This window comes from Vreelandella malpeensis, assembly GCF_020622355.1.
Taxonomy (GTDB): domain Bacteria; phylum Pseudomonadota; class Gammaproteobacteria; order Pseudomonadales; family Halomonadaceae; genus Vreelandella; species Vreelandella malpeensis.
The window spans coordinates 1-113,819 of sequence record NZ_WHVL01000003.1 but is presented as its reverse complement, the minus strand read 5'-3'; the positions used below and the strand labels follow the sequence as shown (position 1 = coordinate 113,819).

The window sequence follows — 113,819 nt, the reverse complement described above, 5'->3', positions numbered from 1 at the left end:
GCGCTCGCTTTGCACGATCAGGCTCACCCGCATGGCTCGCGTCTGCGCCCACTGGGCTGCCGTCAGCGCCTCTGGAGCCAGATACTGCTCGCCGACCAGCACGCGGGTGCGCAGGGCCACGACGTTGTTGGCCAGTACTTCGTTGCGCGGCGTCGGCGTACCGGTGTCCAGACGCATCAGCGATGGCGCGCCGGCGCTCTCGGCATCACGGCCCAGATAGTAAAGGCCGCTGTCGATGGCGCTCAGCGTCACCGGCTGGCCCTGCAGGTAGGGCACCGCGCCGTTTTTCGACCAGGCACTGGTCTGAGGCGCCAGATTGCCCGGCATGCCGCTCGCCGCCTTGATCAGGCGGTTGGGCTGGGTGGAGACGTTGTAGAACAGATCGCAGTTCTGAAGCCCTTGAAGCAGCACCAGCCGCTCAGTGTAAGGGACGCTCCCCGTCAGATTGAGCTGCTGGTTGCTGGCGAGCGTCTCGATCGTCGTCGTGACCGGCGGCAGGGTCGTGGCGGCACGAAAGGCGATGCCCTGGGTATCGGGCAAGGGGCTTTCGAGCGCGGTGGTCATCCCCTGTGCCTGCGCGCCGGTAACGACCTGAAGCGCCGGAGCGGCGAGAGCGGCGTCGCTTGCGCTGCGCACATGAACGCTGAGCAGGTTCTGGGCGCAGCCGCCCTTGTAATCCACCTGACGCAGCTCGCGGGACAGCGTCTCCAGCGCGAAGCGCCCAGTATCCTGCATGTTGGCAAGCGCGGTGGTGATGCGATAGCTCTGCTGCGAGGCGATGAACAGTTGGGTGGCACCCAGGATCACCAGCACGCCGATCACCGTGGCGACCAGCAGTTCGATCAGCGTGAAGCCCGTCTGGGCGGAGGAGGGCGAGTGGGGTGAGCGAGCCGTCATCTCAAAGCTCCGAGGCCAGTTGCACGACGCGCCATGGCCGCGACGGCGAGACGATATCGGTAAAGCGTACCGTCACGCTGACGTTCGATTGGGCGACGCTGATCGCCCCTTGGCCCTGGGGCAGCACCGTGGCCACGTCTGCCGCCCACTCGCGCTTGTCGCGGGCGGCGAGCCCAGTGCCGCTCACGTTCTGGCCGAAGGCGAGCGTGTAGGCGCCGGCCAGATCACGATTGGCGCGAATCCGGTCCATCATGTCCTGGGCCATGTTGGTGGCCTGGGTCTCGAGGTAGGCGCTGCGCTGCTGGGTGAGCGCCTCGGTTTGCAGCTTGGCAACGCCCAGCAGGCCAACCGCCATGATGAGCATGGCGACAAGCGATTCGATCAACGACAGACCCTGCTGCTTTTTCATCGCGGCCTCCATGGGCGGTCAGGGCGCAGAACACGCCTGCGGCGGGGTCAGAACGCGCGAGAGGCCGCTGGGCTCCAGGCGAATGCAGCGCGCCTGATCTCCTATCCCGAGCGCGATGTGCCGAACCGCCGATGTGCCGGTGGACGGCGCGAAACGCCCGAGGCTATTGAAGCGAATCTCGTCGAGCCCTGTCGATATCTGCACCGTGGCGTTCGAGCGCGGCCATTGGCGCAGCGGCTGACCGTTCTGCTCGACTCGCCAACCCGACGACCACTGCCTCGATTCCAAGGGGATCAGCATCGTACTGCGGTTGCGCCGCACCGCCTCGCTGCGCGCGTACATCAGCGCGGTCTGGAACTCGTTGGTCGCGCTCACCAGGCGGTTCGCCTCGATCACGCGGGCGAAGTTCGGAAAGGCCACCGCCGCGAGCAGCCCCAGCAGGGCCAGGGTCACCAGAAGCTCGAGCAGGGTGAAGCCGTTCATGATGCGATGGCGTAGGGGATCCAAGGCGGTGCCTCTGAAGGCGCGCGGCGCGCCGTCTCTTTTAATGGGTGGCGGTCCTGAACAAGTATGGCCTTTAATTGGCGATCGTGGTCATAAAGTACCAGATGAAAAGCGCGGGAAGCGGCCAAATACGCCTGTATAAGCAGCGTAATTGCTTTGATTCGACCGTGTTCTAACATATGACGTTAAACCCACGCATGGCACGAGTCGACGCAAGGGCGCTGATCGGCAAGGCGATCGGGGACATGATGTCGCTGATATTGCGGGAGGCGTCGTTGATGGAGCGCCGCCTGCTTGCCCGCAGCGAGTACTCTTGAAAGAAACCTTGACGATTTTTCCCTGCTTTTATTTAGTTATCATTACAAAATAATTGTCGGTATTAGCCAAAAGTTGGGTGTATATAAATGTAATATTACTACATATTGGCGATATTTGGATTCATGCGGGCGGCGGCGTGCGTCGCCTTCTCTAGCCGAGCCGGAAAGAGCGGGTGGCGTTGCTTGGCTTTCTTACCCAAGGGAGACATCGAGTGAAAATAGGCGCATTGAAAGAGCGCTTTCGGGGCGAGGCGCGGGTCGCGCTCACCCCGGAGAGCGCTGGCCAGCTCCAGAAGCTGGGCCACGAGTGCTTGATCGAGACCGGGGCTGGTATGGCAGCGGGCTTCGACGACGAAGCCTACCGCACCGCCGGCGTGACGGTCGTCGAGGGGCCGACGGCGCTTTTCGACGCCGCCGAGGTCGTCATCAAGGTACGCGAGCCCAGTGACGAAGAAGCCGAGCGCCTGCGCGAGGGCCAGACGCTGATCTCCTTCTTCTGGCCCGCCCAGAACGAGGCGATGCTCGAGAAGTGCCGGGCGAAGGGCGCCAGCGTCATCGCCATGGACATGGTGCCGCGCATCTCGCGGGCGCAGAAGATGGACGCGCTCTCGTCGATGGCCAACATCGCCGGCTACCGCGCGGTGATCGAGGCGGGCAACCACTTCGGGCGCTTCTTCACAGGGCAAGTGACCGCCGCGGGCAAGGTGCCGCCGGCCAAGGTGCTGGTGATCGGCGCGGGCGTGGCCGGCCTTGCCGCCATCGGCACCGCCACGAGCCTGGGGGCGGTGGTGCGCGCGTTCGACGTGCGCCCGGAAGTCTCCGAGCAGATCGAGTCGATGGGCGCGGAGTTTCTGTTTCTCGATTTCGACGACACCCAGGACGGCTCGGAAAGCGGCGGCTACGCCTCGCCCTCGAGCCCGGAGTTTCGCGAGAAGCAGCTCGAGTGCTTCCGCGCGCAGGCAGCCGAAGTCGATATCGTCATCACCACGGCGCTGATTCCCGGCCGCCCGGCACCCAAGCTGTGGCTCGAGGACATGGTCGCCTTGATGAAGCCGGGCTCTGTGATCGTCGATCTCGCCGCCGAGAAGGGCGGCAACTGCGACCTGACGAAGCCTGATGAGCGGGTGGTGTCCGACAACGGCGTGATCGTGATCGGCTACACCGACTTTCCCTCGCGCATGGCGACCCAGGCGTCACTCCTGTACGCCACCAACATCCGTCACATGCTTTCCGATCTTACCCCGGAAAAGGATGGCGTGATCGTTCACGACATGGAGGACGACGTGATCCGCGGGGCGACGGTGACCCACCGAAGCGAGATCACCTTCCCGCCGCCGCCGCCGAAGGTGAAGGCGATCGCCGCGGCCAAGCCGAAGAAGAAGGAGAAGGAACCGACGCCCGAGGAGAAACGGGCGTTGGAGACCGCCGCCTTCAAGGCCCAGACCACGCGTCAGGTCGGGCTTCTGGCCGTGGGCGGTGTGTTGATGCTGCTGCTCGGCCAGGTCGCGCCGGCGTCGTTCATGCAGCACTTCATCGTCTTCGTGCTGGCGTGTTTCATCGGTTTCCAGGTGATCTGGAAGGTGAGCCACTCGCTGCACACGCCGCTGATGGCGGTGACCAACGCGATCTCCGGCATCATCATTCTCGGCGCGGTGCTTCAGATCGGCTCCGGCAGCGCGGTCGTGGTCGTCCTGGCAGCGATCTCGGTGCTGATCGCCACCATCAATATCGTGGGGGGCTTTCTGGTGACACGCCGGATGCTCGCCATGTTCCAGAAATCCTGAGCGGCGGGGACACGCTATGTTGAGTCAAGGGTTCGTATCCGCCGCTGCGATCGCGGCAAGCGTTCTATTCATTCTCTCGCTGGGGGGCTTGAGCAACCAGGAGAAGGCCAAGCGCGCCGTCTGGTACGGCATCGTCGGCATGGCGGTGGCGGTGGGTTTCACCGCGCTCGGCCCCGGTATCGGCGGCTACGGATGGCTGATCCCGATGGTGCTGATCGGCGCCGGTATCGGCACGTACCTGGCGCGCAAGGTCGAGATGACCGAGATGCCCCAGCTGGTGGCGGCACTGCACAGCTTCGTCGGCCTGGCGGCGGTGTTCGTCGCCTGGAGCGCGGATCTCGAGCGTCGCCGGGTGCTGGCGGCTCGCGCCGCCGACGGCGTGATGCAGGAGTTCTCGGCGTTTGCCGCGCTGGTCGCGACCAAGGCGCCGGACGAGCTGACGTTTCTGCAGATCGAGGTGGTACTGGGCATCTTCATCGGTGCGGTGACCTTCACGGGCTCGGTGATCGCGTTTGGCAAACTCGCCGGCAAGGTCGATGGCAAGCCGCGCCAGCTCCCCGGTGGGCACCTGCTCAACGCCGGTGCAGCGGTGCTCTCCCTGGTGCTGGCCGTGATGTACCTGAACGGCGCCGGCTTCTGGACGCTGATCCTGCTGGCGCTGCTGGCCTTCTTCATCGGCTACCACCTGATCATGGGCATCGGCGGCGCCGATATGCCGGTGGTGGTGTCGATGCTCAATAGCTACTCCGGCTGGGCGGCGGCGGCGATCGGCTTCACGCTCTCCAATGATCTGTTGATCGTCACCGGCGCGTTGGTGGGCTCCTCTGGCGCAATCCTCTCCTACATCATGTGCAAGGCGATGAACCGTAACTTCGTCAACGTGATTCTGGGCGGCTTCGGGGGAAGCCAAGGGCCGGCGGCGGAGATCGAGGGCGAGCAGGTCGCCATCGACGCCGGCGGCGTGGCGAGCGCCTTGAACGACGCCGACAGCGTCATCATCGTGCCGGGCTACGGCATGGCGGTGGCCCAGGCGCAGAGCGCGGTGAGCGACCTGGTGCGCAAGCTGCGCGCCGCCGGCAAAGAGGTACGCTTCGGCATCCACCCGGTCGCCGGACGTCTGCCAGGGCACATGAACGTGCTGCTGGCGGAAGCCAAGGTGCCCTACGACATCGTACTGGAGATGGACGAGATCAACGACGACTTCGCCTCGACGGACGTGGTGATCGTCATTGGCTCTAACGACATCGTCAACCCGGCGGCCCAGGAAGATCCCAACAGCCCCATCGCCGGCATGCCGGTGCTCAAGGTGTGGGAGGCCAAGCAGGTGTTCATCTCCAAGCGTGGCCAGGGTACCGGCTATTCCGGCATCGAGAACCCGCTGTTCTACAAGGAGAACAGCCGCATGTTCTACGGCGATGCGCGGGAGAGCCTGAATACGCTGCTGCCGCTGATCGACTGACGGCCTGCTTCTGAAACGCTAGCTATTGAAATACAAGCTCTTGAAACACAAGCTCTTGAAACGCAAAACCCGCGACCTGGTCGCGGGTTTTTTGTGGATCGAAAAGCGCGGCTCAGGTGATATCGACCCGGTAGCGAAACGGCCCGGCGTCGCCGGTGGAGCGGCGAAATTCCAGCGGCGTGGCGTCGTAGCCCTTGGCGATACGCTCGATCACGATCACCGGTTGGCCCGGGTCGATCGATAACCGATCGGCCATCGCTTGGCTGGCGGTCGCCACCGACAGGGTCTCCTCGGCCGCACCGATCAGCTGTCCGCACTGCTGTTCGTAGAACGGGTAAAGCAGGTTGCCGAAGTCGGCGGGGTCGACGGTCAAGAGAGGGGCAAAACGTCGGGTGTCGAGCCAGATCTGCTCATGAAAGATCGTCTGCCCGTCGATCTGGCGCACGCGCTCCAGGTAGACGACCGACGCGCCCTCCTCGAGCCCCAGCGCGTCGGCCACGCGGCGGCCGGCGGATTCTTCATGGCGCACCATGACGCGGCCGGTGGGCACGCGCCGCTCGCCTTGGCTATCCACGTGGCGAAAGAAGCGAAACAGCGAGCCGTCGAAGTTGGGCCGGCGAATGAAGGTGCCGCGGCCTTGACTGCGCTCCATAAGCCCATCCTGAACCAGCGTCTCGACCGCTCGGCGCAGGGTGCCCACGGCCACGCCATAGTACTTGGTCAGTTCGGCCTCAGTGGGAATCGCCGTGCCCGGCGCCCAGTCGCCGGCGGCGATTCGGGCCAGCATGTCGTCGCGCAGACGCTGGTAAAGCGGTAGCCGCATGTCCGTCATCGAGCGTGTTCCTTGGTGTCATCCGCGCATATTTTTCTGTTCAGAATGTACCACCTTTAGTCGTAGACCGCGCCCAGGGCGTTCAAAAACGTGTATTGTGCGATTCATCTATTCATATATATGAATTTACAAGAAGCCGTCAGACCGCCGAGCGCCTCAGTTGGCTCTCAGGCAGGCACGGTTCGAATACAGAGGGCTCGCGCGCCTGCACTCGAGCCTACATCATGAGGAAAACCATGGCCCCGCCTACTTCAGCGGCATTGACCGGCATCGATACCCACGCCCACATCTTCGAACGCGACCTGCCTCTGACGGCGGGCCGGCGTTACAGCCCGGAGTATGACGCTCGGGTGGAGCAGTATCTGGCCCACCTGGACCGCTCAGGGCTTTCCCACGGCGTGTTGGTCCAGCCGAGCTTTCTGGGCACCGACAACCGCTACATGGTCGAGGCGCTCTCTCGCCATCCGGCGCGGCTGCGCGGCACCGCCGTGGTCGAAAACGACATCGATGGCGCGACGCTCAACGCGCTGGAAGAGGCCGGCGTCGTCGGCATTCGCCTCAACCTGATCGGCAAGAATCCGCAGGCGTACCTGAGCGCCCAGTGGCAGGCGCTGTTCGCCGAGCTTGGCCGGCGCGGCTGGTCGGTGGAGGTGCAGCGCGGCATCGACGATATCGCCCAGGTAGTGCAGCCGATTCTCGCCTCGGGCGTGACGGTGGTGGTGGATCACTTCGGCCTGCCAGCGGGCGCGCTCGACCCGGCAAGGGCCGGCGATCGCGCGCTGCTCGAGCTCGCGGCGAGCGAGGATGTCTGGGTCAAGCTTTCCGCGCCCTACCGCTGCGAGGCGGGGCTCGCCCAGGCCCAGGCGTCGCTTTCACGGTTGCGCGAGGCGTTTGGCCACAGCGAGCGTCTGGTATGGGGCAGCGACTGGCCGCATACCCGCTTCGAGGCGCAAACCGACTACGCCGCCCAGATCGCCTTCATGGAGGCGTTGCTGCCCCAGGCCGAGGAGCGTCAGCGGGTGCTGTGCGACAACCCGGCGCGGCTATTCAAGATCGAGCGGTCCGCGTAAGACCGCCTTCCCAACGCGAAAAGAGAATCCGCTCATGATGAGTCTACTGGTGGTCGGAGCGATCGTTGTCTCCATCGTTCTGGGCTATCGCACCAAGATCAATATCGGCTTGTTCGCGATCGCCTTCGCTTACCTTCTGGGCTGCTTCGGCCTGGGCTTGAGCCCACGCGAAGTGATCGCCTCGTGGCCCTTGAACATCTTTTTCATCATCTTCTCGGTGTGCCTGTTCTACAGCTTCGCCATCGTCAACGGCACCCTCGAGAAGCTGGCCGAGCATCTGATGTACCGCTGCCGGAACTTCCCTCACCTGCTGCCGTTCGCGATCTTCTTCGCGGCGGTGGTGATCTCGGCGCTGGGGGCGGGTTATTACACGGTGCTGGCGTTCATGGCGCCGTTGACGCTGCTGCTCTGCGCGCGCACCGGACTCAATCTGATCATCGGCGCGATGGCGGTCAACTATGGGGCGCTGGCCGGAGCCAACTTCGTCTCCAGCCAGAGTGGCATCATCTTTCGTACTCTGATGACCCAGGCCGGGGTCTCCGACAGCCAGGCATTCATCAACAGCGCCGGCATCTTCGCCAGCACCCTGGTGGTGCCGATCATCGTGCTGGGCGGGCTGATCGTGTTCAACCGCCGCCGGGGCGTAGTCATGGCCACCCTCGATCACGTCGAGCGGCCTGCGCCGCTCAACCGCGAGCAGCGAATGACCCTGGGGCTGACGCTTCTGATGATGGCGACAGTGCTGCTGCCGCCGATCGCAAGTCTGATTGCTCCGGACAACGCGACCGTCGCGCTGCTCAACAGCAAGGTGGATATCGGCCTGATCGCCAGCGTCTTCTCGGTGATCGCGCTGCTGCTCAAGCTCGGCGACGAGCGCAAGGCGATCGCTTCGTTGCCCTGGGGCACGATCATCATGATCTGTGGCGTCGGCATGCTGATTTCAATCGCGATCAAGGCGGGCACCATCGACATGCTGGGCGCGTGGATCGGCACCAGCATTCCACCGGTGCTGATCGCCGTCGCCTTCGGTGTAGTGGCCGCCTGCATGTCGCTGTTCGCCAGCACCCTGGGTGTGGTGACGCCGGCGCTCTTCCCGCTGGTGCCCTCGATCGCCGCCTCCGTCGGTATCGACCCGATGGTGATCTTCATCGCCATCGTGGTCGGCGCTCAGGCGACTTCGATCTCGCCATTCTCCTCCGGCGGCAGCCTCATCCTCGGCTCCTGCCCGGGCGACGAGGAGCGCGCGGGACTCTTGCCGAAGCTTCTGTTTCGCGCCGCCCCCTTGGGGTTCGTCGCCGCGCTGGTGTTCAACCTGCTGCTGACGTTCGTGTTCTAGGGCGTTCGTGTTCGCAAAGATAAGGCCTGAACGCAACCGGCCCGCCACCTTTCGGTGGCGGGCCGGTTGCGTTGGGGGCGGCCGATCGACCTTAGAACTCTTCCCACTCGGCCACGGCGGGCTGGGGCTTGCGCGGCGCGGCGGTTGCCTGGGGCGTGGGCAGGGCGGGAGCGGCTCGCGGCGGCGTGCGAGTCGTCCGGGCGGCGCCTTCGTTGCCCAGCACGAACTCGCTCATCAGCTGGTCCAGGCGCTCGGCGTTCTCGCGCATGGCGGCGGCAAGCGTCGCGCTCTGGCTGACCATCGAGGCGTTCTGCTGGGTCATGGTATCCATTTCCGCGATCGCCGTGTTGACCTGCTCGATGCCCGCCGTCTGCTCCCGGGCGCCGGCGGCGATCTCGCCGATGACATCGGTGACCTGGGTGATACTGCGATGGATTTCCGCCATCTGCTGCGCGGCGGTGGAGACGATCTGGTTGCCCTGCTGAGTGTGATCCACGGAGACGTCGATCAGCGCGCGAATCTCCTGGGCGGCGCTGGCCGAGCGGCTGGCGAGCGTGCGTACCTCGCTTGCCACCACGGCGAAACCACGGCCCTGCTCGCCAGCCCGCGCCGCCTCGACGGAGGCATTGAGCGCCAGGATATTGGTCTGGAAGGCGATCGAATCGATCATGCCGATGATCTCGCTGATCTTGTTCGAGGAGTCGGTGATCGCCTGCATCTTGGCCTGCATCTGGGTCATCGACTCGTTGCCGCGCTGGGAGGCGCTGGAGGCCTCGAAGGCGAGCCCGCTGGCCTGATCCGAGGCATGCGAGGTGTGCGATACCGTGGAGTGGATCTCCTCCATCGACGCCGAGGTCTCCTGCAGGTTGGCCGCCGACTGCTCGGTGCGCGAGGAGAGCTCGTGAGTGCCATCGGCGATGTCGCCGGCGCCGATCAGTACCGTCTGGGCGCTCTGGCGCACCTCGACCAGGGTGTTCTGCATGCGCTCGACGAAGGCGTTGAAGCCGTTGGCGAGATCGCCGATCTCGTCCTGGCTCTTCGCTTCCAGGCGGCGGGTCAGGTCGCCCTTGCCCTGGGCAATGTCCGCCATGGCGCGAGCGGTGTGCTTGATCGGGGCGAGTGCGCGGCGCGCAGCAAAAGCGACCACGCCCAGAAGTGCCAGCAACAGGAGTCCGCCGGCGACCAGCAGCGACTGTAGAAGGCTGTTGGTCACGGCGGTGAAGGCGGCGGCAGGCACCGTCACGCCGACCACCCAGGAGGTGCCCTGCACCGGGCTCCACATCAGCACGCTGCGCTCGCCGTCGGGCATGAGGATCTCGCCGGAGCCCGGGGTGCCGTCGAGAATTCGCCCGCTCAGTGCGCTCAGGCCTTCGTAGCCCTGGGTTTCGTCGCCGTCGGTGTAGTTGAGGCTCATGCGATACTCCTCCACCGGGTGGGCGATCACCTGGCCTTGGCTGTCGATCATCCAGCCGTAGCTGCCCTCGCCGACGTTGATGTCCGAGGTGATGTCCGACACCGCCGCCATGGACACGGTGATGCCCAGAAGTCCGGCGCGGTTGCCGGCGTCGTCGAAGACCGCATCGACGATCAGCGCGGTCGGCAGGCCGCTCACCATCGAGATGACCGGATCGACCAGCAGGCTGTCCTGGGTGGCGTCGCTGACCACGGTCTTGAAGTAGCCGCGCTCGGAGATATCCAGCACCACGCCGGCATGGGTGAGGGTGTCGCCGGTGGCGTCCGAGAAGAACAGTGACTCGATGGTGCCGCCCGGCGGGTAGCGCTTCTCGAGCCAGCCAAGGTGCGAGGCCATCGGTACGTCCGCGGCCAGGCGCTCGTCCTCGGCCAGCACCGCGTTCCAGTTGCGATAGCCGGTGATCCAGCGGCTGATCTCGTCGGCCCGCGCCGCCACCTGGCGCTTGCCGGCGTTGTCGATCAGCGCAGGAATGGCGGTATTGAGCTGCTGATTGACGATGATGCCGAGAATCACGGCGACGACGAGCAGCGGCAGCGCGACGGCGCACAGCAGTTTTTGTGTCAACGACAGGCGGGAGAGCTTGCGCATTTACATCCTCGAGGGTTTCGAATGAGCCATAGCCGGGTCGACAGGGTCGGATAGGGCTGCCAAATCGACCGTATTTTGTTGTGTGTACCCTGTTTATAACGACCGTTTCATTGTCAACTTGAATGAGAATGTCACCGTATATTCGAAGCCATCGGCGCATCGCCAACGTTTTCACGCAGACGCGCGCGAACGATGTCCGGCGTGAACGGCGGCCGGGTGAAGCGAAGCCCCAGCGCATCGAACAGGGCGTTGGCGATGGCGGGCGCACCCGGTAGCGAGGTGGATTCGCCCACCCCCAGCGGCGGCTGGTCGGCCCTATCCAGCAGCAGGAGATCGATCGCCGGCAGCTCCGAGAAGCGCAGGATCGGATAGCTTCCCCACTCCCGGGAAGCCGGAAGGCCGGCCTCGAACTCCACCCGCTCCTTCAAGGTGCGGCTCAAGGTCTGGAGGATATTGCCATGCACCTGGTGGCGCACGCCGGCGGGGTTGACCATCAGCCCCGCGTCCTGGGCAACCCAGAGCCGCTCGACGACGATGCGCCCGCTCTCACCGTGTACCTTGAGCTCCACCACCCAGGCCGCCAGCGCTGCACCGAAGCCGGGAAACTTGCTGTGCACGTACTGGGCGTAGGCGAATCCTCGCCCGTAGTGCCAGCCCGCCTCCTCCCGGGGGGCGCTGAACGCCCGGCGAGGCTGCCAGTCGGCGCGCTCGGCGAGCGCTCTAGCCAGGGCCACGGCCCGTGGGTCGCTCAGGTGGCGGCACCGAAAGGCGACCGGGTCCGCCTTTGCCGCGTGAGCGAGCTCGTCGATGGCGCACTCGTGGGCGAAGGCGTTGGGCATGGCGGAGACGCCGCGAAGCCAGGAGGCGCGCACTAGCGTGGGCACGTCATCGCAGCCGATACGGCGATGCGGGTAGCGATAAGGGGGCACCGAAGTACGATCCCCCATCTGGAAGGGCACGTCGCTGGGAGGCTGCACGCCGGTCAGAAGCGATGCCAGCAGCGGCGCGTTGTTCGAGGGGTAGCGGGTCACGAAACGATATCCCGCAAGCGCGCCGTCGGCGTCGATGCCGGCCTCGATCTCCATGCGCTGGGCCGCGCCCTTGGGCTCCCACAAATGCTCCTGCTCCCGGGTGAGCTGGACCCGCACCGGCCGGCCCACCGCGCGGGAGAGCAGAGCCGCATCCCCGCCCACGTCATCGGCGCAGTTGCGTCCGTAGCAGCCGGCGGCTTCCAGGCGCGTCACCGTGATCGCGCCTTCGTCGAGTTCCAACAGGCGGGAAAGGTCTGCCCGCAGGCTGTGCGGGTTCTGGGTGCCGGACCACACCTCGAGGCGGCCGTCGCGGTAGTCCGCCACCGAGCAGGAAGGGCCGATGGAGCCATGCAGCTGGAACGGCCAGAGGTAGGTACGGTGTATCCGGTGGTGAGCCGAGGCCAGTGCGGCGTCGGTGTCGCCCTCGTCGAGCAGCGACCGGTGCTGGGCGGGCAGAGCGACGAGGGCGGCCTCGATGTCGCTCAGATCCGTAAGGCCTTGCGGAGGACGCCAGGTCAGCCGCAGGGCCCGGGCGGCGGCGGCGGCCTGCTCCTCGCGCTCGGCTACCACGCCGACGAAATCTCCCTGTACCACCACGTCGACGACGCCTGGCATATCCATCACCGAGGACTTGTCGACGTCCATCAGCGACGTCCCGACGAAGGCGCCCCGGTCGTGACCGGCGTAGGGCGGGCGCACTACCCGGGCGTGCAGCATGCCGGGCACGCGCAGGTCGTGCACGAAGGTCAGTGCCCCGGTTGCCTTGCCGGGAATGTCCACCCGGGCCGAGGACTTGCCCACCAGGGTGTAGGCATCGGCGGGTTTCAAGGCGACGGTCTCGGCGAGTTTCAGCGCGTGGCGCCTGCCCTGGAGCAGTGCCCCGTAGCCGATGGCCAGGCAGGCGGTATCCCGAGGCTTGATGCTTCCGCTTGCGCAGACCAGCCGCTCCCGTGGCGCCTCGAAGTGCTCTGACGCCAAATCGATCAGGTATTCCCGGGCCTGGGCAGCGGCCCGGCGCAGCGGCTCGGCGGTGATCTGGATGGTGGCGCTGGCGATGGTCGGGCCCTGGTTCGGCACGTCGAATGGATCCCCCAGCACCATGGTCACCGAGCCAAGCGCTACCCCGAGCTCCTCGGCGACGATCTGGGCCAGGGCCGTGCGAATGCCGGTCCCCAGGTCCACATGGCCGTTGAAAGCGAGCACCTGGCCGCTGTCGAGTATGGCGACGAAGAATTCCGGCTCCGTGGGCACGAAATCCGAGTGGGTCCCCGGTTGGCCGGGGGCCGGCTTGGGCGACGCCACCGGGTCCCGGTAGACGACGAGAATATTGGAGCCGTGAAGCAGCGCCTGCCGGTCGTGGGATCGGGGGGAGAGCGGTCGATGAGCGAACACGGGAAGCCTCCTAGGTTATTGTTGGATCACGGGGCAACGCGTCTTGGACAGAGGTTGCCTGAGTCTACGGTAAAATTATAATGTACACACCATAAATAGGCGGGCCAGGTAGTAACCCTTTCAGACAGGCCGCCATCCACTCAAGGAATCTGAATGACATCGGATCGTTCCATGCTCGACCCCCATGCCGACCATCCCACTCCGTCCCAACAGGGCTACGATTTCTCCGAGCAGGTGGGGCATCTGTTGCGCAAGGCCTACCAGCGTCATATCGCCATCTTTCAGCGCCACGTGGCGGAAAAACAGCTCACCGCCATCCAGTTCGTGACTCTCTGCACCGTGATGGAGCGTGGGCCGAGCTCGCTGACCGACATCGTCAACGCCACGGCCATCGACCCGGCCACCCTGCGCGGGGTGATCAAGCGCCTCAAGGCACGGGAGTGGGTACGTCTCAGCACCGACCCGCGGGATCAGCGCAAGGTCATGGTGGTGATCACCGAGCCCGGTGAGGCCCTGGTCGAGGAGATGGTGCCCGAGGCCAAGCGCATCAGCGACGCCACCATGGCAAACCTCAACCCCGCCGAGCAGGTCGCGCTGATGCACCTGCTCGACAAGATGAACGCCGACCCGGCGGCTTGACCGCTCCGCCCCGTCTCTTGCGGAGCGGACCTCACGGCGTTCGCGCTCGTTTGATGTCCTCGCCAAGGCGTACCCACAGCGGTGCCAGCAGCGGCAGCACGATGGCCACAAGGGACAGACCGAACAGGCCCATGGCAATGGGGCTATGCAGGAACACGTCCCAGGAACCGCGACCAAGCAACAGGCTGCGGCGCAGGTTCTCCTCGAGCAGCGGGCCGAGTATCAGCCCGAACGCGAGAGGAGCGGTGGGTAGCGACAGCAGGTACAGCACGTAACCCACGGCGCCAAAGAACAGCATGATGTAGACGTCCGCCATGTTGTTGCGAATAGCGTAAGCGCCCACCACGCAGAGAAGCGCAATACCGATCAAGAGCATGTGGTTCGGGATACGCAGTATCCAGGGCAGCCAACGCATGAGCACGAGCCCGAGCGCCAGAGTCAGCAGCAGGGCAAGCAGGAAGCCCGCGTAGAGGCTGCCGACAAAGCCCGGGTTTTCGGCAAAGAGCAAGGGCCCCGGGCGCAGCCCGTGGATCAGCAGCGACCCCATCAGTACCGCCGTGATGGCATCCCCCGGTACGCCGAGCGTCATCATTGGAATCAAGGTGCCACCGATGCTCGAACTGTTGGCGGCCTCCGGCGCGACCACCCCTTCGATGGCTCCTTGACCAAAGCGCTCTGGCCGGCGCGAAAAGCGCATTTCCTGGGCGTAGGCGATGGCCACGGCAATGGCCGAGCCTGCGGCGGGAATGGCGCCGACCAGCGCGCCGATGAACGAACCGCGCAGCATCGAGGCCCAGCGCTTGGCGAGAGCGCCGAACTTGGGTGCCGGTGAGTGCAGCGTCGCCATATCGACATCGGGGCGGCGTTGGCGCAAGGCGTGCAAATGCCTGAGCACCTCGGCCAGACCAAAAAGCCCAACGCAGAGTGGCACAAGCTCGATGCCTCCCTGCAGGCTGCGGCTATCGAAAGTGAAGCGCGACACATCGGTCAGGGCATCGAAGCCGACCATGCCGCATAGCAGGCCAATGGCACCGACCAATAGTCCGCGCACGGTCGAGCCGGGTGAGGCATAGGCCAGCAGCACCAGGCCGAAAACGGCGATGGCGGTGAACTCGGGGCTGCGAAACTGCATCGCCACCGAGGCCAATAAAGGCGCGATGAGTACCAGCAACACCAAGCCGATCACACCGCCGACGCTGGAGGCGACCAGTGCGTACACCAAGGCCTCCTTGGCGCGACCCTGGCGCGCCAACGGGTGGCCGTCGAGCTGGGTAACGATCGCCCCGGGCGTACCCGGTATGTTGATCAGAATGGCCGAAATGGAGCCGCCATAGACGCTGGCAACGAAAACGCAGAGCAGAAAGAGAATGGCAAGCTCGGGCGTCATGCCGAAGCTCAGCGGAAGCAGGATCGCCAGCGCCATGGTGGAGCTAACGCCCGGCAACGCCCCGAGCACGATGCCCAGCAGGGTGCCCAATACGGCCAGCGTCACGCCCCAAGGGGAGGCGAGGGTAGCCAAGAGCGAGGTAAAGAAACTGTCGATCAACATGCGATACTCCTGGCACAGGGCAGATCACCGGGCTGATTAAATGGCGATGCCCAGCAGAGTGACGAAGACGACGTGCAGGGCGATGGCCAGCAACGCGGCGACCACCACGCCCAGCAGTAGCGCGCGGCGGCGGCTAACTCCCCGGCGGTACTCCAGCCAGATGAGCCAGGGGGCGGCAAACAGAGTGCTGGCGAGTAAAAACCCAAGCCACGAAATCATCACGGGTAGCACCGCGAGCGAGGCAAGCAAGGCTATGGCGTGCAGGTGCTGGCTTGGCGGCGGTGTCTCGGTCGGGTCTTTTTCAACCGCGTCTTTTTCGTCCGCTTCAGGTGGCGTGAATGTCCAGCCTGCCAGCCCTTTGAGCAGCAAGACCGCGCCGCCTGTCAGCAGAAGCGAGAGCACGATCAGCGGCAGCAGCGCCGGGCCTGGGTCGGGCCCGCGCCCAAAGGTATCCATGAGCCGAGCATTGGTAGTGACCTCGATCAGGCCGACGACGGCGACGGCGCCAAACAGAAGACCGCAGGCAAGGTCGCGCCTTGGGGTGCGACCCAAACGCAGCAGGAAGCGCATGGCGTTTTTCTCCCTTATTTTTCCCGGTAAGGCGGCGGCTGCCTCAGCGAGCCAGGCTGGCATCGACCAGATGGGCGGCTTCGAGAAGGGTGTAAACCTCATCGGCACGCTGGCTAAGGTAGGTGGCCGTCGCCTGTTGCGGGCGAGGCGCTATCACCAGCCCTACCTCGCTTGCTGCTGCTTGGAAAGCGTCGTCCTCGAGCAGGGAGTAGAACATCGATGCCAGCGCTTCGCGGCGCTCATCGGACACGCCATTGGGGAGGTAGAGCATGAAGAAGTCTTCGGCAACGAAGTCGTACCCTTGCTCCTTGAAGGTGGGAACCTCAGGTGCGAAAGGGTGGCGCGCATCGGCGGCCACGCCCAGAAGCGTCAACTGACCGGCAGCGTGCTGGTCGGCCAGCAACGGAATGGGGAGAAGCGCCGACATGACCTCGCCCGAGAGAAGGGCCGATACCGTTGGCGAGTAGCCCTGGTAGGGAATCTTCGTCAGGCTAACGTCGAACTGCGATTCGAGCATGCTGGCTGCGATGTAGGAGAACCCACCTGGCGAGTCGTTGCCGTTGATGATCGAACCGGGCGTCTCCTGCAGCGCTTGTAGGTAGGCTGCGATATCCGTGATGCCGGTGTCGCTTGCCACGGCCAGCGCTGCCGGTTCCGGGCCAATGAACACGAGCGGATCGAGCGCCTCGAGCGGCGTCGCATTGGGGTTCATGTAGCTCTGGGCAATAGCATGGGTGCCCATCATGCCCAGGGTGTAGCCATCGGCGTCTGCCTCGGCTACTTGGCGCACGCCGGTCGAGCCCGCTGCCCCCGTCACGTTCTGCACCACCAGTGGCGCGCCAAGATAGTCATTGGCATGCTCGGCCATCAGGCGCGCGGCCAAATCGTAAGCACCGCCCGCGGGCCAGGGGACCACAAGGGTCAGCGCGCGGTCGGGAAAATCGGCAGCGAACGCCCCGGCGCTAAGGGAAAGGCCCAGGGTAGAGGTGAGTAGCAAACGGCGAAGGGTCATGTCGGTTTCCTGTCGTTGTGTCCGTGGGGTCAACGCTTGAGCGTTTTGTTGTGGTTGTGAGTGTCGTGGCGTGCGTTGAGAGAGCTACCTCCTTTATCGTCGATACCCGCAGGGCCACGCGGGCGGCCTTGCGGGTAGGGTTCATGGCGTACCAAGTAGATGATCGATGGCGCTCTGACGGTCGATGACATCGCCGTACTTGCTGTCGATGTCGAACAGGTTCGCCTCGTGCGGGTCGGGGTGGCGGTCGCCCACGCAGTCGCGCACCACCATCACCCGAAACCCGTACTGCAGGCCGTCGACGGCGGTGGCGCGAATGCAGCCGCTGGTCGAGCAGCCGGTGACGATGATCGTGTCCACCCCCATCGCCACCAGCATCGCGGAAAGCGAGGTGCCGAAGAAGGCGCTGGCGTACTGCTTGGTGATGACCGGCTCCGTAGGTAGCGGCGCCACCTCGTCACAGAACTCGGCGAAGGGATTGCCCGCCACCATGGCCCGCATCACCGGCGATTTCTGCACCCAGAGGCCGCCGTCGAGCTGATCCGGGGCATGGTAGAGAATGTTGGTGTGAATGACCGGGGTGTCGCTCTGGCGGGCGGCCTCGAGCAGCGCCGGCATGTTTGCCACCGCCTCGACGACACCGGGGGCGAACAGCGGCGACTCCTCGCGTACGTAGCCTTGCATGAAGTCCACTACCAAAAGCGCTGCCTTGCGCCCGAACCCGATGCGTCCGTCCCAGACGCCGCGATAGTTTTCCTGGGCCGAGGGGCCGGGGTTGGCGTGTTGGCTAGCCATGGGTGTGCTCCTAGTAAGCGCCGGAAAGCAGAGCGCCCGCGCCCGGCACGACCGGCTCCAGGTCGAGCGCCTTGAGCATGGCGTAGGTGGTGGCGATGGCGGCAGTGACCACGGGCTTGCCGGTCAGGGCCTCGACCTTGGAGACCGCCGCCAGCGACGGCATCTGCACGCAGGCGGACAGCACGATGGCGTCGACGTCGCTGACATCAAGGCTCGCCACGATCTCGGGCAGCTTGACCGGGTCGTGGCGGGCCACGTCCAGGTTGTTGGGGATCTCCAGCGCCCGGTAATCGACCACCTCGACGCCTTCCTGGCGAATGTAGTCCACCACCATCTCGGTCAGGGGCTTCATGTAAGGGGCGACCACGACCACGCGCTTGGCCTTCATAACGTGCAGGGCGTCCACCAGGGCGCCGGCGCTGGTCACCACCGGCGTGTCGCAGCCGTTCTCCTCGGTGCGTCCGCGCAGCCGCTTCTGGGATTCCCGGTGGTAGCCCGGCCCCATGGCCATGATGGCCACCAGGCAGGCGTAGCCCATGACGTCGACGGCGGCGTCGGAAAGCTCCAGGGCGCAGCGGTCGGACTCACCGTCCATCGCCGCCAGCTCGTCCTTGCTCACGGTCTTCATGCGCATGCGGCTGGAATGAAAGGTGAAGCGCTCCGGGCGGATCAACTGGCGCGCGGTCAGCATGGCCGGGATTTCCGTTTCCATGGTGATGTTGGAGCTCGGCACGATCTGGCCGATACGGTAGATCTTGGTGGGGGATGTCATGGTAATCGACCTCTCAAAGGGGGGGTGCCGAGAAAGTCCTCGAAGGCGGCGAAGAAGCCGTCGAGGTCGTCCCAGGGAATCATGTGACCGGCGCTTGCGGCGGTAGTGATGCGGATCGACGGCAACAGGGTCTGGATCTCCTGACGGTCCGCCTCTTCGATGACGCCGCCCTTGCCCGCGCACATCAAAAGTGTCGGCACCTGGATAGCCGGAAGGTCCTGGTGGATGTCCACGCTGTGGAACTCCTCGAAGGCCTGGATGATGGCCGGCGTGTAACAGGTGTGCAGCCACTCGGCGCGCAAGCGCAGCTGCTCCTCGCTCCAGGTGGGGCAGTAGGTGCGCATCGTGTCGATGTCCGCGCCGTGGGTGCAGTCGCGAATGGAGTCGACGTACCAGGGCAGCTTGCTGGGATACTCGCGACGCCCGGGGCCCGAGACCGGCGGGTCGATCAGCACGAGCTTCGCCACGCCCCGGGCGCCACGGGTCATGGCGCGAAGGGCAAAGCGTGCCCCCATGGAGTGGCCGGCCAGCACCACGTTCGAAAGGCCCAGCGCGTCGATGAAGGCGATGACGTCGTCGGCGCAGGTGTCCGTGTCGTAGTCGAGTTCCGGGCCGGTGGCGGAGAGCCCGCGCCCACGCACGTCCAGCACGTAGGTATCGAAGTGGCGGCCCAGGCGCTCGGCCACGAAGGACCAGGTAATGGCCGGGCTGGTAATACCAGGAATCAGTACCAGGGCCTGGCCGGTGGCGGCGGTGTCGCCGCCAAAGCGCAGGTAGTGCTGGCGGATGCCGTTGGCGTGAACGTGGGCGCCGTAACGGTAGGTAGAGTCGTGAGAAGAGGTCATGCGGGGTTCTCCTCGCGAGCGGTTTCGGGTGCCTTCAGGGGCGTTTCGAACACGTCGTAGCCGAACACCCAGGCCGGGTCCTCGTCCTGGCGCAGCCAGGTGTTGTCGTGGGACACCTTCTGTACCCGAGAGGCCCGCTCGAAGCGGTTGGTGCGGTAGAGCTCGAAGGCGTCGCGATAGTTGCTGGCGCCCACTTCCTCCAGGCAGCGCACCAGCATGGCGGCGTCCTCGATGGCCATCGCGGCCCCTTGGGCCATGTGCGGCTTCATCGGGTGGCAGGCATCGCCAAGCAGTACCAGGCGGTTGTCGTGCCAAAGCGGCAGGGGGTTGCGCTCGAGAAGCGGCCACTTGGTCACCGTCTCGGTGCAGTCGATCAGCGCCTGAACCGTGGGGTGATAGCCCTTGAACGCCTCGCGCATCTCCTCCCGGGAGCTGTCGACGAAGGAGGTGCCGTGGTTCCACTCCGGTTCCGGCACGCCGGTGACGTAGTAGTACTCCTTCTCGTCGCCGGTGACGAAGTAGACCATCATGTGGCGATCCTCTGACCACCACTTCACGCAGGCCTCGAAATCCAGCTCAAAAGCCTTGAGCTTCTCGGCGGAGATGATCGCCCGATGGGCGACCCACCCGCTGTAGATCGGCGCCTCGGTGCCCAGGAGCTTCTCGCGAATGCGGGAGTTGACGCCATCGGCGCCGATGACCAGATCGGCCTCCTCGGTGGTGCCGTCGGCGAAGGTCATGCGTACCTTGCCGCCCTGATCATCCACGTCCACCAGCCGCTTGTCGAAGAACAGGTTCTCCTGATCGAGAGTGCTGACCATCAGCTCGTGCAGGTCGCCGCGATGAACGGTGATGTAGGAGGCGCCGTAGTGTTCTTGGGCGAACTCGCCGAGCGGAATGCGCGACTGGTACTCCCCGGTCAGCCCGTTGCGGCTGAACCAGTGATCCGGGTGCGACCCCATGGCATTGAGCTTGTCCTCGATGCCGATGCGGCGCATCACCTTCATCACGTTGGGCCCCAAGTGGATGCCGGCGCCGAGGCGGGAAAACGCCGGGGCCTGCTCGAACACCTTGGTAGGGTAGCCGGCCTGCTGAAGCAGGGCACCGGCGGCAGCGCCGCCAAGGCCTGCGCCGATCACGGCAATGGTGGGCTTGTCGTTCATGGAGTCTTTTCCTCGCTTTTTATTGGCATTGAGCGCCGAGGGGAAGCGCCTGAGGCCTCAGGGCTGGCCCTTGTTTTATTGATCGGCTTCGCTTAAAACAACGTATACACCATTTATTTGGCGGTCAAGAGAAATTGAAATCCTGATGCCATATTGGTGGTGTGTTTTGTTATTTAATTTTAAATATATGAAATATATAGTTTTTAATAAAACATTAGAGAGTTTTTCAAAATGCTTGCCTAGTGATAGGCAACAGTGATATATGTTTTATAGGTCGTTTTTATAGTGTATGCACTAATAATGAACGGCGGTTTGCCGATTGCACCGGGATGGTGCGAAAGGTCGGCAAACGGGGTCGGCCGGTGGTTGCGATAACCTCAACTCAAACGCAACGCCTTACCGTCGACGACCGGCCTGTCTTCGTATCGTCGACGAAGACGACGGTTTCGAGAACGCTGGTTTCGAGAACGATGGCTTCGATAAAATTGCTTCAACAATAACGATGACTCTTTTTTTATGACGCTGACGCTGAAAGTGAACGGCCAGGAACATAGCCTGCACGTACCTCGAGAGACGTCGCTGCTGGCTGTGCTGCGCAATGACCTGGCTCTGAACGGGCCGAAGTACGGCTGCGGGTTGGGGGAGTGCGGCGCCTGTAGCGTGCTGGTGGATGGCATAGCGGCACGAGCCTGCGTGCTATCGGTCGCTGCCGTGAACGGACGCGAGGTGACCACTCTGGACGGCCTGGCGCAAGGCGACCGGCTCGACCCGGTACAGCAAGCGTTCATCGATGCCCAGGCGGCCCAGTGCGGTTACTGTCTCAACGGCATGATCCTGAGCGTACGCTCACTGCTCAATCACACCCCGGTCCCGAGCGAGGCGCAGATCATCGCTGCCCTCGATCACAATCTCTGCCGTTGCGGCACGCACCTGGAAATTCTCGACGCCGCCCGCCGGGCCATCGACCTGGACGCGGCTCAGCGAGGAGACCTCGATGGGTGAGCCCGTGCTCGGCGCCGAGGCGCTGCCCGTTCATCCCACGGGGCTCGTGTTCGGCGTCGTGGTGCGTCCGCCCCACTACCGCTGGGACGGCCTGAGTCTCGTCAACGACCGGCTCATTGCCGTCGACGACAAGGCGCTGGCCGCCCTCGATGACACGCTTCAGGTCGTGATCGAGGGCGACTTCGTTGGCGTGGTGGCCAAGAGCCTCACTCTTGCTCGCCAGGGCGCCGAACGCCTGGCGCTGCGCTGGGAGCCGGCCTTGGCTTCCGACTCCACTCGCACTGTCGAGCCCGCGCCGCAACAGAGCGTGGTTCGGCAGCACGTAAGCCAAGAGCCCGTAAGCCGAAAGCACGTCAGCCAAGAGTACGGCTGGCCGAGTCGCCTGCGCTGGGGCGAGGCACCGGGTTGGGTGGTGGTCGAACAGAGCGACGCGACGCTTCGCGTCTGGACCCACACCGCCACCCCGGAGGCACTGCGCCTCGATCTGAGCCGAGCGACGGGGCGGGCGCCTGGGGAGATCCTGATCGAGGGGCCGGAGCATCACCTTGCCACGGGACTTGGCCGCCACTGCGGTGACGACGCCGCAGTGGACGCCGCACTGATGGCCAAGGCGGTGGGCCGGCCGGTCGCGGTATGGCTGGACGCGGGATACATGGGCGATGTCCAGGCCCTTGGCCAAGCCCAGCGCATGACACTTGCCGCAAGCGTCGACCCACACGCACCGATTACCGGCTATCGCTACCGGCAGGCTTTCCCGCGGGGCGACGTGGCGGCGGTGGGCCTGCTGCTGAGCGGTCGCGCCGCCGGCGACGAGGGGGGCGCGTGCGCGGTGGCGCTGCACTCTCCCTATACCTTCGACGAGACCCGGTTATCGGCGCATACCGGCGTTCGGGATGGCGCCCGGGAGGAACTGGCGGAGATTCAGGAGACCTTCGCCCGGGAGGCTTTTCTCGACGAGCTCGCTCGCGCCCGAGGCGATGATGCCCTGACGCTTCGCGTGTCCCACCTGGAAGATGATCGCGGCCGTGAGCTGCTTGAAAACGTGGCTCGTCGCGCCGAGTGGGGTACTGCGCTGAAGGGCGACTCCGCCAGCGAGCTTGCCCGCGGGCGGGGGCTTGCCTACGCCCAGTTGCCGGATCGTCATGACCGGATGGAAAGCGGCGTGCGCAGCGCCTGGATCGCGGAGGTGGACGTCAATCGCATCACCGGCGAGGTACGCCTGACCCGCCTGGTGGTCGGTCAGGACAGTGGCGCGGAGGTGGATACCGCACGCCTGCAGTCGTCGCTTCAGACCCGGCTGCTCGGTCGCGCGCCGGCTTTCGATGAGTGGGGCGATGGCGGCGGGCCGCCCCCGGCGGCACTGCCCGCGACGACCGGCACCGCGCTGAACAGCGAGACGTCCGCGCCGCCTTCCAAGGATTCGGCCCGGGTGTCGTCAGGGTTCGATGAGGCGGCGCTCGCCCCGGGGGTTGCGGTGATCGCCAACGCGCTGTTCGACGCCACCGGCGTGCGCTTTCGCGAGCCGCCCTTTACCGCGACCCGTGTTCGGAGGGCGCTGGCCCAGGCGGTGCCGGGCCAGAAGGCCGGTGGCACACCGACATCGGTGACGTTCAAGGGCCGGCGCTGGCTGGCGGCGGCGGCGCTGACCACCGTGGCCGGCAGCGCCGTCATGGCTTGGCCCTGGAAAGGGGCGATCGCGCCGATCGCCCGGCCCGCGGCCACGCTCTACTCCGCCGAGACCATCGAGCGCGGCCGCCTGGTAGCGGCGGCGGGCGACTGCGCGGCCTGCCATACCGTGGCGGGTGGAGCGACCAACGCCGGCGGCCACGCCTTTGACACGCCTTTCGGTACGCTTTACAGCACCAACATCACCCCGGACGAGGCGACGGGGATCGGCCGCTGGTCCTACGCCGCCTTCGAACGCGCCATGCGCCAGGGTATCGGCCGGGACGGTCGCCATCTCTATCCGGCCTTCCCCTACACGGCTTTTGCCAAGACCAGCGACGCCGATCTTCAGGCCCTTTATGCTTACCTGATGGCACAACCCTCGGTGTCCGCGCCGCCGCGGGACAACGCGCTTTCGTTTCCTTTCAACCAGCGGGCGCTCATGGCGCCTTGGAACGCCCTTTTTCATGATCCGACCCCGTTTTCGCCGGATCCGGCTCAGAGTGAGCTGTACAATCGCGGAGCGTATCTGGCCGAGGGGCTCGGGCACTGCAGTGCCTGCCACAGCCCGCGCAACGCCCTGGGGGCCGAGCAGGGCGGGGAACGCTACCTGGCGGGGGCACTGGTGGATGGCTGGGAGGCGCCGGCGCTGAATACACTGTCGCGCGCGCCGGTCCCCTGGAGCGAAGGGGCACTGTTCGATTACCTGCGTACCGGTCGCGCCGACCTTCACGGGGTGGCCTCCGGGCCGATGGCGCCGGTGGTGGCGGGGCTTGCCGAGCTTCCCGAATACGACGTTCGGGCCATCGCCCACTACGTGGCACGTCAGATGGACGCTCCGGTGGTGGACGCCCCGGCCAGCGCCGCCGCGAGCGAGCGGCTGCTCGCCGCCGAGACGGGGCCTGTGGGGCAGGAGGCGGGGGAGCGTCTGTTCGAAGGGGCGTGTGCGGCTTGCCACGTGGACAACGGCGTGCCCGGGTTCACCAAGGCCTCGATGTCGCTTGCGCTCAACACCAATCTGCACAGTGACCATCCGGACAACGTCATCCAGTCGATCCTGGGCGGCGTTCACGACAGCGCCGTTCCCGGCACGGGCAGCATGCCGGGCTTCGCCGACAGTTTCAGCAACACCCAGGTCGCCACCCTGGCGGCCTATCTTCGGGCGCGGTTCGCGCCCGAAGCGGACCCTTGGCAACAACTCGAACAACGCGTTGCTGAAATACGCCGACCTCACTAGAACAACCCGCAACGCTCTCCCTGACAATACAAGACGAGGTGGATCATGAAACGAAGCAAGTGGATATGGGCCGTCTGGCTCGTGGTGCTCGCAAGCTGCATTGCCCCCTACACGATCCTGACGGACGTGGCGGCCTGGTACGGCAGTTTTCTCTTCTGGAGTTGCGCGGGGCTTGCGGTCATCGCGCTGAACATCCATATCACCAAGGATTTCGAGGAGCACGATCATGAGTGAGTCGATGATCTGGTGGTCGATCGCCATCTACCTGCTGATCGCGGTCGGCATCGCATTTCTTTCGCGCCAGGGGCCGGCGGAAAGCATGTCCGGCTACTTTCTCGGCAACCGGCAGATGAACGGCTTCGTGTCGGCGCTGAGCTACAGCGCGACGACCTACAGTGCTTTCATGATGGTGGGGCTCGCCGGGCTCACCTACGCCGGCGGCGTCGGGGCGCTTGGCTTCGAGATCATCTACTTCGCCGGGGTGTCCCTGGTGGCGATCTTCGGGCCGCGCTTCTGGGCGGTGGGCAAGAAATTCGGCTTCGTCACCCCCAGCGAGATGCTCGGCCACCGCTACAACAGCAAACGGGTCGCCATGGCGGTGTCGATCGCCAGCTGCATCTTCCTGATTCCCTACTCCGCCGTGCAGCTCGCCGGCGTCGGCTACCTGCTCGAGGGCATGACCGACGGGGCGATCAACTTCACCACCGGCGTGGTCATGGCCACGGCCATCGCGATCTTCTTCTCCTATATCGCCGGCATTCGCTCGGTGATGTGGACCGACTCGCTCCAGGCGTTGATGATGATCATTGCCTCGACGCTGGTGGCGTTTCTGGTCATCCAGGGCCTTGGCGGTTTCAGCGGTCTGTTCGGCACTCTCGAGCGTGATCATCCGGCCTCGCTCACCGTGCCCGGCTCCGGGCTCTTCAGCCTGGTCACCTTCCTGGGGCTGTGCATTCCCTGGTTCTTCTTCAGCCTGTCCAACCCTCAGGTGAGCCAGCGTCTGTTCATGCCGTCGTCGCTTCGCTCCATGCGCCAGATGCTGATCGGGTTTCTGGTGTTCGGCTTCATCTACACCCTGGTCTCGGTGCTCTGGGGCTTCTCGGCGCTGGCCGCCTTCCCGGACCTGGCCCGGGCGGATCTGGCAACGCCCACGCTTCTGGCCTCCGAGTTCGTGCCGCCGGTACTGGGGGTGATCGTGATGATCGGCATCATGGCTGCCGCGGTCTCGACCATCGACTCGATCATGCTGACCCTGGCCTCCATGATCTCTCGAGACGTCTACGCCAACGCCAAGCCCGGCGTCGACGAGAAGCGCCAGCTTTTGATGGGCAAGATCGTCGTGCCGGTCATCGCGCTGCTGGCGCTGGGCTTCGCGGAGCTTCAGCTCGACTTGATCGCGGTGCTGTCGGTGGCGGCCTCCTCGGGGCTCGTGGCCATGGTGCCGGCGATCATCGGTGCCTTCTTCTGGAAGCGCGGTACCGCCGCCGGCGCCCTGGCAAGCGTGGTGGGCACCAGCGCGTTCGTGCTCGGCATGTACGCCACGGGCAACTCGTTGCTGGGCCTGCCGTCGGGCATCTGGGGCATCGTCGTGTCCACGGCGCTGTTCGTTGGCGTGAGCCTGGCAACGAAACCCCACGTCGCCTCCAGCGAGGCCTTCCTGAGTGCGATCAAGGAGGAGCTGGGTCGCCGCAAGCGCGCGCCCCAGGTGCCGGCCTCGCCATCGACCCCCGAGCAAGTGAGCGTCTGAGCCTCGGCGCTCGAGCCCGGGCCCGTCGCCGCATCAAAGGCGGCGGGCCCCTGACGAACAGCAGGAGTCATCATGGATCACGCAAGCTTTACGGAAATCTGTCTGCACCAGCTGAAAATGTCCGGCGTGCGCTCGGACGAGCGGCTCGTCGTGCTGACCCAAGGCAGCGAACGGCTCGACTACGCCGATGCCTTCATGGCCGCCGGCCAGCGCCTGGGGGCCAACATGTACCACATGCGCCTGCCGGCACCGCCCGCCATGGGGGGCTGGAACGTGGGCGCCACCGGGCTTGCGGCGATGCCGGAGGCAGTGGAGGCGCTGAAGAACTGCGACATGCTCATCGACTGCGTCTTCTTGCTCTTCTCTCCGGAGCAGATGGCGATCCAGGCGGCGGGCACGCGCATTCTCACGGCGGTGGAGCCGCCGGCGCTGCTGGCGCGCATGCTGCCCTCCCAGGAGCTTCGGGAGAAGGTCGAGATCGGCGCCGCGCTTCTGGATCGGGCCAAGGTGATGCGCATCACCTCGCCCCACGGTACCGACGTCACCTACCGGCTGAACACCTACCCGACCGTTGCGGAATACGCCTGTACCGACGAGCCCGGACGCTGGGATCACTGGCCCTCCGGGTTCGTCTTCACCGGCGGTGATGACGACGGCGTTGACGGCACCATCGTCGTGGCTCCGGGGGATATCCTGCTGCCCCAGAACATGTACGTTCGCGACCCGATCACCTACACCATCGAGAAGGGGTTCATCACCGATATTCGCGGTGGTCTCGATGCCGAGCTGGTGAAGTCCTACATGGACGGCTTCAACGACCCGCGCGGGCTGGGCATGAGTCACGTGGGCTGGGGCATGAACCCGGACGCCAAGTGGCATCGCATGGTGCCCGGGGAGTTTCCCGGCGGCATGGGGATGGAACCGCGCAGCTTCTACGGCAACGTGATGTTCTCGACCGGCCCCAACAACGAGCTGGGCGGGCCCAACGATACCGCCTGCCATCTGGACATCCCGATGCGCGGCTGCTCCTTGTTCCTCGATGACGAGCCCATCGTCATCGACGGCGACATCGTGGTGAAAGAGATGCAGATGGCCCGCCGCTGAGGCGAGCCACCTCGCACCGGCGTTACCAAGGCACCCGCGGGTGCCTTTTTTGTGGGCGTGGCCTCAGCGTGCCCGCTCCAGGCTCTGCACCGTGAGATCCAGCGCCTTGTACATATCAAGTCGGGCGGAGAGGCCGATGTCCGGGTGTTCCAGGTCGTGGGCGCGCTCCGAGGGCAGGATTGGCGCGGTCAGGTCGTCCGCATCCGTGGGTTCGAAGTCGAACTCCTCGCCGATCGGCATCGCGCTTCGGCGCAGCAGGATGCGCAGCTGGGCCGGGGTGAGAGTCGGGTCGATGGACATCATGGCCGCCAGCAGCCCTGTGACCAGCGGGGTGGAGTAGGAGGTGCCGCAGTGCGTGTCGCCGGGCTCCCCCTCGGCGGTGGAGCCGTGCACACAGGCCGCGGCGGTGATGTCGACGCGCATGTCGATGTTCGAGGCATCGCGCTTGACCGCGTAGCGCGCATCGTCGACCGCCACGTCCTCCTCGCTTCGCTCGTGACCGCCTACCACGAACAGCTGGTCAGTGACGAAGGAGGAGGGCAGGCGGTATTCGTCCCGCCCGGAGAAGGACGAGGCGTTACCCGCGGAGTTGACCACCACCACGTCCGGGTGCTCGCGGCGCAACCACAAAAAGAACTCCTCGAGCAGCTCCTCGTAGCCGTCCATGGCGATGCCGGAGCGCACCAGGGAGTCGACCTCCTCGCCGTTGATGTCGATGGTGCCCACCCGGTGAATGCCCCAGCTCCAGTTGAGCAGTCGCGCGCCGTCCTCCACCAGGTTGACCGAGGCGGCGATGTTGGCGGTAATGCCAGCATCAGAATCGCGATCGACGATCACGTCGAAGCCGGGGCCGACGCTGTCGAGACCGCGCAAGAACCCGGTATTGCCGCCCTCGTTCCAGGCGGCGGCAAGAATGCCCGCCACCGTGGTGCCGTGGCCGGCGGGGTCGGCGGCGTCCTTGGCGTAGACGCAGGTGCGAGTCGCATCGACACGGCAGTCACCCAGGTAGTCGGCGAAATCCGGCGTGTCGAAATCCACGTTGCGTTCGATCACGCCGATACGCACCGGATGGGTGTCGACATCGTCATGCTCCCGGGAAAGGCGCCGTTGATAGAAGTTCACCGCATCCAGGAAACGGTTCGCCGCCCACTCCTGATCATGGGCATCCGGCGGGGCGCTCGCCTCCTGTTCAAGAAAGCTCTCCTCCGCGTTGGACTCCTCCACGACCACTGCATCGACGCTGAGCTCACTGCCCAGGCGAAGCACCAGCGCATCCCGGGCCTCCAGGTCGCTCACCGGCAGGCGCAGCTGATAGGTGTTCAACGGCGGTATCTGGCCAACCACCGTGGCGCCGTACTTGTCTGCCAGGCGGCGAGCCTCCTCGAGCCCGTCGTGCTCCTCCTCGATGATCACGCTGACCAAGTCCACGTAGCTCGATACACCGTCCATGTTCTCGGCGATCTCGTCGCTTGAGGCGGCGATCACGTGGCTGCCCTGGCGGGTGAGCCACACCGGGTTGCTGCGCCGCTCGCCCTGGGCGAGCCAGAGCGGACCGCTTCGGGTTGCGGGGTCCAGGGTGAGGCGCAGGCGCTGAGGCTTGCGCTCGATCTGGGCCGGGTCGAGGGCGACGCCGTCGAGCAGCAAGGTGAGTTCTGCCTCCTCGAGCCCGGCCACTGCCAGACAGAACGTGGGGGCGTCGGCGTCGAGCAGATCGCCGCAGCGCTGAAGCTGCTCGATGCGAAGCGGCGTGTCCGCCGGGGCACCGGCGGATACCAGAAGGGCGGCCAGTGCCGCCAAGCGGGTGAAAGGGGTGACGGCCATGTCGCGGCTCCCGAAAGCATCCATGAAAGTGCTCAAGCATAGCCGTGACGACTTAACCGAACATGAACGGGGTTCGATGCACGAGGCCACGCGGCCGCGGGGCCTCGACTAACCCCAGGCGCTGAGCTGGCGCCGGTGGTTCATCTGCGCCTGAGTGGCGCTGATCGGCGCGAGCCTTACCCGAGTGCCGGGCAGGCATTGGGCGAGCCGGGCGCAGGCGCCGGGGGTGAGCGCGCCGATGCGCGGGTAGCCGCCGATGGTCTGGCGGTCGTTCATCAGCACGATCGGCTGACCGTCCGGCGGGATCTGCACTGCGCCGAGCGGAATGCCCTCCGAGACGATGCCGGTGAGCGTACTTTTAAGCGGCGTACCGGTCAGGCGAATGCCCATGCGATCGGCACGCTGATCCACCGTCCACTCCTGGTTGAAGGCCTGGTAGAGGCTGCGCCCGGCAAAGTGCGCCGCCTGGGCGCCGAGCACGAAGGGCAGTGTGACAACGCCTTGAGCAGGCAGCGGCAGCTGGGCGCTGCGCGGTAGCCACCGCGGGGTAGGCTCACCGCCGTGCCAGGTGAGCCGGTCACCGGTCTTGAGCGGCGCGCCGTCATCCGTGAGCCCGCCGATCTTCTCGCGCACCGTGCAGGCGCGGCTGCCGAGCGTCTCGGGCGCGTCCAGCCCGCCGGGAAACGCCAGATAGGTGCGAAGCCCGCCCTGGGGTCTGCGAAAGCAAAGGCGCTGACCCGGTGCCAGCGTGAAGGTGCCCTGCGCCGCGAGCGGCGCGTCGTCGATGCGCGCACCGAGATCCGCCCCGACCAGCGCCAGCGTCACCTCGCGCTCGGCCTCGAGGGTCAGGTTACCGCCTATGACGATCTCGAGCGCGGCGCTGTGCACGGGGTTGCCCAGAAGCCAGTTGGCCCAGCGATGAGAGATCCAGTCGGCGGCGCCGCCTTGGGTGACGCCCAGGTGGTTGACCCCGAAGCGGCCGCTGTCCTGAATCAGGGCGAGCGGGCCTGCCTGGATGACGCGTAATCCCTTCATGAACGCTCCTCCATCGGAGTGGTGTCGCCGCCGGCGGCCTCGAACTCGGCCTTCGAGATCGCCTTGAAGCGCACCTTGTCGCCGGGGTTGAAGAGCGGCTCGCCGCGGCGGGCGTACTCGAACAGCGGCACCGCCGTGCGCCCGAGAATGTTCCAACCGCCGGGGGAGAGCAGCGGGTAGATCGCCGTCTGGCGATCGGCGATGCCGACGCTGCCCGCCGGCACGCGCTTACGCGGCGTGGTCAGCCGCGGCGTGGCGAGCGCCTCTTCCACCAGTCCCATGAAGCCGTAGCCCGGGGCGAAGCCGAGGGCGAACACGCAGTAGTCGTGGGCACAGTGACGCTGGATCAGCGCCTCGACGCCTATACCCGCCCGCTTGGCGACCAAGGGAAGCTCCGGGCCGACGCTTTCGTCGTACCAGACGGGAATCTCGTGGAGCTGGCCGTCTTGCGTCGTTGCCGGCTGCAGGCCGTCCAGCGCGCGGCGCGCCTTGTTCGAGGCCTCGCAGAACGAGAGCCGCGTGCAGTCGTAGTGGATCAAAAGCGTCGTGTAGGAGGGCGTCAGGTCGGTCAGGGCGTCGCCGAAGGCGTGGCGCAGGGCGCTGTCTGCGGCCATGATCCAGGCCATGTTCTCTTCTTCGATGGTGTCGAAAAGACGCAGCGTGATCGCGTCCATCGCGGCGGTTTCAAGACGTGGGTTCACGCGCGCTCCAGAGCGTCGAACGCGTCACGAATGGCGCGCACCGCCTTGATCGATTCCGGGTTGTCGCCGTGTACGCAGAGCGTGTCGCAGGCCAGTATCAGCGGCGTACCGTCGCGGGCGGTCAGCGCCTCGCCCCGGGCGAGCTTCTCGGCCTGGGCGACGATGGTGGCGCGGTCGTGATGCACCGCGCCTTCGAGTCTTCGCGAAGCGAGGTGCCCGTTGGCCTCATAGGCGCGGTCGGCGAAGGTCTCGAACCACAGCGTCACGCCCATTTGCTCGGCCAGCGCCCGCTGGCCTTGAGTGTCGGCGGTGGACATCACCATCAGCGGGAGCGTGGCATCGAAGGTCTTGACCGCGCGAAGCGCGCCTTCAAGCAATTCGAGGTTGGCGGCCATGTCGTTGTACATCGCGCCGTGCGGCTTGATGTAGGCAAGCTCGGCGCCTTCGGCGCGGCAGATGCCGGAAAGCGCGCCTGCCTGATAGAGGATCATGTCCTCGACCTCGGCCGCCGAGCAGGCCATCGAGCGCCGTCCGAACCCCATCAGGTCCGGGTAGCCGGGGTGTGCGCCGATGCGCACGCCGTGTGTGGCGGCCAGCGCCACGGTACGGCGCATCACGTGGGGGTCCGAGGCGTGGTAGCCGCAGGCGATGTTGGCGCAGTCGACGAACGGCATGACGTCGGCGTCCATTCCCAAGTGCCAGTTGCCGAAACTTTCACCCATGTCGCAGTTGAGCAGAGGGAGCTTGTTGGTCATTGTTGACTCTCCTTTATGCATCGGCCGGTGCGCTAGGGCAGCGTCATCGACTGATAGCGCTGGTAGGCGCTCATGATGGTCTCGTACTGTACCTGGTGAGCCATCACAAAATCATCGCCGTAGATCGTCTCGTCGGGATATTCGGTGATCAGCTGAAGCGGGGTGAGCTGAGCGTCGTCCCGGGTCAAAAGGTAAGGAATGTCGTGACGCACGGCGAACTCGAGTTGCCCGGCGTGGGCCTCGAAGGCGTCGATCTGGCGGCGGTTGTAGTCGATCAGTCCCGGGACCGTCGCCAGATGCGCCGTCACCGCCTCGAGCAGCGCTTCGGCCTGGGTTTCCCAGCCTTGATGATAGCGAATGACGAGGAAAAACCCCTTGGGAATCGACCACAGCTCGAAGTTGCGCGGCACGTAGCCGGTCAGCGGGCGCGTCCACTCATGGGCCGGATAGCCGTGCAGGTTGATGTGAAGCTTGGCGCCGCTCATTGCGCGGGCGCGCTCGCGAATGGCCAGCTCGAACTCGCCACCGGGGCGCTGCGCCTGCAGGTCGCTGCCGAAGGCCGTGTAGCGCGCGGCGTGGTGCATGTGGGTCGGCTGCTCGCTGACCAGCCGCTGCTGCAGCCGATAGCCGTCCGGGTTTTCCAGCGGCGAGAGCACGAAGTGGGCCGCGGGGCTGGCGGCAAGCGCCTGCCCGGCGCGCAGCGCGCCGACGATGCCCGAGGGCTCGTTGGCATGCTGGGCGGCGCTGATCATTACCGCGCGCTCGGTGCCCTGGCGGTAGCGAGCATGGAGCGTGCGCCCGCTGCGGCTTGCGGCCGCGAGCGCCTCGCCATCGAGGGCGTCGAGCTCGGCGTGAATGCGCGCCACGCTCAAGGGGCGCTCGACGCGCGCAAGAGCCGCTTCGTCGTTCGCGATATCCGGCTCGCTGCGGTCGAGCGGGGCGAGCGTGACGACCAGCGAGATCGGCGCGCCCGGGCGGGTCTTGATCTCTGGCACGATCTGGCCCGGCTGGATCGAACGGTCACCCGAGGGCAGCCCCGCCAGACGCTGATACACCTCCAGCAGCGAGAAGTAGAGCTCTTCGTGCAGCGCCTCGGCAAGGCTTACGTGCTCGAGGCCGAAGGGCAGCGGCGTGTCCTGTGCGGGCAGGGTGACGCTGATGTTGAGCTCCTCGAAGAACGGCTGCTCGGCGGGCCACTCGGCCCCGGTGACGGCCTGCATGGCCGCGTCGAACAGCGCCGGGTAGTCGCAGGCGTAGAAGGCGCTATCGCCTTCGCCGTCGGCGTTTTCCCAGGCGACCCAGCCGCAGGGCGAAAGCTGCCAGGCCTCGACGTGGTCTTGGTGATGGCGGTTGGGGGCGGCGATGCGAACCTGCTCTTCGCGGCCATCCGCGTAGCCGAGCGCCAGCTCGTAGTAATAGAGCGCGGTGGACGGCGCGCAGTCGACGGCCTCGAAGCTCAGCGCGACGCCATCGTCCAGCATTCCCGCCAGCGGGTAGGCTTCGAGCACGAAGCGCTTGGGTGCCTTGGTGGGCGCCGGATAGCGCACGTGCAGCCTGCGCAGCCCGTTTGCGTCAAGCTCCTCGAGTACGTAGTGCACCAGCGGCTTGTAGGCGCTGCGAAAGCGTGCGGTGATGCCGCGCGCCGCCAGCGTCTTCTCGGCGTGCTGGCGGGCGGCGCGGTCGTCGAACACCCAGGCATCCAGAGTGGCACCGGGGGCGAGTTCACGTTCGAAGCGCGCAACGAGCGCCTCGACGCTGCGCTCGAAGGTGGTATCGAGTAGCGTGGTCATCGTGAGGTCCGCCCTGTCGGGTCGAGGGTGTCGCGCAGCCAGTCACCCAGAAGGTTCAGCCCCAGCACCGTAAGCAAGATCGCCACGCCCGGGAAGACGCTGACCCACCAGGCGGTCTGCAGATAGGTGCGGCCTTCGGCCAGCATGCCGCCCCAGCTCGGGATGACCGGGTCGACCCCCAGACCCAGGAAGGTCAGGCTGCTTTCCAGCAGGATGTTGTTGGCCACGTTCAGCGTCATCAGCACGATTACCGGACCCAGCAGGTTGGGCAGCAGGTGCTGGAACAGGATGCGCCAGTCGCGCACGCCGATCGCCTGGGCCGAGAGAATGAACTCGCGATCCTTGAGCGATAGCACCGAGCCGCGCACCAGGCGGGCGTACTGCACCCACTGGGAGACGATCAGCAGGATGATCATGTTGGAAAGCCCCCCGCCGATCACCGCGATGAAGGTGATTGCCAGCAGGATGAACGGCAGGGCGAGCTGCACGTCGGCGAAGCGCATCACGATCATGTCGATGACGCCGCCGTAGTAGCCGGATAGAAGCCCCATGACGATGCCCAGGACCACCGCGCCCAGCGCCGAATAGAAGCCGACCTTGAGCGAGATCTCGCCGCCGATGATCACCCGTGCCAGCACGTCGCGACCCAGCGGGTCGGTACCCAGCGGGAAGCTGCCGTCGGCCATCGGCGGCGTCAAGCGCATGGCGAGATTGACGCCGCTGGCGCCGTCGGGGAACAGCCAGCCGGAGAACAGCACGGCAAAGCCGATACCGCCCACCAGCAGCGCCCCCATGATGAATTCGAAGCTCTTGAAGCGCTCGAGCTTCAGTGCATTGATCGTCATGGCAATCCCCTAGCTCTTGCGCACGCGCGGGTCGACGAAGCCGTAGGCGATGTCGACCAGCAGATTGATGGAGATGATCAAAAGCGACAGCACCGTGATCACCCCTTGCAGCACCGGATAGTCGCGCGCAGCGACGGCGTCGAAGGCGAGCGTGCCGAGCCCCGGCCAGTTGAAGACGCGCTCGATGACCACGATGCCGCCGAGAAGCCCGCCGAACTGCAGGCCGAAGTAGGTGATCAGCGGGATCGAGCAGTTGCGCAGCGCGTGTTTGTAGAGCACCACCGAGTCCGACAGCCCCTTGGCGCGGGCCACCATGATGTACTGCGAACGCAGGGTTTCGAGCATGGTGGTGCGGACCAGGCGTACGTTGGTGGCGGTCAGGATGATGCCCATGGTGGCCGCCGGCATGATGAAGCTCTGCCAGCCTTCCATGCCGCTGGGCGGCAGCAGGTTGAAGGTGATGGAGAGCAGCAGCACCAGCATGATCGCCAGCCAGAAGTTGGGAAAGGAGAGCCCCACCAGCGAGACGACGCGAATCACCTGGTCCGGCCACCGGCCTCGCGAGACCGCCGCCTTGACGCCGAGCGGAATCGACAGCGCAATGGAGACGAACATCGAGGCAAACGCGAGCGCAAGCGTTGCCGGCAGCGCCCGGCCGATCAGATCGCCCACCGGCGTGCCGCCCATGAAGCTGCGGCCCAGGTCGCCGGTGAACAGCCCTTTGAGGAAATTCAGGTACTGGACCAGAAACGGCTGGTTGAGACCCAGCGCCTCGCGAATGCGCTCAAGGTCGGCTTCCGTGATGCTGCCGGCGCCCTGGGCGAGCATGACGGCGGGGTCGCCGGTCAGGCGAATCGCGAACGACACGATCAGGGTGACCGCCACCAGCACGAACAGCGCCTGCAGCAGTCGGTAGAAAAGAAACTTGGCCACGTGGCCTCTCCTCGCAATAACGGACGGCCGCCGCCCGGAGGCGGCGGCAGGTTGGGCTTACTCGGTGACGTCGACGTCGGTCAGGCGAATCCGGTTGTCCGGCGCCGGCTCGAAGTTCTCCACGCGGCTACCCACGCCGTACAGTGCGTTCAGGCTGTAGAGCGGCATCTCGAGTGCCCGCTCCTTGGTGTAGCGCGCCACGAACTGGAGCAGCGTCTCGCGCTCGGCGCGGTCGGTGATGCTGCGCTGGGCGTCGAGCATCTCGTCGAGGGTTGCATCGCTGTCGTAGGGGTTCCAGCGCTCGCCGGAGTGGTACATGAGGTAGGCGGTGTTGTCGAAGTCGAAGGTCCAGCCGCCCCACTTCTGCTGGAACATCGCGCCGGTACGTCCGGCGGGAATGATGTCGTTGAGCAGCACGTTGGTTTCGTAAGGCTGGATGGAGGCGTTCAGCCCCACGCCCTGCAGGTAGGCGGCGACCACCTGAGCCACTTCGGCGAAGGTCGCGTCGTTGCCGCGGATATCGATCTGAAGCTCGGTACCCGGCTCGACGCCCGCTTCCGTGAGCAGCGCCTGAGCTTGCTGCGGATCGAAGGGGTAGGGCTCGAGAGAGGCGTCGAAGCCGAAGGACTGCTCGCCCTGGAAGCTTGCGATCACGCTGCCTTCGCCGGCAAGGATTGAATCCACGATGGCCTGGCGGTCCACCGCCATGATGATCGCCTGACGCACCCGTTCATCGGCGGTGATGCCGGACTGGGTGTTGAAGCGCAGCGCCTCGACGGTGGGCGAGGCCACGCTCACGACTTCCGCATTGGGGTGGGCGTTGATCGAGTCAATCATACCGATGGGCACAGTCGGCGGCAGCACGATGTCGACCCGACCGGCCTGGAGTTCCGCCACGGCGGTGGAGGGCTCGGAGATGAAGCGGTAGGTGACGCTGTCGAGCTTCGGCGCGCCGCCCCAGTGCTCAGCGAAAGCCTCGAGCTTGACGTCCGAGCGCGGCGTGTACTCGACCACCTTGAACGGACCGGTGCCGACCGGGTGGGTATCGAAATACTCCTCGCCGTGCTCCTCGATGTAGCCCGGCGGCACGATCATCGCCCCGTAGGCCGCCAGCTTCGTCAGCAGCACCGGGTCGGGCTGGTAGAGGAAGAAATCGACGGTGGTGTCGTCGACCACGGTGACGTGGGAGATCGCCGTGTAGTTGGAGCGCTGCGGGCCGCGCGCGCCTTCGTCACCGAGCAGCCGGTCGAAGGTGAACTTCACCGCTTCGGCGTCGAAGGGCTCGCCGTTGTGGAACACCACGCCTTCGCGCAGCGTGAAGCGGATGCGCTTGCCGTCGTCGAGCTCTTCCCAGCTGGTGGCCAGCCCCGGCACCAGCTCGAGGTCCGGGCCGCGATAGGTCAAGCCGTCGAAGATGTTGGTGCCCACCGAGGCCCAGTTGACCAGGAAGGTGTCGATCGGGTCCCAGCTGCCCGGATCCTGGGGCGAGGCGATGGTCAGCGAGCCCGCGTGACTTGCGGACGCGGCGGCCATGGCCACGGCCAGGGTGCATGCCTTGAAGAGAGTCGTCTTTTTCATCGTTGTGTTTCTCTTGGGTGGTTGTTCAAGGGGAAAGCAGCGCTACGAACGCAGGGAGGCGCCGTTGCGGGAGACGAAGTGGCCGGCGGTGATCTCGTCGAGCGGATAGACGGTGGGTTCATCGCCCACCCGACGAATCGGACTTGGAATATCGCCCTCCAGCAGCAGATGCTCGCGGCGATGGTGCGGGTCGGCGACCGGCACCGCCGACAGCAGTTTTTTGGTGTAGGCGTGCTGGGGCGCGTCGAACACCCGCTGGCGCGGGCCCATCTCGACGATCTGACCCAGATGCAGCACCGCCACGCGGTGGCTCATCTTCTCGACCACCGCCATGTCGTGGCTGATGAACAGGTACGCAAGCCCCTCTTCGCGCTGAAGCTGCATCATCAGGTGGATGATCTGCGCCTGGATGGAGACGTCCAGCGCCGAGAGCGCTTCGTCGGCGATGATCAGTTTCGGCTTGGAGGCCAGCGCCCGGGCGATGCAGATGCGCTGGCGCTGGCCGCCGGAGAACTCGTGCGGATAGCGCTCGCCGTGCTCGGGCGAAAGGCCGACGCGTTCCAGAAGCTCGCCGACGCGCTGCTTGATGCGCCGCTCGTCGCCCATCAGGCGATGGGTGCGGATCGGTTCGGCGATCGAGAAGCCCACGGTCTTGCGCGGGTCGAGCGAGGCGAAGGGGTCCTGGAAGATGTACTGCACCTGCTGACGCAGCGTCATCTTCTCGGCGCGGGACATCTCGGCCACGGGCTTGCCGGAAAAGACGATGTCGCCGCTGGTGCTCTTCTGAAGCTGCTGAATGGTGCGCCCGATGGTGGACTTGCCGGAGCCGGATTCGCCTACCAGCGCCAGAGTCTCGCCGGGCTGGATATCGAAGCTGACGTTCTCGACGGCGTGAACCCGATGGCTCACGCCGCCGAAGAAGCCCTTGTGGATATCGAAGCGGGTCACCAGATTGCGCACGCTGACCACCGGCGTTTGTTGCACCTGCACGGTGTCCTGGAGCGTGGCTTCGCCTTGGGTCACGACCTTCTCGCCGTCGAAGATTATTAGCGGCTCGGCGCGGGGGAGCGCCTCGCCTTGCATGCTGCCGAGTGTCGGCACTGCCGCCAGCAGCGCCTGGGTGTAGGGTTTCTGCGGCGCGGCGAACAGCGTAGCGACGTCCGCCTCCTCGACCTTTTCGCCGTTGCGCATCACCACCACGTGGTCGGCCACCTCCGCCACCACGCCCATGTCGTGGGTGATGAAGATCACCGCCATGCCGAGCTCTTTCTGCAGATCCTTGATGATGGCGAGAATCTGCGCCTGGATGGTGACGTCCAGCGCCGTGGTGGGTTCATCGGCGACCAGTACCTTGGGTTTGCAGGCCAGCGCCATGGCGATCATGACCCGCTGACGCATGCCGCCGGAGAGCTGGTGCGGGTAGCGCTTCAAGAGCGATTCGGCATCCGCCAGGCGCACCAGGCGCAAAAGGCGCAGCGCCTCTTCGCGCGCCGTGGCGCGGCTGTAGTCGCCGTGCAGCCGCAAAACCTCGGTGATCTGGTCGCCCACGGTATAGACCGGGTTGAGCGAGGTCATCGGCTCCTGGAAGATCATCGAGATCTCCTTGCCGCGAATGCGCCGCATCTCCTTGTCCGAGAGCGCGGTCAGCTCCAGCGGCGCGCTGTCGCTCGTGCGCCGGTACAGGATGCGTCCCTTGGCAATGGTGGCGTTGAGGTAATGCACCAGGCCCATGGTGGCCAGCGACGTCATCGATTTGCCCGAGCCGGACTCGCCGACGATCGCCAGCGTCTGACCAGCGTGCAGGTCGAATGACAGATCCTTGACGACACGATGGGACCCGAAGGCGATATCGAGCGACTGGACGGAAAGCAGGGGAGGTGTTGATGACACGTGTTTACCTGTACTTTTTATGTAATTTATCCAGAAATTATCTTCAAGATGTCGGTATGTCAATTCAGCATTCGTCATGCCGATGGGGTCAATGGTCTTGACCGATAGCAAGAAGTCGTTTGCCAATCGGCGTGGAAAAGGCCGATCATGAAGGGGCCGGGTTCGCCGCGTGCGACTCGAGACGCCTTCGATATCAACTATAAAGAGCACGCCATGAGTAGAAAGAGCCCTGCCGCACCCACCAAGCGAGGGCCGATCGTGTCTTCCGAGCACTTGTCACACAAAGCGCAGGAGCTTTCCGAGTTCGAGTTTGGGCTGATCATCTCGAGTAACGCCTTCAACCGCTGGATGGTGCGCTGCATGGCGGCCACCGGCTACCCGGAGCTCGGCGCACTGGACGTGCTGGTACTGCACAGCGTGAATCATCGCAGCCGGGCCAAGCGCCAGGGCGATATCTGCCTGGTGCTCAATGTCGAGGATACCCACACGGTGACCTATGCGCTGCGCAAGCTGGTGAAGCTCGATCTGGTGGTAGGCGAGAAGCAGGGCAAGGAGACGCTCTTCCAAACCACCGAGCTTGGCCGCGAGGCCTGCAAGCGCTACGCCGAGATTCGTGAGGCGTGCCTGATCGAATCGCTGGACTCGATGGGCATCGAGCGCAGCGAGATCAGCAAGGTGGCCGGGGTGCTGCGCGCCATGTCCGGCCTTTACGACCAGGCGGCGCGCTCGGCAGCCTCGCTCTAGCGTGAAGGTGTTGTCGATGGTACTCATCGGGAATTTCTATCTTGCTGTTATGCGTGAAAAAAGGGTTGACGACCGCAGGCGTTGAGATTATCAACGTAGAATAGCCATACGAAAGCAATAAGATGAAGCAGCCTTCGATCGCTCGACCCTTCGGGCAGCGAAGAAGCGCTTCGCGGAGTGGAACCTGCACTCCTGATCCATGCGCCCGCATCCCGTAGTCTTCGGGGCGGATGCTGGAGCTACCTCATACCGCGGCAGGCGGAACGCCTTTTGCAAGCTTGTGGGCCGACCGGGTCGCCGCGCGCGTGGAGACGGCAACACCATGCTCGATTTCAAGGAGCTCGAAGCCTTCGTCTGGGCAGTGAAACTGGGCTCGTTTCGCAAGGCGGCGATTCGTCTGTGCCTGACACAGCCTTCGATCTCGGAGCGTATCTCGCGGCTGGAGTCGACGGTCGGCGAGCTGCTGCTCGAGCGTTCGGCGCGGCCGATCCAACCCACCATGCGCGGGCGCGAGTTCTTTCTGCACGCCCAGCGCATGCTAGACCAGCGCGACGAGGCGATGCGGCTGTTCGACAGCGACGAGGATTTCTCGGCACCGCTGCGCCTGGGAACCGTCGAGACCATCGCCCACAGCTGGTTTCCCGATTTCATGCGCTCGCTCACCGAGCGCTATCCCAAGCTGAGCATCGAGCTCACGGTGGACTATTCGCTGGCATTGAACGAGCGACTCATCGCCAACGAACTGGATATCGTGCTGGCCATGAACGGGTTTCTGCCCGTCGACCAGGTCGAGTACCTCGCCCTGAATCCTTACGAAATGGGCATGTTCGTGGCGCCGCACCACGCAGAGCTACTGGGGCAGTCCCCGTTTGCCTGGCTCGAGCGTCTGCCGTTCATCTCCTTCGGCAAGGCGGCGCGTCCCTACCAGGAACTGGCCGCCTATTTGGCCGATCAAGGGGTGGATGACCCGCATATTCATAGCGTAAGTACGCTGATGACCATTGTACGCTTGACCACGGAAGGGTTGGGAATCGGTGCACTGCCGGTTTCCACGGTGCTCGAGCAGTGGCAGGGCGGCGAGCTGTGTCGGCTGGATCTGCCACGGCCTTTGCCGGCGATGTACTACGACATTATCTGGCGCAAGGCCAGTCACCCACGCTTTTGCAAGAGCGTGGCACGGATGGCGCAGACCTGTTCGCGCGCCTATGCCAACGATCGGGCGAATCAGGTCGCCCCTTCACGTTTCGATGGGCAGTGGTTGAAGGCGCCACCCTTTGCCGACGCACCCTGAACGAATGACCAACGCGATAATCGACTATAAAGAGAGCGAGGAACCACCCCATGCGATCGATGAAACCCCTAGTAGTGGCGCTGGCCTGCGCCATGGCCACCGGTGCCCAGGCCGCCGAGTGGACCATGGCCACACCCTACGGCGATGCTAGCTTCCACACCCAGAATACCAAGCAGTTCGCCGAGGACGTTCGCGATGCCACCGACGGTGAGTTGACCATCACCGTGCACAGCGGAGGCTCCCTGGTATCTCACGGCGAGATCAAGCCCTCCGTGCGCCGTGGCACCATCGACGCCGGCGAGGTGTTCATGTCGGTGCTCTCCAACGACGACCCGATCTTCGAGGTGGACACGCTGCCGGGCGTGGCGGGCAGCTACGACGACGCCTTCGCGCTCTGGCAGGCGACCAAGCCGATGATCACCGAGCTCTTTGCCTACGAGGGGCTGATACCGCTCTACGCGGTGGCCTGGCCCGCCCAGGGCATCTACACCGCCCAGGCGCTGACCGATCCGGCTCAGTTCGAGGGGCTCCGGGTGCGCGCGCCGAACATCAACACCCAGCGCTTCGTCAACAACCTGGGCGGCAGCCCCACCGAGACCGAGGAGTCGGACATCCCGACGGCCTTCAGCACCGGCCGTGTCGATGCGATGATCACCTCGAGTTCCACCGGCAACGCGATGAGTGCCTGGGACTACGTCTCGGACTACACCGACGCCAACCTGTGGCTGCCCAAGAACATCGTGTTCATCAGCCAACGCAGCTTCGACCGGCTGGATGAAACCACCCAGCAGGTGCTCATGGACGCCGCTGCGCGTGCCGAGGAGCGGGGCTGGCAGATGAGTCGTGAAGATAACCAGGCGAGTCTGGCCGCACTCGAGGAGAACGGCGTCAGCGTCTCCGAGCCCAACGCCGAGGTGGCGGCAGCGCTGCAGGCGGCCGGCGACGAGCTGTATCAGGATTGGCTCGAGCGTGCCGACGAGGAAGCCGAGCAGGCACTCGAAAGCTATCGCGCCCAGATCGGCGAATGACCTGTCGGGGAGAGGCGTCGGCCTCTCCCCGCTGGCGCTCCATCCGAGGTAGACACCATGTTATTCAAGCTCGACAAGCTCTATCGCCTGGGCGCGTGGGGGGCGGCTGCCTGCATGATCGCGATCTGTGCGCTGATCACGCTACAGGTCTCGTTTCGCCTGATCGATGCGCTGCTGGTGCTGGTGGGCCAGGCCCGGCTCGGCATCAGCATCACCGGGGTCTCCGAAATGGCCGCGTATCTACTGGTCGGGGCGACCTTTCTGGGCCTGGCCTATACCTTCACCCACCATGCGCACATTCGCGTAACGCTGCTGATCGCCAAGCTGCCTTCGCGGGTGCGGGTGTGGTTCGAGGTCGCCGCGCTGCTCGTGGCGCTCGCCATCAGCCTGGTGCTCGGGTACGGCCTGATCGAGCTGGCCCGGGAGAGCCTCCAGTACAACGACGTTTCATCGGGCTTTCTGAAGCTTCCGCTGTGGATTCCGCAGGCCGTGCTGGTCACCGGCGTGGCGCTTCTGTGCCTGGCGCTGATCGAGGCGCTGGTGATCGCACTCAGGATCGCCGTGCGCGACCCGTCGAGTTTTCGCGAAGCCACCGCCACCGACGATAGCGAGATGCATTGATTCGCCGGCCGCCAAGCCAGCATCGAACGATAAACCCCTGGAGAAGCCTTCGTGCTACTACTGAGTCTGGTCACCATCGTCACCCTGTTCGCGCTGCTGGGCAGCGGCGTCTGGGTGGCCTTTGCATTGATGGGCACGGCCTGGGTCGCGCTCGAATTCTTCAGCCCCTTCGCGCCGGGCACCGTGCTCGCCTCGGACTTCTGGGGCGCCAGCTACGGCTGGGATCTCACCGCGCTTCCCATGTTCATCTGGATGGGTGAGATCCTGTTTCGCTCGGGGCTTGCGGACAACATGTTCCGCGGGCTCTCGCCGTGGCTCAATCGCCTGCCGGGGCGCCTTTTGCACACCAACATCATCGGCAGCGGTCTGTTCGCCGCGGTGTGCGGCTCGTCGGCCGCCACCTGCGCCACCGTGGGCAAGATGACGCTGCCCGAGCTCGAGCGTCGTGGCTACGACAGCAGCCTCGCGATCGGCACGCTCGCCAGCGCCTCTACTTTGGGGCTTCTGATTCCGCCGTCGATCGTGCTGATCGTCTACGGCGTAGTCACCGAGCAGTCGATCTCGCGGCTGTTCATGGCCGGGGTCGGCCCGGGACTCATGATCCTGGCGCTGTTCATGGGCTACCTGATCGTCTGGGCGCTGGTGAAGGGCGAGCGCGCGGGATTGACCGGGAGCGACGAGGCCTCGATGAGCCTGGGCGAGAAGCTGCGCAGGACGCTATCGCTCTTGCCGATTCTGCTGCTGATCGGTGGCATCATCACCTCGATCTACGGCGGGCTTGCCTCGCCCACCGAAGCGGCGGCCATCGGGGTGGTGCTGTCGATGATCATCGCGCGCTTCAACGGCCACTTCGATCGGGCGATCTTCACGAGTTCACTGTTCGCCGCGATCCGCACCGCCTGCATGATCGCCTTCATCATCGCCGGAGCATCGTTTCTGACCTCCGCCATGGGCTTCACTCAGGTACCCATGCGCCTGGCCCAGACGATTAGCGAAATGGGGCTTTCCCCGACCATGCTGCTGGTCGCGTTGACGCTGCTGCTGCTGGTCATGGGCTGTTTTCTGGATGGCATTTCGCTGATTCTGCTGGTCACGGCGATCATCATGCCGGTCGTCAGCGCAGCGGGGTTCGATCTGATCTGGTTCGGCATTTACCTGGTCATCGTGGTGGAAATGTCGCAGATCACCCCGCCGGTCGGCTTCAACCTGTTCGTCATCCAGAGCCTGACCGGCAAGGACATCCTGACGATCACCAAGGCGACGCTGCCGTTTTTCCTGCTGATGCTGCTTTCGATCGCGCTGCTGCACCTGTTCCCGGCCATCGCCCTGTATCTCCCCCGGGCAATGACGGGTTAATGGCCGTAGACCGCCACGCCGCTGCGGCCCGAGCGCTTGATGTGATACATGCTCTGGTCGGCGGCGGCGATCAGCTCGTGTTCGCTTGCGAACATGCCGTCTTCCAGGCAGGCGATGCCGATCGACACCGAGATGTAGAGCGGGCCGAACTCGCTCCGGGCCATGGGCTCGCGGTCAAGCAGCGTCATGATGCGCTGGGCGAGCTGGCGGGCGCTTTCTGCGGTCTCGTCGGGCAGGATGATCAAGAACTCCTCGCCGCCGTAGCGGCCCGCCACGTCGGTGGCTCGTACCAGCGAGGAGAGCGCCTGGCCGAAGCACTGCAGTACCTCGTCGCCGGTGCCGTGGCCGTGTTCGTCGTTGAGCGCCTTGAAGTGATCCAAATCGATGAAGACGACCGTCATGGCGCGTTTTTCGAGGCGACAGCGCGCGAAGTGCTCGTGAAGCTGCTCTTCGAGCCAGGCGCGGTTGGCAAGCCCGGTCAAAGGGTCGATGCGGCTGCGCTCGAGCAACTGGCCGTGGCGGCTTTCGAGCGCTTCGAGCGTTTCCTGCTGGGCCTGCAGACGAGCGCCAAGAACGAGCGCGTGCTGATACAGCAGCTGCTTGGCTTCGGTGAGCACCTCGACGCTGTCCAGAGGAAGCGGAATCGCCAGCTTGAGCAGATCGCTCAACAGCGCGATCTGACGATGCATGGCGTAGAAGAGCGCCTCGAGGATGACCACGTGCTCGGTATTGGAGACGGAAAGCTCGTAGAGCAGCGTCGAGAACGCGCGCGCCGGATTCGCCGAAAGCCAGGCATCCGCCAGTGGACCGGAAAGCCGTACGCACACGGCGACATTGTCGTCGGTGAAGACGCTATCGTGGCTCTCGTTGATGGCGTGCACGAGGCTTTCGGGCAGCCCCCACCGGGCGGCGATCCAGGCACCCACCAGCGTATGGTCGCAGCCGAAATGATGGCGCTCGTTCTGGGCCAGCTGCATGTGGGATTGATCGTGTCGTTCGTAGAGTGCTTGCGCCTGGGCCGGGAACGTCATCTGCAGCGCCAGCACGCCGATGTCCTGCAGCAGGGCGACGGTGAACACGTAGCCCAGCCGATCCGGGCAGAGTTTCTGGGCCAGTTGGCTCGCGATCGCCGCCGCGGCGATCGCGCGCTGCCAGATAGGCACCGCCGTTTCGTTGGCCTCGATGTCCTTGAGCAGCGTGAAGCTCAATACGGTCGCGATCGTCGCGTCCGTTCCCAGCCGTTGGGTCGCCTCGAGCCCGGTGCAAGCCGAGCCCGCCGCGTTGAGATGGTGGGCGCTGTTGGCGGCGCCGATCAGTCGCGCGGTGAGCGCGGGATCGTGTTCGATGACGCTGGCGTAGTCCTGGAGCGAAGCATCCGGCGAGCGCGCGACCTCGAGCACCTCGAGCGCTACGGCGGGCAGCGATGGCAGGCTGGGCGCGCGGGCAAGGGATTTTGCCAGCATGGGCGGCAGCTTCGCTGTCAAGGTGTCATAGAGCGTGTTGTTCACCGCTGAAAGGCTCGTCATCTTCTCTCCAAAGGCACTGTTCAGCGCAGTAAGCGGCCATCATGAATCGCGCTAGCATATACCCTCGGCTGCGCGGCGTCGCCACCTAAGCGCCCCGGCGCATTGACGACACCCGTGCGACCACAGCGAGCACCTCGCTGGCAGCGCTGGCCTCAAGGGGGGCCTGCATCGACCAAAGATGGGACGCCCGCCTCGTTTCGTCAATTGCCTAAAGGTGCACAGGGGCGTGGCGGTCGAGTTCACCGACTTGCCATGGACGTGAAAAGCCGCGCTTGGGCGCGGCTGGTGGGCGAGAGAGGCGGCGTCTGGCGTGAAACGCTTGAAGCGCTGGCGGTTTCGGTGAACGGTAGCCAGGCACGAATGTAGCCATGCAGGTTCAGTCGCGCGGGAACCTGGCCTCGAGTTCGGCGACCTGCTCCGGGGTCAGGGTGCGCGGGCTTTCGCCGCGCAGCAGCAAGAAGAGCTTGGCGGTCTCCTCGAGCTCCTCGGTGGCGTAGACGGCGGCCTCCAGGTTCTTGCCCGCCACCACCGGGCCGTGGTTGGCCAGCAGCACGGCGCTGTGCTTTCCCGCAAGCCCACGTACCGCGTCTCCCAGCGCCTTGTCGCCGGGAATGTGGTAGGGCACCAGGGGCAGCTTGCCCACCCGCATCGCGTAGTAGGCGGTGATCGGTGGAATGCAGTCGCAGGGGTCGATGCCCGGCAGGCAGGAGACCGCGACGGAGTGGGTGGAGTGCAGGTGGACGATGGCGCCGGACTGAGGACGCTCGTCGTACATCGCCGTGTGCAGGAAATGCTCCTTGGTGGGGGCATCGCCACTCACCAGGCGACCGTGCGGGTCGAGATGCGAGATGCGCGCCGGGTCCAGTCGACCCAGGCACGCGTTGGTCGGCGTCATCAGCCAGCCGCCGTCCTCCAGGCGTACGCTGATGTTGCCGCTCGAGCCCATGGTCAGGCCCCGGTCGAACAGCGACTTGCCGAGAAGGCTGATCTGCTCGCGCTGGCGGTTCTGCTCGTGAATGCTCATGACAATACCTCGAAGGCGCGGGTGAAGAAGTCGACGCCGCCGAAATTACCCGATTTCAGCGCCAAGGAAAGCGGAGCGGTGTGGCCCTTGAGCGTGGCCTGAGTCCAGGGCACCCCCGGGTCGATCTGCTCGCCGATGCGCAGCGCCGAGATCCTGAGGGCCGAGACCACCGCCCCGGAGGTTTCGCCGCCGGCCACCAGCAGTCGTCCCACGCCTTCATTGACCAGCGTTACCGCCAGTTGACTCAGGGCGCACTCCACCAGTTCTCCAGCCCGCTCGACGCCAAGCCTTTGCTGAGCGGCCTGGACCTTCGTCGGGTCGGCGGAGGCGTAGATCAGCACCGGTGCGTCTTGCTCGATACGATCCAGGGCGAAGGCCAGCGCCTGCTCCCACTGCTCGTCGCCCAGTGCCAGGGCGTTCGGGTCCAGAGCGAAGCCGGCGCCGGGATGACGGCCTAGGAAGTCGTCCACCTGGGCAAGGGTCGCCCGGGAGCAACTGCCCGATAGCACCAGTGCCGCGCCGCAGGCGGGCGACAGGCGCCCGGGGGTAGCGATTTCGTCGAGCCAACCCTTGGCGCGGTATTGGGCGGGCAGGGCCTGGCCGAGCCCGGAGCCGCCGGTCACCAGCGCGAGATCGACGCTGGCCTCGGCGAGAACCTCGAGATCGGTATCGTCCACGCTATCGCAGATGACGTGGCGCACGCCCTGATCCGCGAGCTCGGCCAGACGCTGGCGGGCGGCATCGGCGCCGCGCCCGAGCGTGGCCCGGTCGACCAGTCCCACCCGGTGCGGGGTCTGGTGCGAGAGCACGCGTATCAGGTCCGCATCGGTCATGGGCGTGAGCGGGTGGTGCTGCATGCCGCTATCGTTCAAGAGCCGGTCGCCGACGAACAGGTGCCCCTGGTAGACCGTGCGCCCGTTGATCGGAAAGGCAGGCACCATCACGGTGTGGCGGGCGCCCAGGCGTTCGAGCAAGGCGTCCGCCACCGGGCCGATGTTGCCCCGCTCGGTGGAGTCGAAGGTGGAGCAGTACTTGAAAAATATCTGACGAGCCCCCTGCTCCTGTAACCACGCCAGGGCAGCGAGGGAGTCGCGAACGGCGTCATCCGCGGGACAGGAACGGGACTTCAGCGCCACCACCACCGCGTCCACGTCGCTCAGATCTGCCGGGGTGTCGGGCACGCCGATCACCTGGACGCAGCGCATGCCGCCGCGCACCAGATTGTTGGCAAGATCGGTCGCGCCGGTGAAATCGTCGGCGATGGCACCCAGTACGAGCGTCATGTCATTCTCCAAAGGACGGGCCGGTGGCGGCGCGACGGCGCGCGCGCTTGACCAGCGGCATGAACAAGGTGACAGCGAGCAGCAAGAGCGCCACTGCCAGCAGCGTGGCACTGATCGGGCGAGTCAGGAAGATCTCGAAACTGCCCTGGGACATGGACAGCGACCGGCGCAGCTCGCTTTCGGCGATAGGGCCGAGCACAAGGCCAAGGATGATCGACACCATGGGGAAGTTGATCTTCTCGAGCAGATAGCCCAGCACCCCGAAGCCGAGCATTAGCCAGACATCGAACATGGAGTTGCGCACCGAGTAGGTACCCACCACACAGCACATGATGATGATGGGACCCAGCGCCGAGTAGGGCACGTTCAAGAGCTTGGTGAACAGCACGATGAACGGCTTGGAAAAGAGCAGGATCATGAAATTGACGATGAACAGCCCCGCAAAGACCGCGTAGATCAGGTCGCTGCTGGTAAGCATGAACATCGGCCCCGGCTGCAGGCCGTGCATGATGAAGGCTCCCAGGATGACCGCGGTGGTACCGCTTCCCGGAATACCGAGGGCGAACAACGGCACCAAGGCCCCCATGGCCGCGGCGTTGTTGGCGGATTCCGGCGCGGCGATGCCTTCAGGCGCCCCCTTGCCGAATTTTTCCGGATGCTTGGACCAGCGCACCGTTTCGCTGTAGCTGACCATGGCCGCGGTGCTCGCGCCGATACCGGGCAGGATGCCGATGATCACCCCGATGATCGAGGAGCGAGTAAGGGTATTGCCGATCTGGCGCAGGATGGGCAGATCGAAGATCTTGACCTTCACCTTGGTCAACGGCTGGTGGCTTTCATGGTCCAGGGTGCGCTTCATCACCTCGGACACGGCGAACAGCCCCACGATGACCGGAATCAGGCCAACGCCCTCGGCCAGATTGAGGTTGCCGAAGGTATAGCGGCTGGTGCCGGTCAGCGGGTCGATCCCGATGGTGGCGATGAAGAGCCCGAGGGCAGCGCCGATCAGGCCGAAGATGAGCCGCCCACCCAATGAGGCCACCACGGTCAGCCCCAGCACCGCCAGGGCGAAATATTCCGGCGAGGAAAACCGAAGCGCCATGGTCGCGAGCATGGGGGTGAAGACGATCAGTGCGATGGTGCCGACGAGCCCGCCGATGGCGGAGCTCAGCACGCCGATGCCCAAGGCCTTTCCGGCTTCGCCGCGCTGGGTCATCGGGTAGCCGTCGAAGGCGGTCATCACCGCCTCGGGGGTGCCCGGGGCACGGTAGAGAATTGCCGTGATCAACCCCGAGAAGACCGTGGCCCCGTAGATGGCGGTCAGCACCATGAACGCGGTGGTGGGCTCCATGCCATAGGTGACGGGCAGCAGGATGACCACGAGGATCACGCCGCTGATGCCGGGCAGGGCGCCACCGATGAAGCCAATGAAGACCGCAGAGGTCAAGAGCAGCAGGTTCAGTGGCTGCATCACCACCGCCAACCCGCCCAAGAAATTTTCTAGCATGTTCGACTCCCTGGAAAGTGAAGGTAAGGGGGCAGCCTCAAGGCATGGGGATGCCGAGCAGGGTGACGAACACGCCCTGCATCAGCGCCGCGGCAACGATCAAGGTGATCAGGATGGTGACCCAGGAGCGGGCGCCAAGCAGCAGGGTGCCGAGCAGCGTGAAGACCAGACTGGCCACGAGAAACCCCACGCTCTGCATCAAGAGCGTGTAACCCACGGCGGCGGCGATGAACCACCAGTGGCGAAAGCGCCCGGCCCCGAGCGCCGGGCGCTGGGTGTCGGGTTCATCGTTGACGGGCGCACGGGCGCGGTCGCGCCAGGTCAATGCCAGAAGCACGACACCCAGCACCAGCAAGACGACGATCAGCGTCAAGGGCCAGACGCGCGGGCCGATGAAGGTGGAAACCTGGGCGGAGCTTGGGAATTGCAGCGTCGGGTAGAGCGCGACCCCCGCGAGCGACACGATCCCCAGTGCAAAGAGAGTGATCCTGGCGTGCATGATAAGTCCTGAGGGAATATCGGAAGACCGGCCCTGGGGACCGGTCTTTTGAACGAAGCGTCAAAGGAGCCCGATGAGGGATCAGTCGTTTTCCAGCAGACGCGTGTACAGCTCATAGTTGCTTTCCAGACGCTGGCGGTACTCGTCGCCGCCCATCCAGCCATCGCGGTAGTCGAGGTTGACCCGCTCGGCGTAGGCCTGGTAGTCCTCGGAGTCGAAGACGGTCTTGAAGGCGTCTTCAAGGCGCGCAACGATCAAAGCTGGCGTATCCGCGTGCACGAAGATGGCCCGGTCGTTGCCGTCGGTGAGTTCCCAACCGTTGTCCACGGTGGTGGGCACGTCCGGGTAATCCTCGAGACGCTCGTCGCTGAAGACCAGGATCGGCGCCATCTGGCCTGCATCGATGTAGCTCAGAAGCGGACTCAGGGAGGTGGTGGTGGCGTCGATGTTGCCGCCGAGCACGTTGGCGGTGGCGTTGCCGGTGCTGTCGTAGGGAATGAAGTTCATGTCCAGGCCCGAGGCATCCACCAGCGACAGAAACGCCATGTGGTCCGGGCTCGCTGTGTGGGTACCGCCCACGGTGACCTTGCCCGGGTTCTCTTCGGCGTAGGTCTTGAAGGCGTCGAAGTCCTCGAAGCGCTCTGGATTGACGAACAGTGCCATCACGTCAGACTGCATGCGCGCCACCGGTGTCAGCTGATCCAGGCCTACCGGATTCTGACCGGCCGCCAGAGAGGTCACGAGGGTGGTGGAGGCGAAGTCCAGGGTGTGGCCGTCGGGCTCACCGTTCGCGGTACGCTGGTGGGCCAGCGCTCCAGAGGCGGCGGGCAGGTTGACCACGGTGATGCGGGCACCGCCAATGGCCTCTTCAAACATCGGGCGAACCACCCGGGCGAAGTTGTCGGTACCGCCGCCGGCGCCAGCGGCCACCAGAAACTGGATGGGCTTGCTGGGGAAATCGTCGGCGTCGCTGGCAACGGCGCCGGTGGTGGTGCCGAGCAGGGCCAGACCGAGGGTGGCGTACTTGAAGTAGTGAGCAGGCATTATGTTCTCCAGAGTGTTTGTTATTGCTTTCGGCTATGCTGCCGGACAACGACGACGTTGCCCGGCATCGCTTTCGCGGGTTACATCGAGAAAAGAGCGTCCTGGGCCAGGCGCAGCGCCTTGAGCTTGCTGTCCGGCAGGTCAACGTCCGCCAGGGTGATGAGCTGACCAGGGGCAATGTCGCGCAGCACCTTCGCACCGGGCAGCAGGTAGAACGGCACCCTCGCGTCGTTGGCCAGGGCCTGGGCGGGGTGGATCTCCGGGCGCAGGCCGTCGATATGACGGTGATGGCCTTTCATCTCGAGCAACTGCCCCGCCGGGATGGCCAGGGTGGCCCGGGCGGTCAGGTCAAATTTCGGTGTAGTCGCCTCGCCGCCGCCGGAGCTTAGGCCATTGAGCACCGCATCGAGCAGTGAAATGGGCGCTTCCAGACCAAGCAGGTGACGCGGCAGGTAGATCATGGCGCTGTCACCGCTGCGGCTCATCACGTGACCCTTGCCCCGCAGCAGTTGCCACACGTGGGGGTCTTCACAGCGCACCACAACGAACACGCCGCCAGCAAAGCTCAGCTCGTCCGGACGGCGCAGGCAGTTGAAGACCTCCAGACGGCGGCCGCCCTCGAGCACTCCCCCGTGGGCCTGGGTGTCCAGCAGGGTGGGCACTTCGATGGTACGCAGCACCAAGGCATGAAATTCCGGCAGATCCGGCTGCAAACCGGTGGCATTGGCGACGTTGACCATCTCGCAAAGATCCGGCACCGAAATCTGGGGGATGGCGGCGAGCACCTCCCCTCGTGCCTTCACTGTGGCGCGGGCATCCTGGTCTTCCAAGGCCCACAAGGGGGCCAGGTCCCGGGCGTCGTACTCGCTGTCGTTGCAACGCACGACCCCTGCCGACTCGTCCCAGATGAAGTCGTATTCGCTGCTCTTGCCGGCGGCGATGATTTCGAAGCCCAGGGTCTCCGCCCAGGTGAGAAGGCCGACCAACAGGCTCGGCTGATCGCCGTCCAGAGGGGTGAAAAGACGCCCTTGCTCCATGGCCAGGCGGGTCAGGTAGGGGCCGACGACGGATTCGGTCTCCTTGGTGGCGATCCCCACGTGCTTGCCGGCCAGCAGTGCGCTTTCTGCGTACTGGGCGCCAACGTCCGGTATGCCGGTGGACTCGACAAGAATGTCGAAAGGCAGTGCCTTGATGGTATCGAAAGAGGAGGCCGCGACGAACAGGCCTTTGTCCCAGGCTTGCTGAGCGTCGCTTTCCGAATGGCATACCATAATGTCGCTATCCGCCACGCCCGCATACCGGAAGGCTTGTGCCGCTCGTTCCGGATTGATGTCGATGGCGATACGCGCCGAGAGCTGTTTCATCTGACGCGCCTGGCGCAGCACGCCGCGGCCGAAGTCTCCCGCACCGGCCACGCAGGCTTCCACGATAGCGGTCGGCTCGAAATGCTGTAAATAATTCATGGTGAAGGGTATTTCCTGATAAGGCCAACGATGCTGCGATACAGCGACGGATGCAGACATACTTCGATGCCGTAAAGGCAAGGCATGCAGACCGTGGAAATGTAGTGGTATACCATTTATAGGGTCAACGGGTTGAGCCTGCTACTTTAGTCGACAATGGTATTTATGGTTATATAAGTAACTGTTAGTTATAAGTTATTATAAAAATGCAAATTGGCATGACGAGTTTGAAAGGTTTTTTTTGGTATGCCATTCTGCTCCATCACTATGAAAAGCGAATAACGCTATGGAAGAAACCGTTCAAAACGCCCACGCGGGGTTGGTCGAGAAGGTCGCCCATTACCTGCGCGAGCACATTGTCATGGACCATTTCCAGCCGGGCCAGCGTTTGCCGGAACGTACACTGGCCCTGGAGCTCCAGGTGTCCCGAACGCCCTTGCGTGAAGCACTCAAGATCCTCGCTGCCGAGGGGCTGGTGGTCATCTCCCCGAATCGCGGCGCGGTCGTGGCAGAGGTGAGTGCGGCGGACATGAAAGAGAAGGCGTATGTGCTGAGTGTCCTCGAGCAGGCCGCCGCCGAGTTGACCTGTGCCGTGGCGAGCGACGAGGACATCGCCGAGTTCCAGGCACTCCACTATGAAATGAAGGCGGCGTTTCTACGTCGCGACCGGCAGAACTACTTTCGCTTGAATCAGGATATCCACAACCGGATCGTGGCGCTTTCGGGTAACGCCACACTGATCGACATGCATGCCAACTTGAGTCGCCAGCTCTATCGCGTTCGCTATCTTTCGAACCAGAAGAACGACAAGTGGGCGAGTGCCATGGAGGAGCATGAAGCCATCCTCGCGGCTCTCGAGGCCCGCGACGGCAAGCGCGTAGGCCACGAGTTGCGTAATCATCTAGGCAAGACCTGGATCAAGTACGCCAATGGCGAGGCCGTCACAAGATAATCAGCGTCGCCAGCCCCAGAAATGACAGAAAGCCCACCACGTCGGTCACGGTGGTGAGGATGACCGCACCGGAGAGCGCCGGGTCGATCTTGAGGCGCTTGAGGATCAGCGGAATGACGACGCCGGAGAGGTTGGCGAGACTCATGTTGACGAAGATCGCCAGGGTGATGACCAGGGTGATGAGGGCCTGGCCGAACCATACGTACGAGATCGCGCCGACCACCAGGGACCATACCAGGCCGTTGCTCATGCCGACCATGAGTTCCTTGTTGTAGAGCCAGCGCGTGTTGTCGCCGACCAGCTGGCCCAGCGCCAGACCGCGAATCACTACCGTGAGCGTCTGGCTACCGGCGATGCCGCCCATGCTGGCGACCACTGGCATGAGGATGGCCAGGGCCACGATCTGATCAAGCACGGCCTCGAACTGGCCGATCACGAACGCTGCCAGGAAGGCGGTGAGCAGGTTGAGCCCGAGCCAGAGGCCGCGGCTCTTGGCGCTGCGCAGGATGGGGGTGAAGACCTCCTCCTCGTCGCTCACCCCGGACATGTGCTTGAGCGTCATGTCCGCGTTGTCCTGGGTGATCTCCAGCACGTCGGCGGCGTTGAGCTGGCCGACCAGGATGCCGTCGGCATCGCACACCGGCACGAAGGACAGCTCCTTGGAGCGCAGCAGCACGGCAGCGTTGTTGACGCGCATCTGGTCGTTCAGGGTGAAGGAGTCGACCATGTACTCTTCCACTCGCGCTTCCTGGGGCTGCTTGACCAGATCGATCAGTGTCAGCGTGCCGAGCAGGCGCTTCTCCTTGTCGGTGATCATGATCTGCTGCGACTGATCGTCGAGCAGGTGATGGATGCGGATGTAGCGCTGCACCGCCTCGAGGGAGACGCCCTGCTTCACGTTGACGGTTTCCGGGTCCATGTAGCGGCCCACCACGTCCTCCTCGTAGGCGTGCAGGTTTTCCACCTGGGCGCGGATGTTGTCGTCGAGGCTGGCGTAGACGCTGCTCTTGGTCTCGTCGTCGGTGACGTCGAGCACTTCCGCAACGTCCTGGGCGTCGAGCCCACGCACGATGGTTTCCAGGTCGCTTGCCGAGAGATCCTCGACGTAGTCGGCGCGGATCTCCTCGTCGACGCCGGCGAGCACCTCGCCGATGTCCTCCGTCGGGATGAGCGGCCACAGAAGATCGCGGGTCTTCTGCGGGAAGGACTCGAGGATTCGAGTGGTCTCGACGGTCTCGAGCGCGTTGAACAGCGCGGCGAGGGCGGGCGTGTCCTGTTCGTCGAGGCGCTCCTGGATGTAGAGAAGCCGGGTTTCGTTGTCGGGGTGTTGATCGTCGTCGGCCATCAAAGCCATCCTTGGAGAGTGAATCGGAAAAGGCAGGCTCAAGCGGGCCGCGGTGACAGTGTGCAGTAAGTGACAGTATGAATAAAAAGCCCCGCACGAGGAAAGCACAGGGCCTTGCAATGGCTACTTCTTGTTCTTGCGCATGAACGGCAGCACCTTCGCCATCGTATCCGCCATGACCTGATCCAGCGGCGTGTGGTCGAGGCTGATAGCGGCCCGGGCGGCGGTATAGGTGCCCTTGTACTCCCGGGCGATCGCCTCGTCGCTCACGCTCTCGGGAATGCCTTCGTTCTGGCGAATCACGTCGATGATCTTCTTGTCCATGGACAGGCTCCAGCAGTGGGTCATTCCAGTGTAGCCCAGCCTACAGAGCGGCCCGCCAAACGACAGGCACAAAAAAAGCACCCAAAGGTGCTTGATTTGCGGGGTGTCTGGTGGAGGCGGCGGGAATTGAACCCGCGTCCGCCAGCACTTGCCCATCGGCTCTACATGCTTAGATTTCGTCTTTTGCTTTGACGCTACCGGCTCCGACGATCAGGATCCGGCCGCGCGAGCCTTCTAAAGTTTAACGGTTGACGAGAAGACACCGCCAACCGCGGTCCTATCAGCTTTAGCTCATATCCCCTTCGCGATGAATAGGCACATCACCGCAGGGCCAGACAAGAAGCTAGCAGGGTTTAAGCTGCCAGCGCGCCTTGAGCGTAGTTTTCGTCGTTTGCGACTATTTTTCGTGATGTGGTATTTACGAGATACATCACGCTCTCGGCATGCACCTCAGGGTTTGTTACCAGCGTCGAAACCATGTCGCCCCCTAGGTCAGAACACTAGTCTAACGTGCTCGACTTCAATTGACCAGCTAGGCGCGGTTATGTTCCCGCATGATCCGGCCTTTTTGACGACTCCAGTCGCGGTCTTTCTCGGTGGCCCGCTTGTCGTGAAGCTTCTTGCCGGTCACCAGCGCCAGTTCGCACTTCACCTTGTTGCGCTTCCAGTAGAGTTTCAGCGGCACGCAGGTGTGGCCCTTGTCCTGGGTCACGGAGAAGATCTTGGCGATCTCCTTGCGGTGCAGCAGAAGCTTTCGAGTGCGGGTGGGGTCGGCGATCTCGTGGGTGCTGGCCGTGTTGAGCGGCGTGATGTGGCTACCCAGCAGCCACGCCTCGCCGTTGCGTATCAGAATGTAGGTGTCGGTGAGCTGGGCATTGCCCGCGCGCAGGCTCTTCACTTCCCAGCCGGCAAGCGCAAGGCCCGCCTCGAAGGTCTCGTCGATATGGTACTCGAAGCGCGCCTTCTTGTTCTGGGCAATGGAGCTGCTGCTGGGGCCCTTGCTGTTACCTTTCTTCGTGGCCATGGAACCTCGTCGTCTAGTCTTTCGGTAGCCCCCTTCGTCATGAGGGTAGGCGTGATACCATTCAAGGTCTGAAAATATGCGTCCCATGATACGCTGTGGGCACTGTGAAGTCAGCGGAGAGGTCAATGCCAACCGTCAATCGTACCGCCCTGGTGCGGCACACTCCTCAACAGATGTTCGATTTGGTGAATGACTTCGAACGCTACCCCGAGTTCCTTCCCGGCTGTCGCCGTGCCCGGCTGATCGAGCGCGACGAGACGCATCTGGTCGGCGAAATGACCCTGGGCCGCGCCGGTGTCGAGCAGACCATCACCACCCGCAACGAGCTGGAGGCGCCGGAGCGTATCGAGCTTTCGCTGGTCAATGGGCCTTTCAAGCGCTTGAAGGGGCGCTGGCTTTTCACCCCGATGGGCGAGGATGCCTGCAAGGTCAGCCTGGAGATGGAGTTCGAGTTCGCCAATCGGCTGCTCAGCATGGCCTTCGGCAAGATTTTCCAGCAGATCGCGGGGCAGTTGGTGGATGCGTTCACCAAACGTGCGGACGAGCTGTATGGCCGGTAGTGCGGAAAACGCCCCGTTTCTCGTCGAGGTCGCCTTTGCCACGCCTGCCTGCCAGCGTGTGGTGAGTGTCGAGGTCATGGGCGAGACGACCGCCCGCGAGGCCGTTGCCCTTGCCGGGCTCCCCTTGCTCTTCCCCGAGGTGTCGCCGGCTCTGTTCGACGAGGCGCCGCTCGGCGTCTTCGGCAAGACGCTGCGCGAGCCGCAGCGCCAGACGCTTTCGCCGGGCGATCGCATCGAAGTGTATCGCCCGCTCGAGATCGATCCCAAGGCTGCCCGCCTGGCGCGCGCCCGGCGCCAGGCGAAGCGCTAGCGCGCTATTCGGAGAGGAGTACCGGCTGCGGCTCCGGCGCGTTGTCGGGGGTGGCCGCCGGCGCGTTCGACGGGGTCGGCTGCGTGTCTGCCGGGCGGCTCGGTGTCAGAAGCGGCATCGCCGGATCGTCGAACTCCGTGGCCGGGCCCACGCCGCGATCGGTGCTGATCGAAGGTGCCCGCGAGAGATCGCCCTGCTGCTCCACGTTGACCAGCCGACCGGCGTCATCGAAGGTGAGAGTGACGCGGCGCTGCTCGACGCCGGCGTAGGCCTTGTCGAGGCGGTAGACGTAATCCCACTCGCGAGAGTCAAAAGGCGCCTCCAGAAGCGGCCGCCCCATGACGTAGGTCACCTGCTCCTGGGTCATGCCCGGCTGAAGCTGGCTGACCATCTCCTGAGTCACCAGGTTGCCCTGGGGGATGTCGCGCTTGTAGACGCCGACGTAGCTGCAGCCGCTGACGACGGTCAGGGCGACGGAAAGCGTAATGATTCGTGTCAATTTTTGCATTTGGGCCTGTTCTTCACTATCGTGGTTTCGGTCGATCATACCCGACCTAACCTGTTACTGCGAAGAGCAACCATGGCCGATCAGAACCATGAACTGCGCAAAGCCGGGCTGAAAGTGACCCTGCCGCGCGTCAAGATCCTGCAGATCCTCGAAAATGCTTCGGGTCAGCACCACCTTAGCGCAGAAGAAGTGTACAAGACACTGATCGATGCGGGCGAGGACGTGGGCCTTGCCACCGTCTATCGCGTGCTGACGCAGTTCGAGACGGCGGGACTGGTGATCCGTCACAACTTCGATGGCGGCCACGCGGTGTTCGAGATGACTCAGGAGGAGCATCACGACCATATGGTGTGCCTGGATAGCGGCGAGATCATCGAGTTCGTCGATGAGATCATCGAGCGCCGCCAGCAGGAGATTGCCGAAGAGCATGGGTTCGAGCTGATCGATCATGCGCTGGTGCTGTACGTGCGGCCCAAGGCGTGACGGTGGACTGACCGTTTGATGCGCACCCCGGCAAGAAAGCGCCCCCGTCGATCGATCGACGGGGGCGCTTTGGTTTCTGGAGAAGTACGCGGTGTCAGTGCGGGCGGCGCTGGCTGGCGTCGAGCATCTCGCGGGCGTGGGCCAGGGTCTGTTCCGAAAGCGTCACCCCGCCCAGCATGCGGGCCAGCTCGCTGATTCGTCCCTGCTCGTCGAGCAGCGCCATGTGGGTCAAGGTGCTGTCGCGCTTGGCACGTTTTTCGATATGCAGGTGCTGATGGGCTTGCGCGGCTACCTGGGGCAGGTGGGTCACGGTCATCACCTGGCCGTTTTCGCCCAGCTTGCGCAGAAGCTGGCCGACGATTTCCGCCGTGGCGCCGGAGATACCCACGTCCACCTCGTCGAACACTAGGCTGGGGATGGTGGAGTGGCTGGCCGCGACGACCTGGATCGCCAGGCTGATGCGCGAAAGCTCGCCCCCGGAGGCGACCTTGGTCAAGGGGCGTGCAGGCTGGCCCGGGTTGGCGCTGATCAGAAACTGCACCTGGTCGAGGCCCTCCTGGCTCGGCGTCTCCCGCGGTGAGACCGCCACCTCGAAGTGTGCCTTACCCATGGCCAGAAACGCCAGCTGCTGCTGGACTTCCTTGCCCAGGCGCCCGGCGGCCTTCTGGCGCGCCTCGCTGAGGGTCTTGGCCTGCTCGCGATAGCGCTCGCGAAGCTCTGCCACCCGATTGCTCAACGTCTCGAGATCCTCGTCGCTGGCCTCGAGCTGGGTGACCTCGCGGGTCAGCGACTGGTGAAGCGCGCAGAGTTCCTCCGGTGCGACGTGATGCTTGCGCGCGATGCGGTGCACGTCGGTCAGGCGCTCGTCCACCCAGGCCAGACGCTCCGGGTCGAGTTCGGTGGTGTCGGCGAAGCGGGCAAGCTCGCCGGCGGCCTCTTCCACCTGAATGCGGGCGTCCGAGAGCATGGCGAGCGTATTGGCCAGCACGCCCTTGTCGCTGCCGGGCAGGGCGCTGAGCCGCGCGTGGGCCTGGTTGAGCAATGACAGCGCCCCGCCATCGTCGCTTTCGCAGCACTTTGCGGCGAACTGGGTCTCGCGCAGCGTCTCCTCTGCGTGAGCCAGGGTGTGCTGCTCCTCCTCCAAAGTCTTGAGCTCGCCCTCGGCCAGCGCCAACTGGTCGAGCTCCTCGACCTGATAGCGCAGCAGCTGGCGCTTGGCCTCCACTTCACTGCCCGCCTCGCGGCTCTGCTTGAGCCGCGTCCTGGCGCTTCGCCACTGCTTGTAGGTGTCGCCGAGCTGCTGGCGCCGCTCGCGAAGCCCCGCGTAGTCGTCGAGCAGCGCCAGATGAGTCTCCTCGCGCATCAAGGCCTGGTGGGCGTGCTGGCCGTGCACCTGGATCAAGAGCTCGCCCAGCGCCTTGAGGTCGGCGATGGTCACCGGCTGGCCGTTGATCCACGCCTTGGAGCGGCCGTTGGCGCTCACCACGCGGCGCAGCAGACACTCTTCCGAGCAGAGTTCTCGGGCCTCGAGCCACTCGATGGCCGCAGGCAGGTGGGCGAGGTCGAAGCTCGCCGATAGATCGGTGCGCTCGCAGCCATGGCGCACGCTGCCCGCCTCGGCGCGCTCGCCAAGGCACAGCCCCAGCGCCCCCAGCAAGATGGATTTGCCCGCCCCGGTCTCGCCGGTGATGGCGGTCATGCCATGGGTCAGATCAAGCTCTAGGCGATCGACGATCGCGTAATCCTGGATCACTAGCTGGGTCAGCATAGGGCCTCCTGGGCAGGGCTCTATAGAAACTGGATGCTTATACAATAATTGGTGTTTTATACAGTAGTCGATAACTCACTTCAATGCCCCTCTTGAGATGCCCGGGAAGGCCCCCATATAGCGTGCAGGCAAACTCACAACCCTTTTCAACGTAGGCTGCCGCGCGCGGCGCCGCTACCTCATTTAGGAGCACGGCATGGCAAAAGAACCGCAAACCCCGTTGGATGACGAGCTGGCCCGCCAGGAGCAGGAAGCCGACGTGTCCGAGCAAATCGACGAGGAGCGCCTGGTGGAAGGTGACATCGACGGCGTGCTGGACGACGGCCCGGTGCTGGACGGCGACCTGATGGGCGACGGCACGGGCAACCCGGAGGCCGACGTGCTGGCCGCTCAGGTCGAGGAGCTTGAGCAGAGTCTGGCGGAGGCCAAGGATCAGGCGCTGCGCGCCGCCGCTGAGGCCCAGAACGTGCGCCGCCGTGCCGAGGCCGAAGCCGACAAGGCGCGCAAGTTCGCGCTGGAGAAGTTCGTCAAGGAGCTCCTGCCAGTGGTCGATGGCCTCGAGAAGGCACTCGAGAGCATGCAGGAAGACGCGTCAGAAGCGCATCGTGAAGGTGTGTCCATGACGCTCAAGATGCAGCTCGACGTGCTCCAGAAGTTCGGCGTCGAGAGCGTCGAGCCCCACGGCGAGCCCTTCGACCCGCAGGTGCACGAGGCCATGGCCATGGTGCCCAACCCGGATCTCGAGCCCAACACCGTGATGGACGTCATGCAGAAGGGGTATCTGCTCAACGGCCGGCTGGTGCGTCCGGCGATGGTCGTGGTCAGCCAGAAAGCCGGCTGACGCGATCCGGCGATATTGCGATATCGCCCCTTGAAAAGTACCGGGCGGCCCCCAGATAAAGGCCAACCCGCGGCGCTGCCGCAGACCGATTGCACTTTTTGTCACCACCGAATTCGAGGTTTTTGCTATGGGACGCATCATTGGTATTGACCTGGGCACCACCAACTCCTGCGTGGCGGTTCTCGACGGCGATAGCGCCAAGGTCATCGAAAACGCCGAGGGCGGCCGCACCACGCCGTCCATCATCGCCTACACCGACGACGGCGAGACGCTGGTCGGTCAGGCAGCCAAGCGCCAGGCGGTCACCAACCCGGAAAACACCTTGTACGCCATCAAGCGTCTGATCGGTCGTCGTTTCAAGGACGATGTCGTTCAGAAGGACATCAAGATGGTGCCTTACAAGATCGCCGAAGCCGACAACGGCGACGCCTGGGTGGAAGTGAAGGGCAAGAAGATGGCCCCGCCCCAGGTCAGCGCCGAAGTGCTGAAAAAGATGAAGAAGACCGCCGAGGACTACCTCGGTGAAGCGGTCACCGAGGCGGTCATCACCGTGCCGGCTTACTTCAACGACAGCCAGCGCCAGGCGACCAAGGATGCCGGCCGCATCGCCGGTCTCGACGTCAAGCGCATCATCAACGAGCCGACCGCTGCGGCACTCGCCTACGGCATGGATAAGTCGCGCGGCGATAAGACCATCGCGGTCTATGACCTGGGCGGCGGTACCTTCGATATCTCCATCATCGAAGTGGCCGATGTCGACGGCGAGACCCAGTTCGAAGTGCTCGCCACCAACGGCGACACCTTCCTGGGCGGCGAAGACTTCGACCTGGCGCTGATCAACTACCTGGTCGACCAGTTCAAGTCCGATAGCGGCATCGACCTGTCCGGCGACAACCTCGCCATGCAGCGCCTGAAGGAAGCCGCCGAGAAGGCCAAGATCGAGCTGTCCAGTGCCCAGCAGACCGACGTGAACCTGCCCTACATCACGGCAGACAACACCGGCCCGAAACACCTCAACGTCAAGGTGACCCGCGCCAAGCTTGAATCGCTGGTCGAAAACCTGGTGCAGCGTTCCCTCGAGCCTTGCAAGATGGCGCTGAAAGACGCTGGTCTTTCCGCCTCCGAGATCGACGAAGTGATCCTGGTCGGCGGCCAGACCCGCATGCCGATGGTGCAGCAGAAAGCGGCCGAGTTTTTCGGCAAGGACGCGCGCAAGGACGTCAACCCGGATGAAGCCGTGGCCGTCGGTGCCGCGATCCAGGGCGGCGTGCTGGGCGGCGACGTCAAGGATGTGCTGCTTCTGGACGTCACTCCGCTGACCCTGGGTATCGAAACCCTGGGTGGCGTGATGACCCCGCTGATCGAGAAGAACACCACCATCCCGACGAAGAAGACCCAGACCTTCTCCACCGCGGATGACAACCAGACCGCCGTGACCATTCACGTGGCTCAGGGCGAGCGCAAGCAGGTCGCGCAGAACAAGTCGCTGGGTCGCTTCGATCTCAGCGACATTCCGCCGGCCCCGCGCGGCGTGCCGCAGATCGAGGTCGCCTTCGATCTGGACGCCAACGGTATCCTGAACGTCTCCGCGAAGGACAAGGCGACCGGCAAGGAGCAGTCCATCGTCATCAAGGCCTCGAGCGGTCTGTCCGATGAAGAGATCGATCAGATGGTGCGCGACGCCGAGGCTCACGCCGACGAAGACAAGAAGTTCGAGGCGCTGGTCCAACTGCGCAATCAGGCGGACGGCATGATCCACGCCACCCGCAAGACTCTGGAAGAGGCCGGCGACAAGGCGACCGACGACGAGAAGCAGGCGATCGAAACCGCCATCGGCGACCTGGAAGCCGCGGTCAAGACCGACGACCAGGACGACATCCAGAAGAAACTGGATGCGCTGACCGAGGCCTCCGGCCAGCTCGCCCAGAAGATGTACGCCGAGCAGGCGGACGCCGCCCAGGCAGGTGGTGAAGGCGCCGAGGAAGCCGCGTCCAAGCCCGAGGACGACGTGGTCGACGCCGAGTACGAAGAAGTGAAAGACGAGCAGAAGAAGCAGTAACTCCTCTTTCTGCCAAGGAAGACGGTGACGCGGGGGCCAGCTCCCGCGTCGGCGTTTCCGAGCCGACCCTCATCACGTAACGAATTGACCAGGAGGCGTGGGACCCATGTCCAAGCGCGATTACTACGAAGTCCTGGGTGTTGAAAAAGGGGCCGATCAGAAAGAGATCAAGAAGGCCTACCGCCGCCTGGCGCAAAAATTCCACCCTGACCGTAACCCGGACGACGAGACCGCCGCAGAGAAATTCCGCGAGGTCTCCGACGCCTACGAAGTACTCAGCGACGAGCAGAAGCGCGCCGCTTATGATCAGTTCGGCCATGCCGGTGTGGATGGCCAGGGCGGTGGCGGCTTCGGCGGCGGCGGTGCGGGTGACTTCAGCGACATCTTCGGCGATGTGTTCGGCGATATCTTCGGTGGAGGCGGCGGCCGGCGTCGCGGGCCCAACGCCCCGGCGCGCGGCTCTGACCTGCGCTACAACCTCGAGCTCGATCTGGAAAGCGCGGTGGCCGGCACCACCGTCGACATTCGCGTGCCGCGTCACATCACCTGTGATCGCTGCGATGGCGATGGCGCCGAGCCCGGTACCACCAAGGACACCTGCCCGACCTGTCAGGGCATGGGTCAGGTGCGCATGCAGCAGGGCTTCTTCGCCGTGCAGCAGACCTGTCCGACCTGTCACGGCACCGGCGTGCAGATCAAGGTGCCGTGTCACAAGTGCAATGCCGAAGGCCGCGTACGCGAGACTCGCACGCTTTCGGTCAAGATTCCGCCCGGCGTGGATACCGGCGATCGCATTCGCCTGAACGGCGAGGGCGAGTCCGGCATCAACGGCGGCCCGGCGGGCGATCTCTACGTTCAGGTGGTGATCAAGTCGCACCCGATCTTCCATCGTGACGGCAAGCACCTGCAGTGCGAAGTGCCGATCAACTTCGTCGATGCCGCGCTTGGCGGCGAGCTCGAAGTGCCGACGCTGGATGGCCGCGTGAAGCTCAAGATCCCGCCGGAGACCCAGACCGGCAAGCTCTTCCGCCTGCGCGGCAAGGGCGTGAAGCCCGTGCGTGGCGGCGCCCCGGGCGATCTGCTCTGCAAGGTGGTGATCGAGACCCCGGTGAACCTCAACGACGAGCAAAAGGATCTGCTGCGCCAGCTCCAGAAAAGCTTCGACGGCAGCAACAGCCACAGCCACTCGCCCAAGAAGACCGGCTTCTTCGACAGCGTGAAGAAGTTCTTCGAAGAGATGAAGCCGTAGATACGGCAAGGCCGGCCCGCCGCGTTAGCGTCACTGTTTCGGTAGCGCGACAGAGCATCAGCCATTAGCGTACAAGGTCCCCGGTGCCCACCGGGGACCTTTTTGTTTTCAAGGACGTCGATCATGACTGGATTGCAGGATCGCCCGGGGCTGGGCATTTTTCTTCGCGTGCTGTCGGGGGTGATGTTCACCGGCATGTTCGTGTGCATCAAGGCGGTGAGCGAGACGGTGCCGGTGGGCCAGTCGATCTTCTTTCGCTCGCTGTTCGCGCTGATCCCGATCGTGATCTTTCTGCTGGTGCGCCGCGAGTTTCCCGGGGCGTTGGCGACCCGGCGGCCGCTCGGGCATCTGCTGCGCTCGGGGTTGGGGGCGACGGCGATGTTCTTCTCGTTCTCGTCGGTGGCGTTTCTGCCGGTGGCCGAGGCAACGCTTCTGGTGCAGCTGTCGCCGATCTTCATGGCCGTGGGCGGCGTGCTGCTGCTGGGCGAGCGGTTCTCGTTCTACCGCGCCGGGGCCATCGTGCTCGCACTTCTCGGCATGGCGGTGCTGGTGGTGCCCCAGCTGGGCGCGGGCAGCGGCGACGGGCGGCTTCTGGGCTATGCGCTCGGCACCATAGGGGCGCTTTTGACCGCCGGCGCCCTGCTCACCATTCGTCATATCTCGCGTACCGAAACCGCCGGCTCCATCGCGTTCTACTTCATCGTGGTGTCGGCGCTGGCCGGGTTTGCCACGTGGCCGCTGGGGTGGGCGCCGCTGACCGGCACAGAGCTTTCGCTGCTGGTGCTCTCGGGGCTTTTCGGCGGGGCGGGGCATATCGCCATGACGCTGGCGTTTCGCTACGCCGAGGTGTCGAAACTCGCCCCCTTCGAGTACGTGGCATTGGTGTGGCCGATCGCCGCCGACTGGGTGCTGTTCGGCATTCCCATCTCCAGCGGTTTCCTCCTGGCGCTGCCGCTGATGCTGGCCGGCGTGGCGCTGGCCTCGCTTGAAGGACGTGGGCTTGGCTGGCGACGTCGCCGAAGGCGCTAGAGATACGGCCAGACACTTTTTCGAACTGAATTGCCCTTTGTATTTGCGGTGTATTGTCGCGTCTCCTATGTTTCAGGTTAATAGTTAGCAGGTTATGAGTTTTGCCCGGCTATCTATCGATCCGTTGCGGCCTTTGCATGCGGCGGGCTGAAACGAAAAAAGGGAACCGTGATGAAAAAGAGAGACGAGCCTGCTGCCTCCGGCGGGCTGACCCGCAGGGAGCTACTGGGGTCGTCGGCGGCGCTGCTGGTCGGTGCCGCTGCCCCGGGCGCCGCCCAGGCGCTGACCTTTCAAGGCACCCCGGAATGGAAGCCTTTGGCCAACGTGGCCGTCGAGCCGGTGGATGAAAGCGCCGGCTGGCAGTTCTTCACCGAGGAGGAGGCGGCGACCGTCGAGGCGATCGTCGAGCGGCTGATCCCGGCGGATGACCTGAGCATCAGCGGCAAGGAAGCAGGCTGCGCGATCTTCATCGACCGCCAGTTGGCCGGTGCCTACGGCGGCTTCGAGCGCCTCTACATGCACGGCCCCTTCCAGGACGGCACGCCCGAGCAGGGCGACCAGTCCCCCCTCACGCCGGGCCAGCGCTACCGCATTGGCCTTGCCGCCTTGGATGATCATTGCCGCCGCGAGCACGACGCGCGCTTTGCCGAGCTCGAGGCCGACCGGCGCGACCAGATCCTTTCCCAGCTCGAGCAGGAGCAGATCCAGCTCGACGATATCGACAGCCAACTCTTTTTCGAGCTGGTGCTCACCAACACCATGGAAGGCTTCTTCGCCGACCCCTTGTACGGCGGCAATCGCGACATGGTCTCCTGGAAGATGCTCGGTTTTCCCGGCGCCCGCTACGACTACCGCGACTACATCGAGCGACACAACGAAGACCTGGAGTTTACGCCGGTGAGTATCGGCGGACGTTCCGACTGGCAAGCGCAGGGATAAGCGACCATGGCAACCAAACTACCTCTCACGGACGCAGTGGTGGTCGGGCTCGGCTGGGCCGGGGCGATCATCGCCAACGAACTCGTCGATGCGGGCCTCAAGGTCGTCGGCATCGAACGCGGCCCCTGGCGCGATACCGCCAAGGATTTCAACATCGCCTCGGTCACTGATGAGCTGCGCTACGCTCAGCGTCAGGAGCTGATGCTGCGCACCGCCCAGAACACCATCACCATGCGCAATACGCCTTCGCAGACGGCGCTGCCGATGCGCAAGTGGGGCTCGTTTCACCCGGGCAACGGCACCGGCGGGGCGGGCAACCACTGGGCGGGCATCACCTTTCGTTTCCAGCCCGAGGAGTTTCGCCTGCGCAGCCACCTCGAGGAGCGCTACGGCGCGGATGCGATTCCCGACGAACTCTCCTTGCAGGATTGGGGCACCGACTGGGACGAGATGGAACCCTTCTACGACGCCTTCGAGAAGGTGGCCGGCACCTCCGGCCGGGCCGGGCAGCTCAAAAGCGGCCAGCAGCCGGGCGGCAACCCCTTCGAGGGCGCGCGCTCGAGCGACTACCCGACGCCGCCGCTCAAGCAACCCTACTCGCCGACGCTGTTCGCCGACACCGCCCGCGAAATGGGCTACAGCCCGTTCCCGGTGCCGTCGTCGCTGGTCTCCGAGGCCTACACCAACCCGCTCGGCGTGACCATGGGACCGTGCACCTTCTGCGGCTTCTGCACCAACTACGGCTGTGCCAACTACTCCAAGGCAAGTGCGATCACCACGGTACTGCCGGCGCTGATCCGCAAGGAGAACTTCGAGGCGCGCACCCACTGCGAGGTGCTCGAGGTCACTACCGACTCGGACGGGCGCCGCGCCACCGGCATCATCTACGTCGACTCCGCAGGGCGGCGCTGGGAGCAGCCCGCCGAGATCGTCGTCGTCGCCGCCTTCACCTTCGAGAACGTGCGTTTGATGCTCACCTCGAACATCGGCCAGGCCTATGACCCGGCCACGCGCCAGGGCACCACCGGGCGCAACTACGCCTACCAGACCGCCAACAACGTGCAGCTTTTTTTCGATGACAAGAACTTCAACCCGTTCATCGGCGCCGGCGCGGTGGGCATGGGCATCGACGACTTCAACAATGACAACTTCGACCACGCGGGGCTGGGCTTTTTCGGCGGCGGCAGCACCCGGGTGACGCCGATCGGCGCGGCGCCGATCAACGCGCGCCCAACGCCGCCGGGCACGCCGCGCTGGGGCTCGAACTGGAAGCGTGCCACCGTTGACAACTATAAGAGCACCATGTCGATCGGCTGCGAGGCGAGCAACTACTCTTCGCCCAACAACTACCTGTCACTGGACCCCACCTACCGGGACCGGCTGGGGCGGCCGCTTCTGCGCATCACCTTCGATTTCACCCAAAACGACCTGCGCATGGCCCAGTACGTCACCGACAAGACCGCGGAGATCGCCCGGCGGATGAATCCGCGCCAGATCGTCGCCAACCCGCGCACCGGCCCTTGGGACGGGCGGCCCTACCAGTCCTCCCACGTGGTGGGTGGCTTCGTCATGGGGGCGGATCCGAGCAACAGCTCGGTGAACAAGCACTTGCAGGTGTGGGGCGTGCCCAACCTGTTCGTGGTCGGCGCCTCGGCGTTTCCCCAGAACCCGGGCTACAACCCTACCGGCACGGTCGGGGCACTCGCCTTCAAGGCCGCTTACGGCATCGTCAACCGCTACCTGAGAAACCCGGGGGAGATGATGTCATGAAAACGCTCACCGGGGTCACACTCGCGCTGCTGCCGCTGTCGGCGCTGGCCGCCAGCACCGAGTACCAGGACATCGAACGCGGTCGCTACATCAGCGTGCTGGGCGATTGCGCTGCCTGCCATACCGTCGACGACGACCGGCCGCTGGCTGGGGGCGTACCGCTTGAAACACCGTTCGGCACGCTGATCGCGCCTAACATCACGCCGGACGACGCCACCGGCCTTGGCCGCTGGAGTCTCGAGGAATTCAAGGCAGCGATGACCGAAGGGGTGGGCAAGGGCGGCTACCATCTCTATCCGGCCATGCCGTACCCCTCCTACACCCTGATGACCGACAAGGACATCCACGATCTCTGGGCGTTCCTGCAGACCGTCACGCCGGTGGAGAACGACATCGAGGCCAACCAGTTGCCGTTCCCGTTCAGCATTCGCGGCGTCATGCGCGGCTGGAACTGGCTCAACTTCGACGAGCGCCGCTTCGAGCCCGACCCGGAGCAGCCCGACGACATCAATCGCGGAGCGTATCTGGTCGAGAGCCTGGGCCACTGCGGCACCTGTCACACGCCGCGCAATTTCATGGGCGGCGACGGCGGCGACAAGTTCGCCGGGGCCACCATCGAGGGGTGGTACGCGCCGAACATCACCCCGAACCGGCACGTCGGCATCGGCGCCTGGAGCGAGGAGGAGCTCGTCGAGTACCTGAAGACCGGCGGCAACCGGTTCGGTTTCGCCTCCGGGCCGATGGCCGATGAGGTACATCACTCGTCGCAATACTGGAGCGACAGCGACCTGAGCGCGGTGGCGCGCTACCTGCTCTCGGGGGCGGGGCTCGAGTCCGACGACTGGGATCGCGAGCCGCCGGAGCCCCTTGGCGAGGACGACCCGCAGGTACGCGCCGGTAGCCATATCTACTTCGATCGCTGTTCGGGCTGCCATACGCCCAGTGGCGGCGGAGAGGAGGGCATCTTCCCGCAACTGGCAAGCAATCCGCTGGTCAACGGCGACAACACCACGTCGCTGATCCGCGTGGTGCTGGCGGGCAGCCGCCCGGTGGCTACCGACGCCAAGCCCACCGCCCCGGCGATGCCGGCCTTTGCCTGGAACTTGAGCGACGAGGAAGTGGCGAACGTGCTGACCTACGTGCGCAACAGCTGGGGTAACGCCGCACCGGCGGTCGCGGCCGGCGATGTCGCCGATATCCGCGAAGCGCTGGAAGAGGAGTGAAAGTGACGGCGCAGTCAACGCGGCGTTGCTCGATACAAAACGCCGCGTTGCAGCTCGTTCATTGGCGTGGCGCAGAGCGTGTGCGCTACTGTGAAGTGCCAATATCTTCATCTCGCTTACAGGAGAACCTCCATGCCGATTTCTCGCGCCGACATTTCTACCGAATCGGGCACTCGCCTGATCAACCGCCTGTGCAAGCACTGGTCGCACAAGCTCGAGGTCGAGTACACCGATCAGGACGCCAGAATCGTCTTTCCCGACGAGAAGGGCACCTGCCTGCTGCACGCCGAGGCGGACAAGCTTTCGGTCTCGATCAAGACGCTTGACCAAGAGGCCCTCGATCAGCTCGAGGGTGTGGTCGAAAGCCACCTGGTGCGCATGGCCGCCAAGGACGAGACCCTCGAGATCGTCTGGGAGAACTGAGCTCGGCCTTCGCCGCCTCTGGTATACTCGCGACCTTTCACTGACACGGGCCGCCAAAGGCGCCCTCTAGGAGATCGCATGACTCGAGTAGCCATCGTGGGCGTGGCCGGTCGCATGGGCCGTACCCTGGTCAGCGCCGTGAACCAGGACGAGACCGCAACGCTCGCCGGCGGCATCGTCGAGCCGGGAAGTTCGCTGGCCGGCGCCGACATCGGTGAACTGGCCGGTACCGGCAAGAGTGGCGTGGCCGCCGTGGATTCCCTTGAGGCGATCAAGGACGACTTCGACGTACTGATCGACTTTACCGCCCCCAAGGTGACGCTTGCCAATCTCGCTTTCTGTGCAGAGCACGGCAAGGCGATCGTGATCGGCACCACCGGCATGAGCGACGACGAACTTGAGGCCCTCGATGGCTACCGCGACCGCGTGCCGATGGTCTTCGCCCCCAACATGAGCGTGGGCGTGAACCTCACGCTCAAGCTTCTGGAAACCGCCGCCCGGGCGCTCGGTGACGAGGGCTACGACATCGAAGTGATCGAAGCGCACCATCGCCACAAGGTCGATGCGCCTTCCGGCACCGCCATCAAGATGGGCGAAGTGGTCGCGGACGCGCTCGGGCGCACCCTCAAGGAGCACGGCGTGTTCGAACGTGTCGGCCAGTGCGGGCCGCGTAGCGACACCGAGATCGGCTTCGCCACCGTGCGCGCCGGCGATATCGTCGGCGAGCATACGGTGATGTTCGCCACTGAAGGCGAGCGCATCGAGATCACCCACAAGGCGTCGAGCCGCATGACCTTTGCCAAGGGCGCGGTGCGCGCCGCACGCTGGGTGTCGAGCCAGAAGGCCGGGCGTTTCGACATGCAGGACGTGCTGGGTCTGGCTCGGGGCTAAGCATGATTCATCATCGCGGGCTGGCCTGATGCGCCGGAATGCTGTAACATTCCAAAAATTTTGGCCGGGTGGTGGTGTGTGAGGTGACAAAAGACGGCGAAAGCGCTTCGCTTGTTGCACCGGCCCTGTTCGACGCCACCACTGACGCTTCACCATGGCATTGCCACGGAAGAGAACAACAAGCGGGATGAAACCGATTTTTCTTGTCGGCTTCGTCCCGCTTTTTTACGACCCGACGTTTGCCCGCAAACGCCGACACCGGATCGCCGAGCCTGCGCCCACAGGCTCCCACCAGCATGGGAGAACTTGCCTTGAATAACCCCGCATTGAGCAAACCCGCGATATTGGCCCTGGAAGATGGCAGCGTGTTCCATGGTATCGCCATCGGCGCCGAAGGCGTCACCAGCGGGGAGGTGGTGTTCAATACGGCCATGACCGGCTACCAGGAAATACTCACCGACCCCTCCTACACCCGCCAGATCGTCACCCTCACCTACCCGCACATCGGCAACACCGGCATCAACGCCGAGGACGTGGAGTCCGCCTCCATCGCCGCGGCGGGCCTGGTGATTCGCGATCTGCCGCTGATGGCGAGCAGCTTTCGCAGCCAGCAAAGCCTGTCCGAGTATCTCGAAAGCCAGAACGTGCTGGGCATCGCCGATATCGACACTCGCCGCTTGACGCGCATTCTGCGCGACAAGGGCGCGCAGAACGGCGCGATCCTGGCAGGCTCTGAGGCGCAAGGCGACGACGCCGTCGAGCGGGCGCTGGCAGCGGCGCGGGCATTCCCGGGGCTCAAGGGCATGGATCTGGCCAAGGAGGTTTCCTGCAAAGAGGCCTATGAGTGGAGCGAAGGCGAGTGGACCCTGGGCGCGGGCTACGCTGATACCACTCAGGGCGAGCGCCCCTACCACGTGGTGGCGTACGATTACGGAGTGAAGTTCAACATCCTGCGCATGCTGGCCGCCCGCGGCTGCCGCCTGACGGTGGTGCCGGCGCAGACGCCCGCTAGTGAGGTACTGGCGATGAACCCGGACGGCGTATTCCTGGCCAACGGCCCCGGCGACCCGGAGCCCTGCGACTACGCCATCAAGGCAATCCAGGAAGTGCTCGAGACCGAGACGCCGGTGTTCGGCATCTGCCTGGGCCATCAACTGCTGGCGCTGGCAAGCGGTGCCAAGACCGTGAAGATGAGCCATGGCCACCACGGCGCCAACCACCCGGTGCAGGATCTCGACACCGGCACGGTGATGATCACGAGCCAGAACCACGGCTTCGCCGCCGATGAGGCGACGCTGCCCGCGAACCTGCGCGCCACGCACCGCTCGCTGTTCGACGGCACCCTGCAGGGTATCGAGCGTACCGACCGCCCGGCGTTCAGTTTTCAGGGCCACCCGGAGGCGAGTCCGGGGCCGAAGGATGTGTCGCCGCTGTTCGACCGCTTCATTTCAATGATGCAGGCACGTCGCTGATTCGTCAGGTGCTGTAAACGTTCAATCGAGCCCATCGTCACTTTTTTGCGGGAACCGTTATGCCCAAGCGTACCGATATCAATACCATTCTCATCATTGGCGCCGGCCCCATCGTCATCGGCCAGGCCTGCGAATTCGACTACTCCGGCGCCCAGGCGTGCAAGGCGCTGCGCGAGGAGGGCTTTCGCGTTGTACTGGTGAACTCCAACCCGGCCACCATCATGACCGACCCGGCCATGGCGGACGCTACCTACATCGAGCCGATCACCTGGCAGGCGGTGGAGAAGATCATCGAAGCGGAGAAGCCCGACGCTATCCTGCCCACCATGGGCGGCCAGACCGCGCTCAACTGCGCCCTGGATCTCGAAAAGCACGGCGTACTCGAAAAGCACGGCGTCGAGATGATCGGCGCCAACGCCGACGCCATCAACATGGCCGAAGACCGCGACCTGTTCGACCAGGCGATGAAACGCATCGGTCTCGAGTGCCCGAAGGCGAAGGTTGCCCACACCATGGACGAGGCCTGGGAAATCCAGGCGGAGCTCGGCTTTCCGACCATCATTCGTCCCTCCTACACCATGGGCGGCTCCGGTGGCGGCGTGGCCTACAACAAGGAGGAGTTCGAGGAGATCTGCACCCGCGGCTTCGAGCTCTCCAACAACCACGAGCTTCTGATCGACGAATCGCTTCTGGGCTGGAAGGAGTACGAGATGGAGGTCGTTCGGGACAAGAACGACAACTGCATCATCGTCTGCGCGATCGAGAACTTCGACCCGATGGGCGTGCACACCGGCGACTCGATCACCGTGGCGCCGGCCCAGACGCTGACGGATAAAGAGTACCAGATCATGCGCGACGCCTCCTTGGCGGTGCTGCGCGAGATCGGCGTCGAGACCGGCGGCTCCAACGTCCAGTTCGGCATGGACCCGAAGACCGGCCGCCTGGTGGTCATCGAGATGAACCCGCGGGTATCGCGTTCCTCTGCTCTGGCCTCCAAGGCGACGGGCTTCCCGATCGCCAAGATCGCCGCGAAACTGGCCGTCGGCTACACCCTGGACGAGCTGCAGAACGACATCACCGGCGGCGCGACCCCGGCCTCCTTCGAGCCGTCGATCGACTACGTCGTCACCAAGATTCCGCGCTTCACCTTCGAGAAATTCCCCCAGGCCAACGACCGCCTGACCACCCAGATGAAGTCGGTGGGCGAGGTAATGGCGATCGGTCGCACCTTCCAGGAATCCTTGCAGAAGGCGCTGCGCGGCATGGAGACCGGCAACGACGGACTCGATCCGATCGTCACCGACTTCAGCGACGACAACATGGCGCTGATCAAGGGCGAGCTTCAGGCCGCCGGTGCCGAGCGCATCTTCTTTGTGGCCGACGCCATGCGCAGCGGCATGAGCGTGGACGAGGTGTTCGCGCTGACCAACATCGACCCCTGGTTCCTCGTCCAGCTCGAGGACCTGGTACTGACCGAGAAGGCGGTCGCCGAGCGCACGCTCTCCGACTTCACTGCACAGGAGCTCTACCGCTTGAAGCGCAAAGGCTTCGGCGATGCGCGCCTCTCGAGGCTCCTCGGCGTCTCGGAAAAGGAGTTCCGCCAGACGCGTCAGAAAGCCGGCATCCGACCGGTCTACAAGCGGGTCGATACCTGTGCGGCCGAGTTTGCCTCCGATACCGCCTACATGTACTCCACTTACGAGGAGGAGTGCGAGGCGGACGTGTCCGATCGCCAGAAGATCATGGTGCTTGGCGGCGGGCCGAACCGCATCGGCCAGGGTATCGAGTTCGATTACTGCTGCGTTCACGCCGCCTTCGCCATGCGCGACGACGGTTATGAAACCATCATGGTCAACTGCAACCCGGAAACCGTCTCCACCGACTACGACACCTCGGATCGTCTCTACTTCGAGCCGGTGACCCTCGAGGACGTGCTCGAGATCGCCGACAAGGAGAAGCCGGTCGGCGTGATCGTCCAGTTCGGCGGCCAGACGCCGCTCAAGCTCGCCCGCGAGCTCGAAGCGGCGGGCGTGCCGATCATCGGCACCACGCCGGACGCCATCGACCGCGCCGAGGACCGCGAGCGCTTCCAGCAGATGATCGACAAGCTGGGCCTCAAGCAGCCGCCCAACGCCACTGCGAGAAGCTTCGACGAGGCCTTCGCCAAGGCCGAGACTATCGGCTACCCGCTGGTGGTGCGCCCGAGCTACGTGCTCGGCGGCCGGGCCATGGAGATCGTTTATGATGCCTCCGAGCTCGAAAACTACATGACCAACGCGGTGAAGGTCTCCAACGACTCGCCGGTGCTGCTGGATCACTTCCTGAGCGCGGCGGTGGAGGTCGACATCGACGCCGTGTCCGACGGTGAGCAGGTGGTGATCGGCGGCATCATGCAGCACGTCGAGCAGGCAGGCGTTCACTCCGGCGACTCCGCCTGTGCGCTGCCGCCTTATTCACTGCCGGCGGATGTTCAGGACGAGATGCGCGATCAGGTCAAGCGCATGGCGGTCGAGCTCGGCGTGAAGGGCCTGATGAACGTGCAGCTCGCCTGGCAGGACGGTGAGATCTACGTCATCGAGGTGAACCCGCGCGCCTCGCGCACCGTGCCCTTCGTCTCGAAGTGCATCGGCACCTCGCTTGCCCAGGTGGCGGCGCGCTGCATGGCCGGCGTAACGCTCGCCGCGCAAGGCTTCGAGCGCGAGATCGTGCCGCACTTCTACAGCGTCAAGGAGGCGGTGTTCCCGTTCAACAAGTTCCAGGGGGTCGACCCGATTCTCTCGCCGGAAATGAAGTCCACCGGCGAGGTAATGGGCTCCGGCGACACCTTCGCCGAGGCGTTCTACAAGGCGCAGCTCGGCGCCGGCGAGGCGATTCCGGCCCTCGATGGCCCGCGCAAGGCGTTCCTGTCGGTGCGTGAGCCGGATAAGGCGGGGATTATCGAAGTCGCGCGTTCTCTGCTAACATTGGGCTTCACGCTATGTGCCACTCGCGGCACGGCAGCGGCCCTGGAGGCCGCCGGCCTCGCGGTGGAGCACGTCAATAAAGTCTACGAAGGCCGCCCCCATATCGTCGATTCGCTCAAGAACGACGAGATCGCCTATATCGTGAATACCACCGAAGGTCGTCAAGCCATCAACGACTCTTCGATCATTCGCCGTACTGCGCTGGCGCGCAAGGTGCCCTATGCGACCACCTTGGCGGGCGCCAATGCCGTTTGCATGGCGCTGGAGTACGGCCGGGAGATCACGGTGCGGCGCCTTCAGGATCTGCATGCAGGAGCAAGTCAATGAACAAGGTCCCGATGACCGTCGCGGGCGAGCAAAGCCTTCGCGAAGAGCTCAATCACCTCAAGGGCGAAGCGCGCCCCACGGTGATTGCAGCCATCGCCGAGGCGCGGGAGCACGGTGATCTCAAGGAGAACGCCGAGTACCACGCCGCTCGCGAGCAGCAGGGCTTCATCGAAGGGCGCATCCAGGAGATCGAGAGCAAGCTCTCCGGCGCCCAGGTGATCGATGTGACCAAGCTGCCGAAGACCGGCAAGGTGATCTTCGGGGTGACGGTATCGCTTCTGAACCTGGATAGCGACGCTGAAGTGACCTACAAGATCGTCGGCGAGGACGAAGCCGACATCAAGGCCGGGCGCATCTCGGTCACTTCCCCCATCGCGCGTGCGCTGATCGGCAAGGAAGAGGGTGACGTGGTGGTGGTCAAGACCCCGGGTGGCGACGTCGAGTACGAGATCGAGAGCGTCGAGCACCTCTAGCCGTCAGGCAGGTCAAAAAAAGCCCGGGAGTCTTCTCCCGGGCTTTTGGCGTTTCGAGGCTTTCATGCGCTCTTGGCGGCATCGGGCGCGGCGCTCAGTGCCGGCCGTGATGGTTCTCGAAGCGGCTGATGTTGGAAAGCTTGGGGTTGGCGCTTGGGTTTCTGCGATACAGTAGCGCCATCTTGCCGATGGTCTGGACGAGCTCCGCGCCGCTGTCGTTGACCAGCTCCTGGATCATCGCCGCGCGGTCGTCGCGCTCAGGCAAGGCCAGCTTGACCTTGATCAGCTCATGGTCGTTCAGCGCCCGGCCGAGCTCGGCGAGCAGCGTCTCGGAAATGCCGTTCTCGGAGACCGTTACCACCGGGTTCAGGTGGTGGCCGATGCTGCGAAATGCTTTCTTTTGTGCCTGTGACAAGCTCATGGTATCTTGCGGTATCCCGGTTTGCGCTTAACGCTCCATCTTACGGCGAAACGTCGTCGAGTGAAAGCGTCCCGCCCGGTCGTTTCCGACATCCATGCCTTCACGCCAGACAGACACCCCATGCAGCAAAAGCCCCCAGGCCGCAAGCACGCCGTCAGCAAGACCAGCGCCAGCTGGATGAAAGAGCACTTCGACGACCAGTACGTCAAGCAGAGCTGGCAGGATGGCTATCGCTCCCGGGCAAGCTACAAGCTCCTGGAGCTCGACGAGAAGGACAAGCTGTTTCGCCCCGGCATGACGGTGATCGATCTCGGCGCCGCCCCCGGCGGCTGGAGCCAGGTGGCTGCCGAGAAGGTCGGCATCGATGGCGTGGTGATCGCCTCGGACATTCTCGAGATGGACGCGCTGGCCGGGGTCGATTTCATCCAGGGCGATTTCACCGAAGAGAGCGTCCTAAACGCGATTTTGGAAACGCTCGGTGATCGGCAGGTGGACCTTGTGATGTCGGACATGGCCCCCAATATGAGTGGCATGGCCGCCATCGACCAGCCCCAGGCGATGTACCTGGTCGAGCTCGCGCTCGAGCTTGCCCGGGAAACCCTGCCCAAGGGCGGCACGTTTCTCGCCAAGGTGTTCCAGGGCGAAGGGTTCGATGCCTATCTCAAGGAGCTGAAAGGGTCGTTCGACCGCGTGGTGACGCGCAAGCCCGGCGCCTCGCGCGCACGCTCCCGCGAGGTCTATTTCCTGGCTCAGGGGTTTCGCGGATGACCCGTGCAAAGCCGTACCGATAGAAGATGCACCGAAACAATAGTAAAGCGATCATCGCCCCGGCGGGCGCAGCGCCTGCCACCCTGGTGAACGCGCATATGGCATTGATGGCCCAAAGTCAAACGTGCTTTGGCAATGGTTGAACGGAGTGCTCTAGTGTAAGGTCTGAGTATCGACGGTTAACTGACGGATTCTTGTAATGAGGGTAGCCCCTTGAACGATATGGCGAAGAACCTGATCCTGTGGTTGGTCATCGCGGCCGTGCTGCTGACAGTGTTCAATAATTTCAGTACGGAAAGCGCACCGCAGTCCACCAACTACTCCCAGTTCGTGCAGCAGGTGCAAAATCAACAGGTTCGTAGCGTCACCATCGACGGCTACACCATTTCCGGTGAGCGCACCGACGGTTCGCAGTTCCAGACCATCCGCCCGGCGGCGGAAGACCCCAAGCTGATGGATGACCTTCTGAGCAACAACGTCACTGTCGTCGGCAAGGAGCCGGAGCAGCAGAGCATCTGGACGCGACTCTTGATCGCGAGTTTCCCGATCCTGCTGATCCTGGCCATCTTCATGTTCTTCATGCGCCAGATGCAGGGCGGGGCCGGCGGCGGCAAGGGAGGGCCGATGAGCTTCGGCAAGTCCAAGGCCAAGCTGCTGTCCCAGGATCAGATCAAGACCACCTTCGCCGATGTCGCCGGCTGCGACGAGGCGAAAGAGGAGGTCGAGGAGCTGGTCGACTTCCTGCGTGACCCGACCAAGTTCCAGCGCCTGGGCGGTACCATTCCGCGCGGCGTGCTGATGGTGGGCCCGCCGGGTACCGGCAAGACGCTGCTGGCGAAATCCATCGCCGGCGAGGCGAAGGTGCCGTTCTTCTCGATCTCCGGCTCCGACTTCGTCGAGATGTTCGTGGGTGTCGGCGCCTCGCGGGTACGCGACATGTTCGAGCAGGCCAAGAAGCAGGCGCCCTGCATCATCTTCATCGACGAGATCGATGCCGTGGGTCGTTCGCGCGGCGCCGGCATGGGCGGCGGCAACGACGAGCGTGAGCAGACGCTGAACCAGCTGCTGGTCGAGATGGATGGCTTCGAGGCCAACGAAGGCATCATCGTCATCGCCGCGACCAACCGCCCGGACGTGCTCGACCCCGCGCTTCTGCGCCCGGGCCGTTTCGATCGTCAGGTTACCGTGGGCCTGCCCGACATTCGTGGTCGTGAGCACATCCTTGGCGTGCACCTGCGCAAGGTGCCGCTGGCCGAGGACGTCAAGCCGGTGATCATCGCTCGTGGTACGCCCGGCTTCTCCGGTGCGGATCTGGCCAACCTGGTCAACGAGGCCGCACTCTTTGCCGCGCGGCGCAACAAGCGCCTGGTCGGCATGGAGGAGCTCGAGCTCGCCAAGGACAAGATCATGATGGGCGCCGAGCGCAAGTCCATGGTCATGACCGACAAGGAGAAGCTCAACACCGCCTACCACGAAGCCGGTCACGCGATCATCGGTCTGGTCATGCCGGAGCACGACCCGGTCTACAAGGTGACGATCATTCCGCGCGGACGTGCCTTGGGCGTCACGATGTTCCTGCCGGAAGAGGATCGCTACAGCCTGTCGCGCCAGCAGATCCTGAGCCAGATCTGCTCGCTGTTCGGCGGCCGTATCGCCGAGGAGATGACGCTCGGTCCCAACGGCGTGACCACCGGTGCCTCGAACGACATCAAGCGGGCCACCGAATTGGCCCACAACATGGTCGCCAAGTGGGGCCTGTCGGACGAGATGGGCCCGATCATGTACGACGAGGACGAGTCCCACCAGTTCCTCGGCGGCCCGGGCCAGGGTGGTGGCAAGCTGAAGTCCGGCGAGACCACCTCTCGCCTGGACAAGGAAGTGCGCAAGATCATCGATGAGTGCTATGAGCAGGCGCGCCAGATCCTGCACGACAACCGCGACAAGCTCGACGCCATGACCGAAGCGCTGATGAAGTACGAGACCATCGATGCACTTCAGCTCAAGGACATCATGGAAGGCAAGGATCCGCGCCCGCCGGAAGGCTGGAACGACGGCGACTCCTCCGGCGGCGGTACGCCCATCGGCGGCGACAAGGTCGAGCCGAAGCAGGACGATGCGGAGGTAGGCGAACCCGGTGATGACGAGGAAGATGACGACGAACCGCGCCGTCGTCCCTCGGACCCGCTCGGTGGGCCGGCCGGGCCTTGAGCCAGGCATCTCGTCACGAAGGCGCCCCACCCTGGGGCGCCTTTTTTGTTATGCTATGGGCCAATTAGCCTCCACGTTTTCATTTATCGGGCTGTCCCATGACCTCAACCGTTGACCCCGAGCAGGCCCCGAGCCACGCTCCCTTCCTGCAGTGCGGCCGCCACCGGCTCGATCTCTCCTTTCCTCGCGTGATGGGAATATTGAACGTCACTCCCGACTCCTTTTCCGACGGCGGCCGCCATGTGGCGCTGGACGACGCGCTGCGCCGTGCCGAGCAAATGCTCGCCGAGGGAGCGGCGGTGATCGATGTCGGCGGCGAGTCGACCCGTCCCGGCGCCGATGCCGTGCCGGAGCAGCAGGAACTGGATCGCGTCGCGCCGGTGGTCGAGGCGCTGGTGCGCGAGCTCGATGCGCTGGTCTCCGTGGATACCAGCAGCGCACGGGTGATGCGCGAGTCCGCGGCGCGCGGGGCGAGCATGATCAACGACGTGCGTGGTCTCGAGCGCGACGGTGCGCTCGCCGCGGCGGCGGAAAGCTGCCTGCCGGTGTGCCTGATGCATCGCCAGGGTGAGCCGCGGGACATGCAGCACGCCCCACACTATGACGTGCCCGTCGAACAGGCCGTCGCGGACTACCTCGCCGCGCGGGTCAGCGCCTGCAACGCTGCCGGGATCAATCGCCATCAGCTGCTGCTCGACCCGGGTTTCGGTTTCGGCAAGAGCGTCGAGCACAACTTGCGCCTTCTCAATCGGATGCGCTCGCTCGACATGCTGGGCTTGCCGTTGCTGGTCGGCATGTCGCGCAAGAGCATGATCGGCAAGGTGCTGGGGCGGCCAGTCGAGGAGCGCCTGCCCGGGGGGCTGGCACTCTCGGCACTGGCGGTGGAGCGGGGGGCGAAAATAGTACGCGTGCATGATGTCGGCGCCACCGTGGATGCCGTTACCATGGCGTGGGCGGTCCTCCAGGAAGGCTGCGAGCCGTCGATCCACAAGGAATCCTTATCATGACACGACGCTATTTCGGTACCGACGGCATTCGCGGCACGGTGGGCGAGGCGCCCATTACCGCCGACTTCATGCTCAAACTCGGCTGGGCGGCAGGGCAGGTGCTGCGCCGCGAGAAGGGTCGCACCCGCGTGCTGATCGGTAAGGACACGCGCATTTCGGGCTACATGTTCGAATCTGCCCTCGAGGCGGGCCTTTCCGCCGCCGGCGTGGATGTGTCGCTTCTGGGTCCCATGCCGACGCCGGGTATCGCGTATCTCACGCGCACCTTCCGTGCCGACGCCGGTATTGTCATCTCCGCCTCGCACAACCCGTTCGAGGACAACGGCATCAAGTTCTTCTCTGCCGAGGGCCGAAAGCTTCCCGACGAGTTCGAGGACCGGATCGAGGCCATGCTGGACGCGCCGCTCGAGACCGTGGCGGCCGCCCATCTCGGCAAGGCCACGCGGATCGACGACGCCGCCGGGCGCTATATCGAGTTCTGCAAGTCGACACTGCCGGATCGGCTCAGTCTTCACGGGCTCTCGGTGGTGCTTGACTGCGCCCACGGCGCGACCTACCACATCGCGCCGAGCGTGTTTCGCGAGCTGGGCGCCGAGGTGAGCGTGATCGGCGCCGCCCCCAACGGGCTCAACATCAACCAGCAGGTGGGCTCCACCCATCCGGCGGCACTGCGCGCGGCGGTGATCCAGCAGGGCGCGGATATCGGCATCGCCTTCGACGGTGACGGCGACCGGGTACTGCTGGTCGACGCCGATGGCCGCGAGGTCGACGGCGACGACATTCTCTACCTGATCGCCCGCGACCGCTTCGACCGGGGCCTGCTGGAAGGCGGGGTGGTCGGCACTCAGATGAGCAACTTCGGCCTGGCCATGGCGCTTTCGGAGCTCGGTATTCCCTTCGAGCGTGCCAAGGTGGGCGATCGCTTCGTGATGGAAAAGATGGCCGCCCACGGTTGGGAGCTCGGCGGCGAGTCCTCCGGGCATATCGTCTGCGCCCACGTGCAGACCACCGGCGACGGCATCGTGTCGGCGCTTCAGGTGCTGGCATTGATGATGCGCGAACAGCAGACGCTGGCGGCGCTGTTGAAGGGGTTCGAGAAGGTGCCTCAGGCGTTGGTCAACGTGCGCCTGCCCGCCGGCACCGATGCTCGGCAGGTGATGGCCGCGCCGGCGCTCGATGAGGCGGTCGGCGAGCTCGAAGCCACGCTCGGCGACCAGGGGCGAGTGCTCCTGCGCCCGTCCGGTACCGAGCCCTTGATTCGCGTGATGGTCGAAGGCCGGGCCCATCTTGATGTCCAGGCCCTGGCCCAGGGGCTCGCCCAGCGCGTCGAGGCGCTTTTGCCCTAGGCGGCGCGAGCTCTGACGGTCATGTTGACAGCGGTTGTCTTGACAAGGCCGCTCCTATACCATTTCGCTCCACCTTGAGAGAGGATACTGAATGCGCACACTCCTGATTGCCGGTAACTGGAAGATGAACGGTTCCAAGGCGCTGCTGGACGCGTTCGCAAGCGCCTTTGCGCCCCCCGCCCTGGCGGACCGGGTGGAGGTGGCGATGATCGTGCCGTTTCCCTACCTGGATGCCGCCCGGCGGGCGTTCGAGTCCACGCCGCTCAAGCTGGGTGCACAGACGTTGAATCCCGAGGCCTCCGGTGCCCATACCGGCGAGGTGAGCGCGTCGATGCTGGGCGAGTGTGGCGTCACCTACGTGCTGGTGGGTCACTCCGAGCGTCGCGCCCTCTACGGCGAGACCGATGCCGACGTGCTGGCCCGGGCCAAGACCGCGCTCGAGAACGATCTCACGCCGATTCTGTGCGTGGGCGAAACGCTTGAAGAGCGCGAGGCCGGGCGCACCATGGACGTGGTGCTCGCCCAGGTCGAGGCGGTGCTGTCGCCGCTGGCGCCGACGGCGCGTCAGCGCCTGGTGATCGCTTATGAGCCCGTCTGGGCGATCGGCACCGGACGCACGGCGACGCCTGAACAGGCCCAGGAGGTGATGGCCGGCATTCGCGGCTATCTCGCGCGTCTGGATACGACCCTCGCCGAGGGGATGGTACTTCTCTACGGTGGAAGCATGAACGCCGGCAATGCCGCCGAGCTTCTCGCAAAGCCGGATATCGACGGCGGTTTGGTGGGCGGCGCTTCGCTCAAAACCGACGATTTCTTAGCCATTTGTCAGTCAGCAGGATAACGTCATGCAAGTTGCAATATTGATGGTTCACGTGGTCATCGCGATCGCGCTCGTAGTACTTATCCTGCTTCAGCAGGGCAAGGGTGCCGATGCCGGTGCCTCCTTCGGCGGTGGCGCCTCGCAGACCGTGTTCGGCTCGCGCGGCAGCGGCAACTTCCTGTCACGCACCACCGGCGTACTGGCGGCGGGTTTCTTCGTCACATCCCTGACGCTGGCCTACTTCGCGACCCAGGCCGGTCAGGCGCCCGAGGCCGGTATTCCGGATGCGCGCGTGATCGAGCAACAACAAAGTGTTCCAACGCTTGACGAAGGGTCCGATAGTGTGGATAATGCAGCGCCAGTGCTAGAGGGAAACGGCGAGTAAGTGATTGACGCCGCTTTCGTTTAGCCTCCCCTGATGCCGAAGTGGTGGAATTGGTAGACACGCTATCTTGAGGGGGTAGTGACCTTACGGTCGTGCGGGTTCAAGTCCCGCCTTCGGCACCATTCTGAAGCAGATTTCGATCTGTGTCCCAGAGTTCAGGATTGGCACCTGAGACGAAAAGAGCCCTTGACGAAAGTTGGTTGAGTGGCTATTATCGTCCACCTAGATTGATGCGGGGTGGAGCAGTCTGGTAGCTCGTCGGGCTCATAACCCGAAGGTCATCGGTTCAAATCCGGTCCCCGCTACCATCTTCTACAAACGGTGTATGCGCAGCTTGAGTTTCGATTTCGATCGAATTGCTGGCAAGAATACAGCACCGGCTTGTCGAGATGGGCCTACAGGTTTCTTTTGAAAAGCCCCTTCCTGTGAAGGGGCTTTTTGTTAGTCGCTTATCGCCTCGAGCGAGAAATGGACTGACGACCGAAGTAGCTTTTTGCGAGCCAAGCGTGTCTCGATATCGGCGCAAGCCTCGTCGGGCGCACATTTTCAGGTAACGCCAATCAGCCACCTAGCTTTCCTCATGACTCCTGGCCAGGTGCCTGATGCAACGGCTATAGGAGCTTCGTTTGTGGCCACGAAACATGCAGCGCTGCACGCGCTGATCGAGCCTGTCGTTGCTGCCATGGGTTTCGAGCTATGGGGCATCGACCATCTTTCCCAAGGCAAGCACTCGCGTCTGGTGATCTACATCGAGCGCGAAAGCGGCGTGAGCGTCGAGGACTGCGCCGACATCAGCCGCCAGGTCAGTGCGGTGATGGATGTCGAAGATCCCATTCCCGGCGAGTACCGCCTGGAAGTCTCGTCGCCGGGCATGGCTCGGCCTCTTTATACCCTTGATCATTTCACCCGCTATCAGGGCCACGACGTGGCGCTCAAGCTGCGGACCGCCTTCGACGGGCGTCGCAAGTTTCAGGGCCTGCTCGCGGGTGTCGAGGGCGACGAGGTGTTGCTTCAGATCGACGGCGAGGAGTACTGCTTCCCGATCGAAAGCATCGACGCTGCACAGATTGTCCCGCGGTTCGACGATTAAAAAAAGCGCGGCCCCAACGGCTGGGGCGAAGCACAAAAGGACAGGTTTACTGGCGAGGCATACGCATGAGTAAAGAAATCTTGATGGTCGTTGACACGATCTCCAACGAAAAGGGCGTTTCACGCGACGTGATCTTCGAGGCGGTCGAAGCGGCGCTGGCCAGCGCCTCGCGCAAGCGCTTCGAGCAAGAAGAAGCCAACGTGCGCGTGCATATCGATCGTCGCACCGGCGACTACGACACCTTCCGCTACTGGACGGTGGTCGAGGACGACGAGTTCGAGACCCCGGACTACGAGATCAAGCAGACCATCGCCGAGCAGCGCGATCCGCCTCTGGCACTCGGTGACGTGGTCGAGCAGAAGATCGAGAACGCCGTGTTCGGCCGCATCGCTGCCCAGACCGCCAAGCAGGTCATCGTGCAGAAGGTGCGCGAGGCCGAGCGCGCCGAAGTGGTTCGCCAGTACGCCGACCGTGAAGGCGAGCTGGTCGCCGGTATCGTCAAGAAGACGACCCGTGACGGCCTGATCATCGACCTTGGCGAGAACGCCGAGGCATTCCTGGCGCGCAACGAGATGATTCACGGCGAACGCTACCGCATGAACGAACGCGTGCGGGCGCTGCTGGTCAAGGTCGACGCGGATGCTCGTGGCGCCCAGCTGCAGCTTTCGCGCACTAATCCCCAGTTCATCATCGAGCTGTTCAAGATCGAGGTGCCGGAGATCGCCGAGCAGCTCATCGAGATCAAGGGCGCGGCGCGCGATCCGGGCTCGCGGGCCAAGATCGCCGTCAAGACCAACGACCGGCGTATCGACCCGGTCGGCGCCTGTGTCGGCATGCGCGGCTCGCGGGTTCAGGCGGTCTCTTCCGAGCTTCAAAACGAGCGTGTCGACATCGTGCTGTGGGACGACAACCCGGCGCAGTTGGTCATCAACGCCATGGCTCCGGCGGACGTCGCCTCGATTCTGGTCGATGAAGATGCCCACGCCATGGACGTCGCGGTTGCCCAGGACAACCTGGCTCAGGCCATCGGCCGCAGCGGTCAGAACGTGCGCCTGGCCTCGGAACTCACTGGCTGGCGGATCAACGTCATGACCGAAGATGAGGCCGAGTCCAAGCGCGAGCAGGAGATCGACAGTCTGGTCGACTCTTTCGTGGCACATCTGGGCGTGGACGACGAGGTCGCGCGTCTGCTGGTCGAGGAAGGGTTCACCACCCTGGAAGAAGTGGCCTACGTGCCGCTTGAAGAGATGCTCGAGATCGAGGAGTTCGACGAAGAGCTGGTCGAGGAGCTGCGCGCCCGCGCCAAGGACGAGCTGCTGACGATGGCGATCGCCTCTGAAGAAGCACTCGACGGCGCTCAGCCGGCGACTGATTTGCTTGAAATGGACGGCATGGAGCGCCATCTGGCCTTCATCCTGGCCAGTCGTGGCATCGTCACCATGGAGGATCTCGCCGAGCAGTCTGTCGATGATCTGATCGATATCGAGGAATTGGACGAAGCGCGCGCAGCGGCACTGATCATGACTGCCCGTGCGCCCTGGTTCGAAGACGACAGTGAAACGGCTTCGAACACACAGTAAACAGGTCACGGGCTTTGGAGGGTCACTATGTCAGATATGACGGTTAAGGATTTTGCAGCGAAAGTGGGCCGCGATGTGCCCCGCCTGCTGGAACAGATGAAAGAGGCGGGCCTTGCGCACGCCTCGGAAAGCGATGCCGTGTCCGAAGAGGACAAGCAGAAGCTCTTGAGCTTTCTCAAGAAGAGCCACGGCGGAAGCGACGCCGCGGATGCGGGCAAGAACCGCATCACCCTGACGCGCAAGACGCGCAGCCGTATCAAGACCGGCGAGCGCGGCAAGACCATCGAGGTCCAGGTTCGCAAGAAAAAGACCTACGTCAAGCGCGCCGAGGAAGAGAAGCCCAAGGCAGCGGAGCCTGCACACACAGGTCCGCGCCAGCTGGTCGGCGACATGGCCGAGGCGGAAGCCGAGCGCAAGGTGCGTGAAGCCGAAGAGCGCGCTGCCACCGAGAAGGCCAAGGCCGCCGAGGACGCCGCACGCAAGGAAACCGAAGGCAAGGCCGCTGCCGCCAAGCTCGAGGTGCCGGAACTTCAGATCGACGACACCCCAGCGTCCGACGACCTGCCCCCGGCACCGCCGAAGGAAGGTCGTACCGATCGCCGTACCGCGCCGCCCAAGAAGACGGCCACCAAGAAGAAAGGCCGTGACGACGATGACGATCGCGGTGATCGCGAAGAGCGCAAGCGCGGTGGCGCCGGCAAGAAGGCCAAGCGTGCCGAGCGTCGCGGCGGTCGTCGTGGCAGCATCAGTGGCAACGGCAAGCACGGCTTCCAGAAACCGACCCAGCCGATCGTGCGTGAAGTCTCGATCCCCGAGTCGATCAGCGTGGCCGAGCTCGCCGACAAGATGTCGATCAAGGCCAACGAAGTGATCAAGGCGATGTTCACCATGGGCGCGGCGGTGACCATCAACCAGACCATCGACCAGGACACCGCAGCGATCGTCGTCGAGGAGATGGGTCACAAGGTCAAGCTGGTGAAGGACGATGCGCTTGAGACCGAAATGCTCGAGGGCATCTCCTACGAAGGCGAAGAGATCACCCGTTCGCCGGTCGTGACCGTCATGGGGCACGTCGACCACGGTAAAACATCGCTTCTCGACTACGTGCGTCGCGCCAAGGTGGCCACCGGCGAAGCCGGCGGCATCACACAGCACATCGGTGCCTACCACGTGGAAGACGAGCACGGTGGCGTGACCTTCCTCGATACCCCCGGCCACGCGGCGTTCACCGCCATGCGTGCCCGCGGTGCCAAGGCCACCGACGTGGTCATCCTGGTGGTCGCGGCGGACGACGGCGTCATGCCCCAGACCATCGAGGCGATCGAGCACTCCAAGGCGGCCGAGGTTCCGATGGTCGTCGCGGTGAACAAGATCGACAAGCCGGACGCCGATCCGGACCGGGTCAAGAACGAGCTCTCCCAGCACGGCGTCATCTCCGAGGAGTGGGGCGGCGACACCCAGTTCGTCCACGTCTCGGCGAAAAGCGGTGAAGGCATCGAGGATCTGCTCGAAGCGATCCAGCTGGTGTCCGAAGTGCTCGAGCTCAAGGCCGTACCGTCAGCGCCGGGCAAGGGCGTGGTGGTCGAATCGCGTCTCGACAAGGGCCGCGGCCCGGTCGCGACCGTACTGGTCCAGAACGGTACCCTGAAGAAGGGCGACATCGTGCTGGCCGGCCTGCACTACGGCCGCGTACGTGCGCTGACCAATGAACTCGGCAAGCAGGTCGATGAGGCCGGCCCCGCCATGCCCGTCGAGATCCAGGGCCTGGACGGAACGCCGGATGCCGGTGACGACTTCATGGTCGTGGCCGACGAGCGCAAGGCGCGCGAAGTCGCCAACTTCCGTCAGGGCAAGTACCGCGAAGTGCGTCTGGCGCGCCAGCAGAAGGCCAAGCTCGAGAACATGTTCAGCCAGATGGGCCAGGACGAAGTCGCCAAGGTCAACATCGTGCTCAAGGCCGACGTGCAGGGCTCTTTAGAGGCGATTCGCGGTGCGCTCGAAGAGCTCTCCACCGACGAAGTGCAGGTGGCGGTCGTCTCCTCCGGTGTGGGCGGCATCACCGGTACCGACGCCAACCTGGCGCTAGCCTCCGAGGCCATCGTGGTCGGCTTCAACGTGCGTGCCGACGCCGCTGCCCGCGAGATCATCGAGCGTGAAGGGCTGGATCTGCGCTACTACAGCGTCATCTACCACCTGATCGATGAGGTCAAGCAGGCGATGAGCGGTATGCTCGCGCCGGAGTGGAAAGAAGAGATCGTCGGCGTGGCTGAGGTTCGCGACGTGTTCCGCGCGCCGAAGATCGGTGCAGTGGCCGGCTGTATGGTCGTCGAGGGCACCGTGCACCGCAACAAGCGCATCCGCGTGCTGCGCGAGAACGTGGTGATCTACGAGGGCGAGCTCGAGTCGCTGCGTCGCTTCAAGGACGACGTTCAGGAAGTGCGTAACGGCATCGAGTGCGGTATCGGCGTAAAGAACTACAACGACGTCCAGGTCGGCGACAAGATCGAAGTCTTCGACCAGGTCAAGGTCGAGCGCACCCTGTAAGGGGCGCGAGGAGCCATCATGCGCGAATTCAAGCGTACCGACCGAGTGGCCGACCAGCTCCAGAAGGAGCTGGCGGTGCTTATCCAGCGCGAGGTCAAGGACCCGCGCCTGGGCATGATCACGGTAAGCGGCGCGACCGTCAGCCGCGACCTGGGCTACGCCGACATCTACGTCACCCTCCTGGGTGAACAGGCGCCCGAGCGTATCAAGGAGAACCTGCAGGTGCTCAAGCGCGCCAGCGGGTTTCTGAGAAGCCAGATCGCCAAGCGGATCAAGCTGCGCCACGTGCCGGAGCTGCGCTTTCATTACGATGAGAGCGTGGTGCGCGGCCAGCAGCTGTCGTCGCTGATCGACGAGGCTGTCTCGAGTGACCGCGCCCGCCAGGGCGGCGACGAGGATGACGCCGAGCAGGGCGGAGAGTCACGCTGATGGCGCGCCGCCGCAAGGGCCTGCCGGTCAACGGCGTGGTGCTGCTGGACAAGCCGAAGGGCCTTTCCAGCAACCACGCCCTGCAGCGCGTGCGCCGGCTGTTCGAGGCGCAAAAGGCGGGTCATACCGGGACCCTCGATCCCATGGCGACCGGGCTTCTGCCGATCTGTCTGGGCGAGGCGACCAAGTTCTCGGCGCACCTTCTCGAAGCCGACAAGGTGTATCGCACCCGAGTGGAGCTCGGGGTGATCACCGACACCGGCGACGCTGAGGGTGAAGTGATCGAGCGTCGCGCGGTGCCCGCGCTGACCGAGCAGGACGTCGAGGCCGCCATCGCGCGCTTTCGCGGCGAGATCGACCAGGTGCCGCCGATGTACTCGGCCCTCAAGCACCAGGGCAAGAAGCTCTACGAGCTTGCCCGGGAAGGCAAGGAGGTCGAGCGCAAGGCGCGCCGGGTGTGCATTCATGAGGCGCGTCTGATCGCTTTCGAGGGCACCGCGTTCGAGCTCGAGGTGAGCGTGAGCAAGGGCACCTACATCCGCACGCTGGCCGAGGATATCGGCGCAGCACTCGGCTGCGGGGCGCACATCAGCGCCTTGAGAAGGCTCAAGACTGGGCCCTTCGACAGTACTGCGATATGGACCCTCGAGGCGCTCGAAGCCCTCGGGGATCCGTCCACCCGCGAGGCGCAGCTGATGCCGGCGGACGTGCTGGTCGAGCATCTGCCCGTACTGGTCGTGGACGATACCGCTCACGCTCGGCTGGCCCACGGCCAGAGTGCCACGGCGAACGTATCGGCACTCGATGTCGGGGCGCTGGCAAGACTCTATCACGCCGAGGTCTTCATCGGCCTTGGCGTGGTGAAGGGCCCGCAGGAAGTGGCGCCCAGGCGGCTGTTGAGTACGGTCGCCATTTCGTAATAGATCGCGGTAAAACGTTGCAAGGAGGCGGCGAATTACGCGAAAATAGCACTTGAGACTGCAAATATGCGTGGTCTCACCCATTCATTGTTAGGCATATTGCTGACTGGAGAGACAGATGGCATTAACCGCTGAGAAAAAGGCCGAGATCGTCAACGAATACGGCCGCGGCGAGAACGACACCGGATCCCCCGAGGTGCAGGTCGCTCTGCTGAGCGCCAACATCAACGGCCTGCAGGACCATTTCAAGACCAACAAGCAGGATCACCACTCCCGTCGTGGTCTGATCCGCATGGTCAACCAGCGTCGTAAGCTGCTGGACTACCTCAAGCGCAAGGATTTCGAGCGCTACCAGTCGCTGATCCAGCGTCTGGGCCTGCGTCGCTAAGACGCCTGCCTTCGGGCAAGCGTGGCGCATACGAAAACGGGCAGCCCTTCGGGGCTGCCCGTTTTTTCGTGCCCATGGCCTGCCATGTATCGCACCCGACCTTTGCGATGCCGGGTTTCTGGTGGCCCTTGAAGGCCACAGCGCCTAGAATAGTGGCGAGTCAAACGACCCAAGATCAGACAAGTAACTCTTCAAGTCAAAGGAAGTCGCCGTGAATCCGGTAAAGAAAACGTTCCAGTACGGTCGCAGCACCGTCACCCTCGAGACCGGGCGCATCGCTCGCCAAGCCACCGGTGCCGTCATGGTCACCATGGACGATACCGTGGTGCTGTGCACCGTGGTGGCGAAGAAAGACGTCAACCCCGGCCAGCCCTTCTTCCCGCTCTCGGTGCACTACCAGGAAAAGACCTACGCGGTCGGCAAGATTCCCGGCGGCTTCTTCAAGCGCGAAGGGCGCCCCACCGAGAAGGAGACGCTCACCTCACGCCTGATCGACCGCCCGATTCGCCCGCTGTTTCCCAAGGGCTTCATGAACGAAGTGCAGGTGATCTGTACCGTTCTCTCTACCGACCGTAATCATGACCCGGATATCGCCGCGATGCTCGGCACCTCGGCGGCACTCGCCGTTTCCGGTGTGCCCTTCAACGGTCCGATCGGCGCGGCGCGCGTCGGCTTCAACGAAGAGCAGGGCTATTTCCTGAACCCGACCGTCGAGGAGCTCAAGACCTCCGAGCTCGACATGGTCGTCGCCGGTACCGAAAACGCCGTGCTTATGGTCGAGTCCGAAGCCCAGGAGCTGCTTGAGGACGAGATGCTTGGTGCTGTGCTGTTCGGACACCAGGAGATGCAGGTCGCGGTCAGCGCCATCAAGGAGCTGGCCGAGCAGGCGGGCAAGCCGCGCTGGGAGTGGCAACCTGCCGAAGAAAACAAGGCGCTGAAATCCGCCATTGCCGAACAGTTCGAGGCAAAGGTGGGCGAGGCCTACCGCATCACCGACAAGATGGAGCGCCAGGACGCGCTGGCCGCCTTGAAGGAGCAGGCGCTCGAGGCGCTGGGTGCGGTCGAAGGCGAGCCGGTCAACGACAAGTTCGACCGTGACGCAGTGAAAGGCGCTTTTGCTGCCCTCGAGAAGCGTGTGGTGCGCTCGCGTGTGGTGAAAGGCGAGCCTCGTATCGATGGCCGCGACAACACCACCGTGCGCCCGCTCTCCATCGAGGTCGGCGTGCTGCCCAAGACCCACGGTTCGGCAGTGTTCACGCGTGGCGAGACTCAGGCGATCGCCGTGGCGACCCTCGGCACGCTGCGTGACTCGCAGTTGATCGAGTCGCTCGAGGGCGAGCGCAAGGACCGCTTCATGCTGCATTACAACTTCCCCCCCTACTCGGTGGGCGAAGCGGGCTTCATGGGCGGGCCCAAGCGCCGCGAAATCGGCCACGGTCGTCTGGCGCGCCGCGGCGTGCAGGCGATGCTGCCCTCCGAAGATGCCTTCCCCTACACCATTCGCGTGGTCTCCGAGATCACCGAGTCCAACGGCTCCAGCTCGATGGCCTCGGTGTGCGGCTCCTCCTTGGCGCTGATGGACGCCGGCGTGCCGCTGAAAGCGCCGGTCGCCGGGATCGCCATGGGTCTGGTCAAGGACGCCGACGGCTACGCGGTGCTGACCGATATCCTGGGCGACGAGGATCACCTCGGCGACATGGACTTTAAGGTCGCGGGCTCCGAAGAGGGCGTCACGGCGCTGCAGATGGATATCAAGATCGAGGGCATCAACGAGGAGATCATGGAGACCGCGCTGCAGCAGGCTCACCACGCGCGCATCACCATCCTCGAGCAGATGAACGCGGTGATCAACCACAGCCGCACCGAGGTCTCCGAGAACGCGCCGTCGATGGCCACCATCAAGATCGACCCGGACAAGATCCGCGACGTCATCGGCAAGGGCGGCGCGACCATCCGCAAGATCTGCGAAGACACCGGCGCCTCGATCGATCTCGACGACGACGGCACCGTGCGCATCTACGCCGAGGACAAGAAGGCCGCCAAGGCCGCCATCGACACGGTACTGGCGATCACCGCCGAAGCCGAGATCGGCAAGCTCTACAACGGCAAGGTGGTGCGTATTGCCGACTTCGGCGCGTTCGTCAACATCATGCCAGGTACCGACGGTCTTGTGCACATCTCCCAGATCGTGCCGGAGCGGGTCAACGATGTACGTGACTTCCTCAACGAAGGCGACGAGGTGGTGGTCAAGGTGCTCGACATCGACAACCGCAACCGCGTGAAGCTCTCGATCAAGGAGATCACCGAGGAAGAGAAGGCGGCCTTCGCCGCTGAAAACGAAAGTACCGCCGAGTAAGCAGGACCGCGGTGCTCACGCCGCCCCCGCAGCTTCCGGCTGCGGGGGCGGCGTCGTTTGAATACGCTGAAAGCCAGGAGAAGGCATGGAGCAACAGGCAAGATGGTGGGCGGTGGTCGCGGTGATGGGCGGCATTTTTTTGCTGGTGACCGCCGAGCAACTGCCGATCGGTCTGCTGTCGCAGATCGCCCGCGAAATGGGCGTCAGTGAAGGTACGGCCGGACTGATGGTCACGGTGCCCGGCGTGGTGGCAGCGTTTGCCGCGCCGCTTCTGCCGGTGGCGGTGGGGCGCATGGATCGACGAGTGATGCTCACCGCGCTGATGGTCGCCATGACGGTCGGCAGCGTGCTGTCGGCGCTGGCGTCGAGCTTCGTTGCGCTGCTGGCCGCGCGGGTCTTGATCGGCGTGAGCATCGGCGGGTTCTGGGCGATCGCCGGCGGTATTGCCCCGCGCCTGGTGCCGGAGCAGAGCGTGCCCAAGGCGATGACGGTCATCTTCGGCGGCGTGACGGCGGCGTCAGTACTCGGCGTGCCGCTGGGCACGCTATTGGGCGACATGAGCAACTGGCGCTGGGTATTCGGCGGGCTCGGCGGCGTCAGCCTGCTCGTCGGCGGCGCGCTCTGGCTGACGCTGCCGGCGCTGGCCCCGCGCGAGCCGGTGCGCCTGGGCGTGCTGTTTCGCCAGCTCGCCAATCGCGGCGTGCGCGTGGCGGTGCTCACCACTGGCTGCGTGGTGGTGGGCCACTTCGTCGCCTACACCTTCATCAGCCCGATCCTGCAGAACATCAGCGGCGTCGAGCAGCGCCACGTGGGTACGCTGCTGCTGCTCTACGGCGCGGCGGGCATCATCGGCAACGTGGTGGCGGGGATGAAAGCTGCACGCAACCCCTACATCGCCGTGCTGATGATCCCGGTGCTGCTGGTCGTGATCGTGGCGAGCTTTCCGCTGCTGGGGACGAACCCGCACACCGGCGTGGGGCTCTTGATGCTGTGGGGCGCGGTCTTCGGCAGCATTTCGGTGAGCATCCAGACCTGGATACTGCGCACCGCCCCGAACACCGAAGCGGCCACCGCGCTGATGGCCTTCGTGTTCAACCTGTCGATCGGCCTCGGCGCGCTGCTCGGCGGGCGGGTGGTCGACACTACCAGCCTCTCCACCACCATGTGGGCCGCTGCGGCGCTGTTTCTGATCGGTGTCGTGCTGGTCGGACGCACGCCGTCACGGCTGGTCAACAAAGGGCGAATCAGGGAGCTTCCGTGAACGTCGCGCTTGAGCGCTCCAAAAGCAAAAGCCCCGGCCATTCGCCGGGGCTTTTCAGTAGAAGGCTTACTGGCTTACGGGCGCTCGATCGCCAGCGCCACGCCCTGGCCGCCACCGATGCACAGCGTCGCGAGCCCTTTCTTGGCGTCGCGGGCGATCATCTCGTGAATCAGCGAGACCAGCACGCGACAGCCCGAGGCCCCGATGGGGTGGCCAAGGGCGATGGCGCCGCCGTTGACGTTCACTTTCGAGACGTCCCAGCCGAGCTCCTTGTTGACCGACAGTGCCTGGGCGGCGAAGGCCTCGTTGGCCTCGGCCAGATCCAGCTCGTCGAGACTCCAGCCCGCCTTTTCCAGGCAGCGCCGGGTCGCCGGTGCCGGGCCGATACCCATGATCGCCGGATCCACCCCGGCGTTGGCATAGGCCTTGATGCGCGCCAGCGGCGTAAGGCCCAACGCTTTCGCCTTCTCGGCGGAGCAGACCATGACCACCGCGGCACCGTCGTTGAGCGAGGAGGCATTACCGGCGGTCACGGTGCCATCCTTCTTGAATGCGGGCTTCATGCCGGCGAGCTTGTCGGCAGTGACTTCGCGCGGGTTCTCGTCGGTATCGAAGACGATCGGGTCGCCCTTACGCTGAGGAATCTCGACCGGCACGATCTGGCTCTTGAACTTGCCCTCCTTGATCGCACGGGCGGCATTCTGTTGCGACTGTGCGGCGAACTCGTCCATCTGCTCACGGGTGATGCCATACTTTTCGGCCAGGTTCTCGGCGGTGATGCCCATGTGATAGTCGTTGAAGGCGTCCCACAGGCCGTCGTGCACCATGGTGTCGATCGCCTTCCAGTCGCCCATGCGCTGGCCCTGGCGTGAGTGCGGAAGCACGTGGGGCGAGGCGGACATGTTCTCCTGGCCGCCGGCGATGATCAGCTCGGCGTCGCCGCACAAAATCGCCTGGGTCGCCAGGTGGACCGCCTTGAGGCCGGAGCCGCACACCTTGTTGATGGTCATTGCCGGCACGGCGTCCGGCAGGCCCGCCTTGATCGAGGCCTGGCGTGCCGGGTTCTGACCTACGCCTGCGGTCAGCACCTGGCCGAGCAGCACCTCGTCGACCTGGTCGGGTGAGACGCCGGTGGAGGCAAGGATGTCCTTGATCACCAAGGCGCCGAGATCGCTTGCGGGAATGCCGGCGAGCGAGCCGCCGAAGCTGCCGACTGCGGTGCGCCGCGCCGCGACAATGACCACTTCTTGCATGAGAGGGCTCCTGAATTTGATCGGGCGTCATGCCCGGGAACGAGTGCGTACTGCTCAAGCATGTCGGATCAGCATAGGGCGAGTCGCGCATCGCGGCAATACGCTATTGGTAAAGCGCCGCCAGGCCTCAGTCGAGCGTCACGGCGATATTGTCGATCAGCCGCGCCGGCCCGAGCCGGGCGGCGGCGAGCAGCACCGCCTCGCGCGTGCCCAGGGTGACGGGGCCGAGGTCGACGCTTGCAAGCTCCACGTAGTCCGGCGTGAAACCCGCCTCAGTAAGGCGTCGAGTGGCATCATTGATCACTTCGGGCGCCGGGTCGCCGCGCTCCAGCGCCGCCTTGGCCGCCAGCAGGGTACGGTAGAGTTCGGGCGCCACGGCGCGCTGCTTGGCGTTCAGGTAACCATTGCGCGACGACAGCGCCAAGCCATCTTCGGCGCGCTGGGTCGGTACGCCGACGATCTCGATGGGCAGGTGCAGGTCCGCAACGAGCTTGCGGATCACCGCGAGCTGCTGATAGTCCTTCTCGCCGAAGAAGGCGATATCGGGCTGCACCAGGTTGAAGAGGATTGTCACCACGGTGGAGACACCGTCGAAGTGCCCGGGGCGGGCGCGACCGCAAAGGTTATCGCCGACGCCGGGCACCTGCACCCGGGTATGGGCTTCCAGGCCCGCAGGGTAGAGCATCTGGCTGGTCGGGGTGAAAAGGACGTCACAGCCGGTGTCACGCAGCCGGGCCTGATCCGCGTCCAGGGTGCGCGGGTAGGCGTCGAGATCCTCGTTCGGGCCGAACTGCATCGGATTGACGAACAAGCTCGCCACCAGGATGTCGGCGCGCGCTCGGGCGCGCTCCACCAGGGCCATGTGGCCGGCGTGAAGGTTGCCCATGGTGGGCACCAGGGCGATGCGCTGGTGAGCGCGGCGATAGTCAGCCAGGGTCGTTCGAAGGTCGGCGGTGGTTTGCAGGGTACGCATGATCACTCATCCGTGTCGAAGATGGCTTCAGGCTGGGACATCATCCACCAGGCGTTGAACACCCGGGTCCGCGATGCGTGAAATCCAGTGGTTCAAGGGCTGGCCCTGAAGCAACAATGCTGGATCGAGCTCGGCCAGGGGCACGAGCACGAAGGCGCGGTCGCGCATGTGGAGATGAGGTACGCTCAGGCGAGAATGGACGATGGTTTCGTCATCGAACAGCAGCAGGTCGAGATCGAGGGTGCGCGGGCCCCAGTGGCGCAGGCGCCGGCGGCGGTGGCGCTGCTCTAGCGCCTGGAGCTGGTCGAGCAGCGCCAGCGGTGAAAGGCCCGTGTCGATCGCGGCCACCGCATTGACGAAGTCCGGCTGATCCTGAGGACCGACCGGGCGGCTGGCGTAGAGGGATGACGTGCCGTGAAGGGTGGTGAGCGGAAGCTGGCCGAGCTCTTTGATCGCCTGGCGCACCTGAGCCAGCGGCTCGTCGAGGTTACTGCCCAGGCCGATATAGGCGCGGGCACGGGGCAGGGAGCTCACTGATCAAACTTGCGCGGCGGCTTGCGGCGCTTCTTGCGCCGCCGGTCGCCCTGGCTTGCCGGGTCGCCGCCGACCTTCTGCAGCAGGCGGCGCTGCTCGTGTTCGTCGCCGTGCTGGAACGTTTCCCACCAGTCGCCCAAACCGCGCGACAGTTCACCGGCCTGTTCTCGCAGCAGCAGCAGGTCGAAGGCGGCGCGAAAGCGCGGGTGCTCGCGGGTCTGAAAGGCGCGCTTGCCGCGCCGCATGGGCAGCCGGGCCTGCAGCTCCCAGATTTCGCGCATCGGCATGCCGAAACGCTTGGGAATCGAGACGTGCTGGAGCTGGCGAGCGCTGACCTGCTGCGTGGCGAGCTGCAGTGCCGGTACGGCAGGCATGCCTTCGCTTTCGAGCGCCGCTGCTTGCAGAGCCACCGGGCCCCATAAAAACGCCGCGAACAGAAACGCCGGAGTGACCGGGCGCTCCTCGGCGATGCGCTTGTCGGTATTGATCAGCGCCTGCTCGATCAGTGCCTCGACCCAAGGCTCGTCGGCCATGGCCTCTTCGGCCTCGGGGAACAGCATCCCGAACAGGCCGTAGTAGCTCAAAAGCTGGAAGGTCACGAGCCCATGCCCGGACATGAACAGCTTCAGCGCCTCGTCGAACAGCCGCGCCGGCGGAATCTGCAAAAGCAACGGCGCGAGCTCGAACATCGGCGCTTCGGTGTCCGGGGCGATCTCGAAATCGAGCTTGGCAGCGAAGCGCACCGCGCGCAGCATGCGCACAGGATCCTCGCGGTAGCGGGTCGCCGGATCGCCGATCAGGCGCAGGGTACGGGCGTTGATGTCGCCGATACCGCCGGCGAAATCGTGCAGCGAGAAGTCGGCGATGCTGTAGTAGAGGGCGTTGACAGTGAAGTCGCGGCGCAGCGCATCCTCTTCGATGCTGCCCCAGACGTTGTCACGCAGCAACAGGCCGTCGTCGGACTGATGGGCGATATTCTCGCCATGCTCGTCTTGCGGCTTGCCGCGGAAGGTGGTCACCTCGATCACTTCGCGGCCGAAGCGCACGTGCACGATGCGAAAGCGTCGCCCGATCAACCGCGAGTTGCGAAACAGGTCGCGCACCTGCTCGGGCGTGGCGTCGGTGGCCACGTCGAAATCCTTCGGCATCTTGCCGAGCAGCGCATCGCGAATGCACCCGCCCACCAGATAGGCACCGTAGCCTGCGCCGTCCAGACGGTAGAGCACCTTCAAGGCGGCATCGCTGATCTGCTGTCGAGAAATGGGATGCTCGGAGCGAGGGATGATCTGCAGCGCTGGCGCCTTGGCGGGGCTCTGCGGGGAGGCGGGCGGGGTCTTCACTTGCTCTCCCGAACCAGGAAAAAAGCGGGTAAGTCCTCTAAACATGCGTCGATATCGACTCGCGGTTAATCAGAATAAGTAGGTTCACAAGGGCAATGATAAATGATAAGTCGCTGAGTGTAGCCGACCCTTATACGCCTTGCAAAGCGTCCCAATAAGGTTTGTACGAGGTGCGTTCGAAAAAGGCATGCTCTGGACGCGGAAAGGGGAGGCTAAGATAGCCTCCCCTGTCAATTGGGTAAATCAGCATCCGTGCTGCTGTTTTTCTTCATGATGGCACATCGCCCTGAATACGCACCGCAGTCAGCAAGATTGTACTTACTTGGCTCCGACCGCCTCGTATTCAAAACAATAATCCAACCGCGAACTTCTCTCTCCCGGCGAGTTGTTGTTGGCTCCGGGCTGTACACTTCGAGCGTTTGTTCTTGTTGGCTGCTCGACCCGTGTACGTCGCGTCCTTTTTCGGGCTCTTGCTGGCTGTTGTTGTTCTTGTCGAACGCCCACTTGGGGCGTCAGCAAGTGGCGAGACTCAAGCCGTTATCGTTGTGTTCTGCTTCATCTCACTCTTCGCACCTTATTGTTGTTATGGCGAAGCGTTCGCGGTGTGGGTTGTTCTTGTTGTTGCCACCGCTGCCCGTTTTCTATTTTTCTTACCCAGTAATACTGCACTGCGCGTGCCACTTATGAAAAAAACAAGCTATTTCATCTGTTTGTGAATTAATGCGTGTGCCAGGATGATGTGCGCTCGAAAAGTGTTACCCGAAAAACGCCGTTTTTTAACCCGCGTGGGTGGGACGGTAACAGCGCCGAAACCCTCGATTTCATAAACATTTCTTATTCAAATCAGGCTATTGGACGTTGGTCGTAGAAGGTGCGCGTGGGGGCGACGAATGCACTCAATTGGGGCGTTTGGACGTCTTCTTGCGCGGTATGCCCAGGCGCTGGCGCCTTTCCCACAGGCTCTTGCGGCTGATGCCAAGCTTATGGGCGAGCTCGGTCTCGCTCATCTGATCCTGATGCTCGAGCACGAAATGCTGGAAATAATCCTCCAGCGACAGATCCTCTTCATCGTCGTCAAGCGGTACCGACTCGGGGGCGAGGGCAGCGGGGCGGTGCACGATCGGCCCTAGGCCCAGGTCGTCCGGGTGGATCAGGTGGCCTTCGGCCAGGATCACGCCACGCTCCAGGGCGTTTTCAAGTTCGCGCACGTTTCCCGGCCAGGGGTAGTCCTGAAGGTCCTGGCGGGCCGCACGTGAGAGCTTGAGACCGGGGCGCTCGTGGCGCTTGCAGGCTTTTTCGAGCAGGATATCGGCGATCTTGAGCACGTCCTGCTCGCGTTCGCGAAGCGGCGGCAAGGCGATCTGCATGACGTTGAGGCGGTAGTAAAGGTCGAGGCGAAACTCGCCGCTTCGGGAAAGCGCGCGTAGATCGCGGTGGGTCGCGGTGATCAGGCGCACGTCGACATGGCGGGTCTCGACCGAGCCGATCTTGCGAATTTCGCCTTCCTGAAGCACGCGCAGAAGCCGCGCCTGAGCATCGAGCGGCAGCTCGCCGATCTCGTCGAGAAACAGCGTGCCACCGTCGGCGGCCTCGACCAGCCCGGTACGGGACGCACTCGCGCCGGTGAAGGCACCTTTCTCATGACCGAACAGTTCGGATTCGATCAGCGTTTCGGGGATCGCCGCGCAGTTCACGCAGATCAACGGAGCCTTGGCACGCTTGCTCTGCTGGTGCAGCGCACGAGCGACCAGTTCCTTGCCGGTGCCGGACTCGCCCTGGATCAGCACGCTGACGTCCGCCGGTGCGGTCTTGCGAATGCGCGTGTAGACCTGCTGCATCGCCGCGCAGTCGCCGATCATGGTCTGGCGGGTGCCGCGCTCATCGGTGATCGCCGGGGCGACGTCCCGGGCCTGGGCGCGCTTGTGCAGGATGCGCTCGACGGTCTCGAGCAGTTCGGTGTGATCGAAGGGCTTGGCGACGTAGTCCACCGCGCCCTGCTTGAGCGCCTCGATGGCCGAGCGCATGCTGGCGTAGCTGGTCATGATCAGCACCGGCGCCGGGGCGGCGGCGTCGATCAGCACGGTGCCCGGCTCGCCGGGCAGGCGCAGGTCGCTGATGATCAGGTCGAACTCGGCGAGCGCGAGTGGCGCGGCCTCCTCGACGCTCGGTGCCTCGACGACGTCGTAGCCGCTGCGCTCCAGAAGACGTTTCAGGGCGCTGCGAATAATCGTTTCGTCTTCAACAATCAGTATCCTGGCCATGTAGGGGGCGATCATCCTGTGGGTAAAGCGGCAGCCAGAGCGTAATGGCAGTGCCGCGCGACCGGCCGCTCGGCGGGGAGGCGCATTCGATCCGGCCCTGGTGCTCGTTGATAATCTGGTAGGCGACCGAAAGCCCGAGCCCGGTGCCTTCGCCCGGCGGCTTGGTAGTGGTGAAGGGCTCGAACAGGTGATCCTTCACGCTGGGCGCGATGCCCTCGCCATCGTCGGTCACTCGCCACCAGGCGTAGCCGCCCTGCTCGCCGGCCTCGATGATCACCTTGCCGCCCGCCTTGCAGGCGTCCCGGGCATTGCCGAGCAGGTTGACCATCACTTGGGTCAGGCGCTGGGCGTCGCCCTTGACGACAACATGGCCAGGGCTTGCGTTGAGAAAGCCGACATCCTCTCCCGAGCGGGCTAGGTGGATCAAGTGTAGCGCATCGTCGCCGATCGCCTTGAGCGCCACCGCCTCGGTCGGTGCCGGCAGCGCCTGGCGTCCGCCGTGGGCGAAGCCCACCAAGGCGTTGACGATGCGCGTCACGCGCTGGGTGAGTTGTTGGATATGGTCGGCGGTTTCCAGCAGCGCCGGGTCGCTGGTGTCGAAACGCAGGTTCTGGGCCAGCGACGAGATGCCGGTGATCGGGTTTCCGATTTCGTGGGCGACCCCGGCGGCGAGCTGGCCGATCGAGGCGAGCCGCGCGGCGTGCACCAGCTCCTCTTCCAGCCACTTCATCTCGGTGTGATCCTCGACCAGGATCACGCTGCCGCCGCGGCTGTCGAGCCCGCTCAGGGTGGCCTGCTGCAGGGTCAGAAAGCAGTCCCGGCCGTGAAGCCTGGCGGGCTGCTTGTAGAGCGGCGTATGGGGTGCCTCGAGCACGCCGGCCAGCAGTGCCGGCCAGGGGGCAGGCAGGCTGTCGCGGCGCGAGCCGACCACGCTGTCGCCGGGGATTCCGGAGAGCTCGGCCAGCGCCTGGTTCCATAGCGTGATCTCGCCGTCGTCACCGAGCACGCAGAGTCCGACCGGCAGGTGGGCGAGGGTCTGACGGTGATGGCGGCGCAACCCGTCGAGCTCGCGGGCAAGGCCGGTCAGCCGCGACCGGTAGGCTTCGAGCCGGCTTTCGACGAAATGAATGTCGTCGGTGCCCGAGGTCTCGTCGTGGCGGTAGGGCAGGTAGCGGTCGACGATGTCGCGGGCCACCGATGGGCCCATCAACCCGGACAGGTTCGCCTGGATGCGATCGCGCAGGCGGCGCAGGGCGTAGGGGCGGCGCTCGTCGAGCGTCAGGTTCAGCGCCTTGAGCGCCCGGGTGACCTCGCGGCCGGCGGCCTCGTCGCCCAGCGCCCCGGCCAGATGCTGGGTGAAGTCACCGGCGGTGGCGGCTTCCAGAGGCAGGCGCTTGGAGCGGATCACCGCATCCACCGAGCACGCCTCGGCGGCGGAGTGCTCGCCGCCGGAAGTGCGGGTGAACAGCGACATGACGATCAGGAGCACGATGTTCACCGAAAGCGAAATCAGCGTGGTGGTGTACCAGCTCGGCGCATCGACGGGCATCATGTCGAGAAACGGCAGGCGTGGGAGAGGTGTGGCGAGCAGCAGCGGCAGCCACAGACCCCACAACCAGACCAGGGTCCCGCCGACAAGCCCCGCCACCATGCCGTTGCGGTTGGCGCCGGGCCAGTAGAGCAGCGCCAGCATGCCGGGCAGGCACTGGGCAATGCCGACGAAGGCGGCCAGGCCCAAGTCGGTGAGCGAATGGTGGCGGCTGACGCCCTCGGCGAACAGCCAGCCGCCGGCCACCACGCCTACCATCAGCGCCCGGCGCAGCCACAACAGCCAGCCGTAGAGGTTGCTGCGGGCCTCCGGCGGACGGGCGACGAGCACCACGTGGTTGAGCACCATGCCCGACAGCGCGATCGCCATCACCATCATGGTGCCGCTGGCTGCCGCCAGGCCTGCCAGAAAGGCGAGCGCCCCGACCCAAGGGTTGGTCGAGAGCAGAAACGCCGCGTAGGCGGTGATCGATATCTCGCCGTGCTGGGCCTGGGCGGCCCACCAGATCAGCGGTATCGGCAGCGCCATCAGCAGCAGGAACAGTGGCAGCGTCCAGCTCGCCTGCAACAGCGTATGGCGCGACAGGTTCTCGGCGAAGGTGAGCTGGAAAAGATGCGGCATCAACAAGGCGGCGGCAAAGAACAGCAAGAGCAGGGTGCGCCACTGGGCAGGGTCGAGCTTGGGCGTCGCCGCCTGGGCCGCCGCTCCCGGCCCGTCGAGCCACTGCTGCAGATCCTGAGGGCCGCTGAATACTCCCCACAGGGCGATGGCGCCGAGGGCGAGCAGGGCGGTGAGCTTGATCAGCGACTCCAGCGCGATGACGCTGAGCAGGGTGTCGTGACGCTGCTGGTGGCGGTGGCGAGCGCCGAACAGGATCGCCCCCAGGGTGACGAAGGCGCAGAAGACGAACGTGGCCACTTCGCTGTAGCGGCTGTGGGTCAGGTGAAAGGTCGCCTCGCTCAGCGTCTTCACCTGGATGCCCAGCAGCGGCAGCACCGCCACCAGACTCAAAAGCGTCACCAGCGATCCTACCCAGCGCGAGCGAAAGCGAAACGCGAACAGATCGGCAAGCGAGGCGAGCTGGTAGGTGCGGGTGATGCGCTGAACGGGCACCAGCAGCACCGGCGCCAGCAAGAACACGCCCGCCGCGCCGAGGTAGTAGGCAAGATAGCCAAACCCCGCTTCAGCAGCGAGCTCGACGCTGCCGTAGATCGCCCAGGCGCTGGCATAGAGCCCCAGCGCCAGGGTGTAGACCAGCGGGTGGCGGGTGACGCGCACGGGAATCAGGCCGCGCTCCACCGCAAGTCCCGCCCCCAGCAGCAGGGTGAAGTAACCAAGGCCGAGCACGATGACGCCCAGAAGCTCAACGCTCATCCAGTTTCCTTTTCTGTTCGAGCCACAGGGTGAGCGCGATCAGCCCGCCCCAGATCACGAAGGGGCGATACCAGACGGTGCCGGGCTCGCCCCAGCCATCCATCAGCACCGGCGAGAGCAGGTAGCCGCCGAAGACCAGAAACAGCACCAGTCGATAGACGTACATGTCAGTCTTCCTCGGGCAAGGGCCGCTCTCTGAGCGGGCGAAGGTGCTCCGGGCGCCAGTGGCCCACCGCCCACTCGAGCTGGCGGGCGGGCGAGGCATCCGCGAGATCCGCAGGCGGCGCCTGGTCGAGGGCGGTGATTGCCTGGAACAGCGCCAGGCGTACCGCATCGGGGTGGCACGCGAGCGCCGGGGCCAGGTTCTGCTTGGAGAGCTTCTGTCCCTCGCGCGTGACGATCAACGGCAGATGCAGGTAGCGCGGCACCGGGTAGCCGAGCGCTGCCTGGAGCTGGCCCTGCCAGGGCGTGTTGTCGAGCAGGTCGACCCCGCGCACGATATCGCTCATGCCCTGCTCGGCGTCGTCGACCACCACGGCGAGCTGGTAGGCCCACAGCCCCTCCTTGCGCTTCAGGACCACGTCGCCAAGCTCGGCAGGGTCGAAGCGCTGCTCGCCGAACAGCCGGTCCTGCCAGTAGATGGGGCGCCGGGCGAGATCGCTGCGCAGCCGCCAGGCCACGGGCTTGCCGGGCTCGCAAAGCCCCTCGCGGCACCAGCCGGGGTAGACGGCGTACGCCTGCCACTGCTTGCGCGAACAGCTACACGGGTAGGCAAGGCCCCGTTCGATCAGTTGCTCGAGGGCGTGCTGATAGGCCTCGTGGCGCCGGCTTTGGTAGACCACCGGGCCGTCCCAATGCAGCCCGAAGGCCTCGAGCTGGGCCAGGATGGTGTCTGCCGCCCCTTCGGGGCAGCGCGGCGGGTCGATGTCCTCGATCCGCAGGTGCCACTCGCCGCCGGCGGCGCGGGCGTCGAGGTAGCTGCCGAGGGCGGCGATCAGCGAACCGAAGTGCAGCGGGCCGGAGGGCGTGGGTGCAAAGCGGCCACGATAGCGAGAGGAGGTGTCCATGGCGCCCATGATGAGTCAGGTGGAAGGGGGCGGCAAGCCACGAAAACGGGCACGCGAAGGTGCCCGTTCGAGAAGTGCGATCAAACGTCGATTAGCCGCCCAGCTGCTTCTCCTTGAGCTCGGCCAGGGTCTTGCAGTCCACGCATAGGGTAGCGGTGGGGCGCGCTTCCAACCGGCGAATGCCGATCTCGACGCCGCAGGCCTCGCAGAAGCCGTAGTCGTCCTCGTCGATCTTCTCGATGGTCTCGTTGATCTTCTTCAGAAGTTTACGCTCGCGATCCCGGGTGCGCAGCTCCAGGCTGAAGCCCTCTTCCTGGGTCGCGCGGTCGGCCGGGTCGGCGTAGTTGTTGGCGTCTTCCTGCAGGTGGCGCACCGTGCGGTCCACCTCTTCCATGAGGTCTTGCTTCCAGTCGAGAAGCAGCTGGCGAAAGTGCGCAAGCTGCTTGTCGTTCATGTACTCTTCACCCGGTGCCGGCTGGTACGGAGTAAAGGATTTGGACGCTTCCGGTTTCTGTTCCGCTACTGGCATGGGAGTGCCCCCTACTTATGTGACTGTCGATCGACCGTGACGACGCCACGATGTCACGCCAAAGGGATGCTTGTTTAGCCTAAATCGACGCACCTTGCAAGCATAATGGTCGTCATTAGACGATAGTTCTACTGCCTGCCGCCGCCGCGCACTTCAACCGTTCGATCATCAAGGAGCCCGCATGGGTTGGAATCCACGCCTTGAGCAGGTGGCGCCGTTTCGCGTCATGCACCTGCTGGAAATGGCCCAGGCCCGCGAGGCCCTGGGCTTTGATGTCATCCACCTGGAAGTGGGCGAGCCCGACTTCCCCACGCCGGCGCCGATCGTCGCTGCCGGCCAGCAGGCGCTGGCCGACGGGCGTACCCGCTACACGCCGGCGGCGGGGCTGCCCGCGCTGCGCGAGGCGATCAGCGGTCACTACCGTGATCACTTCGGCGCCCGCGTCGATCCTGCGCGCATCATCGTCACCCCCGGTGCCTCCGGGGCGCTGCTGCTGGCAAGTCAACTTCTGGTGAGCGGCGGCGACCGGGTGCTGATGGCCGATCCCAACTACCCCTGCAACCGCCACTTCATGGCGCTGGCCGGCGCCGAGATCGACGCGGTCCCGGTGGGCCGCGAGACCGGCTGGCAGCTCGACGCTACACTGATCGAGCGCCACTGGCAGCCGGCCACGCGCCTGGCCATGCTCGCCTCGCCGTCGAACCCGACCGGCCACACCCTGAACCGGACCGCGCTTGCCGGCGTGTGCGAGGCAGTGGCGGCGCGCGGCGGGGAACTGCTGGTCGACGAGATCTACCAAGGGCTCAACTTCGACGATGCGCCGCTCTCGACCGCGGCGCTCTCCCATGATGCCTTCGTGGTCAACAGCTTCTCCAAGTACTTCGGCATGACCGGCTGGCGCTTGGGCTGGCTGGTAGCGCCGGAGCGTGCGGTCGAGCCCTTGACGAGGCTTGCCCAGAACGTCTTTCTGGCCGCGCCGACGCCATCCCAGCACGCCGCGCTCGCCGCCTTCACGCCGGAGTGTCGGGAAGAGCTCGAAGCGCGCCGGGCGACCTTGAAGGCGCGCCGCCAGGTGCTGCTCGATGGCCTCGCGGCGCTGGGGCTCGCCCCGGACGTCGCGCCCCAGGGAGCGTTCTACGTCTGGCTCGACATCTCTCGCTACAGCGACGACAGCCAGGCGTTCTGCCAGCGGCTGCTCGAGGAGGAGAATGTGGCGATCACTCCGGGGGTGGACTTCGCCGTCGAGGGCGGCGAGCGCTTCGTGCGCATCGCCTTCACCGCAGAAGTCGCGCGCCTCGAGGAGGCGCTGGTGCGCCTGGCTCGCTTCGTGGCGCGTTCATGATCGCCTACCAGGGCCTGGTGCCGGGTGTGCTGCTGCGCCGCTACAAGCGCTTCTTCGCCGACGTGCGCCTGGATGACGGGCGCGAGGTGACCGCCCACTGCCCCAACACCGGCTCGATGAAAAGCGTCAACGTGCCGGGCTGCCGGGTGTGGCTCTCGCCAAGCGACAATCCCAAGCGCAAGCTCGCCTGGACCTGGGAGCTGATCGAGCTGCCGAATGAAAACGGCGGGATAGCGCTTGCCTCGATTCACACCGGGCGTGCCAACCGCATCGTCGAGGCGGCGCTGGCCGCCGGCAGGCTCGACGCGCTAGCGGGCTACAATACGCTGCGCCGCGAGGTGAAGGTGGATGATTCGCGGCTCGACTTTCTGCTCGAGGACACGGCGAGCGGGCGGCGCGCCTATCTCGAGGTCAAGCAGGTCACGCTCCTGGAGGACGATGGGCTGGGCTACTTTCCGGCCTCCGTCAGCACTCGCGGGCTCAAGCACCTGCAGTCTCTCGAAGCGCTTGCCCACCAGGGCGAGCGCGCGGTGCTGGTGTTCTGCGTGGCGCGCCAGGGCATCGAAAGTGTTGGCCCCGCCACCCACATCGACCCGGCCTACGCCGCCGGTTTTCATGCCGCCGTGACCCACGGGGTCGAGGTGCTGGCCTACGCCATCAATGTCGGGTGGGAGGCGGGCGCACCCTCGTCGGTGTTCATCGAGCGGCCCGTGAGCGTGCGCCTCTAGCGACGGCGCACGCGAAACACAGCGATCTCGCCGAACAGGTTCGGCCACCACCGGGAGGTCCAGTGGCCGCGATGCTCGCCCACGCCTACGGCACGGTCGACGATCACCAGGCCCTTCTCGCGGCACAGCTGCTCGAAGTCGTTGAAGGTGGAGAGGTGAATGTTGGGCGTGTCGTACCAGGCGTGGGGCAGCGACTTCGAGACCGGCATGTAGCCGCGCAGGCCCAGATACACCCGGTGGCGCCAGTAGGCGAAGTTGGGGAAGGTGATGATCCCTTCGTTGGCCACTCTGAGCATCTCGTCGAGCATTCTGTCCGGGCGGCGCAGCGCCTGCAGCGCCTGGGTCATGATCACCTGGTCGTAGCTCTGGTCGCAGAAGTTGCCCAGCCCGTCGTCGAGGTCATGCTCGATCACCGAGACCCCGCGCGCCACGCACTCGGTGATGCCGGCGGGGTCGATCTCGAGCCCGTAGCCAGTCACGCCCTTCTCGCGGCCCAGGCGTTCGAGCAGCGCGCCGTCGCCGCAGGCCAGGTCCAGCACGTGGGCGTCATGTGGCACCCAGTCGACGATCAGCTCGTGGTCAGTACGCATCATGCCTGGGTCTCCGTGCGGGGGGCGGCCAGGCCGAGATCGCCCGCTGCGCGCGTCATGAAGGCGTCGAACACCGCCTCGTAGCGTGGCTCGGGCAGCAAGAAGGCGTCGTGGCCGTGGGGAGATTCGATGTTGGCGTAGCTGACCGGCTTGCCGGCGCGGATCAGCGCATCGACCAGCTCCCTGGAGCGCGAGGGCGGAAAGCGCCAGTCGGTGGTGAAACTCACGATCAGAAACGGACACTGGGCCGGCGCCAGCGCGCAGGCGAGATCGCCGTCGCAGGCCGCCGAGGGGTCGAAGTAGTCCAGCGCCTTGGTCATCAACAGGTAAGTGTTGGCATCAAACGCGGTGGAGAAGGTGTCGCCCTGATAGCGCAGGTAGGACTCCACCTGGAACTCCACGTCGAAGCCGAAGTTCAGGTCGTCGGCCCTGAGGTCGCGGCCGAACTTGCTGCCCATGGCGTCTTCGGAAAGATAGGTGATGTGGCCCACCATGCGCGCAAGCTTCAAGCCCCGTTTGGGCACCGTGTCGTGCTCGGCGTACCAGCCGCCGTGAAACTCCGGGTCCGAGCGGATCGCCTGGCGGGCGACCTCGTTGAAGGCGATGTTCTGCGCCGAGAGCCGCGGGGTGGCGGCGATGATCACCGCGTTGGCGACCCGCTCGGGGTGGGTGATCGTCCACTGCAGCACCTGCATGCCGCCAAGGCTTCCGCCGACGAGGGCAGCGAAGCGCTCGATGCCGAGATGGTCGGCGAGGCGCGCCTGGCTTGCCACCCAGTCGCTCACCGTCACCAGGGGAAAGTCGGGCCCCCACTGGCGCCCGGTCGCCGGGTTGTGACTCACGGGGCCGGTGCTTCCATGGCAGCCGCCGAGGTTGTTGAGCGAGACGACGAAGAAGCGGTCGGTGTCGATCGGCTTGCCCGGGCCGATGTGGGCGTCCCACCAGCCGGGCTTGGTGTCGTCCGGATGATGGTAGCCGGCGGCGTGGTGGTGCCCCGACAGCGCATGGCAGATCAGCACGGCGTTGGTGCGCTCGGCATTGAGCGTGCCGTAGGTCTCGAAAATCAGCTCGAACTCGGGAAGCTCCCGCCCGCAGGCCAGCGGCAGGGGCGTGTCGAACTTGGCGACGTGGGGCGTGACCAGGCCGACGGAGTTCGCCGGCCGGCCCGCGCCGGGTCGCGTGTCTGAATCAGGCATCGAAGGCGTCTATCCTGCGGTGAATGGGTGTCGAAGGCGCTCGGCGGACACGGCCCGGTCGGTGCGCGCTCAAAGCCCCACCAGTGCGCCGGGAGCGCCAGCCTGGCGAATCAGCGAGCCCACCACCAGACCATCGATCAGGTTGATGGCGATGAACACCACGATGGGCGAGAGATCGATCATGCCCAGCGGCGGGATCACCCGGCGCACGGGCGCCATGATCGGCTCCACCAGTTGCATGACCAGAAGCGCCCCCGGATGGCTGGCGTTGGGCGCGACCCAGCTCAGGATGATCATCACGATCAGAGCGAAGAAGTAGATCTTCAAGATGGCGTTGGCGAGTGCCGCGATGCCGGCAATCACCAGTTGCACCACCGGCGGCATGCCGATACCGAACAGCATGAAGATGGCGACGATGCTCACGACCTTGAGCACGAAGGCCGCGGCGAGCGTGGCCAGGTCGAAGCGTCCGGCGACCGGTCCCAGAAAACTCTGGAAGGGGCCGACCACCGGCTGGGTGATCTTGACCACCGACTGGCTCAGCGGATTGTAGTAGTCCGCGCGCGAGGCTTGCAGCAGAAAGCGCAGCATCAGCAGGAATAAATATATGTTGATCAGGGTGTTGACTAGCATCAACCCGGCGCTACCCACTTGGCTGCCCATTGCTTGCGTCTCCGTTACGTTGAATCGTGCTGGGTGTTCTGGTGCGGATCAGTCCGCGCTCAGCTCGTTGGCCATCTCGGCGGCGCGCCGGGCGCAGGCCTGCATGGCGCCCTTTATCGTGTCGCGCAGCTGGGCGTCTTCCAAGTGGGCGATCGCCCGCTCGGTGGTGCCGCCGGGCGACATGACGTTGCGCTTGAGCGTGGCCGGATCGTGCTTGCTCTGGCCGGCCATGGTGGCCGCGCCCAGCGCGGTCTGGATCGCCAGGCGCCGCGCGGTAGCGGCGGAGAGTCCCTGGGCGACGCCGGCCTCTTCCATCGCCTCGAACATCAGAAAGAAGTAGGCCGGCGCACTGCCCGAAACCGCCGTCACCGCGTCCAGAAGCGACTCCTGCTCCACCCACTCGACGATGCCCACCGCTTCCATGAGCTCCGTGGCCAACGCGCGCTGGGCATCCGACACCGCCGGGTTGGCGAAGAGGCCGCTGGCGCCGACGCCGACCAGTGACGGCGTATTGGGCATGCAGCGTACCAGCGCCGTACCGCCGCCGAGCCAGCCGTCGATTGTAGCGGCTTCGAGGCCTGCGGCAATCGAAACGATCAGCGGTTTGTAGGCCTGCACGGCCTCGGCAAGCGGCGCACACACGCTCTTCATGATCTGCGGCTTGACCGCGAGGATCACCACATCGGCGCCCTTCACCGCCTCGACGTTGTCGGTCTGGGTGTGGATCCCGAGCCGCTCGCGAAGCGGAGCGAGCCCGTCATCGCTCGGCGCGGTGGCGGTGATGCTCGAGGGGCTTACGCCGCTGTCGAGCAGTCCGCCGATGATCGCCTTGGCCATGTTGCCCGCGCCGATGAAGGTGATGGTGTTCGCCATGGAAAATCCTTTGTCGTGAAAATGGGCCGCGCGGGGCGGCGGGTGCGTCGTGGCTCAGGTAGTGCCTTCAGGCTTGGCCGGGCGCGCGCCGAAGATCGCGCTGCCCAAGCGTACCAGAGTGGCGCCCTCCATGACGGCGGCCTCCAGGTCATCGCTCATGCCCATCGAGAGCGTGTCGAGCGGCGCCTCGGGCAGTGCCTCCTGGAGCTCGCGCAAAAGCGCCTGCAGCGCGGCGAAGGACACGCGCTGCTCTGTGATGTTCGTGGCCGGCGCGGGAATCGCCATCAGCCCGCGCAGCGCGAGCCCCGGGAGTGTGGCGACTGCCCGGGCCAGCGCCAGGGTGTCTTCGGGGGCGACGCCGGACTTGCTCGGCTCGCGGCTTACGTTGACCTGCAGGCAGACGTTGAGCGGCGGCAGGTGCGCGGGGCGCTGCTCGCTCAGGCGCCGGGCGATCTTTTCGCGCTCGATGCTGTGCATCCAGGCGAAGTGCTCGGCCACCGCGCGGGTCTTGTTTGACTGCAGCGGGCCGATGAAATGCCACTCGATGTCGTCAAGATCCGTAAGGGCCTGCTGCTTGTCGAGCGCTTCCTGCAGGTAGTTCTCGCCGAAGGCGCGCTGGCCGTGGTGCCACGCGTCGCGCAGCATCGACGCCGGCTTGGTCTTGCTGACCGCCAGCAGCCGGGCGCCGCTCGCCGGACGCCCGGCGGCGTCGAGGGCGCGGGCAAGACGTGCCCGCGCCTGTTCCAAGGATTCGCCTAGCGCGATCTCTGTCATACTGAAGGTCCTCATACCGCCGGGGAAGAGAGATGGATATTACCGAACTGCTGGCATTCTCGGCAAAGCAGAATGCATCCGACTTGCACTTGAGCGCCGGCCTTGCGCCGATGATCCGGGTCGATGGCGACATCCACCGCCTCAACGTGCCCGCGATGACGCACAAGGAGGTGCTCGCGCTGATCCATGCGGTCATGAACGAGCGCCAGCGCCGCGAGTTCGAGGAGCATTTGGAGACCGACTTCTCCTACGCGCTGCCCAAGGTGGCACGCTTTCGGGTCAACGCCTTTCACCAGGCGCGCGGCGCTGGTGCGGTGTTTCGCACCATCCCGAGCGAGGTGCTGTCGATGCAGGCGCTGGGCCTGGGTGAAGTGTTCGAGCGCCTGGCGATGCTGCCACGCGGCCTGGTGCTGGTGACCGGGCCCACCGGGTCGGGCAAGAGCACCACGCTCGCGGCGCTGATCGATTTCATCAACGAGCACCGCTTCGAGCATATCCTCACCATCGAGGACCCGGTCGAGTTCGTGCACGACAGCAAGCGCTGTCTGGTCAACCAGCGTGAGGTGCACCGCGATACCCACAGCTTCACCAATGCCTTGAGGAGCGCGCTGCGCGAGGATCCGGACGTGATCATGGTGGGCGAGCTTCGCGATCTGGAGACGATCCGGCTGGCGCTGACCGCGGCGGAAACCGGGCATCTGGTGTTCGCCACGCTGCACACCACCTCGGCGGCGAAGACCATCGATCGGATCATCGACGTCTTCCCTGGCGAGGAGAAGTCCATGGTGCGCTCGATGCTCTCGGAGTCGCTGCAGGCGGTGGTGGCACAGACGCTGTTGAAGCAGCAGGGCGGCGGGCGCGTGGCGGCCCACGAGATCCTGATCGCCACCTCGGCGGTGCGCAACCTGATCCGCGAGGACAAGGTCGCCCAGATCTACTCGGCGATGCAGACCGGGGTGAACTTAGGGATGCAGACGCTGAACGCCTCGCTGACGGCGCTGGTCAAGCAGGGCAAGGTGAGTTTCGAGGAGGCCCAGACTCGCGCCAACGGCGTGCTCACCAAGCCCTGAGGGCCGAGCCGCGAGCGTGCCTCAGGCGGCGAAGAGGCCGCCGAGCACCCGGGGGCCGCGCGCGCCGGTGACCGAGGGCAGGTTGCCGGGCAGGCCTTCCAGGCGCCGATGGGCGAGCCAGGCGAAGGCGCCGGCCTCGATCCAGTCCTCCGGCCAGCCGAAGGCGGCGGGAGAAGTAAGCGTGGCGTTGGGCAGGTGGTGGGCCAGCCGGCTCATCAGATGCGCGTTGTGGGCGCCGCCGCCGCCGGTGATCAGCGTGATGGGTGGGGCGTCGGGCAGGAGTGCATCGATGGCCCGGGCCACGCTCACGGCGGTCAGCTCGGCAAGCGTTGCCTGCACATCGACCGCGCGCTCTTCGCCGCTCAGGTGAGCGTCGAGCCACGCCTCGTGAAACAGCTCGCGCCCGGTGCTGCGCGGCGGCGCGAGCGCGAAGAAGGGCTCCTCCAGCAGGTGAGTAAGCAGCGTCTCGTCCACCCGGCCGCGCTTCGCCCAGGCACCGTCCTCATCGAAGCGGGCCGTGGAGGTGGCGACGTGACGCGCGAACCAGGCATCCATCAACACGTTGGCGGGGCCGGTGTCGAAACCGAGTACCGGTGCGGCGGGGTCGGCGGGCAACCAGGTGACGTTGGCGATACCGCCGAGGTTGAGAATCAGACGTTCGGCGTGCTCGCCGTCGAACAGCGCCTGATGAAACGCCGGGGCGAGCGGCGCAGCCTGGCCGCCGGCGGCGAGGTCGCGACGGCGAAAGTCCGCCACCACGGCAAGGCCGGTGAGTTCCGCCAGCAGGCTCGGGTTGTCGAGCTGCAGCGTGTAGGCCGGGCCACCGGCGTGGCCCTCGGGGGCGTGCTCGATGGTCTGGCCGTGGCTGCCGATGGCACGAACCTCCTCCGGCGCCACGCCCGCCTCTTTCAACAGCGCAGTGACGGCGCGGGCCTGCAGCGCGCAGAACGTGGCCTCGGCGTGGGCAAGCTCGGCAAAGCGGGCGTGCTCCGCGTGGCAAAGAGTCAGCAGCGCCTGGCGAAGAGCCACCGGCATCGGCTCGGCATGGGTGGCGATAAGCCGGGGGGGCGCCTCCGGCGTTATTTCGACCAGGGCGGCATCGATGCCGTCGAGGCTGGTGCCGGACATCAGACCGACGTAGAGCGAGGTGGGGTTTGCGTTGTTCATGAAGCGTCATCCAGGACGGTGAAGTCTCAACCGGGAACGGTTGGCATGGTAACATTGCCGGCTATGTATCATCCGTGCCCCGGGCGGGCAAAGCTTAGAGTGGAGAGAGGCAATGAGTGAGCTGGATCAGGCGCTGGCACTGCTGACGCGGGGAACGCACGAAATCCTGGTGGAAGACGAGCTGAAAAAGAAGCTCGCCTCCGGGCGCAAGCTGCGCATCAAGGCGGGCTTCGATCCCACCGCGCCGGACCTGCACCTCGGTCACAGCGTACTGCTCACCAAGATGCGCCAGTTTCAGGATCTGGGCCATACCGTGATCTTTCTGATCGGCGACTTCACCGGACGCATCGGTGATCCGACCGGCAAGAACGTCACCCGCAAACCGCTCACCGAAGCCGACGTCAAGGCCAACGCCGAAACCTACAAGGAGCAGGTGTTCAAGATCCTCGATCCCGAGAAGACCGAGGTGCGCTTCAACGCCGAGTGGTTCGGCGAACTGACCGCCGCCAAGATGATCGAGTTGGCAGCGAAAAGCACCGTGGCGCGCATGCTCGAGCGTGACGACTTCGAGAAGCGTTACAAGGCCAACCAGCCGATCGCGATTCACGAGTTCCTTTACCCGCTGGTGCAGGGCTACGACTCCGTGGCCCTGGAAGCCGATATCGAACTGGGGGGTACCGATCAGAAGTTCAACCTGTTGATGGGGCGCGAAATCCAGAAGCACTTCGGTCAGGAGCCGCAGGTGGTCATCACCATGCCGTTGCTCGAGGGTCTGGACGGCGTGCAGAAGATGTCCAAGTCGCTCGGCAACTATGTGGGCGTCGACGAGGCGCCGGGGTCGATGTTCAACAAGCTCGTCTCCATGCCGGACAGCCTCATGTGGCGCTACTTCGAGCTGCTGTCGCTGAAATCCAACGACGAGATCGATGCACTCAAGCAAGGCGTCGAGCAGGGCGCCAACCCGCGCGACGTCAAGATGGAGCTCGCCCGCGAGCTGATCGCCCGCTACCACGGCGAGGAAGCAGCGGCTAATGCGCACAAGTCCGCCGGCAATCAGCTGGCCGATGGCGAGCTGCCGGAAGACCTGCCCGAGGTCGATGTCGATTTCGAGGGCGCCGAGACCGCGCCGATCGCCACCGTGCTCAATCGCTCCGAGCTCACCAAGAACAGCGCTCAGGCCAAGGACATGCTCAAGAACGGCAGCGTCAAGGTCGATGGCGAGGTGGTGGCGCCCAGCACCATGCTGCCCACCGGCAAGGCCTACGTTATTCAGGCGGGCAAGAAGCGTTACGCCCGTGTGACGTTGAAGTGATTCTTTTCTGAAAAACCCCTTGCACTCCCGGCAGCGAATCCGTAAAGTACGCATCCGCTGCCGGGGACGCCCAGCGTCGCCAGCGGTGAAGAAGGGTAAAACCTTCGGTTTGTCAGGAGGTTAGCGAGATGTTCGAGGCTGACGTCCACCGCGAAAATCAGCGGTTGACAAACACCATGGAATGCGTAGAATACGCCTTCCTCGCTGAGGCAAGCGGCTCCGGTCATCGAGCCAATGTCGAGCTTCAGCGAATCGCTCTTTAAAAATATGATCAGGTAATTCATGTGGGCGTTTGCCGATGAGGGTGACAAGTCACCAAATATCAAGGCAGACGAACACGGCGATACTCTTCCTAGCGCTACTTTTTAGTAGCGCTGTGGAATCAGTATCACAGTAACTTCGTTTGAACCTTGAGCCAAGTTTGATCCGCTTTTGTTGTCTTCGGATGACACGTAAGGATTACATCGATCTTAAACTGAAGAGTTTGATCATGGCTCAGATTGAACGCTGGCGGCAGGCTTAACACATGCAAGTCGAGCGGTAACAGGGGTAGCTTGCTACCCGCTGACGAGCGGCGGACGGGTGAGTAATGCATAGGAATCTGCCCGGTAGTGGGGGATAACCTGGGGAAACCCAGGCTAATACCGCATACGTCCTACGGGAGAAAGGGGGCTCCGGCTCCCGCTATCGGATGAGCCTATGTCGGATTAGCTGGTTGGTGGGGTAACGGCCCACCAAGGCGACGATCCGTAGCTGGTCTGAGAGGATGATCAGCCACATCGGGACTGAGACACGGCCCGAACTCCTACGGGAGGCAGCAGTGGGGAATATTGGACAATGG

At 64.7% G+C, this 113,819-nt stretch carries 100 protein-coding genes, 2 tRNA genes, 1 rRNA gene and 1 other RNA gene (1 of these 104 running past the window's edge); 52 read left to right on the top strand and 52 right to left on the bottom strand.

Translation table 11 applies throughout. The features are described 5' to 3' along the window. The 3 genes in view from GEV37_RS08775 to GEV37_RS08765 are tightly spaced (at most 18 nt apart) and all read right to left on the bottom strand, a layout consistent with a single transcriptional unit that may run on beyond the window. Positions 1-897: the 5' portion of a PilW family protein gene (locus tag GEV37_RS08775; RefSeq protein WP_227389866.1), read on the bottom strand. It extends 126 nt beyond the left edge of the window; only the first 897 of its 1,023 coding nucleotides appear in the window; the start codon lies at positions 895-897; its stop codon lies off the left edge, out of view. A 1-nt stretch (position 898) separates the two neighbouring features. Further along, a complete protein-coding gene (pilV, locus tag GEV37_RS08770) occupies positions 899-1,306 on the bottom strand; it encodes a type IV pilus modification protein PilV (protein WP_227389865.1) in 408 nt (135 codons plus the stop codon). Positions 1,307-1,324: 18 nt separating this feature from the next. Then, positions 1,325-1,813, bottom strand: coding sequence for a GspH/FimT family protein (locus GEV37_RS08765; RefSeq protein WP_227389864.1), 489 nt, complete (start codon positions 1,811-1,813; stop codon positions 1,325-1,327). Positions 1,814-2,339: 526 nt separating this feature from the next. Here GEV37_RS08765 and GEV37_RS08760 point away from each other — a divergent pair. Together GEV37_RS08760 and GEV37_RS08755 are read left to right on the top strand one after the other, a co-directional pair. After that, positions 2,340-3,911, top strand: coding sequence for a Re/Si-specific NAD(P)(+) transhydrogenase subunit alpha (locus tag GEV37_RS08760; RefSeq protein WP_227389863.1), 1,572 nt, complete (start codon positions 2,340-2,342; stop codon positions 3,909-3,911). Positions 3,912-3,927: 16 nt separating this feature from the next. Next, the gene (locus GEV37_RS08755) at positions 3,928-5,370 is read left to right on the top strand and encodes an NAD(P)(+) transhydrogenase (Re/Si-specific) subunit beta (protein ID WP_227389862.1); all 1,443 of its coding nucleotides are present in this window, start codon (positions 3,928-3,930) and stop codon (positions 5,368-5,370) included. Between the two features lie 112 nt (positions 5,371-5,482). Here GEV37_RS08755 and GEV37_RS08750 read toward each other — a convergent pair whose 3' ends face one another. After that, the gene (locus tag GEV37_RS08750) at positions 5,483-6,202 is read right to left on the bottom strand and encodes a GntR family transcriptional regulator (protein WP_227389861.1); all 720 of its coding nucleotides are present in this window, start codon (positions 6,200-6,202) and stop codon (positions 5,483-5,485) included. A gap of 236 nt (positions 6,203-6,438) precedes the next feature. Between GEV37_RS08750 and GEV37_RS08745 the strand changes: the two genes are divergently transcribed. Then, a complete protein-coding gene (locus tag GEV37_RS08745; protein ID WP_227389860.1) occupies positions 6,439-7,272 on the top strand; it encodes an amidohydrolase family protein in 834 nt (277 codons plus the stop codon). Positions 7,273-7,306: 34 nt separating this feature from the next. Next, positions 7,307-8,608 (top strand): SLC13 family permease, encoded by a 1,302-nt coding sequence (locus GEV37_RS08740; protein ID WP_227389859.1) that lies wholly within the window; start codon positions 7,307-7,309, stop codon positions 8,606-8,608. 91 nt (positions 8,609-8,699) lie between these two features. Here GEV37_RS08740 and GEV37_RS08735 read toward each other — a convergent pair whose 3' ends face one another. Both GEV37_RS08735 and GEV37_RS08730 read right to left on the bottom strand, forming a co-directional pair. Further along, positions 8,700-10,670, bottom strand: coding sequence for a methyl-accepting chemotaxis protein (locus tag GEV37_RS08735; protein ID WP_275951401.1), 1,971 nt, complete (start codon positions 10,668-10,670; stop codon positions 8,700-8,702). A 131-nt stretch (positions 10,671-10,801) separates the two neighbouring features. Next, complete coding sequence (locus tag GEV37_RS08730) at positions 10,802-13,093, bottom strand: xanthine dehydrogenase family protein molybdopterin-binding subunit (RefSeq protein WP_227389858.1); 2,292 nt, start codon at positions 13,091-13,093, stop codon at positions 10,802-10,804. Between the two features lie 153 nt (positions 13,094-13,246). Here GEV37_RS08730 and GEV37_RS08725 point away from each other — a divergent pair, with 153 nt between their 5' ends. Further along, positions 13,247-13,732 carry a MarR family winged helix-turn-helix transcriptional regulator gene (locus GEV37_RS08725; RefSeq protein WP_275951400.1) on the top strand — a complete coding sequence of 162 codons (486 nt, stop codon included), beginning with the start codon at positions 13,247-13,249 and terminating at the stop codon, positions 13,730-13,732. 31 nt (positions 13,733-13,763) lie between these two features. Here GEV37_RS08725 and GEV37_RS08720 read toward each other — a convergent pair whose 3' ends face one another. From GEV37_RS08720 to GEV37_RS08690, 7 genes are all read right to left on the bottom strand, one after another. Continuing rightward, the gene (locus GEV37_RS08720; RefSeq protein WP_227389857.1) at positions 13,764-15,281 is read right to left on the bottom strand and encodes a tripartite tricarboxylate transporter permease; all 1,518 of its coding nucleotides are present in this window, start codon (positions 15,279-15,281) and stop codon (positions 13,764-13,766) included. A 36-nt stretch (positions 15,282-15,317) separates the two neighbouring features. Continuing rightward, complete coding sequence (locus GEV37_RS08715) at positions 15,318-15,851, bottom strand: tripartite tricarboxylate transporter TctB family protein (protein WP_227389856.1); 534 nt, start codon at positions 15,849-15,851, stop codon at positions 15,318-15,320. A 43-nt stretch (positions 15,852-15,894) separates the two neighbouring features. Then, positions 15,895-16,863: a Bug family tripartite tricarboxylate transporter substrate binding protein gene (locus tag GEV37_RS08710; RefSeq protein WP_227389855.1), complete on the bottom strand. Its 969-nt coding sequence runs from the start codon at positions 16,861-16,863 to the stop codon at positions 15,895-15,897. A gap of 141 nt (positions 16,864-17,004) precedes the next feature. Further along, positions 17,005-17,658: an N-carbamoylsarcosine amidohydrolase gene (locus GEV37_RS08705; protein WP_227389854.1), complete on the bottom strand. Its 654-nt coding sequence runs from the start codon at positions 17,656-17,658 to the stop codon at positions 17,005-17,007. Between the two features lie 10 nt (positions 17,659-17,668). Then, positions 17,669-18,430, bottom strand: a complete 762-nt coding sequence (locus GEV37_RS08700; RefSeq protein WP_449361577.1) for a maleate cis-trans isomerase family protein — start codon at positions 18,428-18,430, stop codon at positions 17,669-17,671. Beyond that, positions 18,427-19,275, bottom strand: a complete 849-nt coding sequence (locus GEV37_RS08695; protein ID WP_227389853.1) for an alpha/beta fold hydrolase — start codon at positions 19,273-19,275, stop codon at positions 18,427-18,429. The genes GEV37_RS08700 and GEV37_RS08695 overlap by 4 nt, the downstream gene beginning before the upstream one ends. Continuing rightward, entirely contained in the window at positions 19,272-20,438 is a 1,167-nt protein-coding gene (locus GEV37_RS08690) for an FAD-dependent monooxygenase (RefSeq protein ID WP_227389852.1), read from the bottom strand. The genes GEV37_RS08695 and GEV37_RS08690 overlap by 4 nt, the downstream gene beginning before the upstream one ends. 516 nt (positions 20,439-20,954) lie before the next feature. Between GEV37_RS08690 and GEV37_RS08685 the strand changes: the two genes are divergently transcribed. The 5 genes from GEV37_RS08685 (at position 20,955) to GEV37_RS08665 (ending at position 27,193) form a co-directional block, all read left to right on the top strand. Continuing rightward, complete coding sequence (locus GEV37_RS08685; protein WP_227389851.1) at positions 20,955-21,440, top strand: (2Fe-2S)-binding protein; 486 nt, start codon at positions 20,955-20,957, stop codon at positions 21,438-21,440. Further along, complete coding sequence (locus GEV37_RS08680; protein WP_227389850.1) at positions 21,433-24,342, top strand: c-type cytochrome; 2,910 nt, start codon at positions 21,433-21,435, stop codon at positions 24,340-24,342. The genes GEV37_RS08685 and GEV37_RS08680 overlap by 8 nt, the downstream gene beginning before the upstream one ends. A 45-nt stretch (positions 24,343-24,387) precedes the next feature. Then, on the top strand, positions 24,388-24,576 hold the full coding sequence (locus tag GEV37_RS08675) for a hypothetical protein (RefSeq protein ID WP_227389849.1): 189 nt from the start codon (positions 24,388-24,390) through the stop codon (positions 24,574-24,576). Next, entirely contained in the window at positions 24,569-26,089 is a 1,521-nt protein-coding gene (locus tag GEV37_RS08670) for a sodium:solute symporter family protein (RefSeq protein WP_227389848.1), read from the top strand. The genes GEV37_RS08675 and GEV37_RS08670 overlap by 8 nt, the downstream gene beginning before the upstream one ends. Before the next feature lie 72 nt (positions 26,090-26,161). Then, positions 26,162-27,193 carry a 2,5-dihydroxypyridine 5,6-dioxygenase NicX family protein gene (locus GEV37_RS08665; RefSeq protein WP_227389847.1) on the top strand — a complete coding sequence of 344 codons (1,032 nt, stop codon included), beginning with the start codon at positions 26,162-26,164 and terminating at the stop codon, positions 27,191-27,193. Positions 27,194-27,256: 63 nt separating this feature from the next. Here the strand turns inward: GEV37_RS08665 and GEV37_RS08660 are convergent, their stop codons facing one another. The 9 genes from GEV37_RS08660 to GEV37_RS08620 form a co-directional block, all read right to left on the bottom strand. Continuing rightward, the gene (locus GEV37_RS08660) at positions 27,257-29,014 is read right to left on the bottom strand and encodes a S8 family serine peptidase (protein WP_227389846.1); all 1,758 of its coding nucleotides are present in this window, start codon (positions 29,012-29,014) and stop codon (positions 27,257-27,259) included. A gap of 108 nt (positions 29,015-29,122) precedes the next feature. After that, on the bottom strand, positions 29,123-30,049 hold the full coding sequence (locus GEV37_RS08655) for a 5-oxoprolinase subunit C family protein (protein WP_227389845.1): 927 nt from the start codon (positions 30,047-30,049) through the stop codon (positions 29,123-29,125). After that, the gene (locus GEV37_RS08650) at positions 30,046-30,750 is read right to left on the bottom strand and encodes a 5-oxoprolinase subunit B family protein (protein ID WP_227389844.1); all 705 of its coding nucleotides are present in this window, start codon (positions 30,748-30,750) and stop codon (positions 30,046-30,048) included. The genes GEV37_RS08655 and GEV37_RS08650 overlap by 4 nt, the downstream gene beginning before the upstream one ends. Further along, entirely contained in the window at positions 30,747-31,505 is a 759-nt protein-coding gene (locus GEV37_RS08645; protein WP_227389843.1) for a 5-oxoprolinase subunit PxpA, read from the bottom strand. The genes GEV37_RS08650 and GEV37_RS08645 overlap by 4 nt, the downstream gene beginning before the upstream one ends. A gap of 32 nt (positions 31,506-31,537) precedes the next feature. Further along, positions 31,538-33,295: a M14 family metallopeptidase gene (locus tag GEV37_RS08640; RefSeq protein WP_227389842.1), complete on the bottom strand. Its 1,758-nt coding sequence runs from the start codon at positions 33,293-33,295 to the stop codon at positions 31,538-31,540. Continuing rightward, positions 33,292-34,140, bottom strand: a complete 849-nt coding sequence (locus tag GEV37_RS08635; RefSeq protein WP_227389841.1) for an ABC transporter permease — start codon at positions 34,138-34,140, stop codon at positions 33,292-33,294. Before GEV37_RS08635 ends, GEV37_RS08640 begins: the two co-directional genes overlap by 4 nt. A gap of 9 nt (positions 34,141-34,149) precedes the next feature. After that, positions 34,150-35,073, bottom strand: a complete 924-nt coding sequence (locus GEV37_RS08630) for an ABC transporter permease (protein WP_227389840.1) — start codon at positions 35,071-35,073, stop codon at positions 34,150-34,152. Positions 35,074-35,130: 57 nt separating this feature from the next. Continuing rightward, complete coding sequence (locus GEV37_RS08625; protein WP_227389839.1) at positions 35,131-36,651, bottom strand: ABC transporter substrate-binding protein; 1,521 nt, start codon at positions 36,649-36,651, stop codon at positions 35,131-35,133. Between the two features lie 42 nt (positions 36,652-36,693). Beyond that, on the bottom strand, positions 36,694-38,541 hold the full coding sequence (locus GEV37_RS08620) for an ABC transporter ATP-binding protein (protein ID WP_227389838.1): 1,848 nt from the start codon (positions 38,539-38,541) through the stop codon (positions 36,694-36,696). Positions 38,542-38,754: 213 nt separating this feature from the next. Between GEV37_RS08620 and GEV37_RS08615 the strand changes: the two genes are divergently transcribed. The 5 genes from GEV37_RS08615 (at position 38,755) to GEV37_RS08595 (ending at position 43,581) form a co-directional block, all read left to right on the top strand. Next, positions 38,755-39,285: a winged helix DNA-binding protein gene (locus GEV37_RS08615; protein ID WP_227389837.1), complete on the top strand. Its 531-nt coding sequence runs from the start codon at positions 38,755-38,757 to the stop codon at positions 39,283-39,285. A 322-nt stretch (positions 39,286-39,607) separates the two neighbouring features. Next, positions 39,608-40,576, top strand: a complete 969-nt coding sequence (locus GEV37_RS08610) for a LysR family transcriptional regulator (RefSeq protein ID WP_227389836.1) — start codon at positions 39,608-39,610, stop codon at positions 40,574-40,576. Positions 40,577-40,635: 59 nt separating this feature from the next. Then, positions 40,636-41,604 carry a TRAP transporter substrate-binding protein gene (locus tag GEV37_RS08605; RefSeq protein ID WP_386111441.1) on the top strand — a complete coding sequence of 323 codons (969 nt, stop codon included), beginning with the start codon at positions 40,636-40,638 and terminating at the stop codon, positions 41,602-41,604. Between the two features lie 57 nt (positions 41,605-41,661). Beyond that, positions 41,662-42,225 (top strand): TRAP transporter small permease, encoded by a 564-nt coding sequence (locus GEV37_RS08600; protein ID WP_227389834.1) that lies wholly within the window; start codon positions 41,662-41,664, stop codon positions 42,223-42,225. A 51-nt stretch (positions 42,226-42,276) separates the two neighbouring features. Further along, complete coding sequence (locus GEV37_RS08595) at positions 42,277-43,581, top strand: TRAP transporter large permease (protein WP_227389833.1); 1,305 nt, start codon at positions 42,277-42,279, stop codon at positions 43,579-43,581. Here the strand turns inward: GEV37_RS08595 and GEV37_RS08590 are convergent. The 7 genes from GEV37_RS08590 to GEV37_RS08560 form a co-directional block, all read right to left on the bottom strand. Beyond that, positions 43,578-45,107: a sensor domain-containing diguanylate cyclase gene (locus GEV37_RS08590; protein ID WP_227389832.1), complete on the bottom strand. Its 1,530-nt coding sequence runs from the start codon at positions 45,105-45,107 to the stop codon at positions 43,578-43,580. The two genes, GEV37_RS08595 and GEV37_RS08590, sit on opposite strands and share 4 nt — an antisense overlap. A 376-nt stretch (positions 45,108-45,483) precedes the next feature. Continuing rightward, entirely contained in the window at positions 45,484-46,131 is a 648-nt protein-coding gene (otnC, locus tag GEV37_RS08585) for a 3-oxo-tetronate 4-phosphate decarboxylase (RefSeq protein WP_227389831.1), read from the bottom strand. Next, positions 46,128-47,414, bottom strand: coding sequence for a 3-oxo-tetronate kinase (otnK, locus tag GEV37_RS08580; protein ID WP_227389830.1), 1,287 nt, complete (start codon positions 47,412-47,414; stop codon positions 46,128-46,130). The genes otnC and otnK overlap by 4 nt, the downstream gene beginning before the upstream one ends. Before the next feature lies 1 nt (position 47,415). Further along, a complete protein-coding gene (locus GEV37_RS08575) occupies positions 47,416-48,921 on the bottom strand; it encodes a tripartite tricarboxylate transporter permease (protein ID WP_227389829.1) in 1,506 nt (501 codons plus the stop codon). 37 nt (positions 48,922-48,958) lie between these two features. Next, positions 48,959-49,420 (bottom strand): tripartite tricarboxylate transporter TctB family protein, encoded by a 462-nt coding sequence (locus GEV37_RS08570; protein WP_227389828.1) that lies wholly within the window; start codon positions 49,418-49,420, stop codon positions 48,959-48,961. 81 nt (positions 49,421-49,501) lie between these two features. Beyond that, on the bottom strand, positions 49,502-50,464 hold the full coding sequence (locus GEV37_RS08565; RefSeq protein WP_227389827.1) for a Bug family tripartite tricarboxylate transporter substrate binding protein: 963 nt from the start codon (positions 50,462-50,464) through the stop codon (positions 49,502-49,504). An 80-nt stretch (positions 50,465-50,544) separates the two neighbouring features. Further along, positions 50,545-51,927, bottom strand: coding sequence for a flagellar biosynthesis protein FlgA (locus tag GEV37_RS08560; RefSeq protein WP_227389826.1), 1,383 nt, complete (start codon positions 51,925-51,927; stop codon positions 50,545-50,547). A 286-nt stretch (positions 51,928-52,213) separates the two neighbouring features. Between GEV37_RS08560 and GEV37_RS08555 the strand changes: the two genes are divergently transcribed. Beyond that, positions 52,214-52,879 (top strand): GntR family transcriptional regulator, encoded by a 666-nt coding sequence (locus GEV37_RS08555; protein WP_227389825.1) that lies wholly within the window; start codon positions 52,214-52,216, stop codon positions 52,877-52,879. Here the strand turns inward: GEV37_RS08555 and mgtE are convergent. The 4 genes from mgtE to smpB all read right to left on the bottom strand — a co-directional run bounded on the left by mgtE (position 52,869) and on the right by smpB (position 55,572). Continuing rightward, the gene (mgtE, locus tag GEV37_RS08550) at positions 52,869-54,224 is read right to left on the bottom strand and encodes a magnesium transporter (RefSeq protein ID WP_227389824.1); all 1,356 of its coding nucleotides are present in this window, start codon (positions 54,222-54,224) and stop codon (positions 52,869-52,871) included. The genes GEV37_RS08555 and mgtE overlap by 11 nt on opposite strands. A 123-nt stretch (positions 54,225-54,347) precedes the next feature. Next, positions 54,348-54,548, bottom strand: coding sequence for a hypothetical protein (locus GEV37_RS08545; RefSeq protein ID WP_227389823.1), 201 nt, complete (start codon positions 54,546-54,548; stop codon positions 54,348-54,350). Between the two features lie 108 nt (positions 54,549-54,656). Next, positions 54,657-55,036, bottom strand: a transfer-messenger RNA (tmRNA) gene (ssrA, locus tag GEV37_RS08540). A 44-nt stretch (positions 55,037-55,080) separates the two neighbouring features. Next, positions 55,081-55,572 carry an SsrA-binding protein SmpB gene (gene smpB / locus GEV37_RS08535; RefSeq protein ID WP_227389822.1) on the bottom strand — a complete coding sequence of 164 codons (492 nt, stop codon included), beginning with the start codon at positions 55,570-55,572 and terminating at the stop codon, positions 55,081-55,083. 125 nt (positions 55,573-55,697) lie between these two features. Between smpB and GEV37_RS08530 the strand changes: the two genes are divergently transcribed. Beyond that, positions 55,698-56,132, top strand: a complete 435-nt coding sequence (locus tag GEV37_RS08530; RefSeq protein ID WP_227389821.1) for a type II toxin-antitoxin system RatA family toxin — start codon at positions 55,698-55,700, stop codon at positions 56,130-56,132. Continuing rightward, on the top strand, positions 56,122-56,442 hold the full coding sequence (locus GEV37_RS08525; RefSeq protein WP_227389820.1) for an RnfH family protein: 321 nt from the start codon (positions 56,122-56,124) through the stop codon (positions 56,440-56,442). The genes GEV37_RS08530 and GEV37_RS08525 overlap by 11 nt, the downstream gene beginning before the upstream one ends. A gap of 4 nt (positions 56,443-56,446) precedes the next feature. Here GEV37_RS08525 and GEV37_RS08520 read toward each other — a convergent pair whose 3' ends face one another. After that, positions 56,447-56,950 (bottom strand): outer membrane protein assembly factor BamE, encoded by a 504-nt coding sequence (locus GEV37_RS08520; RefSeq protein WP_227389819.1) that lies wholly within the window; start codon positions 56,948-56,950, stop codon positions 56,447-56,449. A gap of 72 nt (positions 56,951-57,022) precedes the next feature. On the opposite strand from GEV37_RS08520, the gene fur reads away from it, so the two are divergent. Then, positions 57,023-57,433: a ferric iron uptake transcriptional regulator gene (fur, locus tag GEV37_RS08515; protein ID WP_227389818.1), complete on the top strand. Its 411-nt coding sequence runs from the start codon at positions 57,023-57,025 to the stop codon at positions 57,431-57,433. 94 nt (positions 57,434-57,527) lie between these two features. Here fur and recN read toward each other — a convergent pair whose 3' ends face one another. Then, positions 57,528-59,201 (bottom strand): DNA repair protein RecN, encoded by a 1,674-nt coding sequence (gene recN, locus GEV37_RS08510; RefSeq protein ID WP_227389817.1) that lies wholly within the window; start codon positions 59,199-59,201, stop codon positions 57,528-57,530. 196 nt (positions 59,202-59,397) lie between these two features. Between recN and grpE the strand changes: the two genes are divergently transcribed. From grpE to greA, 12 genes are all read left to right on the top strand, one after another. Continuing rightward, the gene (gene grpE, locus GEV37_RS08505) at positions 59,398-60,042 is read left to right on the top strand and encodes a nucleotide exchange factor GrpE (protein ID WP_227389816.1); all 645 of its coding nucleotides are present in this window, start codon (positions 59,398-59,400) and stop codon (positions 60,040-60,042) included. Positions 60,043-60,169: 127 nt separating this feature from the next. Then, the gene (gene dnaK / locus GEV37_RS08500; protein WP_227389815.1) at positions 60,170-62,101 is read left to right on the top strand and encodes a molecular chaperone DnaK; all 1,932 of its coding nucleotides are present in this window, start codon (positions 60,170-60,172) and stop codon (positions 62,099-62,101) included. 106 nt (positions 62,102-62,207) lie between these two features. Next, positions 62,208-63,350, top strand: a complete 1,143-nt coding sequence (gene dnaJ / locus GEV37_RS08495; RefSeq protein ID WP_227389814.1) for a molecular chaperone DnaJ — start codon at positions 62,208-62,210, stop codon at positions 63,348-63,350. A gap of 123 nt (positions 63,351-63,473) precedes the next feature. Further along, positions 63,474-64,379, top strand: a complete 906-nt coding sequence (locus GEV37_RS08490; protein ID WP_227389813.1) for a DMT family transporter — start codon at positions 63,474-63,476, stop codon at positions 64,377-64,379. 171 nt (positions 64,380-64,550) lie between these two features. After that, the gene (locus GEV37_RS08485; protein WP_227389812.1) at positions 64,551-65,318 is read left to right on the top strand and encodes a gluconate 2-dehydrogenase subunit 3 family protein; all 768 of its coding nucleotides are present in this window, start codon (positions 64,551-64,553) and stop codon (positions 65,316-65,318) included. 6 nt (positions 65,319-65,324) lie between these two features. Then, on the top strand, positions 65,325-67,088 hold the full coding sequence (locus tag GEV37_RS08480; RefSeq protein WP_227389811.1) for a GMC family oxidoreductase: 1,764 nt from the start codon (positions 65,325-65,327) through the stop codon (positions 67,086-67,088). Then, positions 67,085-68,311 (top strand): c-type cytochrome, encoded by a 1,227-nt coding sequence (locus GEV37_RS08475; RefSeq protein ID WP_227389810.1) that lies wholly within the window; start codon positions 67,085-67,087, stop codon positions 68,309-68,311. Before GEV37_RS08480 ends, GEV37_RS08475 begins: the two co-directional genes overlap by 4 nt. 132 nt (positions 68,312-68,443) lie before the next feature. Beyond that, a complete protein-coding gene (locus GEV37_RS08470) occupies positions 68,444-68,734 on the top strand; it encodes a DUF2218 domain-containing protein (RefSeq protein ID WP_227389809.1) in 291 nt (96 codons plus the stop codon). Between the two features lie 78 nt (positions 68,735-68,812). Further along, on the top strand, positions 68,813-69,625 hold the full coding sequence (gene dapB, locus GEV37_RS08465) for a 4-hydroxy-tetrahydrodipicolinate reductase (protein WP_227389808.1): 813 nt from the start codon (positions 68,813-68,815) through the stop codon (positions 69,623-69,625). 326 nt (positions 69,626-69,951) lie between these two features. Continuing rightward, a complete protein-coding gene (carA, locus tag GEV37_RS08460; protein WP_227390123.1) occupies positions 69,952-71,097 on the top strand; it encodes a glutamine-hydrolyzing carbamoyl-phosphate synthase small subunit in 1,146 nt (381 codons plus the stop codon). A gap of 59 nt (positions 71,098-71,156) precedes the next feature. Beyond that, positions 71,157-74,387, top strand: a complete 3,231-nt coding sequence (gene carB / locus GEV37_RS08455) for a carbamoyl-phosphate synthase large subunit (RefSeq protein WP_227389807.1) — start codon at positions 71,157-71,159, stop codon at positions 74,385-74,387. Beyond that, positions 74,384-74,860, top strand: a complete 477-nt coding sequence (greA, locus tag GEV37_RS08450; protein ID WP_227389806.1) for a transcription elongation factor GreA — start codon at positions 74,384-74,386, stop codon at positions 74,858-74,860. Before carB ends, greA begins: the two co-directional genes overlap by 4 nt. A 94-nt stretch (positions 74,861-74,954) precedes the next feature. Here greA and yhbY read toward each other — a convergent pair whose 3' ends face one another. Further along, positions 74,955-75,281, bottom strand: a complete 327-nt coding sequence (gene yhbY / locus GEV37_RS08445) for a ribosome assembly RNA-binding protein YhbY (RefSeq protein ID WP_227389805.1) — start codon at positions 75,279-75,281, stop codon at positions 74,955-74,957. Between the two features lie 120 nt (positions 75,282-75,401). Here yhbY and rlmE point away from each other — a divergent pair, with 120 nt between their 5' ends. From rlmE to GEV37_RS08365, 16 genes are all read left to right on the top strand, one after another. After that, a complete protein-coding gene (gene rlmE, locus GEV37_RS08440) occupies positions 75,402-76,049 on the top strand; it encodes a 23S rRNA (uridine(2552)-2'-O)-methyltransferase RlmE (protein WP_227389804.1) in 648 nt (215 codons plus the stop codon). Between the two features lie 213 nt (positions 76,050-76,262). Continuing rightward, positions 76,263-78,257 carry an ATP-dependent zinc metalloprotease FtsH gene (gene ftsH / locus GEV37_RS08435; RefSeq protein WP_227389803.1) on the top strand — a complete coding sequence of 665 codons (1,995 nt, stop codon included), beginning with the start codon at positions 76,263-76,265 and terminating at the stop codon, positions 78,255-78,257. Between the two features lie 98 nt (positions 78,258-78,355). Continuing rightward, positions 78,356-79,264 (top strand): dihydropteroate synthase, encoded by a 909-nt coding sequence (gene folP / locus GEV37_RS08430; protein WP_386111411.1) that lies wholly within the window; start codon positions 78,356-78,358, stop codon positions 79,262-79,264. Next, positions 79,261-80,610, top strand: coding sequence for a phosphoglucosamine mutase (glmM, locus tag GEV37_RS08425; RefSeq protein ID WP_227389802.1), 1,350 nt, complete (start codon positions 79,261-79,263; stop codon positions 80,608-80,610). Before folP ends, glmM begins: the two co-directional genes overlap by 4 nt. A gap of 91 nt (positions 80,611-80,701) precedes the next feature. Further along, positions 80,702-81,451 carry a triose-phosphate isomerase gene (gene tpiA, locus GEV37_RS08420; protein ID WP_227389801.1) on the top strand — a complete coding sequence of 250 codons (750 nt, stop codon included), beginning with the start codon at positions 80,702-80,704 and terminating at the stop codon, positions 81,449-81,451. 4 nt (positions 81,452-81,455) lie between these two features. After that, positions 81,456-81,815 carry a preprotein translocase subunit SecG gene (gene secG / locus GEV37_RS08415; RefSeq protein WP_227389800.1) on the top strand — a complete coding sequence of 120 codons (360 nt, stop codon included), beginning with the start codon at positions 81,456-81,458 and terminating at the stop codon, positions 81,813-81,815. Between the two features lie 35 nt (positions 81,816-81,850). Further along, positions 81,851-81,937: transfer RNA gene (locus tag GEV37_RS08410), tRNA-Leu, on the top strand. A 109-nt stretch (positions 81,938-82,046) separates the two neighbouring features. Then, positions 82,047-82,123 (top strand) — tRNA-Met (locus tag GEV37_RS08405). Positions 82,124-82,443: 320 nt separating this feature from the next. Beyond that, positions 82,444-82,905, top strand: coding sequence for a ribosome maturation factor RimP (rimP, locus tag GEV37_RS08400; protein WP_227389799.1), 462 nt, complete (start codon positions 82,444-82,446; stop codon positions 82,903-82,905). A gap of 65 nt (positions 82,906-82,970) precedes the next feature. After that, the gene (gene nusA / locus GEV37_RS08395; protein WP_227389798.1) at positions 82,971-84,485 is read left to right on the top strand and encodes a transcription termination factor NusA; all 1,515 of its coding nucleotides are present in this window, start codon (positions 82,971-82,973) and stop codon (positions 84,483-84,485) included. Positions 84,486-84,512: 27 nt separating this feature from the next. Further along, positions 84,513-87,029: a translation initiation factor IF-2 gene (infB, locus tag GEV37_RS08390; protein ID WP_227389797.1), complete on the top strand. Its 2,517-nt coding sequence runs from the start codon at positions 84,513-84,515 to the stop codon at positions 87,027-87,029. Positions 87,030-87,047: 18 nt separating this feature from the next. Then, positions 87,048-87,458: a 30S ribosome-binding factor RbfA gene (rbfA, locus tag GEV37_RS08385; RefSeq protein ID WP_227389796.1), complete on the top strand. Its 411-nt coding sequence runs from the start codon at positions 87,048-87,050 to the stop codon at positions 87,456-87,458. Beyond that, positions 87,458-88,378 carry a tRNA pseudouridine(55) synthase TruB gene (truB, locus tag GEV37_RS08380; RefSeq protein ID WP_227389795.1) on the top strand — a complete coding sequence of 307 codons (921 nt, stop codon included), beginning with the start codon at positions 87,458-87,460 and terminating at the stop codon, positions 88,376-88,378. The genes rbfA and truB overlap by 1 nt, the downstream gene beginning before the upstream one ends. Before the next feature lie 118 nt (positions 88,379-88,496). Continuing rightward, a complete protein-coding gene (gene rpsO / locus GEV37_RS08375) occupies positions 88,497-88,766 on the top strand; it encodes a 30S ribosomal protein S15 (RefSeq protein WP_027337656.1) in 270 nt (89 codons plus the stop codon). Between the two features lie 211 nt (positions 88,767-88,977). Beyond that, a complete protein-coding gene (gene pnp, locus GEV37_RS08370) occupies positions 88,978-91,122 on the top strand; it encodes a polyribonucleotide nucleotidyltransferase (RefSeq protein ID WP_227389794.1) in 2,145 nt (714 codons plus the stop codon). An 85-nt stretch (positions 91,123-91,207) separates the two neighbouring features. Continuing rightward, positions 91,208-92,383, top strand: a complete 1,176-nt coding sequence (locus GEV37_RS08365; protein WP_227389793.1) for an MFS transporter — start codon at positions 91,208-91,210, stop codon at positions 92,381-92,383. 74 nt (positions 92,384-92,457) lie between these two features. Here the strand turns inward: GEV37_RS08365 and GEV37_RS08360 are convergent, their stop codons facing one another. The 9 genes from GEV37_RS08360 to dksA form a co-directional block, all read right to left on the bottom strand. Next, the gene (locus GEV37_RS08360) at positions 92,458-93,636 is read right to left on the bottom strand and encodes an acetyl-CoA C-acetyltransferase (RefSeq protein ID WP_227389792.1); all 1,179 of its coding nucleotides are present in this window, start codon (positions 93,634-93,636) and stop codon (positions 92,458-92,460) included. Positions 93,637-93,763: 127 nt separating this feature from the next. After that, complete coding sequence (gene panC, locus GEV37_RS08355; RefSeq protein ID WP_227389791.1) at positions 93,764-94,609, bottom strand: pantoate--beta-alanine ligase; 846 nt, start codon at positions 94,607-94,609, stop codon at positions 93,764-93,766. Positions 94,610-94,636: 27 nt separating this feature from the next. Beyond that, positions 94,637-95,134, bottom strand: coding sequence for a 2-amino-4-hydroxy-6-hydroxymethyldihydropteridine diphosphokinase (folK, locus tag GEV37_RS08350; RefSeq protein WP_227390121.1), 498 nt, complete (start codon positions 95,132-95,134; stop codon positions 94,637-94,639). Positions 95,135-95,139: 5 nt separating this feature from the next. After that, entirely contained in the window at positions 95,140-96,528 is a 1,389-nt protein-coding gene (gene pcnB / locus GEV37_RS08345) for a polynucleotide adenylyltransferase PcnB (RefSeq protein WP_227389790.1), read from the bottom strand. An 851-nt stretch (positions 96,529-97,379) separates the two neighbouring features. Beyond that, the gene (locus GEV37_RS08340; RefSeq protein ID WP_227389789.1) at positions 97,380-98,744 is read right to left on the bottom strand and encodes a sigma-54-dependent transcriptional regulator; all 1,365 of its coding nucleotides are present in this window, start codon (positions 98,742-98,744) and stop codon (positions 97,380-97,382) included. Continuing rightward, the gene (locus GEV37_RS08335) at positions 98,722-101,667 is read right to left on the bottom strand and encodes an ATP-binding protein (RefSeq protein WP_227389788.1); all 2,946 of its coding nucleotides are present in this window, start codon (positions 101,665-101,667) and stop codon (positions 98,722-98,724) included. Before GEV37_RS08335 ends, GEV37_RS08340 begins: the two co-directional genes overlap by 23 nt. Then, positions 101,657-101,833: a hypothetical protein gene (locus tag GEV37_RS08330; RefSeq protein WP_227389787.1), complete on the bottom strand. Its 177-nt coding sequence runs from the start codon at positions 101,831-101,833 to the stop codon at positions 101,657-101,659. Before GEV37_RS08330 ends, GEV37_RS08335 begins: the two co-directional genes overlap by 11 nt. 1 nt (position 101,834) lies before the next feature. Then, positions 101,835-102,734 (bottom strand): tRNA glutamyl-Q(34) synthetase GluQRS, encoded by a 900-nt coding sequence (gluQRS, locus tag GEV37_RS08325; protein WP_227389786.1) that lies wholly within the window; start codon positions 102,732-102,734, stop codon positions 101,835-101,837. A 91-nt stretch (positions 102,735-102,825) separates the two neighbouring features. Further along, positions 102,826-103,263, bottom strand: a complete 438-nt coding sequence (gene dksA, locus GEV37_RS08320; protein WP_227389785.1) for an RNA polymerase-binding protein DksA — start codon at positions 103,261-103,263, stop codon at positions 102,826-102,828. A gap of 181 nt (positions 103,264-103,444) precedes the next feature. Between dksA and GEV37_RS08315 the strand changes: the two genes are divergently transcribed. Further along, positions 103,445-104,605 (top strand): aminotransferase class I/II-fold pyridoxal phosphate-dependent enzyme, encoded by a 1,161-nt coding sequence (locus tag GEV37_RS08315; RefSeq protein ID WP_227389784.1) that lies wholly within the window; start codon positions 103,445-103,447, stop codon positions 104,603-104,605. After that, the gene (gene sfsA, locus GEV37_RS08310; protein WP_227389783.1) at positions 104,602-105,333 is read left to right on the top strand and encodes a DNA/RNA nuclease SfsA; all 732 of its coding nucleotides are present in this window, start codon (positions 104,602-104,604) and stop codon (positions 105,331-105,333) included. Before GEV37_RS08315 ends, sfsA begins: the two co-directional genes overlap by 4 nt. On the opposite strand, the gene metW is transcribed toward sfsA, so the two are convergent. The 5 genes from metW to GEV37_RS08285 all read right to left on the bottom strand — a co-directional run bounded on the left by metW (position 105,330) and on the right by GEV37_RS08285 (position 109,429). Further along, complete coding sequence (gene metW, locus GEV37_RS08305; protein WP_227390120.1) at positions 105,330-105,923, bottom strand: methionine biosynthesis protein MetW; 594 nt, start codon at positions 105,921-105,923, stop codon at positions 105,330-105,332. The genes sfsA and metW overlap by 4 nt on opposite strands. Further along, complete coding sequence (metX, locus tag GEV37_RS08300) at positions 105,923-107,119, bottom strand: homoserine O-succinyltransferase MetX (RefSeq protein ID WP_227389782.1); 1,197 nt, start codon at positions 107,117-107,119, stop codon at positions 105,923-105,925. Before metX ends, metW begins: the two co-directional genes overlap by 1 nt. 69 nt (positions 107,120-107,188) lie before the next feature. Further along, positions 107,189-107,782 (bottom strand): YggT family protein, encoded by a 594-nt coding sequence (locus tag GEV37_RS08295; RefSeq protein WP_227389781.1) that lies wholly within the window; start codon positions 107,780-107,782, stop codon positions 107,189-107,191. Between the two features lie 48 nt (positions 107,783-107,830). Beyond that, a complete protein-coding gene (proC, locus tag GEV37_RS08290; protein ID WP_227389780.1) occupies positions 107,831-108,655 on the bottom strand; it encodes a pyrroline-5-carboxylate reductase in 825 nt (274 codons plus the stop codon). Between the two features lie 54 nt (positions 108,656-108,709). Then, positions 108,710-109,429, bottom strand: coding sequence for a YggS family pyridoxal phosphate-dependent enzyme (locus GEV37_RS08285; protein WP_227389779.1), 720 nt, complete (start codon positions 109,427-109,429; stop codon positions 108,710-108,712). Positions 109,430-109,461: 32 nt separating this feature from the next. Here GEV37_RS08285 and GEV37_RS08280 point away from each other — a divergent pair, with 32 nt between their 5' ends. Continuing rightward, positions 109,462-110,499 (top strand): type IV pilus twitching motility protein PilT, encoded by a 1,038-nt coding sequence (locus GEV37_RS08280; protein WP_227389778.1) that lies wholly within the window; start codon positions 109,462-109,464, stop codon positions 110,497-110,499. A gap of 21 nt (positions 110,500-110,520) precedes the next feature. On the opposite strand, the gene GEV37_RS08275 is transcribed toward GEV37_RS08280, so the two are convergent. Continuing rightward, positions 110,521-111,666, bottom strand: coding sequence for an anhydro-N-acetylmuramic acid kinase (locus GEV37_RS08275; protein ID WP_227389777.1), 1,146 nt, complete (start codon positions 111,664-111,666; stop codon positions 110,521-110,523). A 112-nt stretch (positions 111,667-111,778) separates the two neighbouring features. On the opposite strand from GEV37_RS08275, the gene tyrS reads away from it, so the two are divergent. Continuing rightward, the gene (tyrS, locus tag GEV37_RS08270) at positions 111,779-112,978 is read left to right on the top strand and encodes a tyrosine--tRNA ligase (protein WP_227389776.1); all 1,200 of its coding nucleotides are present in this window, start codon (positions 111,779-111,781) and stop codon (positions 112,976-112,978) included. Here the strand turns inward: tyrS and GEV37_RS08265 are convergent. Then, positions 112,954-113,262 (bottom strand): hypothetical protein, encoded by a 309-nt coding sequence (locus tag GEV37_RS08265; protein WP_227389775.1) that lies wholly within the window; start codon positions 113,260-113,262, stop codon positions 112,954-112,956. The two genes, tyrS and GEV37_RS08265, sit on opposite strands and share 25 nt — an antisense overlap. A gap of 188 nt (positions 113,263-113,450) precedes the next feature. On the opposite strand from GEV37_RS08265, the gene GEV37_RS08260 reads away from it, so the two are divergent. Then, positions 113,451-113,819: ribosomal RNA gene (locus GEV37_RS08260) — 16S ribosomal RNA — on the top strand; the annotation flags it as partial.

Coding starts and splice junctions, on each gene's coding strand:
- pilV (WP_227389865.1), bottom strand. CDS start 1,306: ATGAAAAAGCAGCAGGGTCTGTCGTTGATCGAATCGCTTGTCGCCATG.
- GEV37_RS08755 (WP_227389862.1), top strand. CDS start 3,928: ATGTTGAGTCAAGGGTTCGTATCCGCCGCTGCGATCGCGGCAAGCGTT.
- GEV37_RS08750 (WP_227389861.1), bottom strand. CDS start 6,202: ATGACGGACATGCGGCTACCGCTTTACCAGCGTCTGCGCGACGACATG.
- GEV37_RS08745 (WP_227389860.1), top strand. CDS start 6,439: ATGGCCCCGCCTACTTCAGCGGCATTGACCGGCATCGATACCCACGCC.
- GEV37_RS08740 (WP_227389859.1), top strand. CDS start 7,307: ATGATGAGTCTACTGGTGGTCGGAGCGATCGTTGTCTCCATCGTTCTG.
- GEV37_RS08735 (WP_275951401.1), bottom strand. CDS start 10,670: ATGCGCAAGCTCTCCCGCCTGTCGTTGACACAAAAACTGCTGTGCGCC.
- GEV37_RS08725 (WP_275951400.1), top strand. CDS start 13,247: ATGACATCGGATCGTTCCATGCTCGACCCCCATGCCGACCATCCCACT.
- GEV37_RS08720 (WP_227389857.1), bottom strand. CDS start 15,281: ATGTTGATCGACAGTTTCTTTACCTCGCTCTTGGCTACCCTCGCCTCC.
- GEV37_RS08715 (WP_227389856.1), bottom strand. CDS start 15,851: ATGCGCTTCCTGCTGCGTTTGGGTCGCACCCCAAGGCGCGACCTTGCC.
- GEV37_RS08710 (WP_227389855.1), bottom strand. CDS start 16,863: ATGACCCTTCGCCGTTTGCTACTCACCTCTACCCTGGGCCTTTCCCTT.
- GEV37_RS08705 (WP_227389854.1), bottom strand. CDS start 17,658: ATGGCTAGCCAACACGCCAACCCCGGCCCCTCGGCCCAGGAAAACTAT.
- GEV37_RS08700 (WP_449361577.1), bottom strand. CDS start 18,430: ATGACATCCCCCACCAAGATCTACCGTATCGGCCAGATCGTGCCGAGC.
- GEV37_RS08695 (WP_227389853.1), bottom strand. CDS start 19,275: ATGACCTCTTCTCACGACTCTACCTACCGTTACGGCGCCCACGTTCAC.
- GEV37_RS08690 (WP_227389852.1), bottom strand. CDS start 20,438: ATGAACGACAAGCCCACCATTGCCGTGATCGGCGCAGGCCTTGGCGGC.
- GEV37_RS08685 (WP_227389851.1), top strand. CDS start 20,955: ATGACGCTGACGCTGAAAGTGAACGGCCAGGAACATAGCCTGCACGTA.
- GEV37_RS08680 (WP_227389850.1), top strand. CDS start 21,433: ATGGGTGAGCCCGTGCTCGGCGCCGAGGCGCTGCCCGTTCATCCCACG.
- GEV37_RS08675 (WP_227389849.1), top strand. CDS start 24,388: ATGAAACGAAGCAAGTGGATATGGGCCGTCTGGCTCGTGGTGCTCGCA.
- GEV37_RS08670 (WP_227389848.1), top strand. CDS start 24,569: ATGAGTGAGTCGATGATCTGGTGGTCGATCGCCATCTACCTGCTGATC.
- GEV37_RS08665 (WP_227389847.1), top strand. CDS start 26,162: ATGGATCACGCAAGCTTTACGGAAATCTGTCTGCACCAGCTGAAAATG.
- GEV37_RS08660 (WP_227389846.1), bottom strand. CDS start 29,014: ATGGCCGTCACCCCTTTCACCCGCTTGGCGGCACTGGCCGCCCTTCTG.
- GEV37_RS08655 (WP_227389845.1), bottom strand. CDS start 30,049: ATGAAGGGATTACGCGTCATCCAGGCAGGCCCGCTCGCCCTGATTCAG.
- GEV37_RS08645 (WP_227389843.1), bottom strand. CDS start 31,505: ATGACCAACAAGCTCCCTCTGCTCAACTGCGACATGGGTGAAAGTTTC.
- GEV37_RS08640 (WP_227389842.1), bottom strand. CDS start 33,295: ATGACCACGCTACTCGATACCACCTTCGAGCGCAGCGTCGAGGCGCTC.
- GEV37_RS08635 (WP_227389841.1), bottom strand. CDS start 34,140: ATGACGATCAATGCACTGAAGCTCGAGCGCTTCAAGAGCTTCGAATTC.
- GEV37_RS08625 (WP_227389839.1), bottom strand. CDS start 36,651: ATGAAAAAGACGACTCTCTTCAAGGCATGCACCCTGGCCGTGGCCATG.
- GEV37_RS08615 (WP_227389837.1), top strand. CDS start 38,755: ATGAGTAGAAAGAGCCCTGCCGCACCCACCAAGCGAGGGCCGATCGTG.
- GEV37_RS08610 (WP_227389836.1), top strand. CDS start 39,608: ATGCTCGATTTCAAGGAGCTCGAAGCCTTCGTCTGGGCAGTGAAACTG.
- GEV37_RS08605 (WP_386111441.1), top strand. CDS start 40,636: ATGAAACCCCTAGTAGTGGCGCTGGCCTGCGCCATGGCCACCGGTGCC.
- GEV37_RS08600 (WP_227389834.1), top strand. CDS start 41,662: ATGTTATTCAAGCTCGACAAGCTCTATCGCCTGGGCGCGTGGGGGGCG.
- GEV37_RS08590 (WP_227389832.1), bottom strand. CDS start 45,107: ATGACGAGCCTTTCAGCGGTGAACAACACGCTCTATGACACCTTGACA.
- otnC (WP_227389831.1), bottom strand. CDS start 46,131: ATGAGCATTCACGAGCAGAACCGCCAGCGCGAGCAGATCAGCCTTCTC.
- otnK (WP_227389830.1), bottom strand. CDS start 47,414: ATGACGCTCGTACTGGGTGCCATCGCCGACGATTTCACCGGCGCGACC.
- GEV37_RS08575 (WP_227389829.1), bottom strand. CDS start 48,921: ATGCTAGAAAATTTCTTGGGCGGGTTGGCGGTGGTGATGCAGCCACTG.
- GEV37_RS08570 (WP_227389828.1), bottom strand. CDS start 49,420: ATGCACGCCAGGATCACTCTCTTTGCACTGGGGATCGTGTCGCTCGCG.
- GEV37_RS08565 (WP_227389827.1), bottom strand. CDS start 50,464: ATGCCTGCTCACTACTTCAAGTACGCCACCCTCGGTCTGGCCCTGCTC.
- GEV37_RS08560 (WP_227389826.1), bottom strand. CDS start 51,927: ATGAATTATTTACAGCATTTCGAGCCGACCGCTATCGTGGAAGCCTGC.
- GEV37_RS08555 (WP_227389825.1), top strand. CDS start 52,214: ATGGAAGAAACCGTTCAAAACGCCCACGCGGGGTTGGTCGAGAAGGTC.
- mgtE (WP_227389824.1), bottom strand. CDS start 54,224: ATGGCCGACGACGATCAACACCCCGACAACGAAACCCGGCTTCTCTAC.
- GEV37_RS08545 (WP_227389823.1), bottom strand. CDS start 54,548: ATGGACAAGAAGATCATCGACGTGATTCGCCAGAACGAAGGCATTCCC.
- smpB (WP_227389822.1), bottom strand. CDS start 55,572: ATGGCCACGAAGAAAGGTAACAGCAAGGGCCCCAGCAGCAGCTCCATT.
- GEV37_RS08530 (WP_227389821.1), top strand. CDS start 55,698: ATGCCAACCGTCAATCGTACCGCCCTGGTGCGGCACACTCCTCAACAG.
- GEV37_RS08525 (WP_227389820.1), top strand. CDS start 56,122: ATGGCCGGTAGTGCGGAAAACGCCCCGTTTCTCGTCGAGGTCGCCTTT.
- GEV37_RS08520 (WP_227389819.1), bottom strand. CDS start 56,950: ATGCAAAAATTGACACGAATCATTACGCTTTCCGTCGCCCTGACCGTC.
- fur (WP_227389818.1), top strand. CDS start 57,023: ATGGCCGATCAGAACCATGAACTGCGCAAAGCCGGGCTGAAAGTGACC.
- recN (WP_227389817.1), bottom strand. CDS start 59,201: ATGCTGACCCAGCTAGTGATCCAGGATTACGCGATCGTCGATCGCCTA.
- grpE (WP_227389816.1), top strand. CDS start 59,398: ATGGCAAAAGAACCGCAAACCCCGTTGGATGACGAGCTGGCCCGCCAG.
- dnaK (WP_227389815.1), top strand. CDS start 60,170: ATGGGACGCATCATTGGTATTGACCTGGGCACCACCAACTCCTGCGTG.
- dnaJ (WP_227389814.1), top strand. CDS start 62,208: ATGTCCAAGCGCGATTACTACGAAGTCCTGGGTGTTGAAAAAGGGGCC.
- GEV37_RS08490 (WP_227389813.1), top strand. CDS start 63,474: ATGACTGGATTGCAGGATCGCCCGGGGCTGGGCATTTTTCTTCGCGTG.
- GEV37_RS08485 (WP_227389812.1), top strand. CDS start 64,551: ATGAAAAAGAGAGACGAGCCTGCTGCCTCCGGCGGGCTGACCCGCAGG.
- GEV37_RS08480 (WP_227389811.1), top strand. CDS start 65,325: ATGGCAACCAAACTACCTCTCACGGACGCAGTGGTGGTCGGGCTCGGC.
- GEV37_RS08475 (WP_227389810.1), top strand. CDS start 67,085: ATGAAAACGCTCACCGGGGTCACACTCGCGCTGCTGCCGCTGTCGGCG.
- GEV37_RS08470 (WP_227389809.1), top strand. CDS start 68,444: ATGCCGATTTCTCGCGCCGACATTTCTACCGAATCGGGCACTCGCCTG.
- dapB (WP_227389808.1), top strand. CDS start 68,813: ATGACTCGAGTAGCCATCGTGGGCGTGGCCGGTCGCATGGGCCGTACC.
- carB (WP_227389807.1), top strand. CDS start 71,157: ATGCCCAAGCGTACCGATATCAATACCATTCTCATCATTGGCGCCGGC.
- greA (WP_227389806.1), top strand. CDS start 74,384: ATGAACAAGGTCCCGATGACCGTCGCGGGCGAGCAAAGCCTTCGCGAA.
- yhbY (WP_227389805.1), bottom strand. CDS start 75,281: ATGAGCTTGTCACAGGCACAAAAGAAAGCATTTCGCAGCATCGGCCAC.
- rlmE (WP_227389804.1), top strand. CDS start 75,402: ATGCAGCAAAAGCCCCCAGGCCGCAAGCACGCCGTCAGCAAGACCAGC.
- folP (WP_386111411.1), top strand. CDS start 78,356: ATGACCTCAACCGTTGACCCCGAGCAGGCCCCGAGCCACGCTCCCTTC.
- glmM (WP_227389802.1), top strand. CDS start 79,261: ATGACACGACGCTATTTCGGTACCGACGGCATTCGCGGCACGGTGGGC.
- tpiA (WP_227389801.1), top strand. CDS start 80,702: ATGCGCACACTCCTGATTGCCGGTAACTGGAAGATGAACGGTTCCAAG.
- secG (WP_227389800.1), top strand. CDS start 81,456: ATGCAAGTTGCAATATTGATGGTTCACGTGGTCATCGCGATCGCGCTC.
- nusA (WP_227389798.1), top strand. CDS start 82,971: ATGAGTAAAGAAATCTTGATGGTCGTTGACACGATCTCCAACGAAAAG.
- infB (WP_227389797.1), top strand. CDS start 84,513: ATGTCAGATATGACGGTTAAGGATTTTGCAGCGAAAGTGGGCCGCGAT.
- rbfA (WP_227389796.1), top strand. CDS start 87,048: ATGCGCGAATTCAAGCGTACCGACCGAGTGGCCGACCAGCTCCAGAAG.
- truB (WP_227389795.1), top strand. CDS start 87,458: ATGGCGCGCCGCCGCAAGGGCCTGCCGGTCAACGGCGTGGTGCTGCTG.
- rpsO (WP_027337656.1), top strand. CDS start 88,497: ATGGCATTAACCGCTGAGAAAAAGGCCGAGATCGTCAACGAATACGGC.
- GEV37_RS08365 (WP_227389793.1), top strand. CDS start 91,208: ATGGAGCAACAGGCAAGATGGTGGGCGGTGGTCGCGGTGATGGGCGGC.
- GEV37_RS08360 (WP_227389792.1), bottom strand. CDS start 93,636: ATGCAAGAAGTGGTCATTGTCGCGGCGCGGCGCACCGCAGTCGGCAGC.
- panC (WP_227389791.1), bottom strand. CDS start 94,609: ATGCGTACCCTGCAAACCACCGCCGACCTTCGAACGACCCTGGCTGAC.
- pcnB (WP_227389790.1), bottom strand. CDS start 96,528: ATGTTTAGAGGACTTACCCGCTTTTTTCCTGGTTCGGGAGAGCAAGTG.
- GEV37_RS08340 (WP_227389789.1), bottom strand. CDS start 98,744: ATGGCCAGGATACTGATTGTTGAAGACGAAACGATTATTCGCAGCGCC.
- GEV37_RS08335 (WP_227389788.1), bottom strand. CDS start 101,667: ATGAGCGTTGAGCTTCTGGGCGTCATCGTGCTCGGCCTTGGTTACTTC.
- GEV37_RS08330 (WP_227389787.1), bottom strand. CDS start 101,833: ATGTACGTCTATCGACTGGTGCTGTTTCTGGTCTTCGGCGGCTACCTG.
- gluQRS (WP_227389786.1), bottom strand. CDS start 102,734: ATGGACACCTCCTCTCGCTATCGTGGCCGCTTTGCACCCACGCCCTCC.
- dksA (WP_227389785.1), bottom strand. CDS start 103,263: ATGCCAGTAGCGGAACAGAAACCGGAAGCGTCCAAATCCTTTACTCCG.
- GEV37_RS08315 (WP_227389784.1), top strand. CDS start 103,445: ATGGGTTGGAATCCACGCCTTGAGCAGGTGGCGCCGTTTCGCGTCATG.
- sfsA (WP_227389783.1), top strand. CDS start 104,602: ATGATCGCCTACCAGGGCCTGGTGCCGGGTGTGCTGCTGCGCCGCTAC.
- metW (WP_227390120.1), bottom strand. CDS start 105,923: ATGCGTACTGACCACGAGCTGATCGTCGACTGGGTGCCACATGACGCC.
- metX (WP_227389782.1), bottom strand. CDS start 107,119: ATGCCTGATTCAGACACGCGACCCGGCGCGGGCCGGCCGGCGAACTCC.
- GEV37_RS08295 (WP_227389781.1), bottom strand. CDS start 107,782: ATGGGCAGCCAAGTGGGTAGCGCCGGGTTGATGCTAGTCAACACCCTG.
- proC (WP_227389780.1), bottom strand. CDS start 108,655: ATGGCGAACACCATCACCTTCATCGGCGCGGGCAACATGGCCAAGGCG.
- GEV37_RS08285 (WP_227389779.1), bottom strand. CDS start 109,429: ATGACAGAGATCGCGCTAGGCGAATCCTTGGAACAGGCGCGGGCACGT.
- GEV37_RS08280 (WP_227389778.1), top strand. CDS start 109,462: ATGGATATTACCGAACTGCTGGCATTCTCGGCAAAGCAGAATGCATCC.
- GEV37_RS08275 (WP_227389777.1), bottom strand. CDS start 111,666: ATGAACAACGCAAACCCCACCTCGCTCTACGTCGGTCTGATGTCCGGC.
- tyrS (WP_227389776.1), top strand. CDS start 111,779: ATGAGTGAGCTGGATCAGGCGCTGGCACTGCTGACGCGGGGAACGCAC.
- GEV37_RS08265 (WP_227389775.1), bottom strand. CDS start 113,262: ATGAATTACCTGATCATATTTTTAAAGAGCGATTCGCTGAAGCTCGAC.